Origin of the sequence: Legionella wadsworthii DSM 21896 = ATCC 33877 (assembly GCF_000701265.1) — a bacterium.
GTDB classification, from domain to species: Bacteria; Pseudomonadota; Gammaproteobacteria; order Legionellales; family Legionellaceae; genus Legionella; species Legionella wadsworthii.
The window spans coordinates 1-115,343 of record NZ_JNIA01000024.1; the positions used below are offsets into that span (position 1 = coordinate 1).

Below are 115,343 nucleotides of genomic sequence, written 5' to 3' on the forward strand. Positions count from 1 at the left end.
ATTGCTGCCCACGCCCCTGAGACGTAGAGAGACAAATTCACCCTTTGCCTCATAAAATGTTGCCTACGCCCCGCGGCTTGTCCGCGGGGTCTGGGGAGTTAAGGCAAATCTTCTGCTCTCGCGGATGATTCTCGGGAGGACATTGGCAGAGACCACTACAATATATTTATTTGTTTACTGCACGCGCACAGCACCATACATCAACTTTTGCTACTCCGGATTTTTTTAAAGTACAAGCAATTTCATTGGCAGTACTTCCAGTAGTTAAGAGATCATCAATAATGGCTACGTGCTTCCAGGGCATTTTTTGAGTTTTAAAAGCTTCACGTAAATTTTTTTTCCTTTGTTCTCCATCGAGGCTTGCTTGCGGTTTGGTATTGAGAACTTTCTGACATTTTGTTAAATCAAAAGGCAACTTTAATTTTTTAGCAAGTAAACGGGTTAAAACTGCTGCTTGATTAAACCCTCGGGCTTTAATCCTTTGGGGATGCATAGGAACTGGAATCAAGCATTCGGGTAGATTCTCATGATTTGGCAGAGACAAAAGCATCAATTGACATAAAAAAGAACCAAGATAGAGCCCATTATGGTATTTAAATTGGTGTAAAAGGTTACGGAGCGGCTCTTCAAAAATGTAATTTATAAATGCACGATCGAAAGAAGGCGGTTTTTTAATACACCGACCACAAGCTAAAAAATGGGGATCGGCTAAAGGATAAGCACAGTAGCGACAAGCAGCACCTAATGGGGTCATTAATTCAATGCAGGAATTACATACTGCCATTTTATCATCATGAAATTGATTGCATAATACACATAGTGAGTGCAACCTTAAACTTTGTGTTAAACTCCATATTTTCTGGCGCACGAGTGTTGGATTCCTTTAATTTTTCCTGGTTTTATGATGGCTGTTATCTACGAAATTAGCAAGGCATTTAATGAGCATGCCAATGAATATGAACTTGCTGCCAAAGTACAAAAAGAAATAGGGATACGTTTATTTGATCGATTACAATATTTAAATATGAAGCCACAACGTATTCTTGACCTAGGCTGTGGTCCAGGATTTTTTTCTTACAAGTTGGCCCAGATGTATCCAAAGGCGCAAGTTGTGGGTTTGGATTTGGCTCGGTTTATGTTAATCGAAGCAAGAAAAAAACAAGGCTGGCGACGAAAATGGTCATTAGTAGCAGCCGATATGCGGCATCTGCCTTTTGCTACTGGGGTATTTGATTTGGTTTTTGCCAATCAAGTGATCCATTGGGGCGGATCTTTGAAGACGATTTTTCGCGAATTGAATCGGGTGATGAAACCAAATGGTTGCTTCATGTTTACTACATTAGGTCCTGATACTTTTAAAGAGTTGAAGCAGGCTTGGTCTGGAGTAAATCCTTATGCCCATGTCAATGAGTTTGCTGACATGCATGATGTTGGCGATTCTTTGATGTCCGAGCGTTTTTTGGAACCTGTCATGGATATGGAACTCTTAGCAGTGCATTATGAATCCTTATCCAAATTACTGCTGGCCCTTAAAGCGCAAGGAGTTAAGAATATCAATCCGCAGAGAAACCAGGGTCTCACCGGAAAGGGCAGTTGGAATAAATTTGAACAAAATTATGCAATGCTGCAAACCGATCAGGGGAAATATCCGCTGACGTATGAGGTAGTGTATGGACATGCCTGGAAAGGAGAACAGAGAAAAACAGATCTTGGGGTTGATACCATGATTCCTGTTTCTCAAATTGTTCGTCATAACCGTAGTGAATGACCTTGCTGAAACTTTGTTGCTGTAATTTTAAGTATTGAGAAGTTTGGATTTCTTGATCGAATCATAATATTGCAAGGCTTTCCTCTTTGCTTCATTGTGATTGACTAAGGGACGGGGGTAATCTATCCCCAACTTGACAGGTAATACATTGAGAGGGGCTTCCCATGGTTTATGAATCCATTTCTCAGGCAGCTTCTTTAATTCTGGTATCCAGGTTTTAATATACTCCCCTTTGGGATCAAACTTTTCTCCCTGGATGACGGGATTAAAAATACGAAAGTATGGCGATGCGTCAAATCCGGATCCCGCTATCCATTGCCAACTGGCAGAATTATTTGCTAAATCTGCATCTAAAAGCGTGTACCAAAACCATTTAGCTCCTTCTCGCCAATCAATGAACAGATCTTTCACTAGAAAGGAAGCGACAATCATTCGCACTCTATTGTGCATGTAGCCTGTATGCCATAATTCACGCATTCCAGCATCTACTATGGGGAACCCTGTCAAACCTTGTTGCCAGAGCCTAAGGTTTTTATTGTCTGTTTGCCAAGAAAAGAGATCAAATTCCTGTTTTAAATTTTTAAAGGGTAAATCAGGGAAGTGGAACAGTTGGTAATAAGAGAACTCTCTCCACCCAAGTTCTGTAAGAAAACATTGGGTGGATGCCAAATTACTGTCTGGTTGTACTTGAACTTGTTCGATGGCGCGCGCTATTTGCCAGGGGCTGATTTCTCCGAAATGGAGATGAGGGGATAACCGAGAAGTCGCGGCTTTAGTGGGAAAATCTCGATATTGTTGATAATTTTGAATAGGCTGCTGAACAAACTGCTCCAATTTTTTAATAGCTCCTTGTTCACCAGGCTGCCAAAATTGGTCAAAGTTTTTAGCCCAATTTGGTTTTTTAGGTAAGAGATACCAATCCATTAAATTTTCAGAGTGAATGGGAAAATTCTTTGGCCAATTTTTAATTATAAAAGGCTCTGGAATCTTTATTTGATTTAAGCTGTGTTTCCAATAGGGGGTAAATACCCTAAAAGGATTTCCACTCTTATTTTTAATGGTCCATGGTTCATTGAATAAACTGCCATTGAACGAGTTAACCGTGATACCTAATGCACGCAACTCTTTTTTTATGTGCTGATCTCTTTCTATACTTGCCGGTTCATAACATCGATTCCAATAAACTCCGGTAACTGGGTATTCTTCGGTGAGTTCTTTTAAAATTTGATACGGATTTCCTCTTTTTAAGTTCAGATTTAAAGAGTGAATCCCTAGTTCTTTTTGCAAGCAGGACAAGCTATGATGCAGCCACCAAACCTGGGCTCCTCCGATAGACTCATTCGGATTTTGCAAGATATAAAGAGGTATAATGGATTCATGTGCTTCACAAGCTGCAGATAAAGCAGGATTATCCAAACAACGCAAGTCTTGGCGAAACCACATGATAGCAAGAGACATTAGATTGACTCCGTTTAGATCATATTGATGTGTTTCAATAAATCGAGAATTTGACCAAGTAAAACCCTGGCGAATTTACAATTATCCCAGTTTACTGCGATCCTCTAATTTTTTCGTTAATTCAATTAAATGTAGCGCCTTTTGTTCAAATAGTTGCAGTGAATCTAGGGCGATTTGATAATTCTCACTGATTTGAGCTTCCAGTTCTTTTTGAGAAAACAAGGTGGCAAAAGTAGTTTTTTGATTCATGAGATCAGAAGAGCGATTTTTACCTAATACTTCGGGCGGGGCATAGCGGTCGAGATAATCATCTTGCATTTGAAAAACAAGGCCTAAATGATTTGCATAAGTTCGTAGGGCATTGCTGTATTTCTCAGCACCTGAGTGGGCCTTAAGTACCATTTCAATGCAAGCTAAAATAAGTCGTCCGGTTTTGAGGTAATGAATTTCTCTTAATTGCATTTCGCCAGTAGATTCTTTTGCTAATTCCGATAAATCAAGACTTTGCCCGCTTACCATCCCACTAATGCCGCTGGCTCGCACAAGCTCTAGAGTAATGGCCATAATCTGTTGGGGTTGCAGCAAAGGGGTCAAGTGAGTTAATAACACTTCAATCGCTAAAGCTTGCATGCCATCTCCTGCTAAAATGGCTGTTGCCTCATCGAAAGCTTTATGGCAACTCGGCTTACCCCGACGTAAATCGTCATTATCCATTGCAGGGAGATCGTCATGGATTAAGGAATAGCAATGTGTCAATTCAATCGCAGCTGCAATAACATCTAATATTTTTAAATCAATATCAAGCAAATCCCCTGTGAGATACACAAGGATGGGTCTTATTCTTTTTCCACCAGGAAATAGCGCATAATTAATTGCAGAGGATATCGTTTTTGCGGGTATAGAAGAGTGAATAATTATTTGATTAAGAAACTCTTCATGCCGTTGTATGTAATTATTTATCACTGAGTTGTTCATCCGAGCAGGGTTCACCAGAGGTCAATGTTTCAATTTTTTGTTCAGCCTTTTGTAATACATCCTGACATTTTCTGGCCAGGCTGATTCCTTTTTCAAATTGTTTCAGGGAATCTTCCAGAGTAAGCTCCCCTTTTTCCAGTTGTCTGACAATATCTTCTAACTCCGAAATGGATTGTTCAAAATGCATCTCTTGGCTCATTGATTTTGTCCTGCTTGTGCAAAATGTCTGATTATACTGTGTTGTAATCAGGATTCAATGTAAGTCGATTAATTTTAATAAAATGAAGTGGTATTGAAATTTGTCTTCAGTCGATCCGCTCATGCTTCGATAAAATAAATCGTGTATATTAACGGCAACTGAATTGAGGGAATAGATCATGAAAACGAAAACCCAATATGTCTGTAGCCAATGTGCCGCAATATCAAAGCAATGGGCTGGACAATGCACGCAATGTGGCGCTTGGAATTCGATTGCGGAAGAAGGCATGCCAGTAAATCGGAACTCGCGCAGTGGCTCATGGGTCAATCAACGTTCTGTGATTACCGCGGTTGAAGATGTAGTCATGGATAAAGAACTGCGTATGGATTGTGGTTTTTCGGAGCTCAATCGAGTGCTTGGGGGTGGATTGGTTTATGGCTCGGTTGTTTTAATTGGCGGCGATCCGGGAATTGGCAAATCCACGTTGTTAGTACAAACTTTGGCCAATCTCTCCATGCAAGAAACTGTCCTATATGTGACAGGGGAGGAGTCTCTGCAACAGGTTGCAATGCGGGCAAAACGCCTGGATTTGCCCTTGGCAGGTTTAAGGCTTTTGGCAGAAACGCAGGTAGAAGCAATCATTGCGCAGGCGCAAAAAGAAAATCCGAAAGTGATTGTTATTGACTCCATTCAAACCATATTTACAGAAACCATCAGTTCAGCGCCAGGGGGCGTAAGTCAAGTGCGTGAATCGGCAGCTCAATTGGTTCGTTTCGCCAAACTCACCCAGACCGCAGTATTTCTGGTAGGCCATGTCACAAAAGAGGGCGCCCTGGCAGGTCCCCGGGTTTTAGAACATATGGTGGATAGCGTTTTATATTTTGAAGGCCAAAGCGACAGTCGTTTCCGAGTCATTCGCGCCATTAAAAACCGTTTTGGCGCGGTAAATGAGTTGGGTGTATTTGCCATGACAGATAAAGGGTTAAAGGAAGTAGCAAATCCTTCGGCAATTTTTTTATCAAGGCAACCAGAACCCACTTCAGGGAGTGCGGTAATGGTCACTTGGGAAGGTTCCCGTCCTATGTTGGTTGAAGTACAGGCTTTGGTTGATGAAGCCCATGGGCAACAATCCAAAAGGGTTACTGTTGGGCTTGAATCCAACCGATTGGCCATATTACTGGCTGTTTTACACCGGCATGGAGGAATTGCGACCTATGATCAGGATATTTTCATTAATGTTGTGGGGGGTGTGAAGGTCACCGAAACAGGTTCTGATTTGGCGTTACTTGCCGCAGTGGTATCCAGCTTGCGAAACAGGATTTTCGATAGGGAAACCATTATTTTTGGTGAGGTTGGGCTTGCGGGGGAGATAAGGCCTGTGCAAAGCGGACAAGAGCGTTTAAAAGAAGCCGCGAAACACGGATTTAAAAGAGCGATTGTGCCTTTTGCGAACGCACCCAAACAACAAAACTCAACTATGGTCATCGAGCCGGTGAAATACCTCCATGAGGTGTTGGAAAAAATGTAGTTGATGACTGGATAAGTAAAAAATAAAAACAAACAGATGAATTATACTAAAATGGACTATATACCTATTGAAATGCAATAAGGAGGATGTATGGATATAACTCCTTTTTTTAAACTCATGGTTGATCGCGGGGCTTCTGACTTATTTTTTAGCGTCGGGGCGCCACCCAATATCAAAATTGAAGGAGTTATTGCGCCTATAGGCCAGGCGCCACTTAAACCCCAACAAATGTCTGAAATTGCTTTATCATTGATGAATGATGATCAGCGTAAGGAATTTGATTCTACCTGGGAGCTTAATATGGGGCTCTCCATTCCAGGGGTAGGACGTTTCCGCATCAACATGTATCGCCAACGTGGTGATATTTCAATGGTTGTGCGTTACATTAAAAGCAAAATTCCCACTATGGAGCAATTAAATTTACCCCAAATTCTTAAATCTGTGGTGATGGAGTTACGGGGACTAGTCTTAGTAGTAGGCGCTACAGGCTCAGGTAAATCAACGACATTGGCATCAATGATTGATTACCGAAATGAGAACTCAAGTGGCCACATATTGACCATTGAAGACCCAATCGAATTTGTCCATCAACATAAAAAATCCATCGTCGACCAAAGAGAGGTGGGCATTGATACCATGAGCTATGAAAATGCATTAGTGAATGCCATGCGTGAAGCCCCAGACTTAATACTGATTGGGGAAATTCGAGAACGAGACGCCATGAAACATGCCATTTCTTATGCAGAAACAGGACATTTATGCATTTCCACCTTACACGCGAACAATGCAAACCAAACCATGGATCGCATTATTAATTTTTTCCCAGAGGAGGCACGAAAACAGGTACTGATGGACCTGTCTCTAAATTTACGCGCGATTATCTCCATGCGTCTTGTTCCAGGCTTGAATCATCAACGCATGGCAGCTGTAGAAATCCTTTTAAATACGCCCTATGTTGCTGATTTAATTGAAAAAGGTAAAATTGATGACATTAAGGATGCTATGGAGCGCAGTACAGATCAAGGCATGCAAACATTTGACCAGGCTTTATTAAAACTTTATCAGGAGGGAGCAATTTCTCAAGAGAATGCCATCAAATATGCTGATTCAAAAAATAATGTTGGATTGCAGATCCGTTTAAACAGCAATGCTGGATTCGACTCACCAGATGACAACTTGACTATCGAAGGGCATTGATTATTTTGCGCTTTGTGTTAAAATTTAACGCAATTTGATTTGTATTTATATTTTTATGCCCGCACTTGTCCTTAAAGAAGAACATATTGTTCCAGGAGAATCCTTACATGCCTCTGGACACGTAGTTCATCCTAATGCCATATATACGCCTCCCGATAACCATAGACCTTCGTACCGCATCTTTTATAAAAAAAATAAATACGGCCGACCTGAACTTTCCCGTCTCGAAGTATTGTTTGGCCAGTTGGCTCGATTATTTTTATTGGGTAATTTAACACCACCCAATAATTTAATAGCCGACAGTCAAAATAATATTTTAGGTTTGGCTGTCGAACACCTTGGCTATATCATCAAAAAAAAGGAAAAGGGTTCCAATAAATTTCATCAATTTAATGATATCAATAAAAGTTGCCATACGACCCCTATTGTAACGGATAATCCCACCGAAATACCTTTTTACTTTATGGACAAAGCGCCCCAAAGTTTCTTTGCACAATTATCGGATGAGGAACGGGATGGCCATTTAACTATCGATTATGAATCTTTGGCAAGTGTCCTTGCGACTTCCTATAGCCTGGAAGAAGATGATCTACATAAAGGCAACTATGGATTTTATTTAGCCGACCGTGGAGGTAAGCCTCATGTAGTCTTCTTTAAAATCGATCATGATTTGATGTTTGTAGACAGCATTATGGGTTTTCTTACCCGAAGGCCATTCCATTGGTTCCATGGGTCTCATGCTTTTGACATTGTCTCTGACGATCTTGAGTCTTTAGCGACCTTAACCCATTCCGCGAATTCCTATTGGCCTACAAAATTTGCCTATATTTCCAAGCCGTTTGACAGGAAAGAAAATCACAATTTTGCCGATATTCAGGCGTTTTCCAGACTAACCAATCATCCTGAATTTATTAAAGGAAAATGGAAATCTTTTTTAAAGCATATTTTAGTACCGAAAGAAATGATTTCAAAAACATTGGAAGACAGCGTGGATATGAATAATGCGTCTAATCGTGCAGAAGTGGCTTTATTGGCCCAAAGCACTACGGCACGTCTCGCCCGATTACGCGCAGTATTATTCTCGATTGGAGAATTTCGCAACTACTTCTATGAGTTACCTGAAAGTGACAAACAAGCATTGTTTGATGAAATTATTCCCCCTCACATGAAAGATGACAAACTCCTGCAACAGCTCAATGCATCTTGGGATCAATACAAAACTTTAATCCAGGATCCGGAAGGATTTGACAATGGAGATACTCCCTTACATGTCGCTATACGCCTGGGCGAATATCGCTATGAAGAAACCTTAAGCATGTTTCGTGAGTTCATTCATGTTAAAAATGATGAAGGCAAAACGCCCTTGGATTTGGCACTAGAACTTATCGAAAAAGGGGAAAGCGATGAAAATGACGTGCAGAAAAATGGCCGTTTGATTGCCCAACATTTATTGAGAAATAAAGCCTATGCTACAGGCAATTATGAGAGATCCAAGCTTTTAGCAGAAATAAAAGCTTATCAGTTTAAAAACCCTTATTTGGATAGAATCGTCGAGAATATTGGCTATCAAGACTTTAAGGACATTTTAAGGGATATTGGCGAAGATCATCGTTTTTGTCTCAAAGCGAAAAAGAATTTAGCCCTTGATTGCATTGAAAAATTTATTGAAGTGAATGAGCATAATCCCTTATTCAAGAATCATCTTGTAAAATTGAAAAAAGATATCAATGGCACCTCGTCTGAAGAACAATCTGCCGGAGTCAAATACATACGGCAACTACGCAGCAGCTTATGGATTATTCGTCAAATCCGCGGATTATATGGCTTAAGCTCCACTTTAGGTGAAATCAACTCGATGATCAACCTTGCTTTAGAGTCTAACAAATCTAAAGAACCAGGTACATTTTCCTTTTTTTATTGCGCCCAAAAAACAGAAAAGCCATTTCATCAGGGATTACAACTCACTTCTTCGATTTAAAGTAATATAATACTTAGATTAATTTGAAAAATATGACGAGATACTCAGATATTAAAAATAATCCAAAAAGATTGATTTTCATCACTTTCTCACCCACTCTTGCTATACTAATGTAAAGACGTTAGTTCATCTTCCCCGCTTGTATTTAGCAAAGATGTACTTAAATTAATAAAGTTAAGGTTTATTTAATAAAATAAGTTTAAAATAAATACATAATGCTTTCCGGAGTTTGTGATTATGGCTAAGAAGAATCAAGAGTTTTATAATGCCCTGTTAAGTGACGAGCTAAGAGATGCCGATGCAACCCAACGAAAAAAGGCGTTAGATGCACTTCTTCAGGCTGATTCTGATGAAAATTTTAGAAAAGCTATAATCGCTAATCGCGTATTTTGGGAAGCAGTTGATGATGAGACGGTACCGGAAGAAGGCTGGGATGATGTAAATATTCCGGCTAATGATAATTATATTGAGCATGATGATGCGCATCATTCAATTGAAAGCCTCAGACAAGTCGTGGCTCAACAACGAGCAAAATATTCTGTAAGTGCCATTACGGATCAAAGTATTCTTCTACAAATTTTAAGGCACAATAAGGACCAATGCCGGCAATATTTGGCAACCAAAATTCCGGAATTAGCTTCGGCTCCGGGTTGGCAAGCTGATCCAAAGAGTGTTTTAACGAATGATGCGATAGATGTTGTCAAACGCCAGGCAGCAATTCAATATTTAACTAAGGTAATTAATGATGCAAAAGTAGAAAATCTCCAGAAATTAAGAGACGTAATTACTCACGAAAATAATACAAATGCATTAAAGACTGATTTGGAAGCATTGGGTATTCCGCCACACACAGATGCATTATTCAATGACTTAGCTGCAACTGGATTAAAGGATCTGATTGAGGGAAAGATTGAATCTATTGAGAAAGAGGCTTCATTAAAGCAATTTAAAGAAGAATTACAAAAATTTGAAGATGCCTTACAAGACCCGGATGTACTTTTAAGTACCGCCATGCGAGATCTCTTACATAATGATAAACCGAATTTTTTAGATGGGTTAGTAGCACTCCCTCCTCCCGTACAATTGGCTCCTCAAGCGCCACCTCTTGATTATCAAGATAAAGCGAAAGCTCAAGATGCTGCAAAAGATATCACAGAAGAAATGCATGCACGTTTGTGTGCCAGATATGTGGAAGAATCTTTAAAAAGGATGGCGCCTCTTAATATAGGACATATGGTTGGGGTATTGAAAGAAACAAGACACGGCACAATTCATGACTCCTTACGCGATAATTTTGGTTTTGATAGAGCTGAAATCCTTGATAGGGCAGTAGTAAATAATCCAGCGCAAAATAATAAATTTAAGGCCGCGTTAATTAAAAGCTATGTCAAGCAATTGCCTGCTGAACTTGCTAATGAAACACTGCTTCAAAAGCTTGCTACACCCGAAACGAGTATCCAGGATATTCGCTCTGAATTATCTACCAAAATAGGTAATGGTGTTTCCCGTGCTCATTTAGAGTGCCTTCAAGCTGAGGATATGACTGAGATAAAACGGGCTGCTCGCATTCAGTTATTTAAATTAAGGGTGGAGCAAATATCTCGTTTAGGACAAGGAGCGCATAGTAAATTAATTGATTTATATAGCAACTTACCTGATGCAAAACAAGTCGATCTTCTGAAAAATCTTCCACACGTAAATTTTCTTATGAGTACTCAAGATGATGACGTACTTAAGAGTTATCTAGGAAGTAAAGATGCAAAAGGACAAGTCCTTGATTTTACCGCCTTAAAAGCAGAAAACGAAAATAATAAGATTTTAAAACAAATACAAAACCCAGTAATTGCAAAGGTTTTGGCGGGAGTAACGACCAACATACACCGACCTGACCAAATTGATGCAATTAATCGCAGTTTATTATCTAAAAAAGATGTCGCTGATTTCACAACTGCTCCCCGGGATTTTGAAGTAGTTCTAAATGTTATTTTTAGAGAATCAGGAATAGCAGATACTGGAACTAATAAAAGGGACTTTTTTGCTAAATTTGGTTATGATGTGAATGCTAATACCTTTACAGGCCCCATTGCTACTGCAATCAAAGATCAACATGTTCGTAACAAACCTTTATTAGATGTCCTAGATCCCATAAAAGATAATGCAGCCAGAATGGACACTCGAAACTTTCTTGGACTCATGCTGCGTGTAGAAAAAGCTGGACCGTTTGATACTGATTTTGATGATTTAGAAGAAGCTTTTTACGAAAGTCCAGATTTAGAAACATTTCTGCAGAAAGGACAGACTCTTGATGCTGTTAATTTCACCCCAGCAATTCAAGACAAAATTCGCCAAGATATCCCCTCTGATGAATTTAATCGTTTAAGAAAAGATTATAAAGACAGGCTTGCTAATAGCGATAATCCTGCTGATAATCCTAAAATACAAGCACAACACAAGGAAGCTCGAGATGTGCTTACTGATATCAATGCAAAAAGTCTTGCTCTATGGGATCGTCGTGAAAAATTAAAAGTGGTTGCGAACATAGATTTTCCCAATTTTAAAGGCAAAACCAGCAATGAACTTGCAGCTCTTAAAAACACTTATAAGTCAGCTCAAGAGGAATGCTTGAATGCTATTTCCTATTTGGAACAAGCTCAAAAAACGCTTAATTCGCTGAAGCCTATTGAACCTGTCGCATTGACCAACCCCCCCCGTTCAGACCAAGAAGTGGCTGCACGGGCTCAGGTAATTCTAGAAGCCAAACAATTGATTTCAGATATCAATGTTCGACTTGGTAGAATAAATTCTCGTTTAGCCCAATATAAAGGAATATATAATAAAATTTCTAATGATATATTACCTGCAATTAACAAAGCTTCTGATAATTCTGAGAAAGAATTATATACCGATAAAAAAGCCACAATCTTTATTCAGAAGCGCGATAAAGCGCTGCAGATGAGTATTCCATCCTCAGGTGGGGTATCGGAACTTTATAAGCCCTCAGTTGCTGCACCCCGTACCGCAGTTTCCGGAGGGGCGCCTGACCAAACACTTTTTAAAGCTGTAGGGAAGCCAGAAGCCGATGAAGTGATTTGTTTTGATCATTCCGCAACGGTTAATGTGGGTCGAAGTACGGTTAATATTCACAGCCGTTTCACTTACGATCCATCCCCTCCAGGGGGTAATGTTGGCACTATAAAAGGAAGTGATGTCACGAAATCTGCGCCTGGAAGATATGAAGTCGTAGAATTTCCCATGCCGCCACAAGGTCAACAACCCACTACGGAAATTGTTAAGGAACAGGTGGATTTTTCCATGAGAATGGCAGTGCAAATACTTGCAAATCTGAAAAAACCTCCAACCGAAGCTAATCCTTTGGTCATTGAAGGTGTTTATGGGAAAGAGGAAGAACTCAAATTCTTATGGACTGCTTTAGTCCATCTTGGCGAACAAAATCCCAAGATGAAATTTTCTCATAAAGCGATTGCAATCACCGGAGATGCTACGTTTGAGCCTGAAAAAGAACGAGATAAAAGAGCCCTCATTGGGACGGACAAAGGATGGGCAAAGGGTTCTGTGCATGCCACTGTTTTTGAGCATTCAAATTATAAGAATGCGGTTAAAACTCATGTTGAAAATTTAAAAACGCGTCTCGATAATAAAGAAAAAGATGCCAAGAAAACCAAAGAGGTAGATACTTCAATACAAAAAACCATGAAAGACGATATGTCCGGGCTTAGAAATGAGCTCAAAGTGAAGGCTGAAGATTTGAAGAAAAAAGAAGGGGTTACTCCGGAAGTTGCCAGGTTACAAGTTAAATAAGAATAACAACAAGAGGGGACTGACAATTGAATTCAAACCAATTGGCAATTGGTGTATTTGACTCAGGGATGGGCGGCTTGACTGTTTTACGTGCGTTGCGAGAGGGTTTGCCCCAGGAATCATTTATTTATTTAGGGGATACGGCGCGTCTTCCTTATGGAACTAAAAGCCCGGATACGGTGAAACAATATGCCATGCAAATGGCAAAATTGCTGGTGGAGCGGCGGATCAAGGCTTTAGTGATTGCCTGTAATACCGCGACAACTGCAGCCTTGCCCTTTTTACAGGACATGTTACCGCATATGCCGGTTCTGGGTGTGGTGGCTCCTGGTGCTGCGGCGGCTGTTGCCGCTACTGAAAACAAGCGGATTATGGTTTTAGCCACAGAAACAACCATTGCTTCCAATGCCTATCAACAACTCATTACCAAACATTTGCCTCAAGCTGTGATTAATACCCGTGCTTGTAGTGTATTAGTCGCACTTGCAGAAGAGGGAATGGTCAATAACCAGGTAGCTCGCGAGGCTTTAAAACATTACCTGGATGGGTTTACCAACGAAGATACGGTTCTGCTGGGATGTACCCATTTTCCTGTGTTTAAACCTTTATTAAATGATTTATTACCCAAAGGGGTCACCGTTGTCGACTCAGCTCATGCTACCGCTCAGGCGCTCAACCAATTGCTCGAAAAGCGGAATCTTTTAAATGACGATCCCTCTGTGCGTCGTGCTGTGAGTTATTTGGCGACCGACTCCATCAAACGTTTTCAAATTGTGGGCGAGATATTTTTGGGAGAGCGGATAGCGTTAGACCATATTGAGCTTGTGGATGTTAAGTCTTAACTGAATAAATAGGATTTTAAGTTAGGCTCCAACCTTGTTAAATTACGAGCAGCGTCCTCTCCCAACCCCTCTCATGCGACAATATAAGTGTTTTGTTCAAATCTGTCACGGGGATATGATGCCGCTTATTTCGAGAAATATACGCGTAATGGAGTTGGAGACAGCCTGAACAGATCCTCAAGTTCTTTACTCCAATGTTGCACTAAAATAATGCTAATTTTCTCTGGGCGGACGTTTCATAAGGTTCTGGACAACCTCTTGAGCATTTATTTTCCCTTGCAGAAGTGCATTAATTTGTTCACAAATGGGCATTTCCACTTCATACTTTTTGGCGATAAGGCAAACTTGTGCTGCATTGTATTTTCCCTCCACCACTTGGCCAATTTGTTTTTCAGCCTCAACGATACCAAAATTTTTTCCTAATAACAGTCCAAATCGGCGATTTCGTGATTGATCATCCGTGCAGGTTAACACCAAATCTCCAACCCCTGCCAAGCCAAGGAAAGTCTCGGCACGTGCTCCTAAAGCAAGGCCAAGTCGCTCCATTTCGGCTAATCCGCGGGTGATTAATGCTGCTTTGGCATTGGCTCCATAGCCTAAGCCATCGCTAATGCCACAGCCAATTGCTAAAACATTTTTAATTGCGCCACAAATCTGTACGCCCACCAGATCATCGCTTAAATACACGCGAAGATTATTATGATGCAGCAACTCACGAATTTCTTTTTGATACTGAGCGTCATTGGACGCTAATGTAACGGCTGTAGGTAAGAATTGCGCGACTTCTTTGGCAAATGAAGGACCAGAAATAATAGCCTGGGGGAAATCCGCTCCAAAAATTCGGCTTACGATATGACTTAATAATTGATGACTTTGCGGGTCAACTCCTTTCGTTAACCAGGTAAGACCTTGTGGGGGTGATTTTATTTTTGCAATAATCTCCGCAAAAGCATGGGAAGGAACAGCAATAATGATGTAATGGGCTATATTAAGGCATTGATCAAAATCTGCGAAGGGTTCCAAGGTTTTAGGAAAAGGGACATCAGGTAAAAAGCGGGGGTTCGATTTTTTTTCTGACATCAATGCAACATGCTGAGGGTCATGGCCCCATAATAAAACATGATGTCCTGCCTGGGCTAAATGTATTGCAACGGCAGTACCCCAAGAACCAGCACCCAATATAGCAATCTTTTTTTTATTCATTTTATGCTCTTAAACCGGAAAATCTCTTTGCTGGATAAATCCATATAGAACCTGGGCTCGACTTCGCCCAGGTTGCGTGCATTTTAAGCTTGGGTTTCTTTTTGTTTTTCCGCCATCTGTTGCATATACAATGCATCAAAATTGATAGGCGCCAATACCAACTGAGGGAAGCTTCCACGAATTACTTGAGAAGTAATTGCTTCACGTGCATAAGGAAATAGAATGTTGGGACAGAAACTATTTAATAAATGATCGAGCTGATTTGTTGGAGCGCCTTGAATGGTGAAAATACCCGCTTGTTTGACTTCAACCAGAAAAGCAGTTGCTTTTTTATTGGTAACAGTTGCTGTAACAGTTAATACCACTTCATAAACGTTTTCTTCGAGCTTGTTATGAACAGTATTCAGTTCAAGATTCAGCTCAGGTTCCCATTGTTGTTGAAAAACTGCTGGTGTATTGGGGGTTTCAAAAGATAAATCTTTAGTATAAATTCTTTGAATCATGAATTGGGTTTCATTTGGATTTGCTTGATTCTGGTTGGTTTGTTCGTTCATTATTTTTTTATCCTCTTAGTAATTGATCGAGTTTTCCCTGATCATCCAGGGCATATAAATCATCGCAGCCGCCGATGTGTTGGCCATTAATGAAAATTTGCGGTACGGTCCGTCTGCCGCTTTTTGAGATCATTTCATCGCGTAATTCGGGTTGTAAATCAATACGAATTTCCGTAAATGGGGTGTTCTTTTGTTCTAATAGCGCTTTGGCCTGAAAGCAGTAGGGACAATAACCAGTACTGTATATAATGACTTCAGCCATATTTATTTTCCTTTCACAAGTGGTAAATCAGCGTTTTGCCAGGCAGTAATCCCTCCGCTAAGTACATGAGGTTGATACCCCTGCGTCCGGATTTTGGTGGCAATCGCCTGGGCTTCATGAGCTCTCGTAGAAATTAGAATAATAGGTACATTTTTATATTTATTTAATTTTTGTTGTACCAAATCTTCGCTTTTGACATTGACTGAATCAATAATGTGCCCTTGTTTATAAACTTCTTTATCACGCAAATCAATAACAACGGCATTCTCATGATTAATCAAGTCAACAGCAGCTTGAGGCGTAAGTTCTTTTGCCTTCTTTTTTTGAGAGATTAATTCATTAATAAATATAAGTAATAAAATGATGATTAGGGCGAGCCACAGCTGCCAATGATTTGTTATAAATTGACCTAAATGTTCCATGTTCTCTCTTCATATTGTATTAATGTGACGAATTATCCCCAGAAAAAGCGATGAACGCAAGTCACTCTATCATGGGGCTAGAACGAGCATCAAAGTAGGGCTTTAAATTTTATATTTCAGTATGTCCATTCCCTTTTCCTTTTAAGCAGTACATAAACAGCGCCATTTCCCCCATCTTTGGGCAAAGCACTATGAAATGCCAAAACATCGTCCAACTGCGGCAGCCACCGATTCACTAAATTCTTAATGACGGGCGGTGCGCCAAGATGACCTCCTTTACCGTGAATAATGAGCAGGCACCTATTGCCCCGTTCCATCTGGGCCTGGATGAAGTGGCAGAGGATATCACGAGCTTTTTCACTTTTTAAACCATGTAAATCCAACAGGGATTCCCAAGGGATTTGTCCTTGTTTTAATGCTTTAAATTGTTTGTTCGGCAGGCTTGATTGAGAATATGACAATCTTGATTCAGAAAAAACAGGTTCAACAATCATATCGGACAGGTAAAATTCTTTTTTTTCAATCGGTACTTCTGAAGTACGTTTTTTTGTAGGTAGTTGAGGCTTTGCTTTCTCAGAGGGGGTGTGTACCCGTTTTTTTTCATTCAAGGGTTTTACAGAACGCATGGACTCGCGAAATAGGGCTTTGTCCTCATCAGATAGAAAGTCATCCGCCATTTTTTAACAGTATTGAACAAGTGATATTCTAAGTATAACTCAGGTTAAAGTGCTGCTTGTATCTAATTTACAGCCGTTAACTAGAATTCTTGATTTGAATGCCTCCAAATTTTGCATTAGATTGGTATCATTGATTCATCGCTGAAATAGCAAGGTTAAAGAAGAGGTAATGAAAAACCCAACACCTCCTCGCCCCTCCTCCAGAGGGTTTCCTTTTAAAAAAGCATTTGAGTTTATTACTACTTTTGTTGACTAATATAGGGTACAATTTGTACTTTTTCTGAAAATGAGTATCACCCCCAATGAGTAATTATGTGTTGAAAGAAACGGAAGAATTAGTCACGATTCTCGATTTTTTACGTTTCAGTGTTTCTTGTTCCATTAATGCAAATTTATATTATGGCCATGGCACTGATAATGCCTGGGATGATATGCATTCTTTAATTTTAAGAAGTTTGTCTTTACCTTATGATTTGGATGCTAATTGGCTTAATGCACGCTTAACCACAAGTGAAAAAAAATATTTATTCCAACAATTAGAAAAACGCATTAATCAACGGGTGCCGGTTCCTTATTTGATTAAAGAAGCGTATTTCTGTGATATCCCTTTTTATGTGGATGAACGTGTGCTTATTCCTCGTTCACCCATTGCAGAGCTCATCAAAAATGAATTTTCTCCATGGATTGATGGAAGTAGGGTACATCGCATTCTGGATTTGTGCACTGGTAGTGGATGCATCGCGATTGCCTGTTGTTATGCTTTTCCTGAGGCTGAAGTCGATGCAGTGGATATATCCAGTGAGGCTCTGGCAGTCGCAGCAATTAATCGGGAACAATTAGGCGTTGAAGACCAACTGACCTTGATTGAATCGGATTGTTTCTCCAGGGTACCTCAGGTAGGCTATGATCTAATAGTCAGCAATCCTCCTTATGTAGGTAAGGAAGAAATGCAAACATTACCTGATGAATTCAGGCATGAACCTGTTTTAGCTTTGGAAACGAGTAATAATGGTTTGGCAATTGTTGAGGCGATCCTTCATGATGCGCATCGCTTTTTAAATGAAGAAGGTATCTTAATTGTCGAAGTTGGAAACAGTGAAGAAGCTTTATGCAACACTTATCCTCATGTGCCTTTTACCTGGCTTGAAATGAGCTATGGTGGACATGGTGTGTTTTTATTAACAAAGGAACAACTAGAAGAGTATTTTAATGTCCGGTAATACATTTGGAACCTTATTTGCAGTAACCACTTTTGGTGAAAGCCATGGTCCAGCTATTGGATGTGTTGTTGATGGGTGTCCTCCTGGTTTATCCCTGCAGGAAGAAGACATTCAACCTTTTCTTGATAAACGCAAACCAGGACAATCCAAATATACCACCCAACGTAGGGAAGAAGATAAGGTGCAAATCCTTTCGGGGGTATTTGAAGGCAAAACGACCGGCGCGCCAATTGCGTTGCTGATTCATAATGCCGATCAACGATCCCGTGATTATGAAGAAATCAAAAATTTATTTCGTCCGGGACACGCAGATTTTACGTACCATCATAAATATGGCCATCGGGATTATCGTGGGGGTGGACGTTCTTCGGCTCGAGAGACAGCGGCACGGGTTGCAGCAGGAGCAATAGCACGCTTGTTCTTGCAACGTGTATTGAATTTGGAGATTGTCGGTTACTTACAACAAATGGGTGATATCGTTTTGCAATTTACTGATGAAGCAGAAATCAATAAAAATCCTTTTTTCTGCCCGAATGCAACTCAAATTCAAGAATTAGCCGATGCAATTGAACATTTAAGACGAAATGGAGATTCAGCTGGGGCTCGGGTTAAGGTCCTTGCTAAAAATGTTCCCGTTGGATTGGGCGATCCGGTATTTGATAAACTGGATGCGACATTGGCGTATGCCATGATGTCAATAAACGCGGTTAAAGGAGTTGAAATTGGCGCAGGTTTTGCTGCAGTCAATCAGCTGGGATCGGTTCATCGGGATCAAATGTCACGCGAAGGGTTTCTAAGTAACAATGCTGGGGGCATATTAGGCGGCATTTCTACAGGACAAAATATTGAAGTCAGTATTGCACTAAAGCCTACGTCCAGTATCACAACTCCTGGAAAAACGCTTAATATCTTAGGGGATGAAGTCACTGTTGTCACTAAAGGACGACATGATCCCTGCGTGGGAATTAGAGCGGTACCTATTGCTGAAGCAATGATGGCTCTAGTCTTGATGGATCATTATTTGAGACATAAAGCATTAACATACCATCCTAATTTATAGTTAAAAACTATCATAAAGAGGTCAAGAATGAGCAGAGAATTAAATGTAGCCATAGTGGGGGCCACAGGTGCGGTTGGCGAAACATTTCTTACTGTATTGGAAGAAAGAAAATTTCCAATTAAGAATCTTTACCTCCTGGCTAGTGCTCGTTCAGCTGGAAAAATAATTGAATTTAAAAAGAAACAACTGGAAGTTTTAGATCTCGCAGAGTTTGATTTTAGCCTGGCAGATATTGCCTTATTCTCGGCAGGTGGTTCCGTATCTAAAGAATACGCGCCTAAAGCTGTTGCGAGCGGCTGTGTGGTCGTAGATAACAGTTCGTGTTTCCGTTATGAGAATGACATCCCCCTCGTTGTTCCCGAAGTGAATCCACATCGTATTGTTGAATATAAAAATAGAGGCATCATCGCAAATCCAAATTGCTCTACCATCCAAATGGTTGTAGCGCTGAAACCTTTATATGATGCAGCCGGTATTAGCCGTATCAACGTTGCGACCTACCAGTCTGTTTCCGGGACAGGAAAAAAAGCAATTAGCGAGTTGGTATCTCAAGTAGGGGATCTGTTGAATGGACGACCTGCCAGTGTCAAAATTTATCCACAACAAATCGCTTTTAATGCAATTCCCCATATCGATCAATTTGAAGAAAACGGTTATACCCGGGAAGAGATGAAAATGGTGTGGGAAACACGAAAAATTATGGAAGATGATCACATCATGGTGAATCCTACGGCAGTGAGGGTTCCTGTGATTTATGGGCACTCTGAGGCCATTCATTTGGAGTTAAAAAAACCTTTGACTGCTGAAGAAGCACGCCAAATTCTTTCCAAAGCTCCGGGTGTTAAGGTCTTGGATAACATTGCTAAAAACAGTTATCCAACGGCAATTAAAAATGCAGTGGGACATGATGAAGTATTTGTAGGCCGTATTCGCCAAGACATTTCCCATCCTAATGGATTAAATTTATGGGTTGTCGCGGACAATATCCGCAAAGGAGCTGCATCCAATGCGGTTCAAATTGCAGAAATTTTACAAAGAGAATACTTATAACCAGTAACTGGTTTCCATCTGTTAGGGTGAGCTAAGGAATCGTAATTCCAGAGGCTTGCCTTCTTTTAATCCTCATTTATCCTTCTCAGCCCTTGATTTTCGCCAGGAAACCCATCATATATAGATGATACAGGTTAAAAAGTGCTGAAAATAAAAAACCAACAGTTTGCATGGTAATTAGGCTCAAAAATCCTCCTAATTTTTATAACCTAAGTTATACTTTGATCAACACTATTGGATATTTTAAAAAATATGTTAAATGAATATTATTTAAACGATGATATTGAAGAGCCGGTCCTTGCCAGTAGTACCATATCTTATATTGCCCCCAATGTGTCTGGTAAACGTTTCCATGACTTAAAAACTGGACTTATTCCTTGGGAAACCAAACTGGATCTCTCTGATTATCAACCAGAGAACGCGCGCCACATGCTTTTGGATTTTATTCATAAGCAAGCTAAAAAATTCAAACAATGCTTATTAATTATTCATGGCACAGGTTCGAAGAATTCTTTTCCTTTATTAAAGAATTTAATCAATAATTGGCTGCCTCAAATTCGGGAAGTAGCTGCCTTTCATAGCGCGCAACCCAAAGATGGTGGCGTGGGTGCTGTATACGTTTTATTGAATGCTTTTGAACTCCCTGCACCCACTCGTATTGAAAAGAGTACATTTTTAGTGGCTGAAACTAAAGCGATGGAACGACAAAGGCGACTCGCTGAGCAACAAGGTGAACGTCGGCTTGCCGTAGTTAAAGCACGCGAACATTCAGAATATGAAGCTACAGCGGGTCCAGAAGGAGACTTGCAAAATGACATTTTGCAACATCCTCATTTAGCAAGTCAGCGGTTTGATGGTGTAGACTCCCCCTTGAATCCGGAACCTCCTTTAAACTCTGAAGCGCGACGTGAATTCGATAACGAAAGGCGCAACCAAGAACAAGAAAAACAGCTTCGTTTAGGTAATATGCCAAAATTTAATAATACACCTAAGCCTAGAGGTCCCTATTAATGAGTATAGCCAGTGACATAATCAGCCATAGAATGCCTGATTTTGAGGCTTATCTTCGAGCAGGAGAAACTCTGGATGATATTGATGAATATGGTTTTACGCCATTAATAGAATGTGCGATTACAGGTCAGGTCCATATTGCAGAGCAGCTCATAGCGCGTAAAGTCGATATCAACAAGACTGACGTGACAGGCCGAACACCTTTGCACTGGGCTGTTGATAACAATGATGTCGATATGGCACGGCTGCTGTTAGAAAATGCGGCAGATCCCAATGCTTATACTCGCAATGGGCTTTCGGTTCTGGTATATCCTGTGTTGCGCAATCAAGAGCCCCTCAAACATTTATTGTACCAATACGGTGCCAAACTGGATTTTGCGCTGGATTTCATCAATGGCAAACTGATTGGGCATCGATTTGAATTACAAGGTGACGTCGATATAGTCAATGCGAAAGGCGAGTATATTGAATTAGATTATGAGGGATTTATTCTCGAATTTACTGTTGCAATAATTCGGGATGCGCTGAAACGTTTTATCAGTAGCTATTCAACACGTCATTTACGCGATTTTTTTCCCTTAGCCCATGTCATCATCGATGCATTTCTCCTTTCAGAGGAATTGTTACAGTACCAACATTTACCGTTTCTTGATAAACCCCAAGTGGAAAGACTTTATGGAATACTACAATCACCCATGTTAATCCTTCCAGCAGCTAGTCGCGGCCATGCCATGGGATTTATCCGTTTTGGCCAATGGTGGGCTAAAATTGATCGTGGTGAGAATAGCTTGAAAGAAGGAAGTGTGAATATCTATCAAATCACACGTCCAGAAGCGTTAAATATTCAATTTTTACAAAACTTTCTTTATAAAAAACAACCTAGAGATTATTTTCATCATCTAATTAACCAGCAATTAGGCCTTATTCCGATGGTCAAGATGCCGATAAGTTCCCAAATCAGCGGCAATTGTTCTTGGGCAAACATCCAAGCGATCGTAGCAGTGGCGTATGCTATTCAAGGTTTAGAAAAAAATAGTTATTTTAATTCAAAGCCTGCCCTCAATTTTTATGAGGAATGGGTCGAGTGGGATAAAGAAAGAGCTATCGACGAGTGCATCCAACGTTTTTATTTGGCCAATCCTGTGCGAAAAGCGAGTTTTGCAGCGATATTGGGAGGCGTTTTATTCCAGGCACTCAATTATGAGAATAAGAGGCATTTGGAGATGGCTGATAAAATTCTTAAAGTTTTAACTCTACCTGAGTATGAATACATTTTAAAAAGTTATCTCGAAGAATATTGCGTGAAACGATTAACTAAAAAAGGTAATAATTTACTTAAAATATTAGATGACTGCGGTATTAATCCCAATATTGGCGTGAATCCCATTGCTACAGGGTTATGATCTCTTATGAGTGACTTAATCCAGGTGCTTGGGGCTGTACATCTCAATAGGCAAGCGATACGTGTGACATCTTAAATAAAACCATTTCTGTGGTTCTTTTTAGATATAACATTTTTCGAGACACATCTTTTTTATCAACTATAATCAAAGGGTAAGAATTTATCTGATATAGATAAGGAGATCATTATGTTAAAGTGGGCGCTTATTTTTTTAGTTGTCGCCATTGTTGCGGGCTTATTTGGATTTCGTGGCGTTGCATCTACGGCATCCAGTATCGCAAAAGTGCTCTTCTTTTTATTTATCGTTATCTTCCTTGCATTTTTGATTATGAGCCTATTTGGCACCGCATCGCTTACAGCAGTACCTTAATAATCGAGGAATAAGGATTTCCATAAAAGAGAACATCATCTATCGAATATCTGAATCAGCTATTTTGAATCATCAAATCAAAATAGCTGGCAGAAGCGGATTGTAGTTCATGTTTCGCGTCTTGGATGTTGCACGTTGTATCTGATGCGTCCCAATGCAAAAGAACTAGATGTCTCCATACATTTAACGCAGTGAAGCAATATCGATAACAAAACGATAACGTACATCACTTTTTACCACGCGCTCATAAGCTTCGTTCACTTTTTGTATGGGAATTAATTCAATATCCGACACAATATTATGTTTTCCACAAAAATCAAGCATCTCCTGAGTTTCTTTGATTCCACCAATCATAGATCCCGCAAGCCTTCTTCGGCGGACTATCAATTGAAAGGGTTCAATGGGAATCGATTCTTCAGGAACTCCGACTACCACCATGGTGCCGTCTCGTTTCAGAAGGGAAAAGTATTCATTCCAATCGATTTTAGCTGAAACAGTACAAATTATCAGATCAAAATAATTTTTTAATTTTTGAAATGTGCTTGGATCCGAAGTAGCATAAAATTTATTCGCACCCATCCGTAGCCCGTCTGCTTCTTTATTTAGGGAATGGCTTAATACAGTTACCTCTGCACCCATGGCATGGGCCATTTTAACGCCCATATGACCAAGCCCACCCAAGCCTAAAATAGCAACTCGTTTTCCTGGTCCGGTATCCCAATGGCGCAGCGGTGAATAAAGCGTAATTCCTGCACAAAGTAAAGGCGCAGATTTATCCAGAGGTAAATTTTTTGGTATTCTAAGGACATAATTCTCATCCACAACAATTTTGGTAGAATAACCTCCTTGAACAAGATTACAGCTATTTTGCTCATAGTTGTTGTAGGTTAAAGTCAATCCACCCTCGCAATACTGCTCTATTCCTTCATGACAGCTTTCGCATTTACGACAGGAGTCCACAAAACACCCTACACCAACATGATCTCCTACTTTAAATTTGCGGACTGATGAACCAACCTGAGCAACGATTCCTGCTATTTCATGCCCGGGTACCATAGGGAATAATGAACCACCCCATTCATCTTTTACCTGATGGATGTCTGAGTGACAAATGCCACAATACTGAATATCAATGAGAACATCATTTTGCCCTACGTCACGTCGATTAAATGAGTAAGGTTCCAAAGGCGCTTTAGCTCTTGGAGCAGCATATCCGTTGACAGTTATCATTTAAGAACTCTCCTTATTGTGGAATAACTTTTGATAAATTGAATTGATGGACTTTATATTTAAAGAATGGATAAAAAAATCTAGATTTAAAAGAGATATTTTGCAAGCTAGGGATTTCCTGGTCCAGAGTTTGCTCTGAACCAGAAGGTAGACGAGGCTACTTTATTCCTTTATTGCGGGTTCCCTTTTTTTATTGCCTTCACCCCGAGGAGCTGAGGTTTTAACATTTCCTTGTTGTTGCTGTTGGTTTCCTTTTCGACGGCCTTGATTTGAAGAAGTACTACTTCCTGTATTTGATCGGGGTTGTTGTTGGCCACTATTCGGACGACGGCGTCTGTTTTGAGATCTTCTATCCCCAGTGCCTTTAGGCGCTTTTGACTGGCTTGGGTGACGGCCTTGTACTCTTCTAGACTGGTTCTGTTGTTCCGGAGCTGTCGGTTCAGTATGACCTCCAAATAAACTGGACCATAAACGTTTAATGAAACTCGTTTGTCCACTTTTTACAGGTTGATGCTCCGCGAATGATTTAACTGCTGGTTCATCGCGTAAAGAAGCCTCTGTTTCACTGCTAGGTACTTGGAGCTCTGGTTGTTGAATTAAAGTATAACTTGGCTTTTTCGATTTACCCACATTGTCTTCTTTCAGACGTGTTATTGAATATTGAGGTAAGTGCATGTACGGATTGGCAATAATCATGACTGAAACGCCATGTCTTTTTTCAATGTCTTTAATGAAATTACGTTTTTCATTAATGATAAAAGTTGCCATTTCTGCAGGAAGTTGCACTTGTATTTCAGCAGTCTTTTCCTTTAATGCTTCTTCTTCAATAAGACGGGTAATTGCTAATCCGTGAGATTGAATATTGCGGACAGTTCCCCGGCCTTCGCAACGTGGGCAAACTTCCTGAGCAGTTTCACCCAAGGATAGTCTAAGCCGCTGGCGCGACATTTCCAAAAGACCAAAACGGGAAATACGTCCAACTTGAATACGTGCTCTATCGGCTTGAAGCGCTTCTTTCAGACGATTTTCCACATCACGTTGGTTTTTACTGGAACTCATATCGATAAAATCGATTACCACCAAACCACCCAAATCGCGTAAACGCAATTGGCGTGCAATTTCGTCCGCTGCTTCTATATTTGTATTGAAAGCGGTTGCTTCGATATCTGATCCACCTGTTGCTTTGGCAGAATTGACATCAATGGAAACCAAGGCTTCAGTTCGGTCAATGACTAAAGCGCCTCCAGAAGGCAGCATGACTTGACGCTGGAATGCAGTTTCTATCTGGCTTTCAATCTGATAAAAATTGAACAAAGGAATGCTGCTGTTATAGAGTTTCAAGTTCGGTAAAAACTCGGGTTTTACGCGTTCAATATATTGTTTGGCTTTAATATAAGATATTTGATCATCGATAATAATTTCGCTGATGGATTTACGTAAATTATCGCGAATGGAACGGATGATCACATCACCTTCCTGATGAATCAGGCAAGGAGCAAGTTCTGTATTATAAGCTTGTTTAATGGAATTCCATTGATTACACAGCATATCCAGGTCATCTTGCAATTCTTCTTGGCTTTTACCGACACCTGCAGTGCGGATGATGAGCCCCATATCTTCCGGCAACACCAGTGCATTAAGTGTTTCGCGCAATTCATCGCGTTCGTCACCTTCAATACGTCGAGAGATACCGCCGGAACGAGGATTATTAGGCATTAAAACCAAATAGCATCCTGCTAAGGTGATGTAGGTTGTTAATGCGGCGCCTTTGCTTCCACGCTCTTCTTTGTCTACTTGAACCAATAATTCTTGACCTTCACGAATCAATGAAGTGATAGGAGGCTTTTCATCGCCAAACTCGTCAGGGTTTCTACTTAAATATTCCGGTGCAATTTCTTTAAGAGGCAAAAAACCCTGGCGTTTCGACCCATACTCTACAAATACTGCATCCAGGCTGGGTTCCCGTCGCGTCACGGTTGCTTTATAGATATTCCCCTTCTTTTTCACTTCACCAGGACACTCAATGTCCAGGTCAAATAAATAACGATCTTTTACAAGAGCAACACGAACTTCTTCAGTTTGTATTGCATTGATTAACATTTTTTCCATCTATTACCCCATCTTTAGGGCGCAGTCATTTAAGTGGAGATAGTGTAAGGCTCAAAATACCTTAGAGGTTCAAATGGATTCACTGATCTTTTGCTTTTGGCTGATGTATGGATTTTCTGTGCTTCATTGCATACATAGATATGTTTTGCCGCAGTATTCGAAAATCCGAGTGATTCACCGAAAGTAGGTAATGAGTCAGTAGCACCGGGAATTGAACAGTAAGTGAATTGATCTTTAGGCGACCCTATAGCCTGGTAAACAGACGTTACGCAGCTTCCCTGTTCCATAGACTTGATTCGTATGGTTTCTGCAGAGTACGGCAGCGTCTTCAGAACGGTGTTTGAATCCCCATGTACTGACGGGTACATTTTGGTTTGACACTCCGTTCCTCCTGCCATTTTTTTTCCTGCAGCGATTTTCGAAAGAGATCTAAAGAGAGGTGCATGCTGGGAGATATACTGGTTACAAATCAAACGGGTTGTAATATGTAGCCAAAGGCGTGCGAAAACCCTGGAGTAATTTGTAATCGATATAAGGCATGTCTGGCATGCGTAGGTTTCTGTTAAAAATATGCTCAATTTATCTCTGGCATTGGGTCGCTTCCTTCTATCTTTTCTTAAATGGAAGCGCTATTACTTATGTAACTATATTTAACAAGTAATCATTCATTTTGGTCAGGCAAAGCCCATTTCCTCAATGATTAGCATATACTTTAAAGTAAATAGTCACGCTTTTTATTTAAATGCGTTATAATTCGGTTGCATGGAAATTATCCACGCTACGGGCGATCATATCAAAAAAATCACGCCCAGCAAACAGGTTTATTGACAATGAATGAAGTTAGTTATAAAGAAATCAGTAAGGAAGAGGAAGGACAAAGGCTGGACAATTACCTGATTCGCATTTTGAAAGGGGTACCTAAAAGCCATATTTATCGGATCATTCGTGGCGGTGAAGTTCGAGTTAATAAGAAAAGAGCACAAATCAATTCAAGATTGCAAGCTGGAGACAGCATTCGTATTCCCCCAATTCGTTTATCCGAAGCAAAAGAAGTTTTTGTAGGGGATGCTTTGACTAAACGTTTAAAAGAATGCATTATTTTTGAAGATTCTTGTTTTTTAGTCATTAATAAACCCGCAGGGATCGCTGTTCATGGTGGTAGCGGACTAAGCCTTGGCGTGATTGAAGCTTTAAGGAAAACCAGGCAAGACTTACCGTATTTAGAACTAATCCATCGTCTTGATAAAGAAACTTCGGGGTGTCTCTTATTAGCAAAAAAAAGAAGCACACTTCGGGCAATGCATGCTTTGCTTGAAGCGCGTGAGGTGCAAAAATCGTATTGGGCATTGCTTACACATCGATGGGAAGGGAAAAGACAAGTCATTGTTCAAGCTGCCCTGGAAAAAAATACATTAAAGTCGGGCGAGCGCATTGTGTCTGTGAATGACGAGGGAAAAGCATCAGAAACAAATTTTCGGCTTCTTGAAAATTACCAACAAGCCTGCTGGGTCGAAGCAAGCCCCAAAACCGGACGTACGCATCAAATTCGTGTGCATAGTGCCCATTTAGGGCATGTTATTGTTGGAGATAAAAAATATGGATCACTTGCAGGAGAAATAGAAGGGATAGATAATCAATCTCATCGTCTTTTTTTACATGCGCGATCCATTCAGTTTGAATTAAACGGTACAAAACATTATTTTCAAGCTGATGCAGATAATCATTTTTCTACCGCACTAAAACAATTGCGTGCGAGGAGCGTAGTTAGTAATGAGCAATCCATATGATTTGGTAGTATTTGACTGGGAAGGTACTATTGCGGATACTTTAGGGATAGTTTTAAATGTTGTTGCTGAAGAGGCAAATTTGCTGGGATTTGGCCATTTTGATCCCCATGAAGCAAGAAAATATGTGGATTTAGGTTTGGTACAGGCTTTAAGGAAGGCATATCCTCATTTATCAGCAACAGAACATCAACAACTATTACAAGCCGTACAATTAGCGATACATTCGCGTTCATCAGATGTTTGTTTGATGCCTGGTGTCCGTGAATTGATCTATCAACTGCATGAGGCAGAAATTAATTTAGCGATAGCCACCAATAAAGGGCATCAATCATTAATACGTGCATTGCAAGCCACAGGTCTGGATACGCTATTTAAAGTAACCCGCTCTGCAGGACAGGTTCCTGCAAAACCTTGTCCACAAATGTTGGAAGAAATAATTGATGAATACGGCGGAACTGCCGCAACCACTTTGATGATAGGTGACTCTCTCACGGATATGGAAATGGCAAAGAATGCCCAGGTAACTGCTGTAGGGATAGACATATACCACCAGCAAGAAGAGTCTGCCCTCAAGGCAGCTGGTGCTGTGGTCGTGTTTGATGAATATAAACAAATAGTCGATTTCTTAAATCTTTCAAAAAGAAGTTAACTACACGGTGTGTAGCCCCTTGAGCCAGGATTTTGAGAGGTGATTTCATTTGGGATCCGTTATATTTTGGCGCTCATAGGGAATGAGGTTACTTTTTTTAGCCATATGTAAAGGGAGTATTAATCGTTGAGTACATTAACCAGTTTGCCAAATATATTGACGCTACTGCGTATTATGCTGATTCCAGTATTTATTATTGTTTTTTATTTACCGTTCTCCTTTGCACATGTATTGGCAGCCAGTATTTTTGCCGTTTTAAGCATTACGGATTGGTTAGATGGTTATTTGGCGCGTAAACTCAAGATGTTATCGCCATTTGGCGCATTTCTTGATCCTGTAGCCGATAAGTTATTGGTTTCTACAAGTTTATTGCTGTTAGTAGGCGCCAAGGAAATTCATTACCTTACCATTCCTGCAATTGTCATAGTCGGGCGGGAAATTGTGATTTCAGCTTTGCGTGAGTGGATGGCCGAAGTGGGGAAACGTGCCAGTGTTACCGTGGGTTATGTAGGTAAGATAAAAACTTTCTTACAAATGGTGGCATTATTTTTATTGCTTGCCTTTAATTCGCTCGATACTTGGGGTGGAATTTCTGGCTTTATCTTATTATATGTGGCAGCAATTTTAACGATTTGGTCTATGATTATTTATTTGGCAATTGCTTGGCCAGAATTAACGAAAAAAAATTAATTTTATTATTGACAGGGTGTTAAATTTCGGTAGAATCACACCCCGTAGAGACGCGGGAATAGCTCAGTTGGTAGAGCACAACCTTGCCAAGGTTGGGGTCGCGAGTTCGAGTCTCGTTTCCCGCTCCAAATTAAAGCGACACAAAAGTCGCTTTTTTTTTAGAGCCTAAAGACGTAGAAGTATTAGAAGCATCAATGAGGCTGTGTGGCAGAGTGGTCATGCAGCGGCCTGCAAAGCCGTGTACGCCGGTTCGATTCCGGCCTCAGCCTCCAAAATAAAATGCCCAGGTGGCGAAACAGGTAGACGCAAGGGACTTAAAATCCCTCGGTGGTAACACCATGCCGGTTCGATTCCGGCCCTGGGCACCAATCATCCATCATTCTGTAGCAAACAGAATTAAAGCAAGAATTGCAAATATCATGCCCAATCCATGTCTAAAGGTGATTCCTTGATTTAGAAACACAGCGCAGAACAACAAGGTAATCATTGGATACATTGATGTGACGAGTACGACAGGCATGGTTGGACCTTTTTGTAAAGCCACAATAAAAAAAATGCAGGCAATTCCATTTGCCAAACCATTTAAAAGTCCATAGGTACTTCCTTTAAGACAAAGCTCTAATTTAAAATCAAGTAAGATTAAAGCAATGATGCCGGAAACGAGCACTCCCAGGCTTGAATAAAAAGTAATAGATAAAGGATTAATAAAAGTGGATGCTCTAGTGCCCCAATAACCCCACGCCCCATACAGCACTAAAGCAATTATTGAGGGTAAATACCAAGAGCTTAAAATCATAAGTTACCTTACCTGAAAAACAGGGCCTTTATAAATTGATATTAGAATAACCGCTCATCTTTAAAAATAATACTGAAGTTTACCTTCCCAGGCATGAATTATGGTTAATTTGAAATACTCCTTTGTCTCATTTCATGTCCGCTGGATGGATAATCCAACGCTCTTTGTTTCTCGAGCCATTCAACAAATCGAAAACGGAAGGTCTTAAAAAACAAGTAAAAACGATTTGAAGAACGTATTTGGGCTCCTTCATCACCTTGATACAACTCAGCCAATTCTTTGGGAGAGGTTAATTTTAAGTTGAGCGCGATTTTATCTGCATGGAAGGCAATATCCGTCAAGGATTTATTCGTTAAGGAAAAACTGTCCTCAATGATTTCTCGCCCTTCGATTTTAAAGTCCTCAATCGTAAATTGATGCCTCGCAAAGTAAGCACTTTTTTTACCGTTCTTTGTTTTCAAAGTTTCATCAGCCCCTGCTGAAACAAGTGCCGCGCTCAGATCATCAAAATGATAAAAACGAGCCCAGTGCAGGGCAGTCATTCCATAAAAATCCTGTTGATTTACATCGCATTTCAATTGCTGCATTTGTTCCAAAATGAGTAAAGCCGCCTTTTTATCTGCGAGTTTGCAGGCAAGCAGTAGGGCTGTATTGTCATAAGAAGTCGCTAAAAGTAGTTGGTGGTTCGCAAAACTTAAAGCATGTTTTAAATTCCCCGGATCTCTATCTATGATGGCCTGATGTAAGGGAGTGTTCGTAACAACCACATCATCATAGCTCCCTTTTTTAGGAAGAGATAACCGGCAAAATTCACCCAATTTATTTAATGTTTCTTCCTGGGATTCAGCAGATTTAATCTCAAGCAGGTAATTTTGAAAGAAAATGTGAAGTGCGCGCACCTGAGTTAGAAAAGGCTCAATCGCTCTGAATAGATTTAAATTTAGTAATTCCACATTTCCCAAAAAAACAAAAAACAATCGAAGATTCTCAATGCTGTTTTTGTTTGTCATTAGAGGCAGCAGAGGTTCTAATATTTTTTTATCGAGCATGTGGAATTTTTCCAGTGATTTAAAAAATTGTTCAACCGACAGGAGATCCTCAGAGGAAAGATAAGTTGTGGTCAATAATTTTTCAACTAAAGGAATTGAGTCGGCAGGCAAATTTTTACACAGACCAAACAGGTCAAAAATTAAATACCATTCCTCGTATTCTTCAATGTGTTCCCGGTCACCTTCATGGATTAAGAAACGAAGAGGTGTGACATGAGATATCTGGGTGAAACGGGACAAGTGATTTGTTTCCGCTAAACGACAGATAAGATTGAAGATAGGATCATGAGATTCTGGAGCCATTCTCATTGCCTGAACCAAACCTTGGCGTGTTTCTTTACTTGTCGCATCATCGATAAAAATTTGCAGGGCCCATTTCGGATTAGAGAACTGTTTGGTTTTCATAAAGGACACAAGATGAATCATGTCTGTGACATAGTCCATCGCTTTTCCAGCCGGAATTGTCTTTAATTCACGACTTAGCAAAGCTTCTATTTCATCGTAATCAACATGATCTTTAGTGATTGAGACCATTATATTCTGGCTAAGTATTATTTTTGTTGACTCAATTCGCGATGCGCCCATAAGGGATCCTTTAATGTGTTATTTACTGGATTAAATGGTAAAACATATTACTTTAAAGAGATTAAAGTTACCAATTGTAAAATTAATGGTTTAAATGAGATTCAGTAAAGCCCACACCCATTTTTTTATGTTCTATTTCGCTGAGGCTGAATAACTAATCCGATACCATCTTGTAAATAACAGGGCAAAGCACCGTTAGAAATATTAATAAAAAGAAAGGGTATTGCCCTCTCGTTTACGTTATTCCAGTGTTTATGAAAGATGAGTGAGGTTAAATTGAATACCATTGGTATAGAAATGTTTGAGACTTAAACCTGAATTCAAAAATTGTCCTGAAGCCTGACCTAAAGAGCGTTTACGCCTAAAAATAGTTCTCCATTCAATACTGCATTACTGGGCGAATTCGCCGTGTAAGTTTTTATAATATCTGGCGCCAGATTTAGAGTTTGTATTCTGCCCCCATTTTCCCAAACAGGACCAAGACTGATGGTACCAACCCAACAGGAGTCAAAATGGGATATGTTTTCCCATTGTACCTGCAAATGCATTATGTGTGATAAATCCTAGCGAGAAAGACAATACAACTAATCTATTTTTCATAAATGCTCCTAACTTAATAGAATGACATCGAAAAATTGCCAAAGTGATATGAAATTGAATTGTTGGAATCTAATGCATCTAGGACAGTAGACAAATCATTTATCGAAGAAAGATACCATTCTGGTCTGTCATTTTGATAGTCTTGGGCAGCACAGTTGTCCACGTGACTTTTTTGAGATCCCTTACCTTAACCCATCAGCTTATTGAAAAAATTTAGATTAACAAAAGCTAAAAATATTTACCAGTGGATTATTGGTGGACATCAAACTCCAATGAAATATCCACAATTTCTGTGGATAAGTATGTGTGTTAGCTGATGAATAAATATAAATAAACAGAACTCATATAAGGTGTATCGCTTAGATCATTTTTTCTCTACAATAAGACTTTAACCTTAATAACAGATGATATGTATAAACCATTAGCTCTTTTTATGGGCTTACGCTATACGCGTTCCAGAAAGAAGAATCATTTTGTGTCATTTATTTCGCTAAGCTCCATGCTGGGGATCGGCATAGGGGTGATGGTTCTCATTACAGTCTTATCGGTCATGAATGGGTTTGACCAACAAATCCATAACCGCTTTTTTGGTATGGCTCCTGAAATAACCGTTTCTGGACCGAATGAACGTCTGGGCGATTGGCCAGAGGTGGCTAAAAAAATTCAGACAGTTCCTGAGATTAAAGCGCTTTCTCCCTATGTTGGCGGACAAGGATTAATGGTTCATGAAGGTCAAGTTTTGCCTATTGTTTTAACAGGAGTACTCCCTGAAAACGAACAAAAGATGAGCCATTTGCAAGATAAACTACTTGCTGGGAATTTAAATAATTTAAAAGATTTTGGTATTATTTTGGGTAAGGGGCTAGCTGATAATTTAGGGACAATGATTGGAGATAAGGTGACGATCATGATCCCTCAAGCAACAGTGACCCCTGCTGGTATGATTCCCCGTTTTAAACGGTTCACAGTAGTTGGTGTCTTTTCTGCAGGAACAGGGTTTAATTTTGATACCAAATTGGCATTTATCAATATGCTGGATGCTCAAAAGCTGTTACAGATGGGAACTGATGTGACTGGAATCAAGATGAAAATAGGGAATGTTTATCAAGCCCCAGAATTATCCAACAAAATTTCGCGTTTATTAGGTGGTGAATATCAAGTTGGGAATTGGACACAACAATATGGCGCTTTTTTCCAGGCAGTTAAAATGGAAAAAACAATGATGTTTCTTATTTTATTACTAATCATTGCTGTGGCAGCCTTCAACTTGGTTTCTTCTTTAGTGATGGTTGTGAATGACAAGCAAGCCGAAATTGCTATTTTGCGCACTATCGGTGCAACTCCTTCTACGATATTATGGACTTTTATAGTTCAAGGTATGATGGTTGGCGTTGTCGGCACCATTTTCGGTTTATTGGGTGGAGTAGTACTTGCGAAAAATGCAACGAGTATTGTGAATCATCTACAAAGTTGGTTCCATTTTAAAGTCTTGTCCTCCAGTATTTATTTTGTTGACTATTTGCCTTCTGAGATTCTATTTAGTGACCTGTGGAAAGTTTGTGTTATGGCATTATTGATGAGTTTTCTTGCCACAATTTATCCAGCCTGGCGTGCTTCAAAAACAGTCATTGCGGAGGCTTTGCATTATGAGTGATATTATTTTAAATGCAAAGCAACTTTGCAAATCTTACAATGATGGAGCGTCCAAAGTGGAAGTTCTTCGGGGCATCAATTTATCTATAGCCCAAGGAGAACGAGTAGCGATAATTGGTCCTTCAGGATCGGGCAAAAGTACACTATTGCATTTGCTGGGGGGGTTGGATAAACCCACGAGTGGTGAGGTTTGGATAAAAGATATAAACTGGCAAACGGTCAATGAGAAACAACGTTGCAAACTACGGAATCAGGGTTTGGGGTTTATCTACCAGTTTCACCATTTATTACCTGAATTTACTGCTCTTGAAAATGTTTCTATGCCCCTCCTCTTAGGAAATACCTCCGTAAAGGATGCTGAAGCTGAAGCAAACAGGATGTTAGATAATGTTGGCCTGAAAGAAAGGAAATTACATAAACCGGCACAACTATCTGGAGGAGAGCGCCAAAGGGTAGCCATAGCCCGGGCTTTGGTGCATCAACCCTATTGTGTATTAGCAGATGAACCAACAGGGAATCTGGATCAAACGACAGCTACCAGAGTGTTTGATTTAATGTTGCAGCTGAATCAAAAAATGAATACTGCTTTAGTTATAGTAACTCATGATCAACAATTAGCACATAAAATGGATCGTGTTTTGGTTTTAGGGGAAGGAACACTATTAGATTCTTCCCGAGATTAGATTAGAATAGACTATAGGATAGGAATTGTGCGGGGTTTGATATAATTTAAATCGAGATGCTTAAAATATTGCTATGGTAGCGAATATTTATGCTATATTAGCAGTACATTAGCATAATGATTTAATTGACCATGAAACATACTGAACAAAAAGCATATAATTTGCCCGTATCGCAAGATTTAGAAGCTCTCAATGCGGATTCCAATGCAGCAATAAAATACAGATCACCCCATGAGATGAACCTTCATGCGGCTCTTGAAGAACAAAATCCATTAAATTTAGAAAATTTTTATAATTTTGAAGCCTTTGAGGGTGTAAAGGGCTTAAGTTTTCTTGTTCTCAACAAAGATGGAACTTTGCTTAAGGCCGGTCGAAAAATGGGCCCTGAAGAAGATGATGAGAGTCCTTTCCTTATTTTATCTGAAGGGATGACTGCTGGTGAAAATGAATTTACGCATGGCTATATCGTAGTTAATGCGACATGTTCCCATCCGGGCTTGCCCCCTGAAATGCAAAATGTGCAGATCCTGTTAATGCAAAGCTTTGTTGGAGAAAATAAAGACAGTGCTCATTCAGGAATCACCTTTTATCTTAATTTGCCAAGAATCAAAAAAATTTTTGCACCTTTTGAATATGATGTTAAAGTGGATTTTCATTTTAGTGGTGAATGCAAGTCAAAATTAACGGTAGGTTATATTAGAAATAATATTGGAAGAACGCTCCATGATATGTTTTTCAATACAAAAGGAACCAAAACTGAAGAATTTAAGATTGAGGGAACAAAAAAAGAATTAACCAGTTACATTCCTGAACGATGTATGGTGCTCGATAATGAGTATGATCGGCATTTAATTCTTAATGCTTCTAAAACAAAGGTAACGTTTTTTATCAACCCCGATCCTGGCAAAGGTACTGATGCAGACATTTCGAATGCATCGACTCCTTCTCCAAGCATCATCAAAGAAAATTAGTATTTTCTTGTTCCTGCTTCTCCTCGTTCATTTTTTTAAATACGCTTTTTTAAAATGAACGAGGGAATCCAATAGGATTTTAAGGAAAATCAGTAATCGGCATTTCCTGGGGTTCTTGGGAAAGGAATAACATCCCTTACATTCGCTAACCCTGTGATATAACTGATTAAGCGCTCAAGTCCCAAACCAAAACCTGCATGAGGTACGGTGCCATAACGGCGCAGATCTCGATACCATTGATAGCTATCTGGGTTAAGATTGCTCTCCTCAATGCGTTTATCTAAAATATCCAGACGTTCTTCTCTTTGACTCCCGCCGATAATTTCACCTATTCCAGGTGCTAATACATCCATTGCTGCGACCGTCTTTCCATCTTCATTAAGACGCATGTAGAAGCCTTTAATTTCTTGAGGGTAGTTCGTCAGGATCACTGGTTTTTTGCAATGGATCTCTGCCAGATAGCGCTCATGTTCCGATTGTAAATCCAAGCCCCAACTCACAGGAAATTCAAAAGACTGACCGCATTTTTCTAAAATGTGGATGGCATCAGTATAGGTCATGATTGCAAAATCTGAATCAGCAATATGCTCTAGACGTTGGATACATCCGGGCGCAACAAATTGGTTGAAAAACTCCATATCATCTGTGCGTTCTTCTAGAACAACCTGACATAGATAGCGCAACATATTTTGGCTTAAATCACAAATATCTTGTAAGGTCGCAAAAGCAACTTCGGGTTCAATCATCCAGAATTCAGCCAGATGTCGGCTTGTATTAGAGTTTTCGGCACGAAAGGTAGGCCCAAAAGTATATACTTTGGACATAGCCATACAATAGGCTTCCAGGTTTAATTGTCCTGATACAGTGAGAAATGTTTCTTTACCAAAAAAATCTTTTTTATAATCAATTTGTCCGTGCTCATTTTTAGGCACGTTCAACAAGTCTAAAGTAGACACACGAAACATTTCACCTGCACCTTCACAATCACTGGAAGTGATTATGGGGGTATGGACCCAAAAAAAACCTCTTTCATGGAAAAAACGATGAATGGCTTGAGACACACAGTCACGGATTCTTGTTACCGCACTAATCGTATTGGTACGGGGCCGTAAATGGGCCACGTCGCGCAGGAATTCCAGTGTATGGCGTTTTGCCTGGATGGGATAAGTATCTGGGTTTTCAACCCATCCCACTACTGTGATCGCGTCAGCTTGAATTTCAAAAGCTTGGCCTTTACCTTGAGAGGCAACAAGTTTTCCAGAAGCAATGATAGAGCACCCTGCGGTTAATTTGCTGACTTCTTCCTGATAATTGTTCAAACCATCTGTAGCCACGATTTGAATGGGGGCAAAACAGGAACCATCATGCAGGCTAATAAAGGATAAACCCATTTTAGAGTCGCGTCGTGTTTTGACCCATCCTCTAACGGTAACCTGTTCATCTATGCTGATTTCACCATTCAAACATTCTTTTATGGTAAAAACTTTAGTCATTTTTTTTCCTCGCTCATTCTGTGTATACCATGGGTCAGGGATTTTTAATCCTTTATTATATCAGTCTGATTGAGATAAAGCGCAGGAGAGGCATTACATCAAACATGTACGATTGTTCCTTCATTTTGCGACATGAATGGTGGGTTCAAAATCGCAAGGAGTGACCCTTTAAATTATAGATACCTTTAAATAAAAATGAGATGATACACTGGGGATATATGCATTTCTACTACCTTGGAGTTAAAACGTCTTGATTTTCTCACTCCATTAAGGTTTGCTATAACCTACCCTGTATCGCTTTGAAATAGTAGAACGTAGCAAACTGGTGCTCGATATTGAGGAAAAAATTATGTTACGAAAAGTACTTTGTATTTCATTGTTTTTTTATTCTTATGTAGTTGCAGCAGATGAAACGGTATTAAGGCTGTACAGGCCCTTTGGCGATGTCACAGAGCAAGCATCTCCTCAAGTAAAAGAAAAAATATATGGCGAGTGCTATTCACAATCGCAACTGATCGTCCGTGAAGATGCCTGGCGTTGCAGCGCAAAGGGTCATGTCTATGATCCCTGTTTTGTTAAATCGGGTCCCAACAGGACAGAAGCCCTATGCCCTCAATCTCCTTGGGCTGGGGAGAGTGTATTGATTACAGTAACCCAACCTTTAAATAATGAGAATAATAAAACCCTGGATATGTCCCGAACTTATCCTTGGGGCATCGAATTAACGAATGGCGAGCATTGTCATGCGATCAATTCAGGAAAAATATACGATGAAATGCCTGTCCGGTATCGATGCACAAATAAAAACTATTTGGTTGGCCATTTGCAACGATGTAAATCTACCTGGAGTATGTTGGAAAAAACGCCACAAGGGGTGGTCACCGTAGAATTAAGCAAGGCTTGGTTTTAAAAAATCCGGGTATTTGCAATTTACTTATAAGCCAAAAGAAGATGTATGTTCTGCCCGGAGCTTTACTGAAGGATTTGCTTTTAATAGAGAATCGAAGTATTCCAAAAGAGCGCGTGTATCTCCGGGTTTAATTGTTTTTGGAACAGAGACAACTTTTGTCGTTTCTTGGGTCACAAACTGTGCCTCCCATGTATCTAATTGACCTGAATACATCACAGCACATGCATCTCGTAGGTCTAATAAACGTTCCCCCTTTTTAGAAACCCCCATATCTGCGGCTTTTTCATTCATATCCTCATATTCGCTCTCATCCCTATAAAAAACTATATCCATAGACACCAGTTCAGGACAAAAATCAGGGTTTATCCATTCTCTGGAATGAGCGGGCTGGTTCGAGCTCATAAAAGGGGAAAGAATACGTCCTGGCCCACATACTTCGATGACGCTATGCATGCGTTTGTTCACTTCTGAGCGCCAATCGTCTTTTAGTCTAGCCCCAGTAATACAAGTTATTTCGGGATTATTTTTTGTCATGGTGATGATGCTTTGATAGGCGCGTGCTTCTTCCATTGGGATCGAATTGATCACCATTTTATCATATTGCTCAAACATTTTTGGATTTAAAAAAAGTAGTTTTTGAGGGATGGTATATACTTTAGGTAATGCAGTAACAAAAATATATCCTTTTTTGGGAATTATGGATAAACCCACCGTATAGGGTTTCACAGTTTCTATGCATTTGGAAAAGGATAAAAAATACTTACTGTCGTTATCGCGTATATATCCCACAATATCATGCGAGGGAGATTTCTTACTGTGCTCAGGTTTTCTACCGATATGACCCGATTTCATGGTAGGTAACACCTCATCAACACCTTCAGAGCCCCTATAAATCAAACTATCCCCTGTAGGAATTCTTTCTCGAAGTAATTCTATTTTTTCTCTTCTTTCGTAGGCTTTTAACCTTAAATAGGAAGGATCCATTATTCGCAGAGGGCTACTGCGATTTAAATTCAAGTATACATGATAGGAAAATGAGCCACCTGCTAGAGTCGTAACCCCTTTCTTGAATGACATAGCTATCTCCGAATTCTAGACGTATATTAATAAATCTAGATGTATATGAAATAATCATAGTGTATTTAATACAAAATTCAAGAACCATGGGAATTCCTATTTAGACTGGATTTGTCCATTGCATGTAGATTCTTAGTGTTTCATGTAATTAGAGCCCTTTAATTCACTAAGAGATTTATTGACAGAAATATGGAAAAATATTTAACAAATAGATAAGGTCCCTATGTTATAATGATTTTGGTTATATAGGACTTATATGAAAGAATTCCGAATTATCGTTATAGGATGTTCCTCAGGGGGGTTAAACGCCTTAAAAAAAATATTAAGTCTTTTGCCCATTGATTTCCCTGCAGCCATTTTAATTGTGCAGCATTTATCCCCAACCGAAAAAAGTTTCCTTCCAAAACTGCTCCAACAAACATGCAAATTTCCTGTAATACTCGCAGCCGATGAACAATTATTAGCATCAAATACAGTCTTTGTTGCGCCTCCTGATTTCCACATGGTTGTTTCCAAAAATAAAATACATCTTGACAAGGGAGTTAAAGTTAACTTTTCAAGACCTGCCATTGATCGACTTTTTAATTCTGCAGCGATGAACCATGGCAGCAATGTAATTGGAATTGTATTAAGCGGCCAATTGGATGATGGAAGCGCAGGTTTACGTGCAATTAAAAGGTGTAATGGGATTTCCATTGTACAATCTCTAACCGAGGCTCAATATCCGGAAATGCCAAAGAATGCAGCACATGCTGTATTACCCGATTATTGTCTTACAATGGAGCAAATATCATCCATTTTAATTGTCTTAGCTGCTCAAAAAATTGAAATCATGAATGATACAAGACTAAGCACACGTTTACAGATTGAAACTGGAATTAATGATTCTTCAAATCATATAGCAGCCGAAAAATCCAATCATCTCGTTCCTCTTTTTGCTCCTATATGCCCTGATTGCAATAGCTTCTTAAATAATCATGATCAGGAGTTTGAGGGATGCCGCTGTCTGCAAGAAAGTATGCTGAATTTTACCCTCTTAGGCGCAGAGCTTGCCATAAAAACTGAAGAAGCTTTTTGGGCCGCTCTGCGGGCATTAGAGGAAAAGGAAAGATTTGCTAAAAATACTGCCTCCAAGGCAAATGATGCGAACTCGGTCAATAAAGAGTATTTTTTGGAAAAAGCAAATACCCTCGGGGAACAGATAAAAACTATCCGAAAAATATTGGATGAAATTCCAAATTACTTATAACAAAGTTCTAAGTTTGTTATTTATCAGTTTATCTGTTCTGTTCCTGCATTGTTTATTTAAGTTGAGCCAGGAACATCAGGAGCTGCCTTTTTGAAGGGCTCAAGAGTCAAACAGTGCGCATTAATTTCATTAATCAAAGGATAATTGTCCATTGTAAAATGAAAACGGTTGGCATTATAGACTTGGGGAATAAGACAAAGATCTGCCAAAGTAACTGTGTCGCCAAAACAGAAAGGTTGCGTTCTCTTAATTTGTTTCAATTGGCCCTCAAAACCATCAAATCCGGCCTTCAGCCATTGGTGATACCATTCGGTAATTTGAGTTTCATCTGCATGAAACTGCTCTTTCAAACGATTGAGAACTCTGAGATTATTTAAAGGATGCATGTCACAAGCAATTATCAATGCAAGTGATTTTACAGTAGCCCTATCCATAGGATTGTGAGGTAATAAAGGAGGGCTGGGATAAGTTTCATTCAAATAGCTGATAATCGCAAGTGATTGGCTCAAGAATTGGCCATCAATTTCCAAACTGGGTACTAATTCTTGCGGGTTTATCGCCCGATATTCTGGGCTATGTTGTTCCCCGCCATGATTGATTAAATGGACATCAATTTTTTCATAGCGAATATTTTTAATATGAAGGGCAATTCGTACACGATAACAGGCGGTAGAGCGGAAATAATCATATAGTTTCATGGGTTAACTCGCTCAACCACTTGATGAATGGCTCCAAAGAGAGTTTTTCCATGTTTGTCGAGCATTTCTATTCGAATATGGTCTCCAAAATGCATAAAAGAGGTTTTTGCTTGCCCCTGTTCAATAATTTCTAACATCCGTCGTTCTGCGATACAAGAAGAACCTTTACTGCGATCGAGATTTGAAACTGTACCTGAACCTATAATTGTTCCCGCACTGAGAACTCGGGTTTTAGCAGCATGTTGGATTAATTCTGGAAAAGAAAAAGTCATGTCGATTCCGGCATTGGGCTGTCCGAATAATTCATCATTCAAATAACTCAATAAAGGCAAATGCACACGTTTGCCATCCCAATCAGCGCCTAATTCATCAGGAGTGATGGCGACAGGAGAAAAACTACTGGAAGGCTTTGAGTGAAAAAAACCAAAACCTTTAGCCAATTCATCGGGTATTAAATTCCGCAATGAGACATCATTAACCAACATTAATAATTTAATGTGTTTTTCTGCATTGGTAGGTTTTATCCCCATGGGCACATCATCAGTAATTATGGCAACTTCTGCTTCAAAGTCGATGCCATATGCTTCATCTGCAACTAAAATGGGCTCTCTCGGTCCTAAAAAAGAATCAGAGCCTCCCTGGTACATGAGTGGATCAGTCCAAAAGTTTGCAGGAAGTTCTGCACCACGAGCTTTGCGAACCAATTCAACATGATTGACGTAAGCGCTTCCATCCGCCCATTGATAGGCTCGGGGTAGGGGAGAAGTACATTGCTGCGGATCAAAAGGAATAGTATTGTCCAATTGACCTTCATTCAGTTGCTGATATATTCTTTGTAAGTCATTTTCCACCAGATCCCAATGCTCCAGAGCATATTGAAGTGTGGGTGCAGTCTTGGATACGCGTATGGCCTGGGTCATTTCTTGATTTACGACGCATAATTCGCCATCTCGGGATGATGTTGATTTTAAACTGGCAAGTTTCATAGGTTCCTCGTAAGTAGCCTGGATAAGGTGTCATAACCTGATAGAAAAGCTAACCCGGGCTAAGCTGCCTACCCAGGTAATAGTTTTCTAGTTTTTTATGCTAAAGTTTCTTTTAAAGTACCACGTCTTATCTGATCGCGTTCAATGGCTTCGAATAATGCCTGGAAATTACCTTCACCAAAGCCTTGATTCCCTTTACGTTGGATGATTTCAAAAAAAACGGGCCCAAAGATATTTTCAGTAAAGATTTGCAGCAATAAACCGTGCTGTGGATCAATCTCACCGTCTATTAAAATTTTTTCTTCATGAAGTTGATTCACTTGTTCTTGGTGCCAAGGCAGTCTCTCTTGAATCATTTCATAATAGGTATCAGGCACATCTAGAAATTTAACCCCTTGGGTTCTCAGGGTATGAACCGTTTCATATATATTGTTGGTAGTTAATGCAATATGTTGAATGCCTTCACCTTGATATTCATGAAGAAACTCTTCGATTTGAGACATATCATCTTTTGATTCATTGAGAGGAATTTTAATTTTTCCGCATGGGCTACCCAAGGCACGGCTAAGCAATCCGGTCATTTTTCCTTTAATGTTAAAATAGCGGATTTCCTGAAAGTTGAAGATAGACTCATAGAACTGAGCCCATTTATCCATATTTCCCCGAAAGACATTATGGGTTAAATGGTCAATCAACACTAAGCCATTTCCTTGAATATTATCATTGCCTGTAGACTTCCAATCCGCTGAAAAAGGTTGTTGTTGGGCGTCGACAAAATAAATAACGCTTCCGCCTATTGCTTGAATACCAAGTAATCCATGATGTGCGTGTGAACTGTCTTCAAAGGGTTGGGCTCCGTGTTGGATGGCATAGTCGAAGGCAACTTTTGCATCTTTTACCCTAAAACCCATAGCGCAAGCTCCTGCGCCATGGGTTTTGGCATGTTCTTCAGCTTGGCAATTGACCGCTGCATTGACGATAAATTGTATTTCTCCCTGCTGGAACAAAGTGATGTCTTGATTTTTGTGGTGTGCTATAGGCTTGAAACCCATATCCGTGAATTGTTGGTGCAGACGATTTTTGTCTGGACCTGAAAACTCTAAAAAAGCAAAACCATCTAATCCACAGGGATTGTTATTTGTCTGCATCGTTTATTACTCCTTTAATTATGCGGTGTACCTTCCTCGATTAAAGATGGGAAGTGGCTATTGGGATTCAACTGGCTGAACTAAAAATAATCCGTCAGCAATGGGTAACAAGCTAATGAATACTCGATGATCGTTTTTAATTAATTCATTGAGTTTTCTAATTTCGCGTGTTTGTCCCCCTGTTTCTTGTTCATCAATGACCTTACCATCCCAGAATATATTATCTATTGCGATTAAACCCTGAGGCTGGATTAGTTTTAACGCCAATTCGTAGTAGTGTACATAATTCGTTTTGTCAGCGTCGATGAAAATGAAGTCGAATTTTTGAGACCAACCTTCATCAATAAGTGCATTTAGGGTATCTAAGGCACGGCCAATTCTTAAATCTATTTTATGTTCTTGTTTTGCTTCTTTCCAGAAGGGATGTGCTTTGCCTGTCCATTCCCTATTGATGTCACAGGTAATGAGTTTGCCATCATCAGGCAACATTAAGGACATGGCTAAGGCACTGTATCCAGTAAAAGTGCCTAACTCCAGTACATTTTTAGCGCGAAGCAAACGTAAGAGTAACTGCATTAATTGCGCTTGTTCGGGCGCAACTTGCATGTTGGCTAACTCCATAGTAGAAGTCTCTTCGCGAAGCGCTTTAAGGGAGGGGTGCTCTCTTAAAGATTTATCCAGCATGTAATTATAGAGTTGCGGAGTAAGGCTTAAATGTTTCATAGGAAAATCCTAAGATAGTTTTTCTTTTGCCAAATTATCTGCAATGTCACTCGTGGGCAGATTTTCTTTAACAGAAAGGGCAAAAATTTCGGTTAAATGAGTATAAATTGCATCGACTTGCTCGTTGATTTTGTCATCTGAAGTATGAAGATATTTAGATGCAGCAAATATGAGTCCGCCTGCATTAATCACATAATCCACAGCGAAAAGAATCCCTTTATCATGCAATTTTTTACCATGATAGGTGTGAGCCAGCTGATTATTGGCAGCACCCGCGATAATTGTTGTCTGCAACTGTGGAATAGTCCTATCATTGATGATTGCACCTAACGCACAAGGAGCAAAAACATCACAGGGTACTTTGTAAATCTGATCAGTGCTCACTGCTTTAGCCCCGAATTCCATCACGGCGCGCTCCACCGCAGATGAAGAAACATCAGCCACAGTCAGCGTTGCTCCTAACTCATGTAAATGTCTTGCCAGTAAGAACCCCACGTGACCTAAACCTTGAATGGCCACATGAATCCCGTTTAAGCTCTCTTTGCCGAGTTTGAAAGCTACTGCAGCTTGTATTCCCCTAAGAATCCCACGGGCAGTGGAAGGAGATGGATCGCCATGATACTTCGATAAACTGGCTACATAGGGAGTATGTTCCCCAATAATATCCATATCGGGTAATTCAGTTCCGCTATCAAGTGCCGTGATATACCGTCCATTGAGTTCGTTCACAAACCGGCCAAATTGATGCATGTATTGTGCACGATCAAAAGGCCCATTCGGTTTGATAATGACAGATTTACCGCCACCTAAAGGCAAGTTCACTGAAGCTGCCTTAAAACTCATGCCGCGGGCAAGCCTCATGGCATCTTGAATTGCAGCATGAGTATTAGGGTACTCAATAAAACGGCAACCACCTAAAGCTGGGCCTAGCTTCGTATTGTGGATGGCGATGATTGCTTTCATTCCAGTGGCAGGATCTACTTTAAAATGTAAGTCACCAAAACCATGAGAGAGGGCGTAATCAAGGAAATCATCTTCAGCTACTATCGGATTGTTATTTGATATATTGTCCACAGACATCATTGGTTATGCTCCTCTTGCAAATATTTTGCAGAAGTTATATTCCTATTTTTTGATTAAATCAATGGTAAGATTTAATAATTTGGTTCTTAAGGATATGCTGGTATAAACTAGTTCCATTATTCAACAAAATTGGAGAGTGTAATGCGCCCAGTAATTGTTAGTTTTCTGGCTTTCATGTTCATCACGCCGTTTGCCTTTGCTGAAGACCCTTTAGCTCCCCCTATATATCCGCATCCCCCATTAACTCTTGATAAAATTGACTTTCAAGTTTCAGCAAAGCAATGGGTTACCACTCAAACCGCTTTGTTGGGTGTTGGTATTAATGTCACATTAACCAGTGCAGATTTAGTAAAAGCCCGTTCTGATATTATGGACCGATTAAACAAAATTGCAAAGGGCGAATGGCATCTCCTTGAATTCGATCGTTCCCAAGACAGTTCTGGACTTGAAAAGCTTTATGTGCAAGCACAAGCACGGGTCAACCAGGAATCCTTAACAGACATTTATAAAAATGCCAAGGATGTCAGTTTACCAGGCGCTAAATATGAAATTTCCAGTGTAGATTTTAAACCAAGTTTTGATGAAACACAGAACGTATTAAGCCAGATTCGACAACGATTGTATCAACAGGTAAACGATGAGCTTGCCCGCATCAATAAGGCATATCCCAATCAAAATTACAGTTTGAGCAACTTAACTTTCATTGAAGGAACCAATCCACAACCACCAATGCCCTATCAGGCAAAAACTATGAACACAATGATGGTGGGTGCAGCAGCACCTTCTGCTCCGGCTTTAACCGTGGGTAATGAATTAATATTAACCGCCATAGTTGAAGTCGCTTCGAACCGAAAACAAGAATTAAAAAATTCGGCTCCTTAATCATATCTCTGCTCATTCCTCGCAGGTTATTCACGGGGACTAGTTTTTCTGAGACATCGGATCTGCCTACCAGCGTAGGGTTATCGGCGAGGAGGCAGGTTCCAGAGATGTTAAGATCCGACCTTTGTTATTACAGGAGAATCAATTGTTGGTAGTAGAAAAAATTATCGGCCATAGAGGTGCATCTGCTTATGCTCCTGAGAATACATTAGCTGCTTTCAACAAGGCATTAGCTTTAGGATGCCGCTTTATAGAGTTTGATGTCATGTGCAGTGGCGATGGAGAACCCTTCGTTATCCATGACGATAATTTAAAGAGAACAACAAATGGACGGGGTGAGGTTGGAAAAGTTGAATCTAATTATTTACAGAGTTTGGATGCAGGCACCTGGTTTTCTCGACAATTTAAAGGCGAGCCAATTCCTCATTTTAAAGATGTATTAAAATGGTTATCTTTTTCCGGAGTTCAAGCAAATATAGAGATCAAACCCTACCCTGGATCTGAAGAGCAAACTGCTGTCACGGTGATGAGTCATATTCAACGCTATTGGCCACAGGATAAAGATTTACCTCTGGTTTCCAGTTTTTGTTGGGAAGCTTTAGAATTATGCCGAAGCATTGCCCCTGAGATGCCACTAGGTTTACTGATGCATGCATGGGATGAGCAATGGTTTCTAAAAGCAACCCAATTGGAATGTTTCTCGATCCATGTAAACCGCAGGATTTTAACGGAGGCACGTGTCAGGTCAATCAAAGAAGCAGGATTTGTACTTTGTGCTTATACAGTAAATCGCAAGCGATTAGCAACTAAACTATTCGACTGGGGTGTTGACGCTGTTTTTAGTGACTATCCAGATTTAATAACATGAAAAAAATAATATTTTATTCACTCATTTTTCTCTATGCGCTTACAGCCAAAGCGAAGCCTATCGAACTAATATTATGGCATGGCATGGCAGGTCATCTCGGTAATGAAGTGAAATTACTCGCTTCTGAATTTAATCAAAGCCAAAGCGAATTTATCATTAAACCCATTTATAAGGGAAATTATGTAGAGACCTTAACAAGCTTTGCCGCGGCATTCAGGGCGCATCATCCACCGGATATGGTGCAAATTTTTGAAGTTGGAGCTGCCATAATGGAATCTCCAGAAGGAGTGGTTAAGCCCGTCGATGAACTCATGCAAGAACAAGGAATCACTTTACCTAAAGATGATTTTATTCAATCTGTGCGTGAATTTTATAGCAAAAACGGCCAGTTAATGGCTTTGCCATTTAATCTTTCAGTGCCTACTCTGTATTACAACCTTGATATTTTAAACAAAATCGGGTACTCCCAAGAGAATTTTCCACGGACATGGTCTGAAATGGAAGTATTGGCGGAAAAATTAAAAAAAGGCGGTTATGATTGCACCTACACCACGGCTTATCCCGGCTGGGTTTTATTTGAATCTTTTTTGGCAATCCATGGATTACCGCTTACCCAAAATAATCCGCTGCGTACCGCTTATGCAACACCGCAATTACTTCATCATTTTAAACGGTTGAAAAGGTGGCATTCTCTGAAGTATCTCCGATATGCTGGCAGGGTGGATGATGCCACAATTCTGTTTACAAGTGGTGTTTGTCCTTTATTTAGTCAGTCCTCTGGCGCATATAATAGCTTGTCCGCTCTCGTTCCTTTCCGCATCGGTATTGCCAGTATGCCTTTAGATACAGAAGTCAGTGCGTTAAGACATGCGAATGTCGCTGGAGGGGCAGCATTATGGGCAGTAGCTGGGAAAAATCGTGATCACTATAAAGGGATTGCCCAATTCTTTGCATTTATAGCAAAACCGGAAACCCAAAAACGTTGGCACGAGCATACAGGTTATGTACCAATTGGGTTACAAGGTGTTTATGCAGATATATTGCGAAGCAGCCGCCATCCTGCTTTATACATGGCACGCAAAGATTTAGCAGGGGAAGTTCCCGAAAAATCCATCCAGCGTTTCGGCCCTCAAAATCAAATACGCGGGATTAATGATGAGATTTTGGAAGCCATGTTTGCTGGTTTTTTAAGCCCTGGTAAGGCTTTGGAGGAATCTGCAGTGCGAAGTGATCATGTGTTGCTGCGGTTTGTAAGAAACACTCTTGGTGAGAGATGATAAGAGCCTATGTATTTTAGCCATCGCATTGATGAGTGATCCTGGCTGGGCCACTAAATTCTTGTATATAAAAAACCCTCCGCAGAGGAGGGTAATAATGAAGAACAAATGATATTTACAGGGTAAGATGTTTGTTGAGTTCTTCTATTTTTTGAACCAATAGTTCTTCTTGTTCCTTCATTTTATCCAATTTCAATGTTCCTTCTTGAATGGCCTTTTGAAGCTCACTGATTGCTTCTTCCAACACATGCATTTCTTGTTCGACCTCATGGATTGTTTGTCTTACTTCCCTTGTTTCAGATTCGAGTTCCGCTCTTTTCAAAGTAGATCTGACCCATAACAAGTATAAAGACATATTTCGTGCATACTCTGTTGGAAGGGGGGCACCTTCTTTTCTTCCTGGTACAATCTGTAATTCCTTTTCTAATTTGTTTATCTCTTTAAGAATAGGATCTTCTTTTTGAGTACGCGCCTCTTTCAGATAATCTAATTCGAACTCCTTTTTCCTGAAGGTACGTTCCTTATCCTTTAATAGCTCTTTGGATATCTCCAATTTTGCAGAAAGCTCCTCAATCTTCTTATGTAAAGGTAGGTATTGTTGGAACAGACTAAATGATTGGAAACCTCTTATGACGCTTTGTAAAGCGACAATCGCTTCTCTTTCCTTTTGAGCTTGTTTCTCTCTATTCTCCATGACTGCTCTTGTTTTCGCTGCAGATTCTTTGGGATCAATGATTTCATCTACAGTAAGAATAAGTCCTTTGTTTTGATAACGTGAATCAATGTATTGTTGCGCACGCGCTTCCACATCTTTATTTCTGACACAACGACCGGCAGCCTGAGGTCCTGAAAGAATTCCATTAATGACGTTGATATCTGATTCAATTACCGGTGAATTATTATTGATAATTTGCACGTTTAAAATATCTCGAATACTCACACCTGTTGCAATTCTTTGATCCGCTACAATATGAGTTCTCAACCCTACTTCGATTTGAGCTAATTGTTCATCCACTGTAGTTTGTGCCGTACTCATATCGATTGCACTGGCATAATTTTCCGTTGCTTTTAAGGTGCCTAGATGCACTGGAGTTGCGCCAGTGATAACTGTTGATATAGGTCGTGAATGATTAATTTCCATTAACAAAGCTTCTGCTCTATCCAATACTAATTTGGTAATAGCTTCCTTTTGAGCAGTAGGCAGGTTTGAAATAGGGCCTCGTAAATTGGTTAAAGCTTCTGATAAAGTAATTCTATTTTTATTCTCACAAGATTTAAGCTTGTTAGCTACTGGGGAAGGAATAGTATCTCCACGCTCGTATTTTTCGATATTCTCATCCCATTCTTTCAAATAAGCATTCAGTTTATGGGATCTATCCTTCTCAGCAATATCTGCAGGTTTTTCATTAAATACAAGTGCTAAAGCATAACTGTTGATTGTTCTTTGGATATCTTTTTGTTGTTCTCTATCAATATCTTGTTTTAAATTGACCACAGGTTTTGCGACGTGTTTTCTGAACTCTACTTCATCCACAGAGCCAAATTCCTGAGTCAATTTCAATCTTGCTTCGCATTCTGACTTTTGTCTAAGTTTTGCGACTTCATCTTGATATTTTTCAATCGTCTCTCTGTCGCCATTTGCAATTTTTTGATACGCAGCAGCCAACTTTTCTCGGGTATCTTTATCATCAGAGAAACCCATGTTCCTTTGACAACGGATGCGATTTAATTCCAAGGCCTGATTAATTGCTTTTTGTTGTGCCACAGAATCTTCCAGACCTTCAGACAAGATGATCTTCTGCTTTAACTCTTTTGGATCGACATAACCCACCATACCTTTTTCCAGATAGTAATCATCAAAGTAGTGGATGATTGCTTGATCAACCAAGTCTTTTTCTTCCAAATAAGCTACTTCTGGCAGAATGGGTCGAATCGTCCCTAATTCGATAGCTGCGCCCAAACTCAAATCATCTAAAGGAGCACCTTGAAATAAATCATACAATTTTGAAGTGGGTGTCGCTGTTAATGCCAGGATTGTGTTGTGTTCTTGAAGTCCTTTCAAAATCAGTGCATCATTCTCGTCAAACGTATGGCGGTGGCTTTCATCAATTAATACCATTGAATCTTTAATTTCACCGGCAATAATTTTGAACAATGGATGCTCAGCTTGTAAAACGATTTGATCATAAGGCTCAGTTCCTGCAATTACTTTAGCAAAGTACTGTCTCATTTCTTCTTTATCGCTTTCTTCCAGCTCATTAAAATCCTCAACACCTGCTAATGCATCCACTTTACTTATCAAAGTGGTAAAGGTGAAAACCCGCGGAGGCGATACTTTGACTCCGTTCACAATGCCTTTACCCAGCATGTCTATTGTTTCTTCTGATTGTTGCTTTACTAAAGTTTCATCAGGCACAATCATGACTGTACGCCCAGTGGCTTGGGCAATACCGGCCATAACAATACTTTTACCAGATCCAGTACCCATAACGGCAAGGCGCTGTTCTTTTTTATCTTTTAAGCTGTCATGAAATTTAGCTAAAATTTCATTTTGATAGGCACGCGGAATGAAAGATGACGTATCTATAGATAATCCTTTTTTGGTTACAGCTCGAACATCACCTTCTTTGTCATAAATTAATTTAACCGTGGCAGTACGATCATTATCGAAGAATAACTTACCTCTGCTTACTTCTGCAGTTAACTTACTTGTGATATTCATCGTATAATTTTGTGTGGTAGAGACAGTACTGTCATTTCCTTCGAAGACTAAATCCACAGTATATACCGCACTACCAATAGTAATTGCAGCTTCAAGATGGGGTTTGCCGTCGAGACCGTTAAGAACCCACTTACCTCCCTCTTCAGGCTTTCCTGCTACTGCCAAAATTGCTTTGACCACATTACCAATCTTAGGATTTTGTTTTAAATTTTCCTCATCAATTTTATCTTTTGCTGATCCGATGGTCACAACTGCCCCAGTATCAACAACTTCTTTTAATAAATATACCGCTGCAACGGTATCCGTGTAATTTTTTAAATCTTCGATCTGCTGTCGAACGACTTCGTCTCTAGCGCCCATTCTTATGTATCCCCCGTGTATAATTATTTGACATTGGATTTTAAGTTAGGTCATTGTGAGATTTGACTGAGTAGATAGGTCACAATTTACCTAATGTCAAAAATTATATAAAAGGAAGATTAAGTGACTATTAAGTGATTTCATTGAAAATTTATTGATCATATAAAGAAAATGAACCGTACACTTAAGAAAGTAAAACCTTGTCCTTCCATGATCTACTATATTTAAAATATTCTTTATTTGTTATGATCTTGAGCTGGATGTTTCTATTTTGTTATACGTGAAATCATTAAATTGATGTGAGATGCATCAGTTAATATGACAAAAGGATGGTAGGGCAGCAAATGACATATCTTAAATTCAATCAAATAATGGATAGAAAAGGAAAAATGATGACTCTATTATCCAAACTAGGTTTGGAGCCAGATGAACGGATGAAAAAAACTCTGGAAGATAACCCTGAATACGTCCAGCGACTGGCCCGCTTATATCATTCATTAAAAAAAAATCATATTCCATTAGATGATGAACTTCACGATCTTATTGATAGCCATATTACCGATGCCGGAATCCTTTTCCAGGTATTAGAGTTCATGAAAAAAGAAGGAATAGACGCAGCTCTTCTTCCTAAAAAAGTTTTATTTGACAGTGCAAAATTTGGGACATACCTAATACAAAGTTTGGAGCAGCTCAAAACCCATGGTTCACTTGATTTATCGCTTATCCTCTTGCTGATGAACCATTCAGAACATTCCATATTGCTTGCAAACTCAATTTTCAAATTGCAACAGCATGCCTACCCAACAAAAAATATCGTTGCAAAACTCAACACTATTTCTCCCAAAAATATAGACACATTCATCAGGTTAATTACTCTTCTTTTAGATGAAAATCTTTATTACTTTGATTGCCTTGATATCTTTGTAAGACAACAAGAATATCTCCAGGTTATTTACGAAGGATGTAAAAAACTCGCTTCACAAAATAAACTGGATTTGAATTTTTTATCAGTTGTAGAGACAAATCCAGGGAATGCCAATCTCTTGGCGAATCTTATTTTGCTATTAAACAATGCATCACTCATCGATTATCGGAAAAAACCAGATTTAATTACTGCAAGCAAATTAGGCATTGGAGCCTATCACTTCTTAAATAACCTCGCACAAGCAGGAATATTGAATCATGAAACTTTTAAAGCGGTTTGTCAGGATGATTCTGTTTTGACAAATCCGGAAGTAATTGAATTGTTTTGTCATATCCCTTTATTTGAAGAGTTCCTTAAAGATGAATTGGTACAAATGCTTCAAATAATGCAACAACCCAGTCCACAGAAACACTTAAATGAGTTTATTGAAATACTTAGTAACCATCAGGTCATAAAAGGCCCAGGAGCTCCCTAGCATAATTTGCTTAAATACATGCTTACATGCTATATTTTGTTCCTTTACGAACAATTTAGGGACAACTATGGGCGGATATCAGAAAGATAGTACCTCTTCAGACCTCAATCATTCAACCAGCACCAATATGATGTTTCAAACTCTCATTCCCAAGGTCGTTTCTGAAACACAGAGTCAAACTAATGCCACAGAGGTAAAAATTTCCTCTAAATTAATGGATAGATTAAATAAATTAAATTTAGGAAACAACCCGCGGATGTTGCATCTCATTGCAAACTATCCGGAATATGGCAATCGTCTCATTTCCTTATTTAAAAGTCTTAAAGATCTCAATAAGGTTCTAACTCCTGAAATAGAACATTTGATTCAACGGAATATTTGTCATTTGGGTGGGGTAATTAACTTATTGGGATTGTTGAGCGAGAACAATATCAGCCCTGATTTCATTTCGGCTGAGTCCTTATTTAAAGCCGCAAAAGCAGATGAAACCGTAGCTCAAGCCGTACGGTCTTTACATGAAGAGGATTTACTGGATACTTCCAGTTTTAATTTAATGCTCGCATACCCTGAAGCATCACTTAAGATGTCACAATTTATTATTGATCTCCAAGATCGGGCATATAGCGGACCAGAAAGTCCACAAATTTTTGTAGATAAACTCCGTGCCAGTATGGTTCAACCCCTGCAAATGAGTACAATCATGGACTTACTTGCATTTCTCTTAGAGAAAAACTTATATGGTTTCAATTTAGTAGATCTCTTTATAAGAAATGCCTCCAATATCGATCAAATTTATAAAGGCGCTAAAAAACTCATTTCAGCTCCAGATTTTCTGATGCATTATTTTAAATTCTTAGAAAAATATCCTGAAAATGCGAATATTTTTGCCAAAAATATAATGTTGTTATCGTCTGTTTCGCTTTTAGAATCCCGTTCAGCAACAGAAGATTTTATCAACGTCAGCAAATTGGGTTTGGGGGCTTACCATTTTTTAAATCATCTGCACAGTGCTGGGATGTTGGATGCTGAAAGTTACAAAATGGTACTTCAAAACAACGGAATTTTAGATCAAGAAGAGGTGATTGGATCTTTGAGTAGTCTTCCCTTAATGACCCGATTTAATAAAACGGAATTAGAGCATATGTTGCATTTATTAAGTCGGTCGCTTTGTAAGTCCACTACAGACAATTTCCTCAATATTCTAGAAGCGCACCATTTTTCTTGCCCGCCCGCTCCATCGATTGGCACTTGTCTGTAATCAGTGAGTTAGCAGGGAGGCTGCAGATTCACAATAGTTATAAATATTGATAACGAGTGCGCCTCTTTCACGCCTGCAAACTGAAGTAGCCCCAATAACGAACTCTTAAGGGACGTGCGTCACCGTTACTGTATTAAGTTGCAGCATAACGGCTGCTTGTGTGGCTTCATTTTGTTGTTGTGCTGCAGCAATAGAATCATTCATTTCATTAATGGCATATTCCTGTTGAACGATGGCTTCACTATCTATGGATGTATTTGCATCCACGGGGACATCGGGATAAGCTACTTGGGGCGGGTTATATCCCGCGGCGTAGGTGTAATGGATCGGTTGATAATTGGTACCGACAATAGAAGCAGTTGGAGCGCATCCCGATAGAAGGAGTAAGCTACTCAAACCAATAGAGTAGGTTATCTTTATCATAAAAATCACCTTAGGGAACTCTGGGAATTCGAGTATTCACCTTTTTATATGGATTGTATAATTATAGAACAATTAGCCCAGAAAGTGATCGTATATGTAGCGAATGATCTGCGTCGAGGTGGCGACGCGAAATTAATGAATGCGTCATGATAATTTGATTAGAGGGATTCCAAAAAATGACTCCAATTCGGTTTTTGTCCTAAGCGATATTGATAAACAATGTAGAACGCCATGATATTTTTTAAGTAATTTCTGGTTTCTTGCCATGGGAGTGTTTCTATCCAGACATCAATTTCTTTTGGTGGGTGAGTTTTAAGCCAATATACTACTTGTTTTGGCCCAGCATTATAAGCTGCGGCAATAAGTATGGGATGATTTCCAAATCTTTTTGCCAATTGTTTTAAATAAGCTACTCCAATGTTAATGTTCTTTTGTGACAAGAACAATTGATTTTGATCCTGATAAGGAATTTTGTCTGCTTTTGAGACGACTCTCGCAGTATACGGCATGACTTGCATCAAACCTCGAGCACCGGCTGTAGAAGTTGCATCATCCCTGAATCCGCTTTCCTGACGGATAATGGCATAAATAAATTCTGGTGCAATAGCATATTTTTTTGCATAAAGGGAAATACTGTCTTGATACGCTAATGGAAATCTGAGCGACAGCTGGTTATTAAGCGTTTCATTATTGCTTAAGTAAACGGATTTTCCATGCCACTGTAACTTTCCATCAATCCAATAAACCAAAGCGCTTGCCTCATCTTTGGGTAACTCGCTAATAAAATCATTAAGTAAACGAGATGCTTGTACTGTCTGTTTCGTTTTATAAAGGGTTTGAATTTGATCGATGAATGTTTGGTAGGGTTTTAATACCTCCAGATTCGTCGTGGGTATTTCATTAGTAAAACTGGGTTTTTTATTAAGATGTAAGCTCGCAAGAAATCCATAGTATTGTCTATTTTTGGCCAAATTTTCATAGATTAACCGTGCTTCTTCTTTTTTTCCTTGCTCTTGCAGGGAACGGGCTAACCAATATTGCCAACACGGTTCATCTTTATTCTTTGAATCATTGATTAATGTAGAAACTTGTACCCAATTTTTTCGTTTTAAAGCAAAACGTATTTGCCAATCCAATAATACATCATTGTAATATTGTGGTTTTACCTGGTCGAACCATTGTAATGCATCTTCATGGTTCCGCATTGCTTTATACAAAGCTACATGCGCTAAAAATGCTTGTTGCTGAGCCTCATTAAGAATTTTTGAAGTTTTTCTTTCTTGCCACAATTTAATGGCTTTATTCATATTGATTGAAACCATCCGCTTAAGACCATATAAATAGATATCACTATTTAACCCACCAGGAATCAGTTTGCTGATGTTTTCCGGATTTTGGTAAACCGAATTTAAAGCGTTCACTTCATTGGCATGGGACGTTTTATATTGCTTAAATAAATAACGTGCTAATTGAATGTTACGCCGCTCCAAAGCTAAAGCAATCCTTTGGGTAATTAAATTCTGATCAAAGTGTTCATCTTTCAAAAGCAAATCAAATAAACTATTACACGAGGGTGGTCTTGAATCACCACTTAACCAAATAGGCAATGATTCGTTTAATGCTTCTTGTTGCTTCCCCATATGATAGGTCGCAATTTCTTTATAACAAACCAGATTAAGATCTTTGGATGGCTGATAATATTGGTAAAAATAATTCCAATTTTTATTTTTGGCTAATTCATAGAGCCATTTTTCCCGTAATTTCGTGGATAAAGGAGCGGATCCACTAATAAATTCTATAAATGAGGGACTGGGATTTGCTGCAGGGAGATTTTGAGTAAAGTTTAAATAGGTATTGAATCGCTCCATATACTCTTGGCCAGAAAGCGCAAGACTGTTTTGAACGCTAATTACACTCAATAGAAATAATATAATTTTTTTCATATGTTTTTTTTAAAATGAAGTTCTTTAAATGGTTGCCAGTTGTTTACGCATCGCATCAATTGTGTCCTTATAATTCATACTGTTAAACACGGCAGCCCCTGCCACGAATTGGTTTGCTCCTGCATGGGCTAAAGTGGCTATATTGTCTATGTTTACTCCCCCATCGACACAAATATCCACTTGAGGATACAGTTTCCGGATTTGCGGTATTTTATCAATGATTTCAGTAATCATCTTCTGACCGCCAAAACCGGGGTTTACGGTCATCACCAGAATAAAATCAAGTTTGTGGGCACACCAGGTTAATACCTCAATGGGCGTTGCTGGATTTAAAACCAGGCCAGCCTCACATCCTAAATCCTTTATCAGTTTTAAACTGCGATCGACATGAATGGTGGCGTCGGGATGAATACTGATGCGTTTGGCACCTTTGCTTGCGAAAGCTTCAATGAGGGTATCAACAGGTTCAACCATGAGGTGAACATCGATAGGAAGTTTGGGAAAACGCTTGATGAGGGCCTCACAAAAAGCAGGTCCAAAAGTTAAATTCGGTACATAATGATTATCCATGACATCGAAATGAATAAAATCTGCGCCAGCTTGCATGACGGACTCTACTTCATCACCCAAGCAAGTGAGATCCGCGGATAAAATTGAAGGTAAGATTTGAAAAGTCATAGATTCATTCAAAATGGGATAATTGAATATATGATATTCTGTCTTGGGAAAACATTCTAGAATGTAAATCAAGGTTTATTCGAGACATTGTTTTGTCAAAACCGTAAAAACCTTCTTTCCAATTATATTTGAGTTTACAATTCAATGTATCCATACCTCTTTTTCAACTGCTTAGTCGAGGGGACGCAGCATAACCGATTTGTTTTTTCTTTCCAGAAAAGGCCACAGGGTTGGATAAAATGGTCGCAATTTTAAAATAAAATCATAGGCCATAATTAGTGCCCCCAAGGCAAAGACGACATCTCCTGGTGTTCGCAGCCATTGCCACAATAATGTTGTATTATAAAAGTCCAGGCTTCTTGAGTGCGCAAAGCCATGTCGATATACATCCATTAACTGGGCCCATCCAATTGGGAAGAAATTTAGCAGTATCCACAAAATTAAGCCCAGGTTGTAAAGCCAAAAAGCCCAAACCCCCAATGTCTCATTCCAGAGTAGTTTATCGCCAGTAGCAAATCTCAAACAAAAATAGACAAGGCCTATTGCGAGCAAACCAAAAGCACCAAATAAAGCAGTATGGGCATGGTTTAAACTTAAGAAAGTTCCATGTTCATAATAATTAATCAAAGGTGCATTTAAGGTGCCTCCGCCAAATACACCGGCACCAATAAAATTCCAGAAGGCAGCTCCTAAAATATAAAGATAAATCAAATTATAGGTAAACGCTTTTTGTTTTTTTATTAAATTCAGTTCTTCAATAGAACTCATGATTAACAAGCTTAGAGGTAAAACTTCAATAAAAGAAAACATGGTTCCTAAAGGAACCCACATATCCGGTGTCCCAGTCCAATACCAGTGGTGCCCTGTGCCTATTACTCCCCCAAGAAAAATGAGGATGACTTCGAAATAAACGGTTCTTTCAACCAATCGTCTTGAAGCCAAACCAACTCCCATTAAAAGATATGCGGTAGCGCATACCGTAAAAAACTCAAATGATTGCTCTACCCATAAATGGACAACCCACCATCGCCAAAAATCAGTAATTGTGAAGGATTTTTCAATTCCTGTAAGCGGAATCATTCCAAAGCAATATAAAATGGCGATATTTATTGTGCTTGCCCAGAACAGGTTTTCCAAACGGATGCGTCCTGTCCAGAATTCAACGGTGGCAGTTTTTATTTGTTTCCAAGTAGGCCACATCCCGCGAAAGACAATAAAACACCACAAAAACAAGCCGATACAAAATCCAATCTGCCAAAATCGTCCTAACTGCAGATAAGACAAACCCTGATTGCCCAACCAAAACCAAGATTTATCAATATACCCCATAATGCCTAAATAATTTCCAATAAGGGCGCCCGCGACAATAAAAAGTGTGACCCAGAAAAGGATATCCACTAAAAGACCCTGTCCTTTGCTTTCTTGGCCGCTAATAATGGGCGCTAAAAATATTGCAGTACTAATCCAGGCCACCCCTATCCAAACAATTGGTGTTTGGATGTGCACATCCCGCAAAAAATTAAATGGCAATACGGCGGAAATATTGATTCCGTAAAATGCTTCACGTTCCGCATAAGAATGGGCAAGAAGCGCGCCAACACCTATTTGAATCAACAAAACCAAAGAAACGAAAATGAAATATTTTCCAACTTTCCTCTGGCTCGAAGTTAAGGGTTTAAAAGTTAACAGGAATGGAGTTTTAATCCCAATGTCCGGCTCGCTTAAATAACGATGATAGATATAAAGTACGACTCCAAACCCAAAAAAAACAAAACAATAGGAAACCCATGTCCAGTAAAATGTGGCGTCTGTAGGTACGTTTCCAACTTCGGGTTGGTAAGGCCAGTTGTTGGTGTACGAAAATGTTTTCCCTGGTCTATTCGCGACTGTAGTTAAAGAAGAATAAAGGAGAAAGTTTGCGGTTTGCAGCGCAGTTTGAGGATTAAGACTATAAGCTTGAGTCCATCCCGAAACAAAATCATGTTTCAGGAGGGAATCAGCAATCTGTGATTGCAATTGGCGAATCGCAGTACTTAAAGCTTCGGGAAAAATGACAACCGGTTGAGATAAATCTATCGATTTGAGTAACCTTTGCATTTCCATTCGAATTTCATATCGATTTCCTTCAGATAAGATATTAAATGGTTGTGAGAATTTTTTTAAAGCCAATTCTTTTTCTACAATCTGGCCAAGAAGGACCAGGTATTTGGCTGTGTAATCTTCGCCAAAATAGGACCCCATACCATACAGGCTTCCATAATCCATGAGATCGGCTTTTTGAAACCCCATCTTTCCAGCGATAATATCGGCATCGCTCATTAAAATTTGTCCATCTGCGGCGACAAACTTTTGAGGAAGAGGTGGCGCAAGTTGATACGTTTTGAAGGTACCCCAAATCAGAATAGCAAAAGAAAGGACAGCTGTGAGTAACAATACCCATTTTAAAACGTTAGAAACAGAATCTTGCTCAGCGGAACTCCTTTCCATTACATTAGTCATTTCATCCCTTGATACTTAATTGAAAAAAGTTGAACCCTGAGATTTTAGAGTACTTGACGCACACATTCAACGAAAAAAAGAGTATGTGGAGGGTAGTACATTGCAAATATTTTCGCGAGGAATGACAAAAAGACGAGCGCACCATAACCGCTTGTTTTAATAGCGAGGATATCTAGTATCTTGAAAATTTGTACAAAATATGAGACAATATGATCCTATTTTTTCTTGTACTTTCTTTAAATTAACTAGGGTTAAATAGAATTTATACCAGACCTAATCATGCTTTTAGGGAGATTATTATGAGTCAGAACTGGCCTACCAGAGACAAAGATTTGCAAGCTGCCCGGGTGATTATGGAAGAATATGCGAATGAACGTGAAAGTGATACTTTAGGTCTTTTTGAAATAGTTGTCGACCAAGCTGAAAAAAAGATGAGTTTCCGTTTATCTGAATGGGTTGTGATTTTAGCAAAACATTTTAATTCAATGTATGGTGTGAATCAGGGCGATTTTATCACACGGCAAGTGATTACCCGTTGTCTGACCCAAGGGCAAACCTTACATTAATTCTTGTTCAATCAATGGAAGAAGACAACGTCTTCCCATTTTTTGAAATCTCTTTTTCGCTTGATTTTTTATCAATTAAAATTCAAGCAAATACTTATTATAATTCTGTTTGTAACTTTCGGAATTTTGAAATTGAACTAATGCATCATTGATACGGGCTAACAATTGGGGATCATCCGGATTGACAATGATCCCATAGCCATTGCCATACATATAAGGTGGGCCTATGAGCCTAAATGATTCTGATGAATTGGATGCCCAATAAATAGCAGTTGCATTATCTAGAAGAATAATATCGACATCTCCTCTGCTTAATGCTGAAAGCTGCTCTTCAATACCTTTATATTCTTTAATATTGGGATTTTTTACCCCCATTTGTTTTAGCTGCTCAAAAAACACCGTGCCTGTTTCCAAACCAATTTTTTTTGAATTTAATAAATCCAGACTAAAAGCTTCTTGGGCAATGGATTTGCTTTCTAAAAATCTTGAATAACTCAGTAGATAGGGAAGGCTAAAATTTACCAGCTTCGCGCGCTCACTGGTTATAGTAATCGAGCTGACTGCAACATCAATTTTTTTGTTAATCACTGCGTCAATTAATTGCTCAAAACGCATGACATGAAATGAACAAGTCCTGTTCATAATTCTGCATAAGCTATTCATCATGTCTACATCAAAGCCATACGCTTGATGGTGAGCGCCTTGCATGACAAAAGGAGGATCAAAGCTTTCAATTCCCACATTTAAAGGTTCACCTTCGGCAAAAAGTGAAGAAGTAAAACATGTCAATGCAATGAGAATTAAGCGGATCATATCAAATTTATGGAATTGTTATTGATTTTTATAGATTATATTATAACGAGAGTTTATATTTGGGAATGAAAAATTAAAAATATATGGCAATGGATATCCCTGAGATACTTCAATCGAAAGCATGGTTCATTGAAAAACATCTCTCTGACTTACATCCTCCTTTACGGGATCATGTCACCAAATTATTACTGATAAGCGATTTTGCCTGCAGGCAAATTCAATTATTAAAACCATTAATGACTGACGAATCCTGTTTTTTTTTGCCTTCAAGGGATTATTATTTTTGCGCTCTCGCAAAATTGTCACTCCAAATGACACAATCCACTTATTTACGTTCGTTACGTCAATTCCGAAATACTCATTTTTTACAATTACTTCTTTTGGAAATCTCAGGAAAAGCAACTACAGAACAAATCATGCAGGCATGGTCTGATTGTGCTGATGCCATTATTTTGCATGCGCTGGATTATTGCAAACAATCCTTGTCTTTAAAATATGGAATACCACGTGATGAATTGGGCAATGAAGTCGTTCTGTATACATTGGCAATGGGTAAACTTGGAGGTAGGGAACTTAATTATTCTTCTGATGTTGATCTTATTTTTGCATACACTGAATCCGGGAAAACTGATGGTGAAGAGCGCATTGAAAGCCAACATTATTTTAGTAGGCTGGTACAACAATTTGTACAGATCCTTCAAAATGTGACTCCAGATGGGTTTGTTTTTCGAGTTGATTTAAGATTACGTCCTAATGGAGACAGTGGGCCATTGGTTTCCAGTTTGGCTTCCATGGAAACATATTACCAAGAACAAGGCAGGGATTGGGAACGTTATGCGATGGTGAAAGCAAGGGTTATTACAGAGAAAATAGTCGATGTTCCTTTATGGTTTGAGCGCCTCATTGTCCCTTTTGTTTACCGGCGTTATGTGGATTTCAGTGTCATTGAGTCTTTGCGAAGTATGAAAGCCATGATAGAGCGGGAAGTCCAACTAAATCCCAGATTGGATGATATTAAACGTGGAAAGGGTGGAATCAGGGAAGTAGAATTTGTAATCCAGAATTTTCAATTAATTCGCGGTGGACGTTTGCCTCCATTAAAGCAACAAAATGCGTTGTCAGCCCTTGCTGTTTTAAAAAAAGAAAAACTATTATCTCACACAGATGCTTTAAAACAGGCTTATTTGTTTTTACGGAAACTCGAAAACAACTTACAAAGTTTAAATGATCAACAAACCCATTCTTTGCCAAAGGATCCGGTAAAGCAGCAACAAATTACTTTAGCCATGGGATTTTTCTCCTGGGATGATTTAATTAATAAACTTCATAAATACCAACGGATTATCAGTTATGCATTCCATTCCGTACTGGGGCAAGTTAAAGACTATGAAGATGAGAAAAGATTATTAGCCAATCAATTAAATAGTCTTTGGCAGGGACATGTAGAAACAACTATGGCCACTAATTTATTGGCAAGCCTAGGTTTTAAAAATGCACCTCATTGTTATCAAATGATTCATTCTTTCAGACACAGTCCCCGTTGCCGGCGATTAACGCAAAGCGCAAGAATGAGATTAGACAGATTTATGGTGATGTTGCTTGCTGAACTAACCCAAGTCCAGGAAATTGATGAAGTGTTATTGCAAGTAATCCATTTACTCGAAAATATCGTGGGCCGCAGCGCATACCTTGCTTTACTCACTGAAAATCCGCAGGTTTTAACAGAAATACTTTTTTGGTTCGCTCAAAGTCCATTTATTACTTCTTTGCTGGTCAATCAACCCTTTTTATTGGAGGTATTATTGGATCAAGGGCAGGAATGGCGGCCTCAATCATTACATCAGTTACAAAGCCAACTTGCTCAAAAATTAACGCATCATCAGGATGTGGAGGCAAAAGAGGAAATTTTGCGACAATTTAAATTAAGTAACTGGTTAATGGCTGCACGCGCAGAACTATATGGGTTTTGTAATGCGGTACGCATCGGGCAATTTCTTTCAGATGTGGCACAAGTCATTGTGAACCAGGTTCTTGCAATTGCCAGCGAACAATTGTGTTTGCGTTATCCCGAGATGGAATTTATAAAATCTCAGTTTGCCATAATTGCTTACGGTAAATTGGGTAGCCGGGAAATGAATTATGCTTCAGATTTGGATTTGGTTTTTTTACATTCTGCAAAAATCTCTGAGGAATCATTAATTACTCGTTTGACCCAGAAGATATTGCATATGTTAACCACGCGATCCCAGTCAGGAGTACTTTACACAGTGGATACGAGGCTTAGGCCATCGGGCGCTGCAGGTTTGTTGGTGAGCCATGTGGATGCATTTGTTGAGTACCAAAAAAACCAGGCATGGACATGGGAGCATCAAGCTTTACTTAAAGCACGCGTTTTGTCAGGAAATCCAAGGATTCGCCATACTTTTTTACAGCTGAAAAAAACGATTTTATCGCAGACTCGAGATAAAGCGACTTTACTTCAGGACGTATTGACGATGCGTTCCAAAATGGAGCAGCATCAAGATCGTGATTCTATTGCTGGCGGATTACTGGATTTGGAGTTTTTGGTACAGTTTTTCATGCTTCGTTTGGGGGATCCAGCCCTCGCTCGTTATACGAACACATTAAGTCAATTGCACCATTTATTTTTAATCGGGTTATTCCATAAGAAACATTATATTTTTTTAAAGAAAGCATACAAAAAACATCACCAATTATTACATCAAAATTTATTACGACCAGGTATCGTTGCGAGCCAAAGCATGCAGGATGAAATTTTGTCTTTGTGTCAACGACTTTATAATCAAGAACTTCCATAATATGGATAATCGATAATTTCTTCGTTATTAAATTGGTTTTTTGATTTAGATATATACTAAGAAGACGTAATCTGAAATCAAGGATGGCGTTTATGATGATCAGAAGAGGAATCTGGGTCTTATTACTCGTTATCCACTGCCATGCTTCTGCACAAGGGGTGACCGAGGTCGTTCTCCCAATAAAACAGATAGACTATGGTCCGGGTAAAATTCCATCAAGTGAAGCAAAAAAGCATGAAAATGAAGCTGTTGTTGCTTGTGGGCGGGCGAGTAAAACAATAAATAGCCTGAACGGGATCAATATTGGGCAGTCTGGGCTCGATGGTATGGTTGGAGCGGATTTAATCCTGATGTTACCTGATGACATACCTAATTCAATATACCTTGGAAAACTTCTATGCGTCGCAGGGGTAGTGAAAATGATGCCCGTCAATAATTCTCTTCCTGTACCTACAATTACGGTTACCTCCAGGCATGATATTACTGTTTTACCAATTCATTAGTTCTGGGAATAATAAACATGGAGAACAACACCATCGATAAAAGAGTTTGGAAAAATCCATTTTTCTAAAACTCGTATTTTTATTTAAATTCTGCATACAAATCATAATCATCACTGTCTGTGATCATGACTTCGGCAAAGGAGCCCACTTTAATGTCAGGAGTAGGAGGGAGGATTACAAGGCCATCTATTTCTGGCGCATCACTTTGGCTACGTGCAATGATGTTTTCCTGGTTTACCTCATCAATTAAAACGGTTTGAGTCGTTCCAATTTTATTTTCCAACTTATCACGGCTTATTTCTGCTTGTAATTGCATAAAACGATGGTAGCGTTCTTCTTTTATCTCTTCAGGTACGGGATTGCTTAATTCATTGGCTTTCGCTCCCTCAACAGGAGAATATTTGAAACAGCCTACGCGGTCGAGTTGTGCTTCTTCGAGAAATTCAAGCAATTCTTCAAATTCTTCTTCTGTTTCTCCGGGAAAACCGACAATAAAGGTCGATCGTAAAGTAATATCAGGGCAAACTTCTCGCCATGAAGCAATGCGCAATAGGGTATTTTCACTGCTAGCAGGGCGCTTCATTGCCTTGAGAACTCTTGAATTAGCATGCTGTAAGGGTATGTCTAGATAGGGAAGAATCAAACGATCCCGCATTAAAGGGATTATTTCATCGACATGCGGATAGGGATAGACATAATGCAATCGAATCCATATGCCGAGCTCCCCTAATTGTTCACATAAATCATAAAACCGGGTATTGATGCTTTTTCCTTTCCAGGCGATGGGTTCATAACGAGTATCTACCCCATAGGCGCTTGTATCCTGGGAAATGACTAAAATCTCATTGACACCGGCATCTTTCAATTTTTGTGCTTCAGTAAGAACTTGGGCCATTGGATAACTTTGCAACTTCCCACGCATTGTGGGAATAATACAAAAAGTACACTTTTGGTTGCAGCCCTCAGAGATTTTTAAATAAGCATAATGACGTGGGGTTAATTTAATTCCCTGCGGAGGAATAAGTTGTGAAAAGGGATCTGCTGGGGGAGGTAGATGCTCATGTACTGCATTCACAACTTCTTCGTAGGCATGGGCACCGCTTATATGTAACACGTCAGGGCAGGCTTCTTTAATGATCTCTGCCTTAGCGCCCAAACAACCTGTGACGATAACGCGCCCATTTTCTGCCATTGCTTCTTTAATGGTATCCAATGATTCTTTAACAGCGCTGTCAATAAACCCGCAAGTATTAATGACGACGACACCGGCATCCTGATAACTGGACACCAATTCATATCCCTGGGCACGAAGTTGGGTAATAATTCGTTCTGAATCAACCAAAGCTTTAGGGCAACCCAAACTGACAAATCCTATTTTATGATTCATAGATATCTAACTGTAAAAAAAGTGAACGAATTATACCTCTTAAAAAGGCTTTTTGTCGACTGGTAAGGCAATTATATTTATAGATAAAGATGAGAATTTTATTGAGAGTGGTCGTAAGAGAATACCTTGAAACTATGATTTAGTCGTTAAATCATATTGGTCAATATTTAGTAAGATTTTTAGATCCAGGAGCAATAAAGAAATATTAGCCAAGGATTAATTTCGTTTATGCGAAGTTGTTAATTTTTCACTTTGATTGCAGGATGGATTCCCGCCTTACGCGGGAATGACAGGCTAGTATTGGAGATGGAATTCATCCTATACAAAGATGTCAGCTAATTTTGAGAGATGAAATTCACCTTATGCAAGTTGGCAGCTTTTTGGTTAATAATTGCCCTTATGCGGAGATGACAGCTTATTTTGTGTGATGGAATCCTCTATGCGAGGATGACGGCTTGAATTGAATAATGGACTCTTGCCTTGAACGATAAGAATTGGTTCAATAAAACTCCTTTAAAAGAGCATTAACATTGTTTGGAATGAACTTAATTTCTAGATGAGTTTTTGTTTGTCTCGAATGTCATTCTCGCGTAGGCGGGAACCTTTCTTGCAAACAAGGTAAAGGTTGTGCATTCTTTATCTTTCTCAGAAATTCATATACTTTGGCCATAGAATCATTCCATGAAGGAAAATTTTGATACGCAGAAAGGGAAGAAAAACTCATCTTTTTAAGCAGGTCGCGATTTTCAATTAATTTTAAAATGTAATCCCTAAGCATGGTGGTGTCACCAGGGCTAATCAAAAAACCATTGATTTCATTATTCACAATTTCAGGCACTCCTCCTGTTTTGCTGGCAATTACAGGAATTCCTGCGCCCATTGCTTCAGTATATACAATACCATAGCTTTCAAAATAGGAAGGAACAATCAATACATGTTGGGGCAAAAGTTCTTTTTTTAAATTTTCTATATCCAGAGCTCCCAGTATTTTTATATTATCACCAAGTTTTAAATCGGTAATCCGCTTAAGAATTTTTTGGGTATATTTCGAATCATAATGAAGCCCCCCTACGATGGATAATTGCCACATTTTGAAATCTATCTCCCCCAACGCCTCTATCAATAAATGTAATCCCTTGTTATAAAGCAGGTTGCCGATAAAAATAATCATCAGTTTATTGTCCTGACACTTAAATGAAATGTACTCTTTCATGACATTCAATTGGAGTCGATCCTTCCCGGGGTAGGCAACCACCGAAAGATTCTTTTCCCCAATCATGTTGGTAATGGATTTCTTCGTGGACAGGCTGTTAAAAATATATCCATGAACTGATTTGAGGTACTTCGATTCAATTTTTTTAGTCATCCACTTTAAAAAAAAAGTCTGCAATGCATCGGCTTGTAACAGATGCACAATGCTTATAATAGGAATATGAGTGATTTTTTGTAATTTTTTATTCAATATAAATAATGAACTGAAATTCATTTCATCTTGCAAAAGAATATGTGGTGAAAACTCAATAATTTCTCGAAAGATTTTAGAAGAATAATTATTTTTAACGCAGCCCCAAAATCCTTTTTTCTCTTGAGAAAAAATTTTGACGACCACACCTTGTGCGCGTAAGTATTCTACAAGTTTGTCATCATAAATATATCCACCTGTAGTTGCATTGATGGATCCATAGATAATTAATCCAACCCTCATTATCGTTCTCGATAAGTTGCTTGGGCAATGTCGTCTTCCCATAGTTTGACTGTAATTTGGCTCTCTTCAGGAAAAACACATTGATTGCTTAGTTTTTGCCAGAGAATTTTAGAAAAAAGTTCAAGACTTGGGTTTTGATTTTTAAATTCAGGGAGCTCATTTAACGTTTTGTCATTAAAATAGGAGATTAGGTCATCAAGATGTTCTTTCACATCTACGATATCAATGAGAAAATTAAATTGATCAAGTTTCCTGTTCTCTATTTCCAGCTCCATACTGTAATGATGTGAGTGCTTACTATTTTCAGGTCCAAAATCTTTTCCAGTTAAAAAATGTTGCGCTATGAAATTTTTTCTTAACATTAAACGATGCATCTCACTACTCCTCATAAGTTAAAGCGATTAGTAACGTATCATCCGGATTAGAATCCAATAGTTGATAGGCTTTATTCGCATCAGTGATATGAAAATTATGAGAAATAAAACGTGATGGTCTTATTTTCTCCAACATTTTAAAAACGACGTGAAATCGTCTCTCTTTAGACCAGCGGCCTTGAAGTTCAGAGGCAATAGTACTCACCTGGCTTGCTATTACCTTAATCCGATTTCGATGAAAACGGCCTCCCAGATCAATAGCGCAGGATTTACTACCATACCAGGAGCCCAGAACAATCCTTCCCTCATACGAAGCTAAGGAAATGGCGGTATTAAGGGCTTGTGGATTTCCAGTCAATTCATAAATAAGATCTATAGTATTTTGTTTTAGTGCTTCAAGGTATCGGTTCAATTGACCAGAAAGGTTTGCATGGGTGGCATCGAAAGTATCTTCAGCGCCCAGTTCCCTGCATAAATTTCTTCTTTTTTCATATAAATCTACTCCTGCCAGACTTGTCAGCGGAAATTGTTGTAATAATGCGGTAGTCAAAAGACCTACAATGCCAAGTCCCAAAATAAGCACATTTTCGCCAATTAATGGCGAACCATCCAATATGAGATTAATCGCTGTCTCCATATTAGGTATAAATAAAGCATCTTGCGGAGATAGATTTGGCGGCAGCACCCTAATTTGCTGCTCATGGGCACAAAAATAACGCTCATGAGGATTAAAAACAAAAACCCATTGATCCAATAAGTGACTTAATTTTTTATGCCCTATGCCCACGACTTTACCTACAGAACAATAACCGTATTTGCATGGATAATTGAGTTGATGGTTCAGCGAAGGAATTTTTTCATCCATGCAGAGATCAGTAGGTATTAACCCCCGATAAAAAAGCATTTCTGTACCGGAACTTATCCCGGAGAGAACATTTTGAACCAATACTTCATCCATTTTGGGTTTGGGTACTGATTCTTCTCTGACAGATACTTGATGGGGTTTATTAAAATACAAAACATGATTTTTCATAAATTCCTTTCAATATCAGCCATGATAATAATGTCTCTTCCCAATTTGTACTGAAGTACATTTTTTAATTGGGGGAAGCCTAAATTCTCTTTTATTTCCTTTGCTAAAACAGACACGCCACCTACGAAAATCGGAGCCACCGTAATGAAAACTTTATCCACTAGATTTTCATTGATAAAATTGGTAATAATGGCCCTTCCACCTTCTACCATAAGTGTCTTAATACCCAATAAGTAAAGTTTTTCCAGGATTTGTTTTAAGTCCGTACGACCATCAGGTGTCGGATCAACACATAGGATTTGCGCGTTCATTTGCATCAGTTTTTTTTGTTTTTCACTATCTGCCTTCGATGTAGTAAATATAATGGGTGGCTTGGCATTTTTTAAAACTTTTGCCGTAAGAGGGATGCGAAGCTTACTGTCTAAAATCACAACCTGGGGATTTTCGCCTTTATAATGACGTACCGTAAGAAGCGGGTCATCGGCAATAACGGTCCCTACGCCTACCAATATTGCATCATTCTCCGAACGTAATTTATGGGTCATAACCAGTGATTCTTGAGAACTCAGCAGCAGCCTTTTTTTACGGTGAAATGAGATAGAGCCGTCTAAACTTTGAGCATAGGCCAAGGTCACCAAAGGCTTTTGTTTTTTTAAAGAAAAACAAATATCTTGTAATTGTTTCAGGTCATCCTCTTCAAAAACATGATTCATTTTTTGCTGTTTTGTTAATAAATAAAATGCGTTATGCGAATGAATGGAACCTTTGATAGGAACCCTTGAGGTAATATTCAGTTGATACTGACTCAATGCTTCAATTTTTTGAGGATTATTCGTGAGTAAGCGGAAAGACTTAATCTGTAGTTCTTTTAGAATATGAGCTGCTACTTCATAAGAACGCTCGTCTTCTCCATGACCTAATGCTAAATTTGCATCGACGGTGTCTTTTCCCTCATCCTGCAAATTATACGTACGTAATTTATCAATTAAACCGATACCCCGTCCTTCTTGGCGAAGATAAATGATGATACCGCGTCCTTCGATTGCAATTTGACTCATACTCATTTGCAACTGATCACCGCAATCACAACGTAGAGAGCCAAGAATGTCACCCGTCATACATTCTGAATGAATGCGGACTAAAATATCATCAGCATCGTGTACTGCACCAAAAGTGAGTAGCAGGTGTTCTTTATTATCCTGATTTGTCGTGAACAATGAAAGTTCAAATGAGCCATATTTTGAAGGAATTGCTGCAGAAACTTCTTTTTTAACAATGAGTTGACTTTCCATTATCTCATCCTTAGACGGAATTTCCGACTTTCTTATTCCCCAGTGCCAATATAACTATAGTTCATAAAAATGAGGGATCAAATTTGGAGGAAGTAGATTTTGTATTAAAAAAGTTCTTACAAAAGAAAGAACTTGAGTCTATATCTGAATGAAAGCCAGCAGAAGAGAATATAAAAAATAACCATTACTAAATTTGTTTCAGTGTTTTTAAAAACTTATTGGTAGAAATTTCACCAACTAATTTGAAATGATTCATTTCTTTTCCCTGCTCATCGATAAAGAGGAAAGTAGGGGGGGCTACAACCTGAAAGTAATTGAGTATGGCTTTATTGTTGGTATTATTGGCGGTGACATCTATTTTTATCACCATAAAACGGGCTAATGCTTCCTGGATACGTTGATCTTTAAAGGTTGTTGCTTCCATGACTTTACAGGATGTGCACCAGTCTGCGTAGAAATCCAACATGACAGGTTGTCCACGCGCATCCGCTATTTTTTGTTTGATGGTTTCTAAATCCTGTACTTGGGATTGAATCGTCGTGGCGTTTGCTGCTTGTACAGTTAAGGGCTGTAAGGGATTTGTTGCCCCCATGCTGGCGCCAATTAAAATCAAGAAACCGTATACTAATAAAATGAGTCCAATGCCTTGGTTAAATTTTTCTCTATGGGTCGCAGAATAGGTCAGCGCGCCACTATAAATTCCAGAAAAAATGAGCAAGCAAGCCCACGAAATCATGGTGAACAAGGAGGGGGCGATACGTGACATGAGCTCAATGGCTACGGCAATAAAAATAATGCCGAACAGTGCTTTGATGGTATTCATCCAACTGCCAGTCTCAGGCAACCATTTACCTGCAGATGTACCGATAAGCAGTAGCGGTGTACCCATTCCCAAACCGAGTACGAAGAGTGTCAGGCAGCCCAAAAGAATGTTTCCTGTTTGTGCAATATAGGTTAAGGCCCCAATCAAAGGTGCAGTGACACAAGGCGAAAGAATTAATGTTGAAAGACATCCCATTATTGCCGCCCCCCAATAATGACCGCCTCTTCGATTACTTGACCCATGTATTTTTGCTTGCCAGGAATGAGGTAATTTGAACTCATAAAACCCAAACATGGATATAGCCAATAAAAGGAAAATAAGACTGAATATGCCTATAGCCCAAGGTGATTGCATGCTAATTTGCAGATTTGCCCCTAACAAAGCCACCACTGCACCTATGATGGAATAGGTAATCGACATGCTTAATACATAGCTTAAGGAGAGAAAAAACGCTTTTCCTGTGGTAATTTCTTTACCATGTCCAATAATAATTCCGGATAACACTGGAACCATGGGCAAAATACAAGGGGTAAATGATAAAAGTAATCCAAATCCATAAAAGGAAATGAGTATAAAAAACCAGTTATGAGTAAAAAGTTCCGCTACAGCATCATTTTGGGTTTCTTCACTAACCTCAGGCTTTTCCTTGGAACTTTGTTCCAGACTGACTTTGGATAAAGCCAGATCTCCATTAATGGTCAGTGAGATTGTTTTCGTTTCAGGAGCATAGCAAAAACCATCATCAGAACAACCTTGATAATGTAAATCAATTAAGGCCTTACCGGCATTATTACCTAATATTCCGACGGGTATGGTCACCTGGTTGCGATATACTGTGTACTCATGACCCAGTTTGTCTGTTTTCTTCTCTGTTGGGGGAAACCGCAAATCCCCTAATTGAATTGCTCCATCTTTTTTAATGGTTAATTTAATCCGATCACTATAAAGAAAATAGTTGGGTTTGATCTGGAAATTGATCGCAAAAGTGTTCGGGTCTACTTTAGTTGCATTCACATGGAATACTTCTGATGCAGGAAGGGGGTTTGCATGAAGCGTTAAGGCAGTGAAGCAGCAAACGAGCAATAAAAACCATTTTTTCATTGTCAAACCTTTGGAGTACAGGGGTTAACACAAATATATACGTAACTATATCAGAACCTCATGCAGTGTGAATAAAAATTAAAATCAATTTTTTTTTGTGTTTACCCTTGAAACTTATCTCATTGGCCCCATATGCCAGTCAGTAACATTGCAAACTGACTTTATAGATTAATTAATCAGGAGATAAAAAAATGAAAATTCGTCCTTTACACGACCGAGTTGTTGTTCGTCGTATGGAAGAAGAACGTACCACAGCTGGTGGTATAGTAATTCCAGATAGCGCTACTGAAAAACCAATGCGCGGTGAAATTGTTGCTGTTGGTGCCGGTAAAATCTTGGATAACGGCGATGTTCGCGCTTTGGCTGTAAAAATCGGTGATGTTGTTCTGTTTGGCAAATACTCAGGTACCGAAGTGAAAATCGACGGTAAAGAATTGGTTGTGATGCGTGAAGACGACATCATGGGTGTAATCGAGAAGTAATCGTTTCATTAGGAGAAAGAAATAATGGCTAAAGAATTACGTTTTGGGGACGATGCTCGTCTACAAATGTTGGCTGGTGTGAATGCATTAGCTGATGCAGTACAAGTGACTATGGGACCACGTGGTCGTAATGTTGTTTTAGAAAAAGCATATGGTGCACCTACTGTAACTAAAGACGGTGTTTCTGTTGCGAAAGAAATTGAATTTGATCAACGCTTCATGAACATGGGCGCTCAAATGGTTAAAGAAGTTGCCTCTAAAACTTCTGATACTGCTGGAGACGGTACTACTACTGCAACTGTATTGGCTCGTTCAATCGTTGTTGAAGGCTACAAAGCCATTGCTGCGGGCATGAATCCAATGGATCTAAAACGCGGAATTGACAAAGCAGTCACTGCAATCACCAAAAAATTACAAACAATGTCCAAGCCTTGCAAAGACAATAAAGCAATTGCTCAAGTAGGTACTATATCTGCTAACTCTGATGAGGCAATTGGTTCTATTATTGCCAGCGCTATGGATAAAGTAGGTAAAGAAGGCGTTATTACTGTCGAAGATGGTAACGGACTTGAAAATGAATTGTCTGTTGTTGAAGGGATGCAATTTGACCGCGGTTATATTTCTCCATACTTCATCAACAACCAACAAAACATGACTTGCGAATTGGAGCATCCATTTATCCTGTTAGTGGACAAGAAAATCTCCAGCATCCGCGATATGTTGTCTGTATTGGAAGGCGTTGCAAAATCTGGCCGTCCTTTATTGATTATCGCTGAAGATGTTGAAGGCGAAGCCTTGGCAACTCTTGTTGTAAACAATATGCGTGGTATTGTTAAAGTATGTGCTGTTAAAGCACCAGGCTTCGGTGATCGTCGTAAAGCAATGTTGCAAGACATCGCAATTCTAACTCGTGGCGAAGTCATTTCTGAAGAAATTGGCAAGAGCTTGGAAGCTGCTACTTTAGAAGACTTAGGTTCTGCAAAACGAATCGTAGTTACTAAGGAAAATACAACAATTATTGATGGCGAAGGTAAAGCTGCTGACATCAATGGACGTATTGCACAAATTCGCGCTCAGATCGAAGAAACTACTTCTGATTACGATCGTGAGAAATTACAAGAGCGTGTTGCTAAACTTTCTGGCGGTGTTGCAGTGATCAAAGTGGGTGCTGCTACTGAAGTTGAAATGAAAGAGAAGAAAGCTCGCGTTGAAGATGCATTACATGCTACTCGTGCTGCTGTAGAAGAAGGTATTGTAGCTGGTGGTGGTGTTGCTTTGATCCGTGCGCAAAAAGCTCTGGATACTTTAAAAGGCGACAATGACGATCAGAACATGGGTATCAACATTCTACGTCGTGCGATTGAAGCACCAATGCGCCAGATCGTATCTAACGCTGGTTATGAAGCTTCTGTCATCGTTAACAAAGTATCTGAAAACAAAGACAACTATGGTTTCAATGCTGCTACAGGTGAATTTGGTGACATGGTTGATATGGGTATTTTGGATCCAACTAAAGTAACTCGTATGGCATTACAAAATGCTGCTTCAGTAGCAAGTTTAATGCTGACTACTGAGTGTATGGTTGCTGATTTACCTAAGAAAGATGAAGCTGGTGCTGGCGATATGGGCGGCATGGGCGGAATGGGCGGTATGGGAGGCATGGGCGGCATGATGTAAGCCTCTCTGTTACCTGTTCCTTTAAAAACCCGTCTTCTGGACGGGTTTTTTATTCTTGAGCGTAACCTGGTGTTCTGCACTTTGAATAAAAAAACCAGAGCATTTAGGTCGTGAAATCGAAACAAAATCTAGAATTTTTGCATTGTATCATCCAAAATGAAGTTAAATTACAAAAACAGGAGTAACAATGGGCGCATTAATTAAGAAACTAGAAGTGGTTTTAGCAGATACGTACGCATTGTATCTAAAAACACAAAATTATCATTGGCATGTTAAAGGACCCCAATTTAAAAGTTTGCATGAATTATTTGAAATGCAATATCAAGAATTAGCCGAAGCGGTAGATGGGATTGCTGAACGAATTTTAATTATGGGCCATAAAGCACCTGCTACGTTTACTGCCTTGAATCAATTAAAAACCATCAAAGATGGTGATTCCAGTCTGAATGCAAATGACATGGTCAATGAATTGGCAAAAGATCATGGAATTTTAGTAAAAGATTTGAATGCCGTAGTAAAAATCGCCCAAGAAGAGGCTGATGAAGGAACAGTCGCATTAATTAGTGAACGTATTGCAGCGCATGAAAAATCACGTTGGATGTTGACTGCTTCTGGGGTGTGACCTGATCAATAAGCCATTATCAATTGGAAGCCTGGGCGAAGCGAAGCGAAACCCGGGTTTTATTTTACAGGTCTGCGAGTTTTCAAGGCTTTTCCTCGCGAATCCTTAATCTACCTCCAGGTTGCTTCAATAGTATAAGGTCATTCCGGCAAAGCGATGTCATTCCTCCTCGTCTTTAATATGTTGCTTGGATGACATGTCATATACAGCAATTCCTTTTGTTTTAGATACTGGTTGATCCCAAGGAGAAGTATTAATGGCTTTTCTCCCATCATGATAGCCATGCTGTATCCGTTCCGCGATGGTTTTTTTGGAAAACTCGTAATCTTTTGAAGAAAACTCCGTTTCATCATGTTCACATAAAAAGCGAACCAGGGAAATCGTTGATTGGCGTCCCCGTTGGATACACTCTTTAATTTCTGGATTATTTTTTTCTTCTTTCGGTACATAGCGTGAAAGGAGATGAATGGAATTCTTTAATTTATGAATCTGCTGATACATTTCCACTGCTTTAGAGAAACGGCTTGAATATTCAATGTCTTTTTTACGCTTCAAGACACCATCTAAAGAGGTGGGGTGTAAACCATAAGAGTCGAATAAATGAATTGCAAAAACGAGTAAATTACGTGGTGATCGATTTTCAGACAATACATAAGTTACAGGAGAGTTACTGGAAATTCCCCCGTCCCAATAAAACTTACCCTCAATTTCAATCGCAGGGAAACCAGGGGGTAATGCGCCACTGGCCATTACATGTTCGGGTCCGATTTTGGTGTCCTTGGAATCAAAATAGACCATCTGGCCCGAGCGCACTTCAACCGAACCGAGGCTTATGCGCACTTCTTTGGAATTATTTAACCGGTCAAAATCAATTAATTGTTCAAGGGTAGATTTAAGTTCTTTGGTATCATAGAAACTTATCGTATCTGGAGCGTCATAAAAGCCCATCAGCAAGGGTGGAAAACGAGGCATAAAAAAACCAGGTTGACCAAATAATAATGTGGTTTGGGCAGAAATAAAATGCTCCAGCTTTCGACTGTATTCATTATTGAAAAGCAGACTATTCTCTACGACGTAAGGGGTTGCGATAGTGTTCCAAAATTGGTGCATTTTTTCAATGCGCACATTGGGAGGGTTACCTGCTGCTATAGCTGCATTAATTGCTCCTATGGAGGTTCCGGCAAACCAATTGGGATAATAACCTGCTTCATCCAATGCATGTAATACACCTATTTGATAAGCACCCAAAGCCCCGCCTCCTTGAAAGCAACAGGCAATGTATGGATGGAGCAACTGAATTTTATTTTTTTTTGTTACCCGCACCATTGATGTTACTCCATAAACCATCCATGACTTACTATTAATGATTGACCTGTCAATGCATTCGATTCAAAAGAAGCAAAGAATAATGCCGTTTGTGCCACATCATCGGTGGTTGTGAATTTTCCATCCACAGTATCTTTCAGCATCACATTTTTGACGACTTCTTCTTCGGAGATCCCTAACTCTTGAGCTTGCTCCGGAATTTGTTTGTCAACTAAAGGTGTGCGTACGAAACCTGGGCAAATCACATTGGCGCGAACGTTATGTTCTGCTCCTTCTTTGGCTACGACTTTGCACAAACCGATTAAACCGTGTTTTGCAGTCACATAAGGTGCTTTAAGCTTAGAGGCTTCTTTTGAATGGACTGAACCCATATAAATGACACTTCCTCCTTTGCCGGATGAATACATATGCTTTAAGCAAGCTCGTGTGGTTAAAAAGGCGCCATCCAAATGAATCGAAAGCAATTTTTTCCAATCAGAAAAAGGGAATTCAACAAGAGGATGGACTATTTGAATTCCAGCATTACTGACCAAAACATCTATCCCGCCGAAATGATCTGCCACTTCATCGACACCTTTATTGACTTCATCTTCATTGGTGACATTCATCGCGACTGCCATTGCTTCGCCGTGTTGAGACTTGATTTCTTCGGCTGCCTTTTGAGCTTGATCCAGGTTGAGATCGGCAATTGCGACTTTCGCGCCTTCTTTTGCAAATACTATGGCTATTTCTTTACCTATCCCGCTAGCAGCCCCGGTGACAATTGCTACCTTGTTTTTTAATCTCATGATGACAATCCTTGTATTATTTAATTATTGATCAATTGCTTAAAAATTCTTTTAAAAGTATAGCAATGGAAATTTAATATTGCTGTAAATTAAATATTTTTGTTTTAAACGGGTTTTAATTAAATTGTCTTAACAAAAACACCCCTGATCTATTGAAGACCAGGGGTGCAAATTTTTGTAGTTGCTGCTGGGGATTAGTAGTAATAATAAGGACGGTAATAACGACCGTAGTAATAAGCACGCCTGTCTTGATCTCGACCAATGGCATTACCTACCAGTGCGCCAGCTCCAGCACCAATAACGGTACCAACAGCACTACCTCCAGTTGCAGCATAGCCAATACCAGCTCCTGCAGCACCACCAGCAGCAGTACCTATTTGTGTCCCTGTACAACCCCCAAGCATCAATAGTGATGATCCAAATAAGGCTAAGGGAGCAATTATTTTTTTCATAGTGAACTCCTTTTTATAGTTTTTACGATTCCTACATGGATAAAGCAGAAATCAAAAGCAATTAAAATCATGCTTGCTTTATCTTCACTATGATTTTAGTACAAAAAAAATATTTAATGTAAAATTAATAACCATCAATGCATTTTGATGCATACTTTTTTGTATCCAATCTTACTCTGACCTTTATTTTCCAGTAGTATTAGAATATGAATAATAAAAACAGGGGACGGTATGTTTAAAGGAAGCATAGTAGCCTTATTAACGCCCATGAAAAACGATCAAGTTGATGTGCCTCGTTTACGCGAATTGGTTGAATTTCATATTGAAATGGGGAGTCATGGTCTTGTTGCAGCCGGTACTACGGGTGAATCGGGTACTTTATCCCATGAAGAAAAACTTTTAGTAATAAAAACAGTAGTAGAGCAGGCTAAAGAACGAATTCCTGTCATTGCAGGTACGGGTATGAATGCGACACGTGATTGCATCCAACTGACCAGGGAAGCGATGGAACAAGGGGCTCATGCCGCATTAATCATGACACCAGCATACATCAGACCCACCCAGGAAGGATTATTTCAACATTACAGTCAAGTAGCCCAAGCTGTCGCGATGCCCATCATTCTTTATAACGTGCCGACTAGAACTGCTTGTGATATGTTACCTGAAACAGTAGCTAGACTTTCTAAAATTTCTAACATTGTGGGAATCAAAGACGCTACAGGTCAAATGACGCGTCTTCAACAAATCTTACGTCTTTCTGAAGGCAGTATCGATGTATTTAGTGGGGATGATTTTACTGCGGCATCCTGGATGTTGGCTGGGGCCAAGGGAAATATTTCAGCTGCTGCGAATGTGGTTCCAAAATTAATGGCTAAATTATGTGATTGCGCTTTGGACGGTGATCATGCGGCTTGCTTACGTTTTAATGAGCAATTGATGCCATTGTATGATTTACTATTTATTGAAACCAATCCAATTGCCATCAAATGGGCAGCAAGCAGAATGGGTTTGATGGAGAATGAATTAAGGTTGCCCATGACGCATTTATCAAAAGAGCATCAGGAACCTTTGGAAAAGTTAATGAAAAGTTTGGAGTTAATTTAAGTGAAAAAGTTGTGTTTTATCCTGTTCACTGCACTGGTACTTACTGGGTGCAGTCGTTATGCCAGTAATGGTGAGAATTTATACTTAAATAGTCGGAATGGTCCCTCATTAGAGGTTCCACCACCTTTAACCAGGGATAACATAAGTAATTTTTATGATTTACCTCAACAGAACCAGGATGCACGTGTAAGTATTGCTCCACCTGTATCCTAAAGGGGTTTATTATGACACCATCAGAATCAGCTGAATTGCTTATCGTTCAGGAACTATCGCAGCGTATTGTGGAAGCGCAACGCAAGATCAGGATTCTTGATAGTATCAAATGGGATGATTCGATAAAAAAGGACTTTTTTAAAAACAAAGGGAAAAAACTTCCGTCCGTTGATAAGGAATACTATAACAAAAAACCGTTGCCTTTTGATGTGCACGAAAAGCAAGAAGAGTTTCGCATCATTTTACGCGACACGCAAAATCAATTGGGACAGTATTCTACGTTAACCCGTTTGATAAGGCGGCAGTGCGAGGAATACAGTCGCGCCACACAAATGCTCGCTGTTCGGGGTACTCCTGCATTCTCTGAATTGGCAATGGAATTGTATGGTAGTCCGAATGACGTATTTTATGCAGGTGGGCCACGAATGTCAGAGATGGGAACCTTACTCTTTGATGTATTGACTGGCCTTAGCATTCAATTGCAATCCGAAGCGGACATCAAACGTTATACGCCACAACAGGCTCAAGAAATTTTGCAAGCTCGTTTGGGGCAGTTTTTTGATAAACATCCCGGCAGAGTGACGGTGATGATCAGTGACGACATGATAGCAGATGCTTCTGCCGGAGCAGACAGTATTAAATTAAGCCAGCAAGCCATGTTTAGTGATCGCGATCTTCGTTATCTGGAGGTCCATGAAGGATGGGTGCACGTGGGAACTACGTTAAACGGCTCCATGCAACCTAATTGTTTTTTTCTTTCTAAGGGTTCCCCTTCAAGCAGTGTCATCCAGGAAGGATTGGCAGTCATTACGGAGGTTGTTACTTTTTCGTCCTATCCAAGCCGTATGTTAAAGATTACCAATCGAGTGATTGCCCTCGACATGGTTACCCGGGGGGCAGATTTTCTGGATATTTATAATTATTTCACGGATTGTGGTTTGACCGAAGAAGACAGTTACAATCAAACTGTACGTGTTTTTCGGGGAAGTACTCCTACAGGAGGACCTTTCACTAAAGATCTTTCCTATGCTAAAGGTTTTGTTCTGATTTACAATTACATACGTTATGCAATCAGCAAGAACCACGTGGATTCTATACCCCTATTGTTTACAGGAAAACTGGTTTTAGATGATTTGCCATTGCTCACTGAATTGCAAGAACGGGGAATTTTAACCAATCCAGTTTATCTCCCGCCTCCTTTTCAAGATCTTGCGGCATTAAGTGCCTGGATGAGCTTTTCTTTATATCTAAATCAATTTGATTTAAACGAAATTCAAAAGAATTTTCGTTTCTTAATCGTTTAAAACCATGAAATGTATTCACCATGGCCTGGGTTGCTTTGCTTCACCCAGGCTGCGGCTTATTGAAAATGATCAACCTGGACAGGCAAGTCTGTCACGATGCACGATAGATTCATCGTTATCACTAGGTTGTTGCGGCGCAAAGAAACGATGAGTCAAACCATAGTTTAATTTTTGCTTTGCTTGCGTCTGATCTTGTACCGCTTTGGCTAACTGAGGATTTTCTTCCACCAGCAATTGGGCTTGGCTTATGTTGTATGAATCGCCTGACTTCTTGAGCATAGCTAAATAATGAACGGCTTTTTTCAAATCGCCAGTATCATTTGAATTGCCCAAGATTTTAATCATCACCACCATTGCCGGTGTGCATCCCAAATTAGCAGCCTGACGCATGGTTTGTTTGTATTTAGCAGAGTTGGGCGGATAGACATCAGCTAAATGAAATAGAGCCATAGGATTATTCTCAATTAAAACCATTGGATTCTCTTGAGCTATAGCTTTCATCTTGGTTACTTGCTGAATCAAATCTTGTTTTAAAATCTGATTATCAGGTGTTTTTTGTATTTGCTTGACTAATTCAGCAAATTGATTATTCAAAGCTGCCATGTCCTACCCCCCAACGACTACATTCCCTTGTAGAATAAAAGATGAAGGTTAAGACAAGATTAAGGGGGGATGGTTTTACATTTTTTTTACATTATCAAAAGCAGCCCAACCTAAATGAAAGAGCATGTGGGCTAATATTGCTGTGAGGAGACCATATTGCCAAAATAAGTATCCAAAAAGAAAAGAGGTGTAAAGGTTAAGAAGAATAAGCGAATAAATAAAGCGTCGGCTTGAAGTACAACCTGCTGCTAGATAAGCAGGGAGTTGGCTTATGGCAAAGATTAATCCGCTAACCAACATTGAAAGCCATATAATCAAAACAGGATGTTGTCTTGTAAAGAGAAAAGCGAAGAAGGTAGCAAGATTCATTAAGCCCCAGCGGGCGATGACCTCCTCTACGACACCTCCATAAAGGACACAGCCATCTACTCCAAGTGCATTGCGCAAATTGGCCATAATCTCCATATTTGTTTTGGTGATGAGACGGGCCATGATTCCATAATATAGAATTAAAAAGCCCATAAGGCCAAAAAAGGAATACAATACTAAAGGCAATAAAATAGGAGTTAAAGCGCTAATTCCTGCTGAACCCTGTAACAATGCGTCTAGGAGAGAATCATGTAATCCAGTGGTTGGAGAGAGTACTGCGCCTGCAAGACTCAGTATAAAAACCATAAATAAAGTTTGTAAGATGGCATAACGGCTTAGTCTGTTTTTGAGCTCGTCAGAATTATTGGCTAATAAAAAATAGATTAAACGCTTTACAGCAATAAACACACCAGGTATAGAGAGGCAAAATAAGACAGTGATTAATGGCCAATCAATTATCATATAAAGAATTCCTTAAGTATTTGGTGCATCTTGTGAGAAAATTTCCAAATTTATCTCATACAGATGTATGCTTCGCACTTGCCTGGGAAATTTTCTTGTTCCAAGCGGAAATCATTTTGGAACCACTTCTTAAAAAAAGTGTCTCACAACCTGTTCTTAAAACCAACTATTCTAAAAAAATTGTATATTCCTGAATAAATTTACTTTTTTAATCGCAATATTATCCCTTGACTAGTACCGCGTAAAAAAATCCATCCATGTTCTGTTCACCGGGTAAAATTTGCTGGCCATTTGCTGTGGCGCGTCCACAGGTTAATGGTTCTTTTATTATGGTACAATCTGAATGAGTTTGAACAAAATTTGCAATTTGTTGCTCATTTTCAGCAGGTATTACTGAACATGTGGCGTATACCAATTTTCCGCCCCTGGACAGTAATGGCCACAGGCTATCGAGCATTCCTTGCTGGATTTTAGTAATCGATTCAATTTCTTCACTGGTCCGTAATAATTTGATATCTGAATGACGGCGGATGACACCTGTAGCAGAACAAGGCGCATCCAACAGAATACGATCAAACAACTGGCCATCCCACCATTCAGAAGGATTTAGGGCATTACCCTCAATAAGCGTTGCATGCAGCTGAAGGCGTTCCAGGTTTTCTCTTACTCTTTTTAATCGTTTAGGATCTACATCTAGACCCACGCACGCAGATAAACTGGGTTCTTTTTCCAAAATATGACAGGTTTTTCCACCCGGAGCACAGCATGCATCGAGAATTCGTAATCCGGGTTTTAAGGACAATAAAGAGGCAGCCATTTGTGCTGCTCCATCCTGAACCGAAATCCATCCTTCACTAAAGCCCGGGAGTTGCCGAACATCACAAGGATTCACCAGAGTAATTCCTTCAGAAGCGATAGGGTGAATTTTGGCATCCATTCCTTTTTCGTTTAAAGCATGTAGATATTCAGCAACCGAAATCTTTTGGAGGTTCACCCTTAAAGTCATGGGAGGATGCTTGTCATTTTCTCTGGCTATGGCTTGCCATTCATCCGGCCAGTCTTTTTGTAGCCGCTCCAATAGCCATTTAGGTTGTCCATAAATAAATAGCGGATTTTCTTGAACCTGTAACATAATATCTTTTTGTTGGCGACAATAATTCCGCAAAACGGCATTCACTAAACCCTTTGCCCAGCTTTTCTTAATTTTATCCAACAATGCCACTGTCTCTTTGACTACAGCATAATCGGGTAACTGCATAAAATGTAATTGATAAAGACCAATAAGTAGCGCAACCCAAATTTCCAGCTCTTTCGGTCTTTTTTGAACCAAATATTCTGCTAAAGTCTGTAAACGAAAATAATGGCGGCAAACGCCAAAACAGATCTCCTTGGTCATTGGCGTTACATCAGCTGATGCGGGCATAAGCTGAGATAAGGATGATTTTTCTGTCAATAACTGGGTTAAAATTTTTAAAGCATGCAGTCGTTCATTTTTATTCATTCAAATACATACCCTGCGCGAACCTGTGATTTGGGAGAATTTAGCCAATCCGCAATGGTAATTACTTTAGCACCCGGCAATTGGATTCGTTCTACAAGTATTCCTTGATCGCCGGTTGCAACTAACATCCCTTCCTTATTTATAAGGATTACTGTTCCAGGTTTTTGGCCAGAAGGGGTTGAGATCACTTTTGCCTTGTGGATCCGCAGAACGTCATCACCTAAAGTAGTAAAAGCAATGGGCCAGGGATTGAAAGCACGAATTTGACGATCAATGGATACAGCAGGTTGTTGCCAGCTGATGCGGGCATCTTCTTTGTTTATTTTATTCGCATAGGTGGCTAATTCATTCCTTTGCATTTCAGGTTTTGCGGTATGATTCGCCAATTCATCTAAAGCTTGTAACAATGGGGCTGCTGAAATTTGCGACAAGTTATCATGCAAGGTTTGTGCTGTATCGGATTCGGTAATCGGGCAGCTCACCTTATGAAGCATTGCCCCTGTATCCATGCCCACATCCATTTGCATTATCGTAACTCCAGATTCAGAATCTCCATGCAGGATGGCCGATTGAATGGGCGATGCGCCACGCCACCGAGGTAATAATGAGGCATGCACATTCACACAACCTAAAGGAGGAATATCCAAAACAGTTTTGGGTAAAATGAGTCCATAAGCGATGACCACAAGAACATCGGGTTTTAAAGAAGCAAGCTCTGCGATGGCCTCAGGATTTTTGAAATGTAGCGGTTGATAAACAGGAATCTCATGATTTAATGCCCATTCTTTTATAGCAGATGCCTGTAATTTTCTGCCGCGTCCTGCTGGGCGATCGGGTTGGGTATAAACTGCTTGGATGGAATGCCTGGAATTGAATAACGTTTCAAGGCAAGGCAAACCAAATTCGGGGGTTCCAGCGAAAACAATATTTAATTTATTCATATCAACTACTTATTTGGGGACACAGAGGGTTATGAATTTCAGGATAATTGACAATCCTATGCATCACCTGCGCGCCTTAAGGCGTTTGTATTTATCGAGCTTTTTTCGTGCCATGGCTTTTTTTAATGGAGAGAGCAGATCAATAAACAGCTTGCCATTCATGTGATCGATTTCATGTTGTAAACATTCAGCGAGCAATCCTTCGGCTTTAATTTCAAATGGTGTACCATTTCTATCCAAGGCTTTCACGGTCACTTTTTCTGCGCGTATGACTGTATCGTAAGCTCCAGGAACAGAGAGACAGCCTTCTTCAAACTTTTTTTCACCTTCAGAAGCAATAATTTCGGGATTAATGATCACCAATTGGTTTTGTTTGTCCCCAACAATATCAATCACCGATAGACGCAAACCTATACCAATTTGCGGCGCTGCAAGTCCAACTCCACGCGCATCGTACATGGTATCGAACATATCCTCGATAAGCTTTTGTAACTTATCATCAAATTGAACAACCGGTTTTGCTACTTCTCTTAATCGAGGGTCAGGTAAATATAGAATCGTATGAATAGCCATTGTTTATCTGGTTCTCTGCACAAAAATTATGGTAATATTATCCTTTATCTGGTGAAAGGCTGCAAGATATTCCAACAAAGGATTGACTCTAATGAGATTGCTTCTCTTTTTATTGTTCTTTTTTTTCTCGACTTTGCCCTATGCTTTTAGCTTAAAATCCGATGCTCCAGAGCGCTATGTGGTACAACCCGGGGATACCTTATGGAGTATAGCCAGTCAGTATTTGCATAACCCATGGGAGTGGAAGGAACTTTGGCATGCCAATCCTAAAATAAAGAACCCCAATCGTTTGTATCCAGGGGCAGTTCTCATTTTAGCATATGCGCAAAATAACCCGTTCATCAAAGTGCTGTCCAATGGTACCATCAAATTATCTCCCAATGTGCGCCCATTACCTTTAGATGATCCAATCCCCGCGATTCCGTTGAATGATATTAAACCTTTTTTGAATGAATCCCTGATACTCGATCAAGATGCAGTCAGTCTGGCTCCTTATATTGTGTCTTTAGTAGGAGAACACATGCTGGGTGGACAAGGCGATAAAGCTTATGTGAAAGGGTTACATCCTTCGAAACAACTACCCGTGGGAGGAGTTCCTTCCTATTCTATTTTCAGGGGGGGAAAAAATTATGTGGATCCCAAAACAAAAGAGCTTTTAGGCTATCGCGCAGATTTGGTGGGATATGCTGAATTACTTGCAGGAGGGGAGCCTGCAACGATTTTATTAACGAGTATTCATCAAGGCATTAAAATACTGGATAGTGTTCTTATCAACAATAGTCCAGAATTCAATGTCGATTTTGTTCCTAAAGCGCCTCTATTTAAAGTGAGAGGTTCTATCATAGATATGCCCAATGGGATGCCCAGTGGAAATGTTGAGGAGGCGGTAGGAGGAGTTGCTGTCATTAGTCTGGGGGCTCGAGATGGATTAGAAGCTGGAGATGTTTTAGGGATTTATAAGGAATCCCGTAAAATCCAGGATCCAAAAAGACCGTTATACCCAATCCGATTGCCCCCAGAGCGTATTGGTGAACTGATGGTTTTTCGAGTATTCACCAAGGCCAGTTTTGCTTTGATTGTTCGCTCAACTCGACCTGTTTATTTATTATATCCTGTGACCAATCCATGAATAATTTAGCGTATTATCTTGCATTCAATCGTATGGAAAAAGTTGGACCGCGTACTGTTGCAAAATTAAAGACACGTTGGCCTGATTTACGACCACTCTTTGAACACTCAGTCAACGAACTGATACAGGAAGGCTTATCTTCTTCTTTGGCCCAGACCATCGCTGAATTTGATCTCAATTTAGTTCAAGAAGATCTTAAGTGGCTAGCTCAGGCTGAGGATCATCATATACTCACCTGGGATTCAGCAGAATATCCAGCAATTCTAAAAGAAATTACTGATCCTCCCATTGTTTTATATGCAAAAGGGCAACTTGCCTGCTTGAATGCGCCCAAATTGGCTATAGTGGGTAGCCGCAATCCCACAGTGACAGGTTCTGAAAATGCACGACAATTTGCCAAGGCAATTGCATCCCATGGAGTGGCTATTGTGAGTGGTTTGGCTTTAGGCATTGATGCCCAGGCGCATCAGGGATGTTTGGAGTCATCAGGTCAAACCATTGCGGTAATGGGTACTGGAATCGATCGAATTTATCCTCAACGACATAGCGTATTGGCACAAAAAATTACTAAAAATGGGCTGTTGATGAGTGAATTTCCACTAAGAAGCCCTCCTATCGCTGGACATTTCCCCCGAAGAAATCGTATAATAAGTGGTTTGTCATTGTGCATATTGGTTGTTGAGTCAGCAATCAAGAGTGGTTCTTTAATTACGGCACGAATGGCCTTGGAGCAAAACCGGGATGTTTTAGCGATCCCGGGCTCCATTCACAATCCTCTGGCTCGAGGGTGTCATTACCTATTGCAGCAAGGAGCCAAATTAGTCACTTCAGTTGCTGATGTTCTTGAAGAGTTGCAGATTGATTCAGAACAACAAACAGCTGATAAAGCTATTTTACCTCTTGCCAGCGAGAATAAAAACCTAGTAAAGTTCATTGGCTTTGAAATGACTACTGTGGATCAGATCATTTTACGTAGTGGATGCACCATTGAGCAAGTCACTTGTGAGCTTGCAGAATTAGAATTGAATGGGGCTGTTGTATCGGTGCCCGGTGGCTATATGAGGTGTTAGTATATGAAAGATAACTTATTTGAAATGTTATTGAGTTTATTTGAAAAAAGTCTTACCCAGCTGCAAAAAAGCCATAAAACTGCTGATCAGGATGCTACGGAACAATTGAGTGATGATGAGGACTCTGCTTCGGAGAACCAGGTATTGCATTTAAAACCGCAACAGCATACTTCCACACGAGTCTTTACCTATGATGAGCAAATGAAATTGACTAAAGCCAGCTACCAATTTCTTATGCGCATGAGATTATGGGATATACTAAACCCAGAATCCTTTGAAATGATTCTAAATCAATTGCAATTTTCTGAGTCTCGGATTGTGACGCTTCAAGAGACTAAATGGACCATCAGAAATGCTTTAGCGAATACTTTAAATGAAGAGCAGCTTTCTTTTCTTGATTTGGTTCTTTATCAATCAGAAGAAGAATTTATATTACATTAAAATCATCGATTTTACTGCCAGAAATTGTTGATATTTATATTCCGCATCATGTCCGTCCTTGTGTTACAGTTCGGACATTTTGGTGCTTAGGGATTAAGTAAAAAGGATAAGGTTAACGTTACTATGAGTAAACATTTGGTGATTGTTGAGTCACCCGCCAAAGCAAAGACCATTCAAAAATATTTAGGCAATGATTATGAGGTAGTGGCCTCATATGGACATGTCCGAGATTTGCCGGCGCGTAAAGGCTCGGTTAACCCCGAAAACCATTTTGCAATGACCTATGCGCCAATTGAAAAGAATGCACGGCATATTGAAACCATTGCAAAAATGCTCAAAAAGTCAGATTCCTTATTGCTCGCAACGGACCCTGATCGAGAAGGTGAGGCCATTTCCTGGCATATTTATGAATTGATGAAAGAAAAAAATCTAACAAAAGACAAACCCATACACCGGATTTTTTTCAATGAAATTACGAAATCAGCCATTCAAGAGGCTGTTAATAATCCTCGTTCCATTTCTATGGATCTCGTCAACGCGCAGCAAGCGCGACGTGCACTAGATTACCTGGTAGGTTTTAATCTATCGCCATTATTATGGAAGAAAGTGAGAAGGGGGCTTTCCGCAGGACGAGTTCAAAGTCCGGCACTGCGTCTCATCGTAGAGCGTGAAGAAGAAATCGAACGTTTTATACCTCAAGAATATTGGAAAATATTGGCTGAATGTCTGCATGAAAAGGTATCCTTTGAAGCACGCTTGACTCATTATAACAATGAAAAACTTCAGCAATTTACAGTAAACAAGGAAGAACAGGCGCAACAAATAAAAGAAAATTTAATTCGAGAAGCAAAAGGCAATTTAATTGTCACACAAATTGAAAAAAAGCAACGCAAAAGAAAACCCTCTCCTCCTTTTATCACTTCGACATTACAACAAGAAGCTGCGCGAAAATTAGGGTTTACTGCTCGAAAATCCATGATGGTTGCCCAACAACTGTACGAAGGGATTGATATAGGTACGGGTACTGTGGGGCTTATCACCTACATGCGAACCGATTCGGTTAACTTATCCGCAGAGGCAATAGAAGAAACGCGTCAATACATCAGTGGCCGATATGGTCCCGACAATTGTCCTGCAAGCCCAAGAATTTACAAAACCAAATCTAAAAATGCTCAAGAAGCACATGAGGCCATCCGGCCTACCTCAATAAAACGTACGCCTGAAATGGTTCAATCTGCTTTAACTGCCGATCAATACAAACTCTATAGCTTGATTTGGAAGCGTACAGTAGCTTGTCAGATGGCAGATGCAATATTAGATACGGTTGCTGTAGATTTAAGTTGCGGAGAAGGCAATTTATTCCGTGCCAATGGATCAACAATCACTTTCCCTGGTTTTCTTGCGGTATATGAGGAAGGTCGCGATGATACCAAAGAAGACGACAATGAAGGGCTTTTACTTCCGGCATTGACTGTGGGTGAAAAAGTCAAAGTTCAAGATATAGTAGCCAATCAGCATTTCACGGAACCGCCGCCTAGATATTCGGAAGCCACTTTGGTTAAAGCTTTGGAAGAGTATGATATTGGCCGTCCCTCTACTTACGCATCGATTATTCATACATTACAACAGCGCGAGTATGTGATAGTAGATAAGAAAAGATTCTTTCCTACGGATGTTGGACGTATAGTGAACCGTTTCTTAACTGGATATTTCACACGTTATGTGGACTACAAATTTACAGCAGAACTTGAAGATACTTTAGATGCCATATCACGCGGTGAAAAAGAATGGATCCCCGTTTTAGAAGAATTTTGGCAACCTTTTGTACAACAAATCCAAACGATAGATCAGCAAGTACAGCGTAAGGATGTAACCTCGGAAATTTTAGAGGATAAGTGCCCTAAATGCGGAAAACCCTTATCTATCCGATTAGGTAAACGCGGACGCTTTATTGGGTGTACCGGATATCCTGAATGTGACTACACCCAAGATATAGCAGGACAAGATAATGAAAAGAATGAGCCTGAGGTGGTTGAGGGGCGAGTTTGCCCTGAATGCTCCAGCCCTTTGCATATCAAAGCCGGGCGTTATGGCCGTTTCATCGGCTGCAGTAATTATCCTCACTGCAAGCACATGGAACCCATAGAGAAACCAGCTGATACCGGCGTTGAGTGTCCCAAATGCCATGAAGCAAAAATTTTACAGCGTAAATCAAGAAAGGGAAAAATTTTCTATTCATGTGGCAATTACCCTAAATGCAATTATGCATTATGGAACGAACCTATAGATCAATCCTGCCCGAAATGTAGTTGGCCCATTTTAACCGTTAAGGAAAGCAAAAAATTTGGCCGCCAGATTCTTTGCCCACAAGAAGGGTGCGGCTATTCCGCTAAGGATGAAACCGAATAATCAGGATGCATTTTAATAACCTGGGCTATGGAATTACTTCATAACCCAGGAAAAGAATCAATAATAATAATCAACAGCAGTTGTAGTGACACCCACTGGCGCTACAGAATAAGAATAAACTGGAACCGTCTCAACAGCTGGGGCTACAACTCGAGTCACCGAGACAGGTTGATATCGAACAACGGGTTTGTAAGTGACTACAGGCTTGTAGGTCACAGCAGATGTATAAGAAATTACCGGTGTGTAGGATGGTGTGTATTTAACTGCACGGTCACAGCAACATCCTGTCGTTAAAATGACACTACCTAACAGAATAATCCATTTCATTATGAAGTCTCCTTTAGTGGAAGCCCACAAAAGAATTGTAGATTAATTGATCAACTAACTCAAGAATTGCTCACTTAAAGTTTCTAACGCCTACCTGATTTCGATAGATTTCTCAATGCTAATTCCTCAGCTCACATGGTGCGAGTTATTTCTAAGCCAGAGTTATTTGAGCTCAAATCAGATCCCGCGGACAAGCCGCGGGACTTAGGATTTCGAAGATAAGCCCGAGCTGCGCCTCCAACCTCAGATAATGAATCAAAAGCTGCTCTCTAATCACTGATGAATCAGTTACTACTCGGCCCAAGCTCGATGAATCAAAAGCTGCTCTCCTAATCACTAATGAATCAGTTACTACTGGGCTCAAGCTCGATGAATTAAAGGCTGTTCTCCCTAGGCACTCATGAATCAATCACAACTCTCTCCCACGTCCCGCGGCTTGTCCGCGGGATCCATGAATCAATGACCTTTGCATTGATGTGACAAACCCAATCTTCCTGTTCATTTTGAATCGGTATATACTCACATCTTCTTCTAGAAATAACTCAAACAGGATGTCATGATGTTAGACAGGGCCATTGTAGTTGATGAGCAATTTTTAAATCGAATCAAGAAAGCAGATTTTCCAAAACCCCGAAGTTCGATGAGTCCGGAAACGGCGGAATTGGATAAGAAAACGGCCATTGATCTCTTTGATTCCCAAATCAAATCCCGTCTTCTTGATTTAATTGCCAGGCAGCTCAAAGAAAAGGGTTTGTCTTTCTATACTATCGGCAGCAGTGGGCATGAAGGAAATGCTGTTTGGGGGCAAGTTTTTCGCCCGGATGATATGGCTTTTTTGCATTATCGAAGTGGTGCATTTTATTTACAGAGGGCTAAGAAATTACAAGGAGTTGATGGGGTTCGAGATATTTTATTGTCCTTAGTCGCGGCATCGACAGATCCTATTTCAGGGGGACGCCATAAAGTTTTCGGCAGTGTTCCATTAACCATTCCTCCTCAAACTTCCACTATCGCCTCCCATCTACCTAAAGCTTTAGGAACCGCATTATCGATAACTCGTGCAAAAGAATTGAAAATTAAAAGTCAGTTAAATCCAGACTCAGTCATTATTTGCACTTTTGGTGATGCATCAACCAACCATGCTTCAGCTCAAGCGACTTTAAATACCTGCTCATGGATTTCTCAGCAAAATTATCCTTTACCCATTGTATTCATTTGTGAAGACAACGGAATAGGAATATCAGTGCCCACACCTGCTGACTGGATAGAGCGTTCTATTGGGTCTCGACCTGGCATAAACTATATTGCCTGTGATGGTTTGAACCTTGCTGATGCTTATGCAACTGCACAGGAGGCGGAATATTTAGCCCGCGTGAAAAAGCAGCCCGTATTCTTGCATATGCGCTGTGTGCGTTTATTAGGTCACGCTGGTTCAGATATTGAATCACAATATTCTACCCAGGCAGAAATAGAGGCAAGGGAAGCACAAGATCCTTTATTACATACTGCAGGTCTTCTTTACCGTGAAGGGTGGATGGGTATCGAAGACATGTTGAGTCTTTACCAAAGTAATAAAGATTTAATCGAGGCCAAAGCAGTGGATGCAATCAGGCAACCTAAGCTATCGAGTGCTGAAGAGGTTATGTCCTCATTGATACCGAAGATGGCGAAGAAAGAGGCATTTCCTCTACCCAGTGAAGAAGTAAGGGAAAAAACTTTCCTTAATACTTTTCCTCAGTTAAAACAAAAAAGAAATTTATGCCAACAGATTAATTTTGCATTAACTGATTTGATGCTCCAATACCCTAATATGGTGGTATTTGGTGAGGATGTGGGTAAAAAAGGGGGTGTTTATCGAGTCACGGCTGACTTGCAGGCACGTTTTGGTCGACGTCGTGTATTTGATACAATTCTGGATGAAACGACGATATTAGGTACTGCCATTGGTATGGCGCATAATGGATTTATCCCGGTTCCAGAAATCCAGTTTTTAGCCTATTTGCATAATGCAGAAGATCAATTACGCGGGGAAGCGTCTACCTTATCTTTTTTCTCAAGCGGTCAATATCAAAATCCTATGGTCGTTCGCATCGCTTCGTTGGCTTATCAAAAAGGATTTGGAGGCCACTTTCATAATGACAATTCCATTGCGGTATTAAGAGATCTGCCGGGGGTAATCGTTGCATGTCCTTCTAATGGGCCTGATGCAGCAAAAATGTTACGTACTTGCATCCGCCTTGCTCATGAGGAAGGCAGAGTGGGTGTATTTTTGGAGCCTATTGCTTTATATATGACCAAAGATTTACATGCTCCTGGCGATAATGGATGGCTCTTTCATTATCCAGCACCCGATGCAATGATTGCGCCAGGAGAAGTGGGTGTTTTTGGAGATGGGGCAACTGTTATTTTGACTTATGGTAATGGGTATTATCTGTCACGCCAAGCGGCAAAGGTATTGCAGGAAGATCATAAAATTCCAGTAAAAATTGTCGACATCCGTTGGCTTAGCCCCTTACCCGTAAAAGGAATTTTAAAAGAGTTAACTAAAGCCAAACAGGTATTAATTGTAGATGAGGGCAGACAAAGTGGATCCATCAGCGAAGGCTTGATGACTTTGCTATTGGAGGAAGCCTCATCCAGGTTGAAAGTGAGACGTATTACTGGTAAAGATTGCTTTATTCCCTTAGGTAATGCTTGGCAATATTTATTACCGAGTAAAGAAAGTATTATTGATGCCGTAATTGCGTTACAGTCAGATAAAAGGGAGAAAGAAAGTGGACGACTTGTTGTTTCTTGATGAGCAGTTAAATAGTGATGAACGAATGATACGCGATAGTGTGGCGCGTTTCGTGAGTAATGATGTGATGCCCTTAATGGCTGAATCATTTGAACATGCGCAATTTCCTCGCGAGCTTATTAAAAAATCTGCTGAAATGGGTTTATTGGGTTTGACCTTACCCGCAGAATACGGGGGGGCTGAAGCTTCCTATGTCGCATATGGCTTAGTGTGTCAGGAATTAGAGCGCGGGGATAGCGGATTACGAAGTTTTGTTTCCGTACAAAGTTCTTTATGTATGTTTCCAATTTTTCGTTTTGGTTCTGAGGAACAACGCGTGCGCTTTTTACCTGGGATGGCAGCAGGGGACATCATTGGCTGTTTTGGCCTGACTGAGCCTGATTTCGGTTCCGATCCAGCTGGCATGAGAACGACTGCGAAGAAAGTAAAAGGTGGCTGGAGCTTGAGTGGTGCCAAAATGTGGATCACCAATTCCCCCATTGCGGATATTGCAATCGTTTGGGCAAAAACGGATGAAGGAATCCGTGGTTTTATTGTAGATACACAATCTGAAGGATTGTCGCGTCCTGAAATCAAACTCAAAATGTCTTTACGCGCTTCCATCACAGGGGAGTTGGTATTTGACAATGTTTTTGTTCCTGATGAAAATTTTCTTCCCGGAAGTGAAAAAGGCATAGGGGCTCCGTTAAGTTGTTTAAGCCAGGCACGTTACGGCATTGCGTGGGGCGCTATGGGCGCTGCTATGGCATGTTTTGATATCACTCGTGACTATTTGCTCGAACGCAAACAATTTAATAAGCCTTTGGCATCATTCCAGCTCATTCAGAAAGATCTGGCAGAGATGTATACTGAAATAATTAAAGCACAATGCCTTAATTTACAGATCGGCCGAATAAAAGATGATCATCGTGAAAGTCCCGTGATGATTTCGCTTGCTAAAGGAAATGCATGTCGTGAAGCATTGAATATCGCAAGGAAATGCAGGAATCTATTAGGAGCAAATGGAATCAGCCTTGAATATCATGTGATTCGTCACATGCTTAATTTAGAATCAGTATTTACTTACGAGGGTACGGATAATGTTCATACTTTAGTACTAGGAAAGCATATTACTGGAATTAATGCTTTTGCTTAAACCAGGCACTTAAACGGTTAAGGCACTTGATCAATGGCTTCATTGTAATCCAGATGATTGAATCTGGGTTACATTCTTCTGAGGTAGTTGCAGTCATCGGCATCAGCAGCGTTTAACAGAAGTTCCCTCAACAATGGGAAACTTCATTTTATGCATAGGAATGCATGAAATACAGCAGGTTTATTGGGCAACTTACAGGAGTATCTATGTTTAAAATGACCTTAAAAAAAGCGTTAATATTAAGTTTACCTGTATTCAGTATGAATGTGTATTCAGGGACGAGCAAAGAATTCTTAGCCAATCAGTGCTATGAACTTTCCCGAGTTATCATCTCCTTGGCAGATCACCAGGAAAAAAACATCTGTACGAGCAAACTTCATTTGGCTTCAGTACAAATGAGCACCGCTGCGCTTTTAATCATGCAAGACTCGCCCGACATTGCCAAAGAGATATTAAACAATGCAGTAGCTGATTTACAATATGCCGAACTACTCAGCTGCAAGAAATACATATTAATATCCCATTCAAAATTTGAAGCGCAAAAAATTAAAACCTTACTCTAAAAATGATCCTCCTCAGGTTTTGGTATAATCTTGGGGAGTTTGGTGTTTGGAGCTTAGACGTGTACTCTTTTTATAGATATGGTTTATTTATCTTTTTTTTAGGTATCGGCCTTGGATGGTATTACAGTCCAATTTTAAACGATGTATGGACGATAATTGGCAAAAAAAGACACCCAACCCCTACTTTAAAGATTCATTTCTGCCCGCCTGGAGCAGAGGTTAGGAAACATCAGTATGATCCAGAAGCATTTCAATCTGGCGGATTATTTTGGCAAATGGATTTTGAGGGATGGAAAGGACCAGACAAAGTAGGTTTTATGCAGGCGCTGATTAATAAAAATAATAATTTGGTTTGCTATTACCATTGGCCAAATCCAAAAGATAAGGGAACTTATCTATGGACCACCATTCACTTATCTCCTTCAGTGAATCAAATCGTCAAGCCTTATGGTTCCTATTGGTCTACAGAGAAAGACGAAGCAAAAGCTTTGTGCATGGCAGGAATTAATGCATGCGCTTTTACCTTTTCAGACAATTCACAACCGATAAATCCCCAAAATAGAATGTAGGTTGTAGCAATGGGAATCAGGATTTGATTGATGAAAAATCAAATTTCCGCGGTGAATTCCAATGATAAGAGTGAATGCGCTCCTCTAAGCTCTTGTTATTTCTTTCAGACTTAGATATTATGTCCCACCAAGTCGGGGCGTAGCGCAGCCTGGTAGCGTACTAGCATGGGGTGCTAGTGGTCGAAGGTTCAAATCCTTCCGTCCCGACCAAGCCCAGTAAGGGTTTTATGAAAATCTCCAAACCCCATCGGAAATATTTGGTACCATTTTTGGTACCGATTGCTAAGCGGTATCCCAAAAACCAATCTTGGATTACAAAATAAAAAAAAATTTGTCCTCAATACAACACTACACCATTGGTAATAGATTGATCAAATTGTATGTTGATTGGTTGTTGGCTATCATAAATACAATGTATATTAGTTAAAACATCAGCAAAAGGAATTTAAAGTGGGAATCAATTTTGATAAAAGATCTCATAATACATCCTTTGAAAAGGAAATTGACCCATGTCTAATTTATGAAAAATTAGATCGTCATGCAAGTAAAGGCCCTTTAAGGAAACCGGTTCAAGATACAATATTAAATGATTGGTTTAATCTATATCGTTCTAAACGAGATGTAATTCTTAAATTGCCTACGGGTGGAGGTAAAACGATAATTGGCCTACTTATTCTTCTATCTAAATTAAATGAAGGTGAATCTCCGTGCCTTTACTTGTGTCCTAATAATTACCTAGTAGAACAAGTTAAAATTCAGGCAACAGAATTTGGAATACCTTATTGTGAGATTTCTAATGATTCGTTGCCTGAAGAATTTCTGAATGGTGAAAAAATTCTGATTACTAATGCTCAAAGTGTCTTTAATGGTAGAAGCAACAAATTCGGAATTGATCAAAAAGCTATAAAAGTTAAATCTATTTTATTAGATGACTCGCATAGCTGTGTGAATGTAATTAAATCAGCCTGTCGCTTTGATATATTGAGTACATCACAAATATATGCAGAATTACTCCAAGTATTTTCCGAGTCTTTGAAATCACAAGGCTTAGGATCTTTTGCTGATATTGAAAATGGCATTAGCGAATCCCAAATCACAATACCATATTGGGATTGGCAAGGAAAAATTGATGAAGTAGTTTCAATACTATCTAAATATAATAGAACTAAAGATAAAGCGGTTTGGTATACTTGGGAACTTTTAAAAAATGATTTAAAAAATTGTATCTGTACATTTTCAGGAAGAGGAATTGAAATTTCTCCGTATTCTCTACCACTTTATAAATTTGGTAGTTTTTATAATGCCAATCATAGAGTCTTCATGTCTGCAACAATATCAGACAATACCTTCTTTATAAAAGATCTTGCACTTGAAAATGACGTAATACAATCACCCCTAACTTATAATAAAAAGTGGTCCGGTGAGAAAATGATCCTTATCCCATCTTTAATGGATGATGATCTAACAAGAGAAGAAATAATTAACTTAATAGGGAAAATTAAAAACCCTAAATTTGGAATTATCGTTTTAGTTCCTAGTTTCTCACATGCAGAAATATGGAAAAAATATGGTTCGACTATTCTCACCTCTCAAAATTTGAATACTGAGATAGAAAAATACAAAAATGGGGTATATGCAAAACCACTAGTGATGGCCTCACGGTATGACGGGATAGATCTACCTGATTCAATGTGCCGCATATTGATCTTAGATTCCTTACCAATTAGTGAAACTCTAACTGATAGATATTATGATACTTGCATCCCCAATAGTATGTACGGAAAAGTTAAAACAGCACAAACAATTGAACAAGGATTAGGACGGGCAGTAAGAAGTGAAAAGGATTACTGCGTGGTGTTGATTATAGGTAGGGATATCATTAAGCAAATCAGATCTAAAGATTCCCGAGAGTATTTTTCTCCTCAAACTCGCAGGCAAATTGAAATAGGTTTGGATCTAGCACGATTTTCTAAAGAAGATAAGGAAGAAAATCAAAGTCCAATCGACTTATTAAAATCAGTTATAAATCAATGCCTAAAAAGAGATGAAGGTTGGAAAAACTACTATGTTGAACAAATGGATACTATCCATGGCGGAGGGATTACGGAAGTAGACGAAATTGTTAAACATGAGAAAAGTGCAGAAAAATTATTTAGTGATGGAAAATTTCAAGAAGCTAAGAATAAAATTCAAGACTTATGTGATTATTATCAAGATACATTAACTGAAGAAGAAAAAGGTTGGTATCTTCAAGAGATGGCCAGATATATCTTTCCAATAAATCAAATTGATGCGATGTCTTTGCAAGTTGAAGCACATAAACTTAACAAATCTCTTTTTTTACCACCAACTGGATATGAAGTAACTAAAATTTCTCTATTAGCACAGGATAGAATAAAAAACATAAAGGCTAGAATTTCTGAATTTGAAACCTTTGAAAGTCTACTTTTATTTGTTGATGATATTTTATCTCGGCTCTCCTTTGGAATAAATGCTGATAAATTTGAACGAGCAATTGATGAATTAGGTCAGTTATTAGGATATGAAACTGAAAGACCTGATCATAATTGGAAAGCTGGACCGGATAATTTGTGGGCTATTCGAGAAGGGGAATATCTATTTATTGAATGTAAAAATCAAGTTTTAGACACTCGGTCTTATATTGAAAAAGCAGAAACTGGACAATTTAGTAATAATTGTGCTTGGTTTGATAGATATTATTTTGGAAGTAAAACTCATTACACAATGATTATTCCAACCAAGAGAGTCAATTCGAATACTGGTTTTATGGTTCCAGTCAAAATTATGAGGAACCCAAAACTAAAATTATTAAAGAATAATTTACGATCATTAATATTAGGATTAAAGAATATTGATTTAAAGTCCCTATCTGAAGATTTTATTAATGCATCATTGGTTCAACATAAATTGACAACAGATCAAATTTTATCCACCTATTTTGAAGAACATATTCAGGAAAAGGCATAACATGCAAAACGGTTCAGGTCTTCCCTTTATCCTATAGGGAAAAGGAAAAATCTGCCTCTGATGGCAACTAATGTGGTATCAAATTCAGATTGGGGAAATATTGGGTTAAATTGTATTCTGAAAAACAATTAGTGGGCTATTATCTAAAGGTATATTAACCGAGAAGAATTATCTCTAAGAGTAGATATTGAAAGTGTCGCTTAAATATTTTATTTATAAAAGATTTTCATAAATATGTGAGTATTAAAAATTATTCTAGTCAGAATAAAGAATATAGAATAATGTGTTCTATATATCACTAAAGTGCAATTAGCAACAGAAAAACATAGGCAAGGTATGGATAATAAGATTAGATCAATAACTATAAAGGGCTATAAGTCCATAGTATCGCTAGATAATTTTCAGCTAAATGATCTAAATGTACTTATTGGAGCAAATGGCTCTGGGAAAAGCAATTTTGTTTCCTTTTTGCTCATGTTGCGGGAAATTGTGGAAAAAAGACTTCAAACATGGACTAAAAAACAGGGTGGTGCTGATAGGCTCTTGAGCTTTGGAATTAAAGAAACAAGCGCGCTAAGCGCAAGTATTCGCTTTGGTAAAAATGGATATGACATTAAATTAGAGCCAACTGTGGACGGTGGATTTGTCTTTGTAAATGAAAACTTATATTTCGATGGACCAAAATATGGAATAACAAAACCATATTTAGGTTCTGGACATAACGAATCTTTAATTCCAGAAGAAGCAGAAAATGGGAATTCAAAAAGTGTTGCAACTTTTTGTTTAGAAACAATGAAAACATGGATGGTGTATCATTTTCATGATACCAGTGTAACTGCTGGAGTAAAGAGATATGGTTCTATCCATGATAATGAATATTTAAGAAATGATGCTTCAAATTTAGCTGCTTTTTTATATAAGTTGTCTTTGGAAGATAAAGATTCCTATAGGCAAATTTGTAAAACAATAAAATTAGTAATTCCTTTCTTTTCAGATTTTAATTTAGTACCTAGAAAACTACCCACAGAGGAAGAGCAAATAAATCTTGGATGGAAACATAAGGATAGTGATTACCCTTTTTGGCCCAGCCAGCTTTCGGATGGTTCTTTAAGATTTATTTGCTTAGCTACAACCTTATTACAGCCAAATCCACCAAGTGTTATTGTCATTGATGAACCAGAATTAGGATTACATCCTTATGCAATTGTTATACTTGCATCATTATTGCGCTCGGCCTCCAAAAGAATGCAAGTTATTATTTCTACTCAATCTGTAACATTGGTAAATGAGTTTGAGATGGAGGAATTAATAATTGTGGAAAGCAATAACGGCAAATCCTCCTTTAATCGTTATAAAAATTCGGAGTTTTCTGAATGGCTTGATAATTATTCATTAGGTGAGTTGTGGGAAAAAAATATTTTAGGAGGCAAGCCATAGTCATGATTCGTGTACATGTCATTTGTGAAGGAAGTACAGAAGAAATGTTCATCAAAGAAATTCTTGCCGAATATTTTTTGTCACAACAAATTTATCTAATCCCTTCATTAATAGGAAAACCCGGCCATAAAGGAGGAAATATTTGTTATACGCGCTTGCTAACAGATGTATCTCTAAGGCTGAAAAATGATAAACAGTGCTATTGCACAACAATGTTAGATTATTATGGATTGCATATAGAGTTTCCTGGTAAAAAGGAAGCAGTAAAAAGTAATTCCATCTTAGATAAAAGCAAAATCATGAAGAAATACCTTAGTGCTGAAATCACTAAAAAACTTGGAGATATGTCTAGCCGTTTTATACCTTATATTCAGTTTCATGAATTTGAAGGTCTTTTGTTTAGCGCTCCTGAAACATTAGCTAATAGTTTAAATTGTGATTTAATCCATGAGTTCCAAAAAATTAGGGATAAATATCCCAGCCCAGAAGATATAAATGATAATATTGAAACAGCTCCCAGCAAAAGAATAAGTTCATTGCATCCCAGTTATGATAAGCCTTATCATCCAATAATGGTTGCATTAGATATAGGTTTAGATTTAATGAGAGAAGAATGTAAAATATTTAATTCATGGATTTTATCTTTAGAGGCTCTAAATTAACCATGAATAACACTTATCATCTTTAAGATTAAAATTTTATCTAGGTATTGAATTATATGAAACTGTATAGAGAAAGGGATTGTGTTCATAAGTGAAAGAGTACCCATTAATCCTGCTTACTTTGAAAATCAGACCGGGTAAAAAAGTTTGATTTACTATGGTTAAAGGGTAACTCCAATCACAAACGTGCAATGGCCTGCACTTAGAAATTTGATATTTTATAAATATAAAATATTGTAGTTGATAAAATAAGTTAAGTCGCATCCCTCTTGCTCGCTATAAATATACCCCATAGCATATTGCTTGGAGGATTTTTTTATTTTTTCAGAGAGTGATAGGTAGGCAAAAGCCCAATAATCATTTTTTAGCATAAAAAGTTATGAATAAAAACGCCAATGTAGGCAGATTTTTCTGCCGCGAAGCAATTTGACAATAGGGTAGTGACATACAGTCATATGTTGATATTAAATGCCATAACCTGCGTCTTGTTACAAATTTTTATTGTGCCTCTTATCCAAAGAGTTAATTATATGGTGCTTGCATCTATTGGGTTATTATTATTGGCCGTAGGCTTTATTGGTTTTTGCTTTGCCCAAAATAGCTTAACGCTGAATTGCTCTATGCTGATTTTATCCCTAGGTGAGGTTATTTTTTTCCCATTGAATGATGTGTTACTTGCTAAAATTGCACCACCTCATGTGCTGGGTAGTTGTTATGGTGTTCTGAATGCATCCTCTATTGGTTTGGCAATTGGACCAGTTTTAGGTGGAGCGATATATCAAATAGGAACTCATTATTCTTTATTTCTAATTTGCTCGCTAGGCTCTTTGCTCACGATTTTTCTTTATAGAAAATTAGTGATTTTGGATTAATTTCTTTTATTTTATAATCAATAGGATATATAAGAAAAATAATAACTTCTTAATAGATTTTGGCAAATTTTCCTCTCCTACGTCCTGCGGCTTGTCCGCAGGATCCAGAGAGCTAGGTACAGATCGAGATTCCTGGATTCTGCGGACAAGCCGCAGAACGTAGGCGGTCTCCACAACTTATTGAGCCCTTACAGTAAATACAGGATAGTATCGAAAGAGAGTTGCTATTCCGGCAATTCAAAAATAATTTAATTTTAAAATAGGTATAATTTACACCCATTTTATACCTATTCTATAACTTATTTGTGTTATGTAATCTCAGAAGTCATTTGCTCTAATTCAACTGGAAAATGAAAAGCATTGTTTGGTTTTGGATCAAGTCCATAATTAGATTAGTACATTGATCAAGCGCTTCTTTTCTCTGTGGGAGCATTTCATATTTATTATAAGTAGCCATAATCTTGGGCATTTTGTGCCTTAAGCATTTTTCAATCACTAGGATCTATATTCAACGTTTGCCCTAGTTGGGTTGCAAAAGTTCGGCGTAGATCATGCGCTGTCCAATGAGGAATACCTACACGGCTTTGAATCCTGCTTACCGCTTTGGCAATGGCTTTATCCGTTAATGGTTCTTCTTCATTATATCCAGGAATGATAAAAGACAAATAACGATTGAGTAAGCGGTGTTAAATGAATTTTCATGACCAACGCATTTTTAATATGACTTGCTGGTATGGTACAAAGTGATTGCTCAAAATCAATTTTATCCCCATGCCAATCTTAACTCGCTTGAGCGGACTCCTGTGAGCAGGATAATTTTTAAAGCGTACGAATTTGCAATGAAACACGACTGTTATTGCTATCGAGAAAATGCCATAACTTTTTGATCTTTTCTAATGTTAAAAATCATTCACGTGGTTTTTCAATACCGCCAATATCGCGTGCTCTTATTGTGGCAGCATGACTGATAGTCATTTCACCCACGGCTTACTGCATAGTTGAATGCTTGCTTAATTGTGCTTAGAACTTTATTTGCATGTATAGGAGATCCACGGTTTACAATGGAGTCCAATGCTTTCGTAATGTCTCCAGGTTGAATCTTTTCTAATTCCATATGGCTGAGTAGGGGGATAATATCTGCATCTATATGTTGTTTTATTTGTTTGTCTGCGGTGTTTTTCAACATAATTAGCGAACCACGAGAGCATTAGCTTTTTTACTGTATTATTTTCCTTCTCTGTTTTTTTAATGATCAATCTGCGAAACGGTATCAGGTTTTTTTGATATATCGCCTACACCAATACTAAGTTTGCTTTTCGTTCTGAAATTAATCTACTATGCCATCATATTTGTAATTCTCTTTTGTGGATTATCTGGAACTATATGAAAACTGTTTGCGTTTATTTGGGAGCTCAATTTGGTAATGATAATGAATATAGTGATGCGGCAATTTTATTGGGTAAAAAAATAGCTGCTGATGGTTTTACTTTAGTTTATGGTGGTTCAAGTCTGGGGATAATGGGGCTTCTTGCCAAAACTGTAAAAGAATATGGCGGAAAGGTAGTAGGGATTATTACGAATCATCTTATCGAACAAGAAAAGCCTTTAAAAATATTAGACGAATTACATGTTGTAGATTCCATGCAGCAACGTAAGGCTATGATGCAAAAAATATCTGATATGTTTGTTGTGATGCCTGGCGGCCTGGGAACGTTAGAAGAAGCAATTGAGACATGGAATGCAATAAAAATTGGAGAATTAACAAAACCCATTGGTATTTTAAATATTAAAGGGTATTTTGATGAGCTATTTTCATTCGTGAAGTCATGTGAGCAAGCTGGTTTTCTAACTGCACGGGCAAGCAATATCCCTATTTCAAGATCTAATATTCCATTGCTTTGGAATGAAATGCTTGAGCAATACAAAGCAGGCCATTCTGTTTCTAATAGCGATGTGTAAGATAATTAGCCTAAATAAGTTTTAGTAATATTCAAACGGGAATACCCTGGTTCACGCTTATAATTCCACGAGCTTGCCTATTAATTTTTTTCTCCTCACGATTTAATTCTTTAGTACTTTTCCACCCGCTATCGGACAGACTAATTCTCGCTTAAAGTCTAGTTCTTTGGTCAATTCAGCATATCGTTGTTGAGCATAAGCAGGGCGCCGAACATGTAATTTATAGACACCCATTAACTTAGGTTTGTTGTTGATAATGACTTAAATGATGTTTATAGGTTCTTTTCGCAGGGATTAGTGACTCAGCTCGTCTTATCTGTTTCCAGACTGTTTGTAACCATTTCATTTGATCCTTATTATTTTATGCAATCGACCAATACCACCTTTAAGAAAAACAAAACATAGCTCGTTGCGAATTTTTGCTGATCAGGCAATACTGTGGACAGTTTAACAATAGATGAATAATCCTATGAAACTGAACAAGGTCGTATTACTCTTTCTTTTGGCATACCAAGTACCCCTCAAAGCCAATGATACTATGGCAACGCTTGCAGGCGGCGTTATTCAATATACCAGATCACCAGATATCAGTATGGATTATGAAGCACTAACGCTCTCACCAAAAAGGGTTGAAATAATCTATGATTTCACTAATCACAGTTCACATGATGTGACAAGCCAAGTTGCCTTTCCATTACCACTTTCACCAGTCACCATTGGTGATACCTCTAGAGTTTATCCAGTTTGGGATGATTTATATCATTCATATTCGTACATTCACGAAGTCATTGAATCTACCAAAGAGAATGCTATTCAAACTCCTATTCCACTCAGAAATCGCGTTCTTTATCCAGTCTTCACCGATTTTTCTCGTACAGTCAATGGCGAACAATATGGTTATACAGTTTCAGTTCGTGCTATTAATAACTATGGCAAAGATATTACTAATCTGCTCATCAACAACGATATTCCGCTGTCTTCCACCTACATCAGTGGCTTTATGGATGAAAGTCCTCTTGATAAAGAACCAAAACTCAAAGCAAAATTGCAAAACCTAGGCTTGCTTGATAAAAAAGGGAAGCCATTATGGCAATTATCAATTATATATCACTGGCAGCAAAGTTTTGCTGCCAAAACGACCACTCAAGTCACTCACCATTATACTCCACATACAGGTGAGCATTGGCTAGAAGCAAAAAATCCTAATACCCTGGCAGACTTCCATTTTGTGCATCGAGATGAAATCAATGGCGTGCCTGAAAAAAAACAATTATCAAATTATTGTTTGACTGAGCAAAATAAAAAGGAATTGTTTGAATTATATGCATCTAAAAAAAATGACAAGGAAACTACTATAATCCATCGTGTGGAAGAACTTCGCTATATTTTAAGCAGCGGCGCCAATTGGCGGGGTCCTATTAAAAAATTTAAAATGATCATTAAACCTCCTGCGAATGCTATTCTCTTAGGATGTTTTAATGCACCACTCAAAGTTACCCAAGATAATTCCTATCAAGTAACACTTGACAATTTTACACCCACAAAAGATTTAGACTTTCTTTTTGTACACCGGGGTAATCCATAAGATGAAAACGCGTAGCGCTAAATCTTATCTTTTAAGAGGATGGAGTTGTTGTTTGAGTCGATTGCATCGACAGCCGGATTTTGAGTTAAAAAGGGGTCTCTTTTAGCCTTATTTCTTCACTAAGGCTATCAGGTCTTGTTCTCAATAAGGCCAAAAATCTAAGAGATCAATCAATTATATAAGCTCAATTTATAATTGTATGAATTCATTAATCATTTTTATTAAGAGTTTCTTCAGTCTATTTTAAATAGTTGCTCATATCAAAGCGACTAATCCCGCACAAGAGAGAGATAAAGATTGTGGCCAATCATGCAGATTGTTATTACACTAGATAAAATTATCATAGTAATGGAAATTATAATAACAATCATTAGGGACAATATGCATGGAAAAAATAATACCACATTTATGGTTTGATAAAGAGGCTAGAGAGGCAGCCGAATTTTACACTTCATTGTTTTCTAAATCAAAAATTACGAATATTACCACACTCCATGACACGCCATCTGGTGATTGTGACGTGGTTTCATTTGAACTTTTAAACCAGTCATTTATAGCTATTAGCGCGGGTCCTCTATTTAGATTTAATCCATCGATTTCGTTTCTTGTAAATTTCAATCCGTCACAGGATAAAGATGCGCGAGAAAAACTGGACTTGCTTTGGAGCAAATTAATCAGTAATGGCAGGGAGCTTATGCCGATTCAAGAATATCCCTTCAGCAAACGCTATGGTTGGTTGCAAGACAAATACGGTCTTTCCTGGCAACTCATTCTTTCGGATACTTTAAGCGAGGAACGGCAGATTATCGTTCCTTGTCTTATGTACGCTAGTGATAGGTGCGGTAAGGCAGAAGAAGCTATCCATTTTTATACAAACATATTCAAAAACTCAATACTTGGCAGCGTCTCTCGATATGGCTCGAATCAATCTTTGAATCAAGAAGGGACAATTGCATTTGCTAATTTTACACTTTCAGGCAAATTGTTTGCCGCAATGGACAATGCGGCAAATGATGATTTGGTTTTTAACGAGGCAATATCTTTTATAGTGAATTGTGAAACTCAGGAAGAAATTGATTATTACTGGGAAAAGCTCTCTGCAGTGCCTGAAGCAGAGCAGTGTGGCTGGCTTAAGGACAAGTATGGTCTCTCATGGCAGATAGTTTCCACAGCTTTAAGGGATATGTTGAAAAATGGAACCAATAAGCAAATTGAACGTGTCACGCACGCATTTTTGTCAATGAAAAAATTTGATATTGCAACGCTCTGGCGTGCTTACGAGGAAAAATAATACTCAATTATCTATAAACTAAGCTTTGATAAAGCTATCGTATTCAAGGCTTTTTTCCAAAATGAGCTTCTATAAAAAGTACTAGGAATAGTATCTAAATCTGGTTGATTTTAATTAAGGATGAGTAAACAATGGCTGGCACAAGCTTATTCGCGCTGATTGATGATATTGCCTCTGCGCTTGATGATATTTCAATAATGACCAAAGTCGCCACAAAAAAAACTGCAGGTGTTTTGGGTGATGATTTGGCACTTAATGCACAGCAAATTATAGGAATTCATGCAGAAAGAGAATTACCAGTGATATGGGCTGTCTCCAAAGGCTCTGCCATTAATAAAATCATATTAATTCCTTTAGCTCTTTTAATAAGCTTTTTTATGCCCATACTCGTTAACATTCTATTGATGATAGGCGGATTATATTTGTGCTATGAAGGTTTTGAAAAAATTATCAACAACTTTCATAAGAATAAAGGCCATGGAGGAGATAAGATTAATTTAGAAATCTTAGATAGGGGATTATTCGAAAAAGAAAAAATAAAAGGAGCTGTCCGTACCGATTTTGTATTATCCGCTGAAATCATAGTGATTACTTTAAGTACGGTTGCTACAGCTTCATTATTCAATCAAGTGATTGTTTTAGTTCTTATCTCCTTAATAATGACTATTGGGGTTTATGGATTAGTCGCGTTCATTGTCAAATTGGATGACTTTGGACTCATTCTACTAAAAAAGAGAAATCCGTTTAAAAAAATTGGACTTCTTTTAACAGGGGTCGCTCCAATTTTGATGAAAACTTTATCTATAATAGGAACTATTGCCATGTTCCTCGTTGGTGGTAGCATCATTAATCATGGCATACCACTCCTCCATCATAAATTAGAGAAACTTACTTTTTTTATGTCATTGAGTATGAATTTCATCATTGGTTTTTTATCGGGAGCGGTTGTAACTATTTTAATTCTTTTAGTTAAAAAAATGATATCGAAATTTAAACCCAAAACTCAAGCAAGGTAGACTGGATTGAAAGTCAGTAGAAAGGTCTACTGAACACAAATTGGATCAGACCTTGAGTTTTGTATTAAGTTTTTAATAGCTTCGTAAGTTCCATCAAAATTCAAGATTTGGCACTATATGTTGCTTATTTTCAACGTCCTGCGGCTTGTCCGCAGGATCCATAGATTTAGGCACAGATTAAGATTCTGTGGATTCTGCGGACAAGCCGCAGAACGCAGGTGGTTTTATTTGTAATAAAAATAGGCAATTTTTTAACTTTTATAAGCACAATTGGCAAGACCTTGTATTTTGTGTTCTAACTTTAATAAGTGCACAAATGGGTTGGGTTTTGATATCTTTTTAAGTTTTTATAAGTTGCAATTCAAAATTCAAGTCCTGACACTCTATTATCAACGTCCTGCGGCTTGTCCGCAGGATATAGATTAGGCACAAATCCAGATCTCTGGATTCTGCGGACAAGCCGCAGAACGTAGGTGGCTTTATCTGTAATAAAAATAGGCAATATTTAAACTTTTATAAGCACAATTGGCAAGGCCTTGTATTTTGTGTTCTAACTTTAATAAGTGCGCAAATGGGTTGTGTCTTGATATCTTTTTAAGTTTTTATAAGTTGCAATTCAAAATTCAAGTCCTGACACTCTATTATCAACGTCCTGCGGCTTGTCCGCAGGATCATAGATTTAGGCACAGATTAAGATTTCTGTGGATTCTGCGGACAAGCCGCAGAACGTAGGTGGTTTTATATTATGAGTGAATCATTCAAAGAAAGGGATCACTAAAAATATATTTGGAAGGAACTCCTGCGAGAAAGATACTGGTTTTAAGTTTATTGGTCGTCTCTTTAGGACCGCATACATAGACTCTGGTATTATTTGGGTTAGTGATATATGTTAATGCTTTACGCTCAACTAATCCTTCAGGATAACGTCCCTGACTTTGCAAAACGCATGGATCATATACAAAATAATCGAATATTGCGGATAAGGTTTTCAGTTCATCCTGATAATAAATGTCCTCATCAGTCAAGCCTCCATGAACTAAAGTGATGCATCCTTGATGGTTTTGACTGAGTGCGCTCTTGATAATGGCAATGAGTGGCGCAAGCCCAGTACCAGTTCCTGCTAAGAGCATATCAAATGTTAATTGGTCCGGATTATAGTAAAAACAACGGCCAAAAGGTCCTCTAAGTGTGACCTCTGTATTCTTTGATGCCTTATTCACAAGCCATTGTCCCATGCTCCCACCTGGATAGATTTTAACGTGTAACTCAATAAATCCTTCTTGCAAAGGTACGTTGGCGATTGAATAACTTCGTATAGTGCCTTCAGGATTAATCAAACTAAGATATTGCCCAGGGATCCAATGTTTTAAATCGTCTACACCAAGTTTCACTTGCATTACATTGTAGTTAAGTGGTTTAAGTTCGATTATTTTTGCATTGATTTCGCACTCACCACTTTCTGGAGCAACGACCTGAAGAGCTGCCTCTGGTTGTGCCAGACATGCTAAAAAATAGCCTTGAGATTTAAGTGTTTCAGGTAATCCTTCTTGCCAGGATGGATGAACAACACCATCTTTAGCTTTGATCAGACAGGACTGACAAATGCCCGCCTGACAAGAGTTAGGGTAATCCACACCATGGCGCAAAAGACACTGTAATACATTTTCCTTGGGTTCTAAGGTGTATGATTGATTATTAAAATCTATGATACCCATCATCGCCCCAATACATCATCACGAACACTATTGGCAATAGCTGCCACGTGTTCGATATCCTCTGTTGCGGCTCCTAACTCCTTTAGAGTTGCCCCTAAATGTTCAATCACAATATACACGTGTGTATCATTTAATCCGCGTTTGAGTAAATGTGTATGTCCTTCGCGCATGCTTTTTCCACTGTAATGATTAGGGCCACCAAACACCATGGTTAAAAAACCTTTTTGCTTTAAGATTTGTTGCTCCATATCAATATCATCAAAAAAATGACTGACACGCTCATCCATTAACATTTTGCGATAAAAAATATCTACTGCAGTATTTACTGCATTTTGGCTTCCTAAACGCTCAAATAAAGATTCAGACATGGTATACTCCTATAAGATGTATTTGCAATACATCTTATAAAAAGAAATAATCAGAGTCAACTAACAATTTGGATTTAATGATGCAACTAACGCAATTCACGGATTATTCCTTACGCGCCTTGATCTATATTGCTCTTCGAAAAGAGACCTGTACGATAAAGGATATAACCGACGCTTATGATATTTCGAACAATCATATGATTAAAATCATTCACAATTTGTCGAAACTTGGTCTGATTAAAACCATTCGGGGGAAGAATGGTGGTATTTTAATGGCAGCCCAACCTGAGACGATTAATTTATGCCAGCTCATTACGCAACTGGAACCTCATTTTGATTTGGTACCTTGTTTTAATAAAGAAAAAGCCAACTGCTGTATTGCTCCTGTGTGTAAATTAAAGGGTATCTTGCATGAAGCCCAAGCTGCATTTATGAATGTTTTAGGACGCTACACTTTGGCTGATGTGTTACATAACAAAATTGATCTTTCTGTTTTCTTGAACATTAAATAAGGCTCAGCTGGAGTTATACGATTTTTTGGGCAAGCAAAAGTCCAAATAAGCCCGATATAGGTCTTCCCAGTTCATCTTGTTTACGTAAATGACCTACCGATTCTTTATATTCCAGTATTGACCACCCATTATCTTGATACACATGATAGAGTTCTTCTTTTTGCGGAAGAAATGTAAAGAATTCTGGAAGCGAATACAGTTCTGATTGAATAGGAAATACTAAAAAATGATATCCACCTTGTTTGGTTACTCTTTGAAGCTCAGCAAGCAACTCTGGAATGCGTTGAGGATTTAAAAACTGTAAGGTGACGGTTGAGAGGACTAAATCAAATTTTGATTTAAGACTTAAAGGTTGATTTAAATCATGTTGAAGCGTATCAACGCCAACCAGCACTTCTTTTTGGACAATGTCTTCAATCGTTCCCAGTGCTGATTGATTATGATCGATGCCAGTAACACGATGTCCCATTTTTGCTAAATGAAGCAAATTTCTCCCTGAGCCACAGCCTACATCAAGAATTGATGAATTTCTCAAATGGTGTAAATAAGTATGATAAACATACACTAAATCACTTTGTACTGCTCCTAAACCGTATTTTTTATTGAAATAACGCTGGGGCATGCAATAAAACTTAAGAATTGCCTTAAACGGTTCACTTACTGGAATTATTTTATGCCATGCAGCCGGAGGGATAAGTAATTGAGGGTGCTCTTTATCGATTCGAGTTCGTGACAGCTCTTGCCCCTGACCATTTAGGAATACAAAATCTATGATTCCTTCCTGAAGAGAAAGCTGGCCCCAAGTTCCTTCTTTAGTACTGTGTTTATCCAAGAAAAATTTCAGTTTTCCATGGCTATCAATTTCGATTTCCTTATAGCACATTAACTCGCTGTATTCTGATATCATGATGCACCTTTCATTGTGGTTATCGATAACTCTCTTATTGGTTGATATTCTTATTCTCTGTAAGTTCTGTTTCCAGTCTCGTTAAAAGAGTACGCTCATCCGCTAATCTATCTGCTAATTGATGGTTTACATCCCGATGCTCTTCCTCATCCATACGTACAGCCAATAGTATGTCTCGCAGACGTGCATCAGAAGCTAATCCCCAGTAGTTTTTAGCAATCTCAGGAGCAGGGCTATTTTCAATGCGACCAGCATCTAACTCCTGTAAATAATGGGAATAGCTAATCACTGCTTCTTCTTCAAGATAACCTACAAAACGATGGGCTGTTTTAGAAGAAATAACATACATCAATAAATATAAAACCACAAAAATAGCTTGTGCTACAAAAATAATAAATCGTTCAAACCAACTTGGTTTTGCAATATACATAAAAGTAATCAAATGCATCCGTTCATTTTCTGCTTCATCCAACAACGTTTTAATCCAGCCTTCGTCATTTTTGATTTTTCTTAAGCAGCGTAAATGCAGTAATGCAGCGCCAACCATGCCAGGGACTGCAGCTACTGTTTCGAGTACTATCGCGCGATTTCCATAACGTTTTTGAAAAAAAGTATCAGCAAAAAAACGAAAAAACTTCACAAGACCAAAAGCAAATTTATCACTGATGGTTTTAGCAGGTTTATGAATTGCTGACATGATTGCTCCTTTACGGGGGTATGGTATAGATTTATTATAATAAAGATGTATTCAAAATACAACTTTAAGTTGTTGTCTGATCTGCGTACAAGCCGCAGAACGTAGACGGTCTTCTGTGCAACAAGAATAGCCAATATTAATACGCACACAAATGTAAAGTTCTGCTTTGATTTTTTCATCCCAACGTCCTGCGGCTTGTCCGCAGGATCCAGAGATTTAGGCACAGATGCAGATACTGACTTTGCGGACAAGCCGCAGAACGTAGGCGGTCTTCAGGGTAACAAGAATAGCCAATATTTAGGAGCACACAAATGTAAAGTTCTGATTATTTTTGCATCCCAACGTCATGCGGCTTGTCCGCAGGACCCAGAGAAATAGGCACAGATTCAGATCCTGGATTCTGCGGACAAGCCGCAGAACGTAGGCGGTCTTCTGTGCAACAAGAATAACCAATATTTAGGAACACAAAAATGTAAAGTTCTGATTTGATCTTTTTGCATTCCTACGTCCTGCGGCTTGTCCGCAGGATCCAGAGATATAGGCACAGATTAAAGATCCTGGATTCTGCGGACAAGCTTCAGAAGTAGGCGGTCTTCTGTGCAACAAGAAAAGCCAATATTTATGGAGACACAAATGTAAAGTTCTGATTTGATTTTTTCATTCCAACGTCCTGCGGCTTGTCCGCAGCATCCAGAGAAATAGGCACAGATTCATAGCCTGGACTTTAAGGACAAGCCGCAGAACGTAGGCGGTCTTCAGGGTAACAAGAATAGCTAATATTTAGGTGCTCACAAATGTAAAGTTCTGATTTGATTTTTGCATTCCAACGTCCTGCGGCTTGGCAGGATCCAGAGAAATAGGCACAGATTAAAGATCCTGGATTCTGCGGACAAGCTTCAGAATGTAGGCGGTCTTCTGTGCAACAAGAAAAGCCAATATTTATGAAGACACAAATGTAAAGTTCTGATTTGATTTTTTCATTCCAACGTCCTGCGGCTTGTCCGCAGGATCCAGAGAAATAGGCACAGATTCAGATCCTGGATTCTGCGGACAAGCTGAAGAATAGTAGATGCAACCTCTGGTTATATTTTTTTGACAAATTCAGATTTCAATTTCATGGACCCTACACCATCGATCCTACAATCAATGTTATGATCACCAGAAATTAATTTAATATTCTTCACTTTAGTTCCAACTTTGATAACCAGTGAAGTACCTTTGACTTTAAGATCTTTGATAACTGTTACAGAATCACCATCATTTAATTCATTACCATATGCATCTTTGTAAGTAGTAATGTTCTCATTATCAGCTCCAATTTCTTTCGTCCATTCATAGGCACACTCTGGGCAAACAAACATCTCCCCATCTTCATACGTATATTCTGAACTGCATTTGGGACACTTGGGTAAAATGTTCAAGTTACTTCCTAATTTTGAGATTGAGGGGATACATCATACTAAAAATTAAATGGAAAAAGTATTTTATATAATACGCTGATGCTGGTTTCCTAGTTACATATTGAAATAAGGGGCCAAATGATGAAATAAATGGTCGGAAATCTCTGGATTCTCTGGACAGGCCGCAGAACTTAGGCAGTCTCATTTATCAAAAAAAATAAACAATATTAAATCGTTCATGTAGCCAGGGTAGGGGAGCCATTAAGCCCAGCCCATGCTTGCTGTGAGCTTATATTGGTCTAATTGGGCATTTATGTTATATTTCTCGCTACTTTATAAAAAGGAAAAACTAATGCTTTATTTCTTTGAAAAAAATAGTCAAATATATTCAACCAGTTCCATCGACCAACTGATTTATCATTCATTTCCCGCTGATATACAATCTCCGGAAAAAATAGCTCATTATAAAACGGTTGCTCCAGTTATATTTTCTCCGCAATACAAGGCATCTCTTTCAGTTACGACAGAAGACATCCATTTAGGCCAAGATTTTATTGATTTTTTAGCACATCATAACCTCACTTCAGCAAATAAGTACCATGGCGTCGATCTTTTATATCTCTTATCCTTAAGTCATGATACGGCTTTGCGTGCTGGAGTTTGGAAGTTAGGTTCTCAGACTCATTTAGAAGCTACAAATGTTATCAGTCGACTAGCAAAATTAGATGCTCACGATCGTGCACATCAGATGAAAGAATCCATAAGAGTATGGAAGGAATTGTTTCTAAAAGCTCAATCTGAATTGCAACTACAAGAGACAGGGAATTGCCCGGATAGCACTCGAAATATGTTGGTTCAGTTGTTTTCATCAAAAAATGACAAAACGAATGACTATGGCCAGTCTCAAAGTGACCAAAAAAGATTAGAAGCGGAACAGGAACAGTTTCGTTTGTTGGAAAGAGCTTATCACCAAAAAGAACAGGATAAGATAAACGAAATGGAATCGTACAGCCATGAAGATGAGGATTACTACATTCCACAACCGCAGTATTACTACAATTAACAATTACGGTAACAATTGTAGGCTGGATGAAAATCCCAGCCTACGCGTATTTTGAATATATTAGTTAGATAAAATTCAAACTACTTCAATTTCAACCGGAGCAAGGCCTTGTATACCGAGTTTTTTAGCGGCAGCATAAGATAAATCAATTATCCTCTTCGATAAAAAAGGGCCTCGATCATTGATTCGAACCACAATCGACCGGCCATTATTCAGGTTTTTTACCCTTACTCGTGTGGAAAGCGGAAGTGTTGGGTGCGCTGCAGTCATTGCGTACATGTTGTAGCGTTCTCCTGCTGATGTTTTTTGATTCCGTCCACGTGGCCTATACCAGGAAGCAATTCCCTTGGCTTTGTAGTGTTTGGCGGACTTCATTACATGATATGTTTTACCTCTGACCTTGTAATGATCCGGGCCATTATATTGTTGATGCGCACATGCAACCAGTAGTATTGGGAGTAAGAGGGTAATGATTCGTTTTAAGGTCATCAAAATTGCATAATAATTCATAAGTTATTTAATTTCCGAACAGATATTTAAACATAAATCGAGAGGATCTTTATAATACTTATTTTAAATATTTTTAATTAATAGATCACGAGAAACAAAGATAATTCTTGCGATGAAAATCGTCAATGGATAATGCACTTTCACTTATCCATGATTTGATGATTATATATTTTTGAATGAGCATGTACCAACAAAATTTTGATAGATAGCCTGTTATCCAGTCCATATCAAAGGATTTCTCTATACCCTTGGCGCATTTCATGTCAGGTTTAGGCTCAATTTATATAAAATGAGACATAAAAATAAATTGGTACTCCACCTCGATTGAATGTCTGTTTAAGATGAAGCGAATGAAACGAATAACGATAAAATAATGAAATTTATAACAAACAAAACGTAGGCTGGGCTTAACAGCCCAGCCTATGCTCGCTACCTCATCTACATTAAGGGACAGTTTTGTTTATCACCGGTGTTACTACAGATTGGAACTTCTGATAGTAAATCCATAAGAAGTGTTTTTATGTATTTTCTTTGCTCACTGTTAAATGCTTTATGCAAAGGGGGTAAAGTGTAATCTGTAACATGCATGAAAGTATATTGGCCATCGTCAAAATCATGATCTTCAGCATTAAAAAATTTTTCATACCATTTTGAAGCAGGACCGTAATAATGTTCGAATTCATCACAAATTATCGGATCACCTTTATGAGGGGACTTCATAATACGCATTATTTCTTCTATTTTTTTATTGTCTACTTGTTGGCTTTCCAGACGTGGGCCGTTATAGAGAACAAAAGCGTGATTCGTGCTGCCTCCGGCAACTTCAATCATTATTTCTTGTACCGTTTCTCGATGCCCTGACTTTAACTGTTCGTACAAGCTATTTACAATGCTTGCGGCAGAAGCCTCGCCACAAAATCCGCTAGATTTTTCTCTACGAATTTTTGCTACTTCAGTTTTTTGTGCAATCATTTGTATATATGCTTTAAGAGGCTCGAAATATTTATTACCTTGGAACAATGTATCTTTTTGTTGCATGAGCATACTTTCTACATTTCTAATTCTCAGGTCTATATTGGGTAAGTACTGACGCCTAATTTGCCCAACTTCATAAATATTTTGTAACACTTCAGGGTTATTCTGATAATTACCCACTACTTTATTAGCAAAAAAGCCATTGGTATTACATATTCGATTATATGTGTCATTATCATTAGTATTGTTTTTCTCTTTTTTAGAATTAGAATTATTTTTTGGCGATGTTGCTATAGCATTATTCGCTAACATCATTGTTAAAAAAAACAAGCCTTTCATTGATTTGCCTTTCATGTTTTACTCCAATGTTTCAATATCTTCAGGCGATACAGCAGAAACTGAAACTGATTATAATTAGCCAAACTGCACAAAGAATCGACAATTTAACCTAATATAGTTCATTTGTCAATCATTAGTCATTACTTTTACTCAAGGTGCATCAAATCATGTGTCTAAAAAGTTGCTTATAACTCACTTGTCAAAATGATTCTAAAGGTATCGGAATAAACTTCGGATTAAATGAGTTAACAGAATGAATGGGTAGATAAAGCAATTGATTTACAAAAAAATTTATTGTTA

Annotated in this window: 100 protein-coding genes, 4 tRNA genes and 3 pseudogenes; 56 read left to right on the plus strand and 51 right to left on the minus strand. The window is 39.0% G+C overall.

The window, feature by feature from the left end; all coding sequences use genetic code 11:
* Positions 1 to 166 precede the first annotated feature (166 nt).
* The gene (locus tag BU07_RS0103675; RefSeq protein ID WP_423202573.1) at positions 167 to 868 is read right to left on the minus strand and encodes a ComF family protein; all 702 of its coding nucleotides are present in this window, start codon (positions 866 to 868) and stop codon (positions 167 to 169) included.
* A 36-nt stretch (positions 869 to 904) separates the two neighbouring features.
* Between BU07_RS0103675 and bioC the strand changes: the two genes are divergently transcribed.
* Entirely contained in the window at positions 905 to 1,768 is an 864-nt protein-coding gene (gene bioC, locus BU07_RS0103680) for a malonyl-ACP O-methyltransferase BioC (protein WP_031563758.1), read from the plus strand.
* A gap of 27 nt (positions 1,769 to 1,795) precedes the next feature.
* Here the strand turns inward: bioC and BU07_RS0103685 are convergent, their stop codons facing one another.
* From BU07_RS0103685 to BU07_RS0103695, 3 genes are all read right to left on the minus strand, one after another.
* Positions 1,796 to 3,226, minus strand: a complete 1,431-nt coding sequence (locus BU07_RS0103685) for a cryptochrome/photolyase family protein (RefSeq protein WP_031563759.1) — start codon at positions 3,224 to 3,226, stop codon at positions 1,796 to 1,798.
* 81 nt (positions 3,227 to 3,307) lie between these two features.
* Positions 3,308 to 4,201 carry a polyprenyl synthetase family protein gene (locus BU07_RS0103690; RefSeq protein ID WP_031563760.1) on the minus strand — a complete coding sequence of 298 codons (894 nt, stop codon included), beginning with the start codon at positions 4,199 to 4,201 and terminating at the stop codon, positions 3,308 to 3,310.
* Positions 4,179 to 4,400, minus strand: coding sequence for an exodeoxyribonuclease VII small subunit (locus BU07_RS0103695; RefSeq protein ID WP_031563761.1), 222 nt, complete (start codon positions 4,398 to 4,400; stop codon positions 4,179 to 4,181). Before BU07_RS0103695 ends, BU07_RS0103690 begins: the two co-directional genes overlap by 23 nt.
* 178 nt (positions 4,401 to 4,578) lie before the next feature.
* Between BU07_RS0103695 and radA the strand changes: the two genes are divergently transcribed.
* From radA to murI, 5 genes are all read left to right on the plus strand, one after another.
* A complete protein-coding gene (gene radA / locus BU07_RS0103700) occupies positions 4,579 to 5,928 on the plus strand; it encodes a DNA repair protein RadA (RefSeq protein ID WP_084157790.1) in 1,350 nt (449 codons plus the stop codon).
* 90 nt (positions 5,929 to 6,018) lie between these two features.
* Positions 6,019 to 7,125, plus strand: coding sequence for a PilT/PilU family type 4a pilus ATPase (locus BU07_RS0103705; RefSeq protein ID WP_031563763.1), 1,107 nt, complete (start codon positions 6,019 to 6,021; stop codon positions 7,123 to 7,125).
* Positions 7,126 to 7,180: 55 nt separating this feature from the next.
* A complete protein-coding gene (gene ankK, locus BU07_RS0103710; RefSeq protein WP_031563764.1) occupies positions 7,181 to 9,103 on the plus strand; it encodes a Dot/Icm T4SS effector AnkK/LegA5 in 1,923 nt (640 codons plus the stop codon).
* A gap of 237 nt (positions 9,104 to 9,340) precedes the next feature.
* A complete protein-coding gene (locus tag BU07_RS0103715) occupies positions 9,341 to 12,922 on the plus strand; it encodes a hypothetical protein (RefSeq protein WP_031563765.1) in 3,582 nt (1,193 codons plus the stop codon).
* Between the two features lie 26 nt (positions 12,923 to 12,948).
* Positions 12,949 to 13,764: a glutamate racemase gene (gene murI, locus BU07_RS0103720; RefSeq protein ID WP_031563766.1), complete on the plus strand. Its 816-nt coding sequence runs from the start codon at positions 12,949 to 12,951 to the stop codon at positions 13,762 to 13,764.
* Between the two features lie 213 nt (positions 13,765 to 13,977).
* Here the strand turns inward: murI and BU07_RS0103725 are convergent, their stop codons facing one another.
* The 5 genes from BU07_RS0103725 to BU07_RS0103745 form a co-directional block, all read right to left on the minus strand.
* On the minus strand, positions 13,978 to 14,967 hold the full coding sequence (locus BU07_RS0103725) for an NAD(P)H-dependent glycerol-3-phosphate dehydrogenase (protein WP_031563767.1): 990 nt from the start codon (positions 14,965 to 14,967) through the stop codon (positions 13,978 to 13,980).
* Positions 14,968 to 15,050: 83 nt separating this feature from the next.
* Complete coding sequence (gene secB / locus BU07_RS0103730) at positions 15,051 to 15,521, minus strand: protein-export chaperone SecB (RefSeq protein ID WP_031563768.1); 471 nt, start codon at positions 15,519 to 15,521, stop codon at positions 15,051 to 15,053.
* A gap of 7 nt (positions 15,522 to 15,528) precedes the next feature.
* Complete coding sequence (gene grxC, locus BU07_RS0103735) at positions 15,529 to 15,783, minus strand: glutaredoxin 3 (protein WP_031563769.1); 255 nt, start codon at positions 15,781 to 15,783, stop codon at positions 15,529 to 15,531.
* Positions 15,784 to 15,785: 2 nt separating this feature from the next.
* Positions 15,786 to 16,205, minus strand: coding sequence for a rhodanese-like domain-containing protein (locus BU07_RS0103740; protein WP_031563770.1), 420 nt, complete (start codon positions 16,203 to 16,205; stop codon positions 15,786 to 15,788).
* A 116-nt stretch (positions 16,206 to 16,321) separates the two neighbouring features.
* Complete coding sequence (locus BU07_RS0103745) at positions 16,322 to 16,882, minus strand: Smr/MutS family protein (RefSeq protein ID WP_031563771.1); 561 nt, start codon at positions 16,880 to 16,882, stop codon at positions 16,322 to 16,324.
* Positions 16,883 to 17,184: 302 nt separating this feature from the next.
* Between BU07_RS0103745 and prmB the strand changes: the two genes are divergently transcribed.
* The 6 genes from prmB (at position 17,185) to BU07_RS0103775 (ending at position 22,995) form a co-directional block, all read left to right on the plus strand.
* The gene (prmB, locus tag BU07_RS0103750; protein ID WP_031563772.1) at positions 17,185 to 18,102 is read left to right on the plus strand and encodes a 50S ribosomal protein L3 N(5)-glutamine methyltransferase; all 918 of its coding nucleotides are present in this window, start codon (positions 17,185 to 17,187) and stop codon (positions 18,100 to 18,102) included.
* Positions 18,092 to 19,162 carry a chorismate synthase gene (aroC, locus tag BU07_RS0103755; protein WP_031563773.1) on the plus strand — a complete coding sequence of 357 codons (1,071 nt, stop codon included), beginning with the start codon at positions 18,092 to 18,094 and terminating at the stop codon, positions 19,160 to 19,162. The genes prmB and aroC overlap by 11 nt, the downstream gene beginning before the upstream one ends.
* Before the next feature lie 27 nt (positions 19,163 to 19,189).
* On the plus strand, positions 19,190 to 20,212 hold the full coding sequence (locus BU07_RS0103760; RefSeq protein WP_031563774.1) for an aspartate-semialdehyde dehydrogenase: 1,023 nt from the start codon (positions 19,190 to 19,192) through the stop codon (positions 20,210 to 20,212).
* 252 nt (positions 20,213 to 20,464) lie between these two features.
* Positions 20,465 to 21,223, plus strand: a complete 759-nt coding sequence (locus tag BU07_RS0103765; protein WP_031563775.1) for a Smr/MutS family protein — start codon at positions 20,465 to 20,467, stop codon at positions 21,221 to 21,223.
* Positions 21,223 to 22,626 carry a Dot/Icm T4SS effector AnkH/LegA3 gene (gene ankH, locus BU07_RS0103770; protein ID WP_031563776.1) on the plus strand — a complete coding sequence of 468 codons (1,404 nt, stop codon included), beginning with the start codon at positions 21,223 to 21,225 and terminating at the stop codon, positions 22,624 to 22,626. The genes BU07_RS0103765 and ankH overlap by 1 nt, the downstream gene beginning before the upstream one ends.
* Positions 22,627 to 22,812: 186 nt before the next feature.
* Positions 22,813 to 22,995: a DUF1328 domain-containing protein gene (locus tag BU07_RS0103775; protein ID WP_031563777.1), complete on the plus strand. Its 183-nt coding sequence runs from the start codon at positions 22,813 to 22,815 to the stop codon at positions 22,993 to 22,995.
* A gap of 183 nt (positions 22,996 to 23,178) precedes the next feature.
* Here BU07_RS0103775 and BU07_RS0103780 read toward each other — a convergent pair whose 3' ends face one another.
* From BU07_RS0103780 to BU07_RS0103790, 3 genes are all read right to left on the minus strand, one after another.
* Positions 23,179 to 24,225: an NAD(P)-dependent alcohol dehydrogenase gene (locus BU07_RS0103780; RefSeq protein WP_031563778.1), complete on the minus strand. Its 1,047-nt coding sequence runs from the start codon at positions 24,223 to 24,225 to the stop codon at positions 23,179 to 23,181.
* A gap of 162 nt (positions 24,226 to 24,387) precedes the next feature.
* Positions 24,388 to 26,334, minus strand: coding sequence for an Rne/Rng family ribonuclease (locus BU07_RS16650; protein WP_051635450.1), 1,947 nt, complete (start codon positions 26,332 to 26,334; stop codon positions 24,388 to 24,390).
* Between the two features lie 29 nt (positions 26,335 to 26,363).
* Positions 26,364 to 26,732, minus strand: coding sequence for a hypothetical protein (locus tag BU07_RS0103790; RefSeq protein ID WP_051635451.1), 369 nt, complete (start codon positions 26,730 to 26,732; stop codon positions 26,364 to 26,366).
* Between the two features lie 432 nt (positions 26,733 to 27,164).
* Here BU07_RS0103790 and BU07_RS0103795 point away from each other — a divergent pair, with 432 nt between their 5' ends.
* The 6 genes from BU07_RS0103795 to BU07_RS0103820 all read left to right on the plus strand — a co-directional run bounded on the left by BU07_RS0103795 (position 27,165) and on the right by BU07_RS0103820 (position 29,828).
* Positions 27,165 to 28,121: an RluA family pseudouridine synthase gene (locus BU07_RS0103795; RefSeq protein ID WP_031563781.1), complete on the plus strand. Its 957-nt coding sequence runs from the start codon at positions 27,165 to 27,167 to the stop codon at positions 28,119 to 28,121.
* Positions 28,105 to 28,770 carry an HAD family hydrolase gene (locus BU07_RS0103800; protein WP_031563782.1) on the plus strand — a complete coding sequence of 222 codons (666 nt, stop codon included), beginning with the start codon at positions 28,105 to 28,107 and terminating at the stop codon, positions 28,768 to 28,770. The genes BU07_RS0103795 and BU07_RS0103800 overlap by 17 nt, the downstream gene beginning before the upstream one ends.
* Before the next feature lie 126 nt (positions 28,771 to 28,896).
* The gene (gene pgsA, locus BU07_RS0103805) at positions 28,897 to 29,460 is read left to right on the plus strand and encodes a CDP-diacylglycerol--glycerol-3-phosphate 3-phosphatidyltransferase (RefSeq protein ID WP_031563783.1); all 564 of its coding nucleotides are present in this window, start codon (positions 28,897 to 28,899) and stop codon (positions 29,458 to 29,460) included.
* Positions 29,461 to 29,512: 52 nt separating this feature from the next.
* Positions 29,513 to 29,588, plus strand: a tRNA-Gly gene (locus tag BU07_RS0103810).
* 70 nt (positions 29,589 to 29,658) lie between these two features.
* Positions 29,659 to 29,732 (plus strand) — tRNA-Cys (locus BU07_RS0103815).
* Positions 29,733 to 29,741: 9 nt separating this feature from the next.
* Positions 29,742 to 29,828, plus strand: a tRNA-Leu gene (locus tag BU07_RS0103820).
* Between the two features lie 8 nt (positions 29,829 to 29,836).
* Here the strand turns inward: BU07_RS0103820 and BU07_RS0103825 are convergent.
* Entirely contained in the window at positions 29,837 to 30,256 is a 420-nt protein-coding gene (locus BU07_RS0103825) for an EamA family transporter (protein ID WP_031563784.1), read from the minus strand.
* Between the two features lie 104 nt (positions 30,257 to 30,360).
* The gene (gene ankQ, locus BU07_RS0103830; protein WP_051635452.1) at positions 30,361 to 31,890 is read right to left on the minus strand and encodes a Dot/Icm T4SS effector AnkQ/LegA10; all 1,530 of its coding nucleotides are present in this window, start codon (positions 31,888 to 31,890) and stop codon (positions 30,361 to 30,363) included.
* A gap of 1,009 nt (positions 31,891 to 32,899) precedes the next feature.
* Here ankQ and BU07_RS0103840 point away from each other — a divergent pair.
* The 3 genes from BU07_RS0103840 to BU07_RS0103850 all read left to right on the plus strand — a co-directional run bounded on the left by BU07_RS0103840 (position 32,900) and on the right by BU07_RS0103850 (position 35,797).
* A complete protein-coding gene (locus tag BU07_RS0103840; protein ID WP_031563787.1) occupies positions 32,900 to 34,144 on the plus strand; it encodes a lipoprotein-releasing ABC transporter permease subunit in 1,245 nt (414 codons plus the stop codon).
* On the plus strand, positions 34,137 to 34,826 hold the full coding sequence (lolD, locus tag BU07_RS0103845; protein WP_031563788.1) for a lipoprotein-releasing ABC transporter ATP-binding protein LolD: 690 nt from the start codon (positions 34,137 to 34,139) through the stop codon (positions 34,824 to 34,826). Before BU07_RS0103840 ends, lolD begins: the two co-directional genes overlap by 8 nt.
* A gap of 131 nt (positions 34,827 to 34,957) precedes the next feature.
* Positions 34,958 to 35,797, plus strand: coding sequence for a hypothetical protein (locus tag BU07_RS0103850; RefSeq protein ID WP_031563789.1), 840 nt, complete (start codon positions 34,958 to 34,960; stop codon positions 35,795 to 35,797).
* A gap of 89 nt (positions 35,798 to 35,886) precedes the next feature.
* On the opposite strand, the gene asnS is transcribed toward BU07_RS0103850, so the two are convergent.
* On the minus strand, positions 35,887 to 37,290 hold the full coding sequence (gene asnS / locus BU07_RS0103855; RefSeq protein WP_031563790.1) for an asparagine--tRNA ligase: 1,404 nt from the start codon (positions 37,288 to 37,290) through the stop codon (positions 35,887 to 35,889).
* 349 nt (positions 37,291 to 37,639) lie between these two features.
* On the opposite strand from asnS, the gene BU07_RS0103860 reads away from it, so the two are divergent.
* Complete coding sequence (locus tag BU07_RS0103860; protein ID WP_031563791.1) at positions 37,640 to 38,200, plus strand: hypothetical protein; 561 nt, start codon at positions 37,640 to 37,642, stop codon at positions 38,198 to 38,200.
* A 24-nt stretch (positions 38,201 to 38,224) separates the two neighbouring features.
* On the opposite strand, the gene BU07_RS0103865 is transcribed toward BU07_RS0103860, so the two are convergent.
* Positions 38,225 to 39,277: a hypothetical protein gene (locus tag BU07_RS0103865; RefSeq protein ID WP_031563792.1), complete on the minus strand. Its 1,053-nt coding sequence runs from the start codon at positions 39,275 to 39,277 to the stop codon at positions 38,225 to 38,227.
* Positions 39,278 to 39,533: 256 nt separating this feature from the next.
* Between BU07_RS0103865 and BU07_RS17165 the strand changes: the two genes are divergently transcribed.
* Positions 39,534 to 40,526, plus strand: coding sequence for a chemotaxis protein CheB (locus tag BU07_RS17165; RefSeq protein WP_084157791.1), 993 nt, complete (start codon positions 39,534 to 39,536; stop codon positions 40,524 to 40,526).
* Between the two features lie 56 nt (positions 40,527 to 40,582).
* On the opposite strand, the gene maiA is transcribed toward BU07_RS17165, so the two are convergent.
* The 5 genes from maiA to BU07_RS0103895 form a co-directional block, all read right to left on the minus strand.
* Positions 40,583 to 41,224, minus strand: coding sequence for a maleylacetoacetate isomerase (maiA, locus tag BU07_RS0103875; protein ID WP_031563794.1), 642 nt, complete (start codon positions 41,222 to 41,224; stop codon positions 40,583 to 40,585).
* A complete protein-coding gene (locus BU07_RS0103880; protein ID WP_031563795.1) occupies positions 41,221 to 42,210 on the minus strand; it encodes a fumarylacetoacetate hydrolase family protein in 990 nt (329 codons plus the stop codon). The genes maiA and BU07_RS0103880 overlap by 4 nt, the downstream gene beginning before the upstream one ends.
* A 95-nt stretch (positions 42,211 to 42,305) precedes the next feature.
* Positions 42,306 to 43,358 carry a 4-hydroxyphenylpyruvate dioxygenase gene (hppD, locus tag BU07_RS0103885; RefSeq protein ID WP_031563796.1) on the minus strand — a complete coding sequence of 351 codons (1,053 nt, stop codon included), beginning with the start codon at positions 43,356 to 43,358 and terminating at the stop codon, positions 42,306 to 42,308.
* A gap of 57 nt (positions 43,359 to 43,415) precedes the next feature.
* Entirely contained in the window at positions 43,416 to 44,081 is a 666-nt protein-coding gene (locus BU07_RS0103890; RefSeq protein WP_031563797.1) for a class I SAM-dependent methyltransferase, read from the minus strand.
* A gap of 9 nt (positions 44,082 to 44,090) precedes the next feature.
* Positions 44,091 to 45,164 carry a Leu/Phe/Val dehydrogenase gene (locus BU07_RS0103895; protein ID WP_031563798.1) on the minus strand — a complete coding sequence of 358 codons (1,074 nt, stop codon included), beginning with the start codon at positions 45,162 to 45,164 and terminating at the stop codon, positions 44,091 to 44,093.
* Between the two features lie 141 nt (positions 45,165 to 45,305).
* Here BU07_RS0103895 and BU07_RS0103900 point away from each other — a divergent pair, with 141 nt between their 5' ends.
* The 3 genes from BU07_RS0103900 (at position 45,306) to BU07_RS0103910 (ending at position 48,191) form a co-directional block, all read left to right on the plus strand.
* On the plus strand, positions 45,306 to 46,046 hold the full coding sequence (locus BU07_RS0103900) for a hypothetical protein (RefSeq protein WP_031563799.1): 741 nt from the start codon (positions 45,306 to 45,308) through the stop codon (positions 46,044 to 46,046).
* A 148-nt stretch (positions 46,047 to 46,194) separates the two neighbouring features.
* A complete protein-coding gene (gene ugpQ / locus BU07_RS0103905) occupies positions 46,195 to 46,914 on the plus strand; it encodes a glycerophosphodiester phosphodiesterase (protein ID WP_031563800.1) in 720 nt (239 codons plus the stop codon).
* Positions 46,911 to 48,191 (plus strand): extracellular solute-binding protein, encoded by a 1,281-nt coding sequence (locus BU07_RS0103910; RefSeq protein ID WP_031563801.1) that lies wholly within the window; start codon positions 46,911 to 46,913, stop codon positions 48,189 to 48,191. Before ugpQ ends, BU07_RS0103910 begins: the two co-directional genes overlap by 4 nt.
* A 115-nt stretch (positions 48,192 to 48,306) precedes the next feature.
* Here the strand turns inward: BU07_RS0103910 and BU07_RS0103915 are convergent, their stop codons facing one another.
* Positions 48,307 to 51,273: a DEAD/DEAH box helicase family protein gene (locus tag BU07_RS0103915; protein ID WP_031563802.1), complete on the minus strand. Its 2,967-nt coding sequence runs from the start codon at positions 51,271 to 51,273 to the stop codon at positions 48,307 to 48,309.
* Positions 51,274 to 51,617: 344 nt separating this feature from the next.
* Here BU07_RS0103915 and BU07_RS0103920 point away from each other — a divergent pair, with 344 nt between their 5' ends.
* Together BU07_RS0103920 and BU07_RS0103925 are read left to right on the plus strand one after the other, a co-directional pair.
* Positions 51,618 to 52,673 carry a hypothetical protein gene (locus tag BU07_RS0103920; RefSeq protein ID WP_031563803.1) on the plus strand — a complete coding sequence of 352 codons (1,056 nt, stop codon included), beginning with the start codon at positions 51,618 to 51,620 and terminating at the stop codon, positions 52,671 to 52,673.
* A 67-nt stretch (positions 52,674 to 52,740) separates the two neighbouring features.
* Entirely contained in the window at positions 52,741 to 53,931 is a 1,191-nt protein-coding gene (locus BU07_RS0103925) for a hypothetical protein (RefSeq protein ID WP_051635454.1), read from the plus strand.
* Positions 53,932 to 54,036: 105 nt separating this feature from the next.
* Here the strand turns inward: BU07_RS0103925 and BU07_RS0103930 are convergent, their stop codons facing one another.
* The 4 genes from BU07_RS0103930 to BU07_RS0103945 all read right to left on the minus strand — a co-directional run bounded on the left by BU07_RS0103930 (position 54,037) and on the right by BU07_RS0103945 (position 59,474).
* Positions 54,037 to 54,354, minus strand: a complete 318-nt coding sequence (locus BU07_RS0103930) for a hypothetical protein (protein WP_031563805.1) — start codon at positions 54,352 to 54,354, stop codon at positions 54,037 to 54,039.
* A gap of 158 nt (positions 54,355 to 54,512) precedes the next feature.
* The gene (locus BU07_RS0103935) at positions 54,513 to 56,297 is read right to left on the minus strand and encodes a transglycosylase SLT domain-containing protein (RefSeq protein ID WP_031563806.1); all 1,785 of its coding nucleotides are present in this window, start codon (positions 56,295 to 56,297) and stop codon (positions 54,513 to 54,515) included.
* A gap of 24 nt (positions 56,298 to 56,321) precedes the next feature.
* A complete protein-coding gene (gene rpe, locus BU07_RS0103940; protein ID WP_031563807.1) occupies positions 56,322 to 56,975 on the minus strand; it encodes a ribulose-phosphate 3-epimerase in 654 nt (217 codons plus the stop codon).
* Between the two features lie 171 nt (positions 56,976 to 57,146).
* Positions 57,147 to 59,474 carry a nitric-oxide reductase large subunit gene (locus tag BU07_RS0103945; RefSeq protein WP_031563808.1) on the minus strand — a complete coding sequence of 776 codons (2,328 nt, stop codon included), beginning with the start codon at positions 59,472 to 59,474 and terminating at the stop codon, positions 57,147 to 57,149.
* Between the two features lie 299 nt (positions 59,475 to 59,773).
* On the opposite strand from BU07_RS0103945, the gene BU07_RS0103950 reads away from it, so the two are divergent.
* Positions 59,774 to 60,040, plus strand: coding sequence for a hypothetical protein (locus BU07_RS0103950; RefSeq protein WP_031563809.1), 267 nt, complete (start codon positions 59,774 to 59,776; stop codon positions 60,038 to 60,040).
* Positions 60,041 to 60,115: 75 nt separating this feature from the next.
* On the opposite strand, the gene BU07_RS0103955 is transcribed toward BU07_RS0103950, so the two are convergent.
* Positions 60,116 to 60,853, minus strand: coding sequence for a transporter substrate-binding domain-containing protein (locus BU07_RS0103955; protein WP_031563810.1), 738 nt, complete (start codon positions 60,851 to 60,853; stop codon positions 60,116 to 60,118).
* A gap of 83 nt (positions 60,854 to 60,936) precedes the next feature.
* Between BU07_RS0103955 and glnE the strand changes: the two genes are divergently transcribed.
* Together glnE and BU07_RS0103965 are read left to right on the plus strand one after the other, a co-directional pair.
* On the plus strand, positions 60,937 to 63,672 hold the full coding sequence (gene glnE / locus BU07_RS0103960) for a bifunctional [glutamate--ammonia ligase]-adenylyl-L-tyrosine phosphorylase/[glutamate--ammonia-ligase] adenylyltransferase (protein WP_031563811.1): 2,736 nt from the start codon (positions 60,937 to 60,939) through the stop codon (positions 63,670 to 63,672).
* A gap of 92 nt (positions 63,673 to 63,764) precedes the next feature.
* Positions 63,765 to 64,175 carry a hypothetical protein gene (locus tag BU07_RS0103965; RefSeq protein WP_031563812.1) on the plus strand — a complete coding sequence of 137 codons (411 nt, stop codon included), beginning with the start codon at positions 63,765 to 63,767 and terminating at the stop codon, positions 64,173 to 64,175.
* Positions 64,176 to 64,254: 79 nt separating this feature from the next.
* Here BU07_RS0103965 and rimO read toward each other — a convergent pair whose 3' ends face one another.
* The 6 genes from rimO to dsbD all read right to left on the minus strand — a co-directional run bounded on the left by rimO (position 64,255) and on the right by dsbD (position 71,890).
* Positions 64,255 to 65,562 (minus strand): 30S ribosomal protein S12 methylthiotransferase RimO, encoded by a 1,308-nt coding sequence (gene rimO, locus BU07_RS0103970; RefSeq protein WP_031563813.1) that lies wholly within the window; start codon positions 65,560 to 65,562, stop codon positions 64,255 to 64,257.
* A gap of 580 nt (positions 65,563 to 66,142) precedes the next feature.
* Entirely contained in the window at positions 66,143 to 67,267 is a 1,125-nt protein-coding gene (locus BU07_RS0103975; RefSeq protein WP_051635455.1) for a glycosyltransferase family 4 protein, read from the minus strand.
* On the minus strand, positions 67,267 to 67,641 hold the full coding sequence (locus BU07_RS0103980) for a 6-pyruvoyl trahydropterin synthase family protein (protein WP_031563815.1): 375 nt from the start codon (positions 67,639 to 67,641) through the stop codon (positions 67,267 to 67,269). Before BU07_RS0103980 ends, BU07_RS0103975 begins: the two co-directional genes overlap by 1 nt.
* A 4-nt stretch (positions 67,642 to 67,645) precedes the next feature.
* The gene (locus BU07_RS0103985; protein ID WP_031563816.1) at positions 67,646 to 68,674 is read right to left on the minus strand and encodes a zinc-dependent alcohol dehydrogenase; all 1,029 of its coding nucleotides are present in this window, start codon (positions 68,672 to 68,674) and stop codon (positions 67,646 to 67,648) included.
* Positions 68,671 to 69,966 carry a GTP cyclohydrolase II gene (gene ribA, locus BU07_RS0103990; protein ID WP_031563817.1) on the minus strand — a complete coding sequence of 432 codons (1,296 nt, stop codon included), beginning with the start codon at positions 69,964 to 69,966 and terminating at the stop codon, positions 68,671 to 68,673. The genes BU07_RS0103985 and ribA overlap by 4 nt, the downstream gene beginning before the upstream one ends.
* Positions 69,967 to 70,153: 187 nt before the next feature.
* The gene (gene dsbD / locus BU07_RS0103995; protein WP_031563818.1) at positions 70,154 to 71,890 is read right to left on the minus strand and encodes a protein-disulfide reductase DsbD; all 1,737 of its coding nucleotides are present in this window, start codon (positions 71,888 to 71,890) and stop codon (positions 70,154 to 70,156) included.
* 191 nt (positions 71,891 to 72,081) lie between these two features.
* Between dsbD and groES the strand changes: the two genes are divergently transcribed.
* From groES to BU07_RS0104010, 3 genes are all read left to right on the plus strand, one after another.
* Positions 72,082 to 72,372, plus strand: coding sequence for a co-chaperone GroES (groES, locus tag BU07_RS0104000; RefSeq protein ID WP_031563819.1), 291 nt, complete (start codon positions 72,082 to 72,084; stop codon positions 72,370 to 72,372).
* A gap of 24 nt (positions 72,373 to 72,396) precedes the next feature.
* Complete coding sequence (gene groL, locus BU07_RS0104005; RefSeq protein WP_031563820.1) at positions 72,397 to 74,049, plus strand: chaperonin GroEL; 1,653 nt, start codon at positions 72,397 to 72,399, stop codon at positions 74,047 to 74,049.
* Positions 74,050 to 74,236: 187 nt separating this feature from the next.
* Entirely contained in the window at positions 74,237 to 74,671 is a 435-nt protein-coding gene (locus BU07_RS0104010) for a Dps family protein (protein ID WP_031563821.1), read from the plus strand.
* A gap of 159 nt (positions 74,672 to 74,830) precedes the next feature.
* Here BU07_RS0104010 and BU07_RS0104015 read toward each other — a convergent pair whose 3' ends face one another.
* The 3 genes from BU07_RS0104015 to BU07_RS0104025 form a co-directional block, all read right to left on the minus strand.
* A complete protein-coding gene (locus BU07_RS0104015) occupies positions 74,831 to 75,997 on the minus strand; it encodes a patatin-like phospholipase family protein (RefSeq protein WP_031563822.1) in 1,167 nt (388 codons plus the stop codon).
* 5 nt (positions 75,998 to 76,002) lie between these two features.
* Positions 76,003 to 76,785, minus strand: coding sequence for a 3-hydroxybutyrate dehydrogenase (locus BU07_RS0104020; protein ID WP_031563823.1), 783 nt, complete (start codon positions 76,783 to 76,785; stop codon positions 76,003 to 76,005).
* A gap of 194 nt (positions 76,786 to 76,979) precedes the next feature.
* Positions 76,980 to 77,237 (minus strand): glycine zipper domain-containing protein, encoded by a 258-nt coding sequence (locus tag BU07_RS0104025; RefSeq protein ID WP_031563824.1) that lies wholly within the window; start codon positions 77,235 to 77,237, stop codon positions 76,980 to 76,982.
* Positions 77,238 to 77,468: 231 nt separating this feature from the next.
* Between BU07_RS0104025 and dapA the strand changes: the two genes are divergently transcribed.
* The 3 genes from dapA to BU07_RS0104040 are packed head-to-tail and all read left to right on the plus strand — an operon-like array spanning position 77,469 to position 79,858.
* On the plus strand, positions 77,469 to 78,341 hold the full coding sequence (dapA, locus tag BU07_RS0104030; RefSeq protein WP_031563825.1) for a 4-hydroxy-tetrahydrodipicolinate synthase: 873 nt from the start codon (positions 77,469 to 77,471) through the stop codon (positions 78,339 to 78,341).
* Positions 78,342 to 78,554: a hypothetical protein gene (locus BU07_RS0104035; RefSeq protein ID WP_031563826.1), complete on the plus strand. Its 213-nt coding sequence runs from the start codon at positions 78,342 to 78,344 to the stop codon at positions 78,552 to 78,554.
* Positions 78,555 to 78,565: 11 nt separating this feature from the next.
* On the plus strand, positions 78,566 to 79,858 hold the full coding sequence (locus BU07_RS0104040) for a flavohemoglobin expression-modulating QEGLA motif protein (RefSeq protein WP_031563827.1): 1,293 nt from the start codon (positions 78,566 to 78,568) through the stop codon (positions 79,856 to 79,858).
* Between the two features lie 69 nt (positions 79,859 to 79,927).
* On the opposite strand, the gene BU07_RS0104045 is transcribed toward BU07_RS0104040, so the two are convergent.
* The 5 genes from BU07_RS0104045 to def form a co-directional block, all read right to left on the minus strand.
* The gene (locus tag BU07_RS0104045; protein ID WP_031563828.1) at positions 79,928 to 80,461 is read right to left on the minus strand and encodes a hypothetical protein; all 534 of its coding nucleotides are present in this window, start codon (positions 80,459 to 80,461) and stop codon (positions 79,928 to 79,930) included.
* A gap of 75 nt (positions 80,462 to 80,536) precedes the next feature.
* Positions 80,537 to 81,292: a CPBP family intramembrane metalloprotease gene (locus BU07_RS0104050; protein WP_031563829.1), complete on the minus strand. Its 756-nt coding sequence runs from the start codon at positions 81,290 to 81,292 to the stop codon at positions 80,537 to 80,539.
* A gap of 220 nt (positions 81,293 to 81,512) precedes the next feature.
* A complete protein-coding gene (rsmB, locus tag BU07_RS0104060; RefSeq protein WP_031563830.1) occupies positions 81,513 to 82,793 on the minus strand; it encodes a 16S rRNA (cytosine(967)-C(5))-methyltransferase RsmB in 1,281 nt (426 codons plus the stop codon).
* Positions 82,790 to 83,734 carry a methionyl-tRNA formyltransferase gene (gene fmt, locus BU07_RS0104065; RefSeq protein ID WP_031563831.1) on the minus strand — a complete coding sequence of 315 codons (945 nt, stop codon included), beginning with the start codon at positions 83,732 to 83,734 and terminating at the stop codon, positions 82,790 to 82,792. The genes rsmB and fmt overlap by 4 nt, the downstream gene beginning before the upstream one ends.
* A 63-nt stretch (positions 83,735 to 83,797) precedes the next feature.
* The gene (gene def / locus BU07_RS0104070; protein ID WP_031563832.1) at positions 83,798 to 84,307 is read right to left on the minus strand and encodes a peptide deformylase; all 510 of its coding nucleotides are present in this window, start codon (positions 84,305 to 84,307) and stop codon (positions 83,798 to 83,800) included.
* Positions 84,308 to 84,398: 91 nt separating this feature from the next.
* On the opposite strand from def, the gene BU07_RS0104075 reads away from it, so the two are divergent.
* The 4 genes from BU07_RS0104075 (at position 84,399) to topA (ending at position 89,356) form a co-directional block, all read left to right on the plus strand.
* A complete protein-coding gene (locus BU07_RS0104075) occupies positions 84,399 to 85,436 on the plus strand; it encodes a LysM peptidoglycan-binding domain-containing protein (RefSeq protein ID WP_031563833.1) in 1,038 nt (345 codons plus the stop codon).
* Complete coding sequence (gene dprA, locus BU07_RS0104080) at positions 85,433 to 86,506, plus strand: DNA-processing protein DprA (protein WP_031563834.1); 1,074 nt, start codon at positions 85,433 to 85,435, stop codon at positions 86,504 to 86,506. The genes BU07_RS0104075 and dprA overlap by 4 nt, the downstream gene beginning before the upstream one ends.
* Positions 86,507 to 86,509: 3 nt before the next feature.
* Complete coding sequence (locus BU07_RS0104085; protein ID WP_031563835.1) at positions 86,510 to 86,947, plus strand: DUF494 family protein; 438 nt, start codon at positions 86,510 to 86,512, stop codon at positions 86,945 to 86,947.
* A gap of 123 nt (positions 86,948 to 87,070) precedes the next feature.
* Positions 87,071 to 89,356: a type I DNA topoisomerase gene (gene topA, locus BU07_RS0104090; RefSeq protein ID WP_031563836.1), complete on the plus strand. Its 2,286-nt coding sequence runs from the start codon at positions 87,071 to 87,073 to the stop codon at positions 89,354 to 89,356.
* A 57-nt stretch (positions 89,357 to 89,413) separates the two neighbouring features.
* Here topA and BU07_RS0104095 read toward each other — a convergent pair whose 3' ends face one another.
* Positions 89,414 to 89,683, minus strand: a complete 270-nt coding sequence (locus BU07_RS0104095) for a hypothetical protein (RefSeq protein WP_031563837.1) — start codon at positions 89,681 to 89,683, stop codon at positions 89,414 to 89,416.
* A 559-nt stretch (positions 89,684 to 90,242) separates the two neighbouring features.
* On the opposite strand from BU07_RS0104095, the gene BU07_RS0104100 reads away from it, so the two are divergent.
* The 9 genes and pseudogenes from BU07_RS0104100 to BU07_RS16660 all read left to right on the plus strand — a co-directional run.
* A complete protein-coding gene (locus tag BU07_RS0104100) occupies positions 90,243 to 92,480 on the plus strand; it encodes a dehydrogenase E1 component subunit alpha/beta (RefSeq protein ID WP_031563838.1) in 2,238 nt (745 codons plus the stop codon).
* Positions 92,458 to 93,615 (plus strand): acyl-CoA dehydrogenase family protein, encoded by a 1,158-nt coding sequence (locus tag BU07_RS0104105; protein WP_031563839.1) that lies wholly within the window; start codon positions 92,458 to 92,460, stop codon positions 93,613 to 93,615. Before BU07_RS0104100 ends, BU07_RS0104105 begins: the two co-directional genes overlap by 23 nt.
* A 206-nt stretch (positions 93,616 to 93,821) precedes the next feature.
* Positions 93,822 to 94,178: a hypothetical protein gene (locus BU07_RS0104110; protein ID WP_031563840.1), complete on the plus strand. Its 357-nt coding sequence runs from the start codon at positions 93,822 to 93,824 to the stop codon at positions 94,176 to 94,178.
* 59 nt (positions 94,179 to 94,237) lie between these two features.
* On the plus strand, positions 94,238 to 94,747 hold the full coding sequence (locus BU07_RS0104115) for a hypothetical protein (protein WP_031563841.1): 510 nt from the start codon (positions 94,238 to 94,240) through the stop codon (positions 94,745 to 94,747).
* Positions 94,748 to 94,880: 133 nt separating this feature from the next.
* A tRNA-Pro gene (locus BU07_RS0104120) sits at positions 94,881 to 94,957 on the plus strand.
* A gap of 240 nt (positions 94,958 to 95,197) precedes the next feature.
* On the plus strand, positions 95,198 to 97,735 hold the full coding sequence (locus tag BU07_RS0104125; protein WP_051635456.1) for a DEAD/DEAH box helicase family protein: 2,538 nt from the start codon (positions 95,198 to 95,200) through the stop codon (positions 97,733 to 97,735).
* Positions 97,736 to 98,071: 336 nt separating this feature from the next.
* Positions 98,072 to 99,172 carry an AAA family ATPase gene (locus tag BU07_RS0104130; RefSeq protein WP_031563843.1) on the plus strand — a complete coding sequence of 367 codons (1,101 nt, stop codon included), beginning with the start codon at positions 98,072 to 98,074 and terminating at the stop codon, positions 99,170 to 99,172.
* 2 nt (positions 99,173 to 99,174) lie between these two features.
* Positions 99,175 to 99,834, plus strand: coding sequence for a DUF4276 family protein (locus BU07_RS0104135; protein ID WP_031563844.1), 660 nt, complete (start codon positions 99,175 to 99,177; stop codon positions 99,832 to 99,834).
* Positions 99,835 to 100,265: 431 nt separating this feature from the next.
* A pseudogene (locus BU07_RS16660) lies at positions 100,266 to 100,706 on the plus strand (MFS transporter); the annotation flags it as partial.
* 334 nt (positions 100,707 to 101,040) lie between these two features.
* On the opposite strand, the pseudogene BU07_RS17675 reads toward BU07_RS16660, so the two are convergent.
* Positions 101,041 to 101,959: pseudogene (locus BU07_RS17675) on the minus strand (tyrosine-type recombinase/integrase); the annotation flags it as partial.
* A gap of 130 nt (positions 101,960 to 102,089) precedes the next feature.
* Here BU07_RS17675 and BU07_RS0104155 point away from each other — a divergent pair.
* Positions 102,090 to 102,665 (plus strand): LOG family protein, encoded by a 576-nt coding sequence (locus BU07_RS0104155; protein ID WP_035898970.1) that lies wholly within the window; start codon positions 102,090 to 102,092, stop codon positions 102,663 to 102,665.
* 5 nt (positions 102,666 to 102,670) lie between these two features.
* Here the strand turns inward: BU07_RS0104155 and BU07_RS17860 are convergent.
* Positions 102,671 to 103,052: pseudogene (locus BU07_RS17860) on the minus strand (phage integrase N-terminal domain-containing protein); the annotation flags it as partial.
* A gap of 82 nt (positions 103,053 to 103,134) precedes the next feature.
* On the opposite strand from BU07_RS17860, the gene BU07_RS0104160 reads away from it, so the two are divergent.
* The 3 genes from BU07_RS0104160 (at position 103,135) to BU07_RS0104170 (ending at position 106,557) form a co-directional block, all read left to right on the plus strand.
* Entirely contained in the window at positions 103,135 to 104,250 is a 1,116-nt protein-coding gene (locus BU07_RS0104160) for a DUF4424 family protein (protein WP_242601854.1), read from the plus strand.
* A 385-nt stretch (positions 104,251 to 104,635) separates the two neighbouring features.
* Positions 104,636 to 105,541, plus strand: a complete 906-nt coding sequence (locus BU07_RS0104165; RefSeq protein ID WP_031563849.1) for a VOC family protein — start codon at positions 104,636 to 104,638, stop codon at positions 105,539 to 105,541.
* 131 nt (positions 105,542 to 105,672) lie between these two features.
* Positions 105,673 to 106,557, plus strand: a complete 885-nt coding sequence (locus tag BU07_RS0104170) for a DUF808 domain-containing protein (RefSeq protein ID WP_031563850.1) — start codon at positions 105,673 to 105,675, stop codon at positions 106,555 to 106,557.
* A 758-nt stretch (positions 106,558 to 107,315) separates the two neighbouring features.
* On the opposite strand, the gene BU07_RS0104175 is transcribed toward BU07_RS0104170, so the two are convergent.
* Together BU07_RS0104175 and BU07_RS0104180 are read right to left on the minus strand one after the other, a co-directional pair.
* Positions 107,316 to 108,272 (minus strand): FAD-binding oxidoreductase, encoded by a 957-nt coding sequence (locus BU07_RS0104175; protein WP_031563851.1) that lies wholly within the window; start codon positions 108,270 to 108,272, stop codon positions 107,316 to 107,318.
* Entirely contained in the window at positions 108,272 to 108,640 is a 369-nt protein-coding gene (locus tag BU07_RS0104180; RefSeq protein WP_031563852.1) for a group I truncated hemoglobin, read from the minus strand. The genes BU07_RS0104175 and BU07_RS0104180 overlap by 1 nt, the downstream gene beginning before the upstream one ends.
* Positions 108,641 to 108,720: 80 nt before the next feature.
* On the opposite strand from BU07_RS0104180, the gene BU07_RS0104185 reads away from it, so the two are divergent.
* A complete protein-coding gene (locus BU07_RS0104185; protein ID WP_031563853.1) occupies positions 108,721 to 109,152 on the plus strand; it encodes an Rrf2 family transcriptional regulator in 432 nt (143 codons plus the stop codon).
* Between the two features lie 13 nt (positions 109,153 to 109,165).
* Here BU07_RS0104185 and tehB read toward each other — a convergent pair whose 3' ends face one another.
* The 3 genes from tehB to BU07_RS0104200 form a co-directional block, all read right to left on the minus strand.
* On the minus strand, positions 109,166 to 110,059 hold the full coding sequence (gene tehB, locus BU07_RS0104190; RefSeq protein WP_031563854.1) for an SAM-dependent methyltransferase TehB: 894 nt from the start codon (positions 110,057 to 110,059) through the stop codon (positions 109,166 to 109,168).
* Between the two features lie 34 nt (positions 110,060 to 110,093).
* Positions 110,094 to 110,756 carry an alternative oxidase gene (locus tag BU07_RS0104195; protein ID WP_031563855.1) on the minus strand — a complete coding sequence of 221 codons (663 nt, stop codon included), beginning with the start codon at positions 110,754 to 110,756 and terminating at the stop codon, positions 110,094 to 110,096.
* Between the two features lie 1,082 nt (positions 110,757 to 111,838).
* The gene (locus BU07_RS0104200; RefSeq protein ID WP_031563856.1) at positions 111,839 to 112,177 is read right to left on the minus strand and encodes a zinc ribbon domain-containing protein YjdM; all 339 of its coding nucleotides are present in this window, start codon (positions 112,175 to 112,177) and stop codon (positions 111,839 to 111,841) included.
* A 331-nt stretch (positions 112,178 to 112,508) separates the two neighbouring features.
* Here BU07_RS0104200 and BU07_RS0104205 point away from each other — a divergent pair, with 331 nt between their 5' ends.
* On the plus strand, positions 112,509 to 113,219 hold the full coding sequence (locus BU07_RS0104205; protein WP_031563857.1) for a hypothetical protein: 711 nt from the start codon (positions 112,509 to 112,511) through the stop codon (positions 113,217 to 113,219).
* Positions 113,220 to 113,294: 75 nt separating this feature from the next.
* On the opposite strand, the gene BU07_RS0104210 is transcribed toward BU07_RS0104205, so the two are convergent.
* Together BU07_RS0104210 and BU07_RS0104215 are read right to left on the minus strand one after the other, a co-directional pair.
* Entirely contained in the window at positions 113,295 to 113,729 is a 435-nt protein-coding gene (locus BU07_RS0104210; RefSeq protein ID WP_031563858.1) for a septal ring lytic transglycosylase RlpA family protein, read from the minus strand.
* Positions 113,730 to 114,167: 438 nt separating this feature from the next.
* The gene (locus BU07_RS0104215) at positions 114,168 to 115,058 is read right to left on the minus strand and encodes a hypothetical protein (protein WP_031563859.1); all 891 of its coding nucleotides are present in this window, start codon (positions 115,056 to 115,058) and stop codon (positions 114,168 to 114,170) included.
* Between the last annotated feature and the right edge of the window lie 285 nt (positions 115,059 to 115,343).

Bases quoted from the DNA above. Each gene is read 5' to 3' on its own strand.
- BU07_RS0103930 (WP_031563805.1), bottom strand. From the start codon at position 54,354: ATGATAAAGATAACCTACTCTATTGGTTTGAGTAGCTTACTCCTTCTA.
- BU07_RS0104185 (WP_031563853.1), top strand. From the start codon at position 108,721: ATGCAACTAACGCAATTCACGGATTATTCCTTACGCGCCTTGATCTAT.
- radA (WP_084157790.1), top strand. From the start codon at position 4,579: ATGAAAACGAAAACCCAATATGTCTGTAGCCAATGTGCCGCAATATCA.
- BU07_RS0104110 (WP_031563840.1), top strand. From the start codon at position 93,822: ATGTTTAAAATGACCTTAAAAAAAGCGTTAATATTAAGTTTACCTGTA.
- BU07_RS0104215 (WP_031563859.1), bottom strand. From the start codon at position 115,058: ATGAAAGGCAAATCAATGAAAGGCTTGTTTTTTTTAACAATGATGTTA.
- dprA (WP_031563834.1), top strand. From the start codon at position 85,433: ATGAATAATTTAGCGTATTATCTTGCATTCAATCGTATGGAAAAAGTT.
- BU07_RS0104165 (WP_031563849.1), top strand. From the start codon at position 104,636: ATGGAAAAAATAATACCACATTTATGGTTTGATAAAGAGGCTAGAGAG.
- BU07_RS0104170 (WP_031563850.1), top strand. From the start codon at position 105,673: ATGGCTGGCACAAGCTTATTCGCGCTGATTGATGATATTGCCTCTGCG.
- rsmB (WP_031563830.1), bottom strand. From the start codon at position 82,793: ATGAATAAAAATGAACGACTGCATGCTTTAAAAATTTTAACCCAGTTA.
- BU07_RS0103920 (WP_031563803.1), top strand. From the start codon at position 51,618: ATGACATATCTTAAATTCAATCAAATAATGGATAGAAAAGGAAAAATG.
- BU07_RS0104050 (WP_031563829.1), bottom strand. From the start codon at position 81,292: ATGATAATTGATTGGCCATTAATCACTGTCTTATTTTGCCTCTCTATA.
- BU07_RS0103890 (WP_031563797.1), bottom strand. From the start codon at position 44,081: ATGAAACATTTAAGCCTTACTCCGCAACTCTATAATTACATGCTGGAT.
- groES (WP_031563819.1), top strand. From the start codon at position 72,082: ATGAAAATTCGTCCTTTACACGACCGAGTTGTTGTTCGTCGTATGGAA.
- BU07_RS0103925 (WP_051635454.1), top strand. From the start codon at position 52,741: ATGGGCGGATATCAGAAAGATAGTACCTCTTCAGACCTCAATCATTCA.
- BU07_RS0104195 (WP_031563855.1), bottom strand. From the start codon at position 110,756: ATGTCAGCAATTCATAAACCTGCTAAAACCATCAGTGATAAATTTGCT.
- BU07_RS0103800 (WP_031563782.1), top strand. From the start codon at position 28,105: ATGAGCAATCCATATGATTTGGTAGTATTTGACTGGGAAGGTACTATT.
- BU07_RS0103705 (WP_031563763.1), top strand. From the start codon at position 6,019: ATGGATATAACTCCTTTTTTTAAACTCATGGTTGATCGCGGGGCTTCT.
- BU07_RS0104010 (WP_031563821.1), top strand. From the start codon at position 74,237: ATGGGCGCATTAATTAAGAAACTAGAAGTGGTTTTAGCAGATACGTAC.
- fmt (WP_031563831.1), bottom strand. From the start codon at position 83,734: ATGAATAAATTAAATATTGTTTTCGCTGGAACCCCCGAATTTGGTTTG.
- BU07_RS0104210 (WP_031563858.1), bottom strand. From the start codon at position 113,729: ATGAATTATTATGCAATTTTGATGACCTTAAAACGAATCATTACCCTC.
- bioC (WP_031563758.1), top strand. From the start codon at position 905: ATGGCTGTTATCTACGAAATTAGCAAGGCATTTAATGAGCATGCCAAT.
- BU07_RS0104025 (WP_031563824.1), bottom strand. From the start codon at position 77,237: ATGAAAAAAATAATTGCTCCCTTAGCCTTATTTGGATCATCACTATTG.
- BU07_RS0103980 (WP_031563815.1), bottom strand. From the start codon at position 67,641: ATGCATCGTTTAATGTTAAGAAAAAATTTCATAGCGCAACATTTTTTA.
- BU07_RS0104175 (WP_031563851.1), bottom strand. From the start codon at position 108,272: ATGGGTATCATAGATTTTAATAATCAATCATACACCTTAGAACCCAAG.
- BU07_RS0103760 (WP_031563774.1), top strand. From the start codon at position 19,190: ATGAGCAGAGAATTAAATGTAGCCATAGTGGGGGCCACAGGTGCGGTT.
- lolD (WP_031563788.1), top strand. From the start codon at position 34,137: ATGAGTGATATTATTTTAAATGCAAAGCAACTTTGCAAATCTTACAAT.
- def (WP_031563832.1), bottom strand. From the start codon at position 84,307: ATGGCTATTCATACGATTCTATATTTACCTGACCCTCGATTAAGAGAA.
- BU07_RS0103895 (WP_031563798.1), bottom strand. From the start codon at position 45,164: ATGATGTCTGTGGACAATATATCAAATAACAATCCGATAGTAGCTGAA.
- rpe (WP_031563807.1), bottom strand. From the start codon at position 56,975: ATGACTTTTCAAATCTTACCTTCAATTTTATCCGCGGATCTCACTTGC.
- BU07_RS0103695 (WP_031563761.1), bottom strand. From the start codon at position 4,400: ATGAGCCAAGAGATGCATTTTGAACAATCCATTTCGGAGTTAGAAGAT.
- BU07_RS0104155 (WP_035898970.1), top strand. From the start codon at position 102,090: ATGAAAACTGTTTGCGTTTATTTGGGAGCTCAATTTGGTAATGATAAT.
- BU07_RS0104160 (WP_242601854.1), top strand. From the start codon at position 103,135: ATGAAACTGAACAAGGTCGTATTACTCTTTCTTTTGGCATACCAAGTA.
- BU07_RS0104040 (WP_031563827.1), top strand. From the start codon at position 78,566: ATGACACCATCAGAATCAGCTGAATTGCTTATCGTTCAGGAACTATCG.
- BU07_RS0103840 (WP_031563787.1), top strand. From the start codon at position 32,900: ATGTATAAACCATTAGCTCTTTTTATGGGCTTACGCTATACGCGTTCC.
- BU07_RS0103865 (WP_031563792.1), bottom strand. From the start codon at position 39,277: ATGTCATTCAAGAAAGGGGTTACGACTCTAGCAGGTGGCTCATTTTCC.
- maiA (WP_031563794.1), bottom strand. From the start codon at position 41,224: ATGAAACTATATGATTATTTCCGCTCTACCGCCTGTTATCGTGTACGA.
- BU07_RS0104180 (WP_031563852.1), bottom strand. From the start codon at position 108,640: ATGTCTGAATCTTTATTTGAGCGTTTAGGAAGCCAAAATGCAGTAAAT.
- BU07_RS0103965 (WP_031563812.1), top strand. From the start codon at position 63,765: ATGATGATCAGAAGAGGAATCTGGGTCTTATTACTCGTTATCCACTGC.
- BU07_RS0104095 (WP_031563837.1), bottom strand. From the start codon at position 89,683: ATGAAATGGATTATTCTGTTAGGTAGTGTCATTTTAACGACAGGATGT.
- BU07_RS0103725 (WP_031563767.1), bottom strand. From the start codon at position 14,967: ATGAATAAAAAAAAGATTGCTATATTGGGTGCTGGTTCTTGGGGTACT.
- grxC (WP_031563769.1), bottom strand. From the start codon at position 15,783: ATGGCTGAAGTCATTATATACAGTACTGGTTATTGTCCCTACTGCTTT.
- rimO (WP_031563813.1), bottom strand. From the start codon at position 65,562: ATGAATCATAAAATAGGATTTGTCAGTTTGGGTTGCCCTAAAGCTTTG.
- secB (WP_031563768.1), bottom strand. From the start codon at position 15,521: ATGAACGAACAAACCAACCAGAATCAAGCAAATCCAAATGAAACCCAA.
- BU07_RS0104130 (WP_031563843.1), top strand. From the start codon at position 98,072: ATGGATAATAAGATTAGATCAATAACTATAAAGGGCTATAAGTCCATA.
- hppD (WP_031563796.1), bottom strand. From the start codon at position 43,358: ATGCAGACAAATAACAATCCCTGTGGATTAGATGGTTTTGCTTTTTTA.
- BU07_RS0103795 (WP_031563781.1), top strand. From the start codon at position 27,165: ATGAATGAAGTTAGTTATAAAGAAATCAGTAAGGAAGAGGAAGGACAA.
- topA (WP_031563836.1), top strand. From the start codon at position 87,071: ATGAGTAAACATTTGGTGATTGTTGAGTCACCCGCCAAAGCAAAGACC.
- BU07_RS0104135 (WP_031563844.1), top strand. From the start codon at position 99,175: ATGATTCGTGTACATGTCATTTGTGAAGGAAGTACAGAAGAAATGTTC.
- BU07_RS17165 (WP_084157791.1), top strand. From the start codon at position 39,534: ATGAAAGAATTCCGAATTATCGTTATAGGATGTTCCTCAGGGGGGTTA.
- BU07_RS0103880 (WP_031563795.1), bottom strand. From the start codon at position 42,210: ATGAAACTTGCCAGTTTAAAATCAACATCATCCCGAGATGGCGAATTA.
- BU07_RS0103915 (WP_031563802.1), bottom strand. From the start codon at position 51,273: ATGGGCGCTAGAGACGAAGTCGTTCGACAGCAGATCGAAGATTTAAAA.
- ankK (WP_031563764.1), top strand. From the start codon at position 7,181: ATGCCCGCACTTGTCCTTAAAGAAGAACATATTGTTCCAGGAGAATCC.
- BU07_RS0103945 (WP_031563808.1), bottom strand. From the start codon at position 59,474: ATGACTAATGTAATGGAAAGGAGTTCCGCTGAGCAAGATTCTGTTTCT.
- BU07_RS0104205 (WP_031563857.1), top strand. From the start codon at position 112,509: ATGCTTTATTTCTTTGAAAAAAATAGTCAAATATATTCAACCAGTTCC.
- BU07_RS0103985 (WP_031563816.1), bottom strand. From the start codon at position 68,674: ATGAAAAATCATGTTTTGTATTTTAATAAACCCCATCAAGTATCTGTC.
- BU07_RS0103825 (WP_031563784.1), bottom strand. From the start codon at position 30,256: ATGATTTTAAGCTCTTGGTATTTACCCTCAATAATTGCTTTAGTGCTG.
- BU07_RS0104045 (WP_031563828.1), bottom strand. From the start codon at position 80,461: ATGGCAGCTTTGAATAATCAATTTGCTGAATTAGTCAAGCAAATACAA.
- BU07_RS0103685 (WP_031563759.1), bottom strand. From the start codon at position 3,226: ATGTCTCTTGCTATCATGTGGTTTCGCCAAGACTTGCGTTGTTTGGAT.
- BU07_RS0104085 (WP_031563835.1), top strand. From the start codon at position 86,510: ATGAAAGATAACTTATTTGAAATGTTATTGAGTTTATTTGAAAAAAGT.
- groL (WP_031563820.1), top strand. From the start codon at position 72,397: ATGGCTAAAGAATTACGTTTTGGGGACGATGCTCGTCTACAAATGTTG.
- prmB (WP_031563772.1), top strand. From the start codon at position 17,185: ATGAGTAATTATGTGTTGAAAGAAACGGAAGAATTAGTCACGATTCTC.
- BU07_RS0103775 (WP_031563777.1), top strand. From the start codon at position 22,813: ATGTTAAAGTGGGCGCTTATTTTTTTAGTTGTCGCCATTGTTGCGGGC.
- BU07_RS0103935 (WP_031563806.1), bottom strand. From the start codon at position 56,297: ATGAAAAAAATTATATTATTTCTATTGAGTGTAATTAGCGTTCAAAAC.
- asnS (WP_031563790.1), bottom strand. From the start codon at position 37,290: ATGACTAAAGTTTTTACCATAAAAGAATGTTTGAATGGTGAAATCAGC.
- dsbD (WP_031563818.1), bottom strand. From the start codon at position 71,890: ATGAAAAAATGGTTTTTATTGCTCGTTTGCTGCTTCACTGCCTTAACG.
- BU07_RS0103950 (WP_031563809.1), top strand. From the start codon at position 59,774: ATGAGTCAGAACTGGCCTACCAGAGACAAAGATTTGCAAGCTGCCCGG.
- BU07_RS0103790 (WP_051635451.1), bottom strand. From the start codon at position 26,732: ATGGCAGGAGGAACGGAGTGTCAAACCAAAATGTACCCGTCAGTACAT.
- dapA (WP_031563825.1), top strand. From the start codon at position 77,469: ATGTTTAAAGGAAGCATAGTAGCCTTATTAACGCCCATGAAAAACGAT.
- BU07_RS0103765 (WP_031563775.1), top strand. From the start codon at position 20,465: ATGTTAAATGAATATTATTTAAACGATGATATTGAAGAGCCGGTCCTT.
- BU07_RS0103780 (WP_031563778.1), bottom strand. From the start codon at position 24,225: ATGATAACTGTCAACGGATATGCTGCTCCAAGAGCTAAAGCGCCTTTG.
- BU07_RS16650 (WP_051635450.1), bottom strand. From the start codon at position 26,334: ATGGAAAAAATGTTAATCAATGCAATACAAACTGAAGAAGTTCGTGTT.
- BU07_RS0104075 (WP_031563833.1), top strand. From the start codon at position 84,399: ATGAGATTGCTTCTCTTTTTATTGTTCTTTTTTTTCTCGACTTTGCCC.
- BU07_RS0103900 (WP_031563799.1), top strand. From the start codon at position 45,306: ATGCGCCCAGTAATTGTTAGTTTTCTGGCTTTCATGTTCATCACGCCG.
- aroC (WP_031563773.1), top strand. From the start codon at position 18,092: ATGTCCGGTAATACATTTGGAACCTTATTTGCAGTAACCACTTTTGGT.
- ankH (WP_031563776.1), top strand. From the start codon at position 21,223: ATGAGTATAGCCAGTGACATAATCAGCCATAGAATGCCTGATTTTGAG.
- BU07_RS0104020 (WP_031563823.1), bottom strand. From the start codon at position 76,785: ATGAGATTAAAAAACAAGGTAGCAATTGTCACCGGGGCTGCTAGCGGG.
- BU07_RS0103690 (WP_031563760.1), bottom strand. From the start codon at position 4,201: ATGAACAACTCAGTGATAAATAATTACATACAACGGCATGAAGAGTTT.
- BU07_RS0104015 (WP_031563822.1), bottom strand. From the start codon at position 75,997: ATGGTGCGGGTAACAAAAAAAAATAAAATTCAGTTGCTCCATCCATAC.
- BU07_RS0103740 (WP_031563770.1), bottom strand. From the start codon at position 16,205: ATGGAACATTTAGGTCAATTTATAACAAATCATTGGCAGCTGTGGCTC.
- BU07_RS0103850 (WP_031563789.1), top strand. From the start codon at position 34,958: ATGAAACATACTGAACAAAAAGCATATAATTTGCCCGTATCGCAAGAT.
- BU07_RS0103975 (WP_051635455.1), bottom strand. From the start codon at position 67,267: ATGAGGGTTGGATTAATTATCTATGGATCCATCAATGCAACTACAGGT.
- BU07_RS0104100 (WP_031563838.1), top strand. From the start codon at position 90,243: ATGTTAGACAGGGCCATTGTAGTTGATGAGCAATTTTTAAATCGAATC.
- BU07_RS0103715 (WP_031563765.1), top strand. From the start codon at position 9,341: ATGGCTAAGAAGAATCAAGAGTTTTATAATGCCCTGTTAAGTGACGAG.
- BU07_RS0103910 (WP_031563801.1), top strand. From the start codon at position 46,911: ATGAAAAAAATAATATTTTATTCACTCATTTTTCTCTATGCGCTTACA.
- BU07_RS0103955 (WP_031563810.1), bottom strand. From the start codon at position 60,853: ATGATCCGCTTAATTCTCATTGCATTGACATGTTTTACTTCTTCACTT.
- BU07_RS0103745 (WP_031563771.1), bottom strand. From the start codon at position 16,882: ATGGCGGATGACTTTCTATCTGATGAGGACAAAGCCCTATTTCGCGAG.
- ankQ (WP_051635452.1), bottom strand. From the start codon at position 31,890: ATGGGCGCATCGCGAATTGAGTCAACAAAAATAATACTTAGCCAGAAT.
- BU07_RS0103860 (WP_031563791.1), top strand. From the start codon at position 37,640: ATGTTACGAAAAGTACTTTGTATTTCATTGTTTTTTTATTCTTATGTA.
- glnE (WP_031563811.1), top strand. From the start codon at position 60,937: ATGGCAATGGATATCCCTGAGATACTTCAATCGAAAGCATGGTTCATT.
- tehB (WP_031563854.1), bottom strand. From the start codon at position 110,059: ATGATATCAGAATACAGCGAGTTAATGTGCTATAAGGAAATCGAAATT.
- ribA (WP_031563817.1), bottom strand. From the start codon at position 69,966: ATGGAAAGTCAACTCATTGTTAAAAAAGAAGTTTCTGCAGCAATTCCT.